Origin of the sequence: Lysinibacillus sp. FSL W7-1291 (assembly GCF_038593415.1) — a bacterium.
GTDB classification, from domain to species: Bacteria; Bacillota; Bacilli; order Bacillales_A; family Planococcaceae; genus Lysinibacillus; species Lysinibacillus fusiformis_D.
On sequence record NZ_CP151994.1, the window covers coordinates 4,248,358 to 4,363,700 of the forward strand.

General features: G+C 37.9%; 111 protein-coding genes, 9 tRNA genes, 4 rRNA genes, 4 pseudogenes and 1 riboswitch (2 of these 129 only partly in view). Of the genes and pseudogenes, 33 read left to right on the plus strand and 95 right to left on the minus strand.

Annotated elements, in window-relative coordinates:
• Both NST76_RS20660 and NST76_RS20665 read right to left on the minus strand, forming a co-directional pair.
• On the minus strand, positions 1–593 hold the 5' portion of the coding sequence (locus tag NST76_RS20660; protein WP_036128694.1) for a DMT family transporter. It extends 262 nt beyond the left edge of the window; only the first 593 of its 855 coding nucleotides appear in the window; it begins with the start codon at positions 591–593; its stop codon lies off the left edge, out of view.
• Positions 593–1,501: a DMT family transporter gene (locus NST76_RS20665; RefSeq protein ID WP_058843874.1), complete on the minus strand. Its 909-nt coding sequence runs from the start codon at positions 1,499–1,501 to the stop codon at positions 593–595. Before NST76_RS20665 ends, NST76_RS20660 begins: the two co-directional genes overlap by 1 nt.
• A gap of 118 nt (positions 1,502–1,619) precedes the next feature.
• Here NST76_RS20665 and NST76_RS20670 point away from each other — a divergent pair, with 118 nt between their 5' ends.
• The gene (locus NST76_RS20670) at positions 1,620–2,957 is read left to right on the plus strand and encodes a PLP-dependent aminotransferase family protein (protein WP_342544416.1); all 1,338 of its coding nucleotides are present in this window, start codon (positions 1,620–1,622) and stop codon (positions 2,955–2,957) included.
• 73 nt (positions 2,958–3,030) lie between these two features.
• The gene (locus NST76_RS20675; RefSeq protein WP_036128699.1) at positions 3,031–3,276 is read left to right on the plus strand and encodes a hypothetical protein; all 246 of its coding nucleotides are present in this window, start codon (positions 3,031–3,033) and stop codon (positions 3,274–3,276) included.
• Between the two features lie 48 nt (positions 3,277–3,324).
• On the opposite strand, the gene NST76_RS20680 is transcribed toward NST76_RS20675, so the two are convergent.
• The 9 genes from NST76_RS20680 to NST76_RS20720 form a co-directional block, all read right to left on the minus strand.
• Complete coding sequence (locus NST76_RS20680; protein ID WP_004231699.1) at positions 3,325–3,483, minus strand: DUF1540 domain-containing protein; 159 nt, start codon at positions 3,481–3,483, stop codon at positions 3,325–3,327.
• Between the two features lie 90 nt (positions 3,484–3,573).
• Positions 3,574–4,458, minus strand: a complete 885-nt coding sequence (locus NST76_RS20685) for an AraC family transcriptional regulator (protein ID WP_342544417.1) — start codon at positions 4,456–4,458, stop codon at positions 3,574–3,576.
• A gap of 69 nt (positions 4,459–4,527) precedes the next feature.
• The gene (locus tag NST76_RS20690) at positions 4,528–5,790 is read right to left on the minus strand and encodes an erythromycin esterase family protein (RefSeq protein WP_231745009.1); all 1,263 of its coding nucleotides are present in this window, start codon (positions 5,788–5,790) and stop codon (positions 4,528–4,530) included.
• A 20-nt stretch (positions 5,791–5,810) separates the two neighbouring features.
• Positions 5,811–6,548 carry an ABC transporter permease gene (locus tag NST76_RS20695; protein ID WP_089933701.1) on the minus strand — a complete coding sequence of 246 codons (738 nt, stop codon included), beginning with the start codon at positions 6,546–6,548 and terminating at the stop codon, positions 5,811–5,813.
• Positions 6,548–7,258, minus strand: coding sequence for an ABC transporter permease (locus NST76_RS20700; RefSeq protein ID WP_036128706.1), 711 nt, complete (start codon positions 7,256–7,258; stop codon positions 6,548–6,550). The genes NST76_RS20695 and NST76_RS20700 overlap by 1 nt, the downstream gene beginning before the upstream one ends.
• Positions 7,255–8,166, minus strand: coding sequence for an ABC transporter ATP-binding protein (locus tag NST76_RS20705; protein ID WP_342544418.1), 912 nt, complete (start codon positions 8,164–8,166; stop codon positions 7,255–7,257). Before NST76_RS20705 ends, NST76_RS20700 begins: the two co-directional genes overlap by 4 nt.
• A gap of 170 nt (positions 8,167–8,336) precedes the next feature.
• A complete protein-coding gene (locus NST76_RS20710; RefSeq protein WP_342535164.1) occupies positions 8,337–9,719 on the minus strand; it encodes a HAMP domain-containing sensor histidine kinase in 1,383 nt (460 codons plus the stop codon).
• Positions 9,716–10,384, minus strand: a complete 669-nt coding sequence (locus NST76_RS20715) for a response regulator transcription factor (protein ID WP_036128711.1) — start codon at positions 10,382–10,384, stop codon at positions 9,716–9,718. Before NST76_RS20715 ends, NST76_RS20710 begins: the two co-directional genes overlap by 4 nt.
• Positions 10,385–10,663: 279 nt before the next feature.
• Positions 10,664–11,104, minus strand: coding sequence for a VOC family protein (locus tag NST76_RS20720; RefSeq protein WP_058843868.1), 441 nt, complete (start codon positions 11,102–11,104; stop codon positions 10,664–10,666).
• Between the two features lie 351 nt (positions 11,105–11,455).
• Between NST76_RS20720 and NST76_RS20725 the strand changes: the two genes are divergently transcribed.
• Entirely contained in the window at positions 11,456–12,301 is an 846-nt protein-coding gene (locus tag NST76_RS20725; RefSeq protein WP_058843867.1) for an aldo/keto reductase, read from the plus strand.
• 55 nt (positions 12,302–12,356) lie between these two features.
• On the opposite strand, the gene NST76_RS20730 is transcribed toward NST76_RS20725, so the two are convergent.
• A complete protein-coding gene (locus NST76_RS20730) occupies positions 12,357–12,740 on the minus strand; it encodes a helix-turn-helix domain-containing protein (RefSeq protein ID WP_036128717.1) in 384 nt (127 codons plus the stop codon).
• Positions 12,741–12,849: 109 nt separating this feature from the next.
• Between NST76_RS20730 and NST76_RS20735 the strand changes: the two genes are divergently transcribed.
• From NST76_RS20735 to NST76_RS20755, 5 genes are all read left to right on the plus strand, one after another.
• Entirely contained in the window at positions 12,850–14,034 is a 1,185-nt protein-coding gene (locus NST76_RS20735) for an MFS transporter (protein ID WP_141904202.1), read from the plus strand.
• 159 nt (positions 14,035–14,193) lie between these two features.
• A complete protein-coding gene (locus NST76_RS20740; protein WP_342544420.1) occupies positions 14,194–15,144 on the plus strand; it encodes an ABC transporter substrate-binding protein in 951 nt (316 codons plus the stop codon).
• Positions 15,145–15,800: 656 nt separating this feature from the next.
• Entirely contained in the window at positions 15,801–17,372 is a 1,572-nt protein-coding gene (locus NST76_RS20745) for a helix-turn-helix domain-containing protein (RefSeq protein ID WP_330493684.1), read from the plus strand.
• A 123-nt stretch (positions 17,373–17,495) separates the two neighbouring features.
• Positions 17,496–17,894 (plus strand): hypothetical protein, encoded by a 399-nt coding sequence (locus tag NST76_RS20750; protein ID WP_036128728.1) that lies wholly within the window; start codon positions 17,496–17,498, stop codon positions 17,892–17,894.
• A gap of 95 nt (positions 17,895–17,989) precedes the next feature.
• Positions 17,990–18,096, plus strand: a riboswitch (SAM riboswitch).
• 88 nt (positions 18,097–18,184) lie between these two features.
• Positions 18,185–18,922: a cyclase family protein gene (locus NST76_RS20755; RefSeq protein ID WP_036128730.1), complete on the plus strand. Its 738-nt coding sequence runs from the start codon at positions 18,185–18,187 to the stop codon at positions 18,920–18,922.
• A gap of 42 nt (positions 18,923–18,964) precedes the next feature.
• Here the strand turns inward: NST76_RS20755 and NST76_RS20760 are convergent, their stop codons facing one another.
• Both NST76_RS20760 and NST76_RS20765 read right to left on the minus strand, forming a co-directional pair.
• Positions 18,965–19,561, minus strand: coding sequence for a DedA family protein (locus tag NST76_RS20760; RefSeq protein ID WP_036128732.1), 597 nt, complete (start codon positions 19,559–19,561; stop codon positions 18,965–18,967).
• Positions 19,562–19,661: 100 nt separating this feature from the next.
• Positions 19,662–20,412 (minus strand): annotated as a pseudogene (locus NST76_RS20765) (Cof-type HAD-IIB family hydrolase).
• A gap of 336 nt (positions 20,413–20,748) precedes the next feature.
• Between NST76_RS20765 and NST76_RS20770 the strand changes: the two are divergent.
• From NST76_RS20770 to NST76_RS20780, 3 genes are all read left to right on the plus strand, one after another.
• The gene (locus NST76_RS20770) at positions 20,749–21,432 is read left to right on the plus strand and encodes a DUF2225 domain-containing protein (RefSeq protein ID WP_036128736.1); all 684 of its coding nucleotides are present in this window, start codon (positions 20,749–20,751) and stop codon (positions 21,430–21,432) included.
• A 22-nt stretch (positions 21,433–21,454) separates the two neighbouring features.
• Positions 21,455–21,808: a hypothetical protein gene (locus NST76_RS20775; RefSeq protein WP_036128737.1), complete on the plus strand. Its 354-nt coding sequence runs from the start codon at positions 21,455–21,457 to the stop codon at positions 21,806–21,808.
• A 247-nt stretch (positions 21,809–22,055) separates the two neighbouring features.
• Entirely contained in the window at positions 22,056–23,474 is a 1,419-nt protein-coding gene (locus tag NST76_RS20780; protein ID WP_058845252.1) for an erythromycin esterase family protein, read from the plus strand.
• Positions 23,475–23,523: 49 nt separating this feature from the next.
• On the opposite strand, the gene NST76_RS20785 is transcribed toward NST76_RS20780, so the two are convergent.
• From NST76_RS20785 to NST76_RS20795, 3 genes are all read right to left on the minus strand, one after another.
• Complete coding sequence (locus tag NST76_RS20785; RefSeq protein ID WP_342544421.1) at positions 23,524–24,699, minus strand: DUF4272 domain-containing protein; 1,176 nt, start codon at positions 24,697–24,699, stop codon at positions 23,524–23,526.
• 1 nt (position 24,700) lies between these two features.
• Positions 24,701–26,002 (minus strand): SMI1/KNR4 family protein, encoded by a 1,302-nt coding sequence (locus tag NST76_RS20790; protein WP_342544423.1) that lies wholly within the window; start codon positions 26,000–26,002, stop codon positions 24,701–24,703.
• A gap of 184 nt (positions 26,003–26,186) precedes the next feature.
• Positions 26,187–27,017 carry a MerR family transcriptional regulator gene (locus NST76_RS20795; RefSeq protein WP_036128745.1) on the minus strand — a complete coding sequence of 277 codons (831 nt, stop codon included), beginning with the start codon at positions 27,015–27,017 and terminating at the stop codon, positions 26,187–26,189.
• A gap of 86 nt (positions 27,018–27,103) precedes the next feature.
• Between NST76_RS20795 and NST76_RS20800 the strand changes: the two genes are divergently transcribed.
• Positions 27,104–27,571 carry a GNAT family N-acetyltransferase gene (locus tag NST76_RS20800; protein ID WP_036128746.1) on the plus strand — a complete coding sequence of 156 codons (468 nt, stop codon included), beginning with the start codon at positions 27,104–27,106 and terminating at the stop codon, positions 27,569–27,571.
• Complete coding sequence (locus tag NST76_RS20805) at positions 27,558–28,901, plus strand: MATE family efflux transporter (protein ID WP_058845250.1); 1,344 nt, start codon at positions 27,558–27,560, stop codon at positions 28,899–28,901. The genes NST76_RS20800 and NST76_RS20805 overlap by 14 nt, the downstream gene beginning before the upstream one ends.
• Before the next feature lie 52 nt (positions 28,902–28,953).
• On the opposite strand, the gene NST76_RS20810 is transcribed toward NST76_RS20805, so the two are convergent.
• From NST76_RS20810 to NST76_RS20820, 3 genes are all read right to left on the minus strand, one after another.
• Complete coding sequence (locus NST76_RS20810; protein WP_329808708.1) at positions 28,954–29,217, minus strand: GNAT family protein; 264 nt, start codon at positions 29,215–29,217, stop codon at positions 28,954–28,956.
• Positions 29,217–29,456, minus strand: a complete 240-nt coding sequence (locus NST76_RS20815) for a GNAT family N-acetyltransferase (RefSeq protein ID WP_268987996.1) — start codon at positions 29,454–29,456, stop codon at positions 29,217–29,219. The genes NST76_RS20810 and NST76_RS20815 overlap by 1 nt, the downstream gene beginning before the upstream one ends.
• A 73-nt stretch (positions 29,457–29,529) precedes the next feature.
• Positions 29,530–30,573: an AI-2E family transporter gene (locus NST76_RS20820; RefSeq protein ID WP_058845249.1), complete on the minus strand. Its 1,044-nt coding sequence runs from the start codon at positions 30,571–30,573 to the stop codon at positions 29,530–29,532.
• Positions 30,574–31,015: 442 nt separating this feature from the next.
• Here NST76_RS20820 and NST76_RS20825 point away from each other — a divergent pair, with 442 nt between their 5' ends.
• Positions 31,016–31,405 (plus strand): RidA family protein, encoded by a 390-nt coding sequence (locus NST76_RS20825; RefSeq protein ID WP_036128757.1) that lies wholly within the window; start codon positions 31,016–31,018, stop codon positions 31,403–31,405.
• Positions 31,406–31,519: 114 nt separating this feature from the next.
• On the opposite strand, the gene NST76_RS20830 is transcribed toward NST76_RS20825, so the two are convergent.
• Positions 31,520–32,101, minus strand: coding sequence for a TetR/AcrR family transcriptional regulator (locus tag NST76_RS20830; RefSeq protein WP_036128759.1), 582 nt, complete (start codon positions 32,099–32,101; stop codon positions 31,520–31,522).
• A gap of 220 nt (positions 32,102–32,321) precedes the next feature.
• On the opposite strand from NST76_RS20830, the gene NST76_RS20835 reads away from it, so the two are divergent.
• The 4 genes from NST76_RS20835 to NST76_RS20850 all read left to right on the plus strand — a co-directional run bounded on the left by NST76_RS20835 (position 32,322) and on the right by NST76_RS20850 (position 36,932).
• Positions 32,322–33,557: an MFS transporter gene (locus NST76_RS20835; protein WP_051891777.1), complete on the plus strand. Its 1,236-nt coding sequence runs from the start codon at positions 32,322–32,324 to the stop codon at positions 33,555–33,557.
• A 22-nt stretch (positions 33,558–33,579) separates the two neighbouring features.
• Positions 33,580–34,653, plus strand: coding sequence for an LLM class flavin-dependent oxidoreductase (locus NST76_RS20840; RefSeq protein ID WP_271911340.1), 1,074 nt, complete (start codon positions 33,580–33,582; stop codon positions 34,651–34,653).
• A 30-nt stretch (positions 34,654–34,683) separates the two neighbouring features.
• Complete coding sequence (locus NST76_RS20845; RefSeq protein WP_141904196.1) at positions 34,684–35,625, plus strand: alpha/beta hydrolase; 942 nt, start codon at positions 34,684–34,686, stop codon at positions 35,623–35,625.
• Positions 35,626–35,969: 344 nt separating this feature from the next.
• A complete protein-coding gene (locus tag NST76_RS20850; protein ID WP_271911344.1) occupies positions 35,970–36,932 on the plus strand; it encodes a MerR family transcriptional regulator in 963 nt (320 codons plus the stop codon).
• Positions 36,933–36,970: 38 nt separating this feature from the next.
• Here the strand turns inward: NST76_RS20850 and NST76_RS20855 are convergent, their stop codons facing one another.
• The gene (locus NST76_RS20855) at positions 36,971–38,404 is read right to left on the minus strand and encodes an acetylhydrolase (protein WP_342535171.1); all 1,434 of its coding nucleotides are present in this window, start codon (positions 38,402–38,404) and stop codon (positions 36,971–36,973) included.
• Positions 38,405–38,661: 257 nt separating this feature from the next.
• Between NST76_RS20855 and NST76_RS20860 the strand changes: the two genes are divergently transcribed.
• The gene (locus tag NST76_RS20860) at positions 38,662–39,414 is read left to right on the plus strand and encodes an IclR family transcriptional regulator (RefSeq protein WP_036128768.1); all 753 of its coding nucleotides are present in this window, start codon (positions 38,662–38,664) and stop codon (positions 39,412–39,414) included.
• A gap of 142 nt (positions 39,415–39,556) precedes the next feature.
• Complete coding sequence (locus NST76_RS20865; RefSeq protein ID WP_036128769.1) at positions 39,557–40,489, plus strand: aldo/keto reductase; 933 nt, start codon at positions 39,557–39,559, stop codon at positions 40,487–40,489.
• Between the two features lie 162 nt (positions 40,490–40,651).
• On the opposite strand, the gene NST76_RS20870 is transcribed toward NST76_RS20865, so the two are convergent.
• The 6 genes from NST76_RS20870 to NST76_RS20895 form a co-directional block, all read right to left on the minus strand.
• The gene (locus NST76_RS20870) at positions 40,652–41,590 is read right to left on the minus strand and encodes a ring-cleaving dioxygenase (RefSeq protein WP_342535172.1); all 939 of its coding nucleotides are present in this window, start codon (positions 41,588–41,590) and stop codon (positions 40,652–40,654) included.
• 73 nt (positions 41,591–41,663) lie between these two features.
• Positions 41,664–42,257, minus strand: coding sequence for an NADPH-dependent FMN reductase (locus NST76_RS20875; protein WP_036128773.1), 594 nt, complete (start codon positions 42,255–42,257; stop codon positions 41,664–41,666).
• Positions 42,258–42,395: 138 nt separating this feature from the next.
• Positions 42,396–42,740, minus strand: coding sequence for a hypothetical protein (locus tag NST76_RS20880; protein ID WP_342535173.1), 345 nt, complete (start codon positions 42,738–42,740; stop codon positions 42,396–42,398).
• Between the two features lie 22 nt (positions 42,741–42,762).
• Positions 42,763–43,014, minus strand: a complete 252-nt coding sequence (locus NST76_RS20885) for a GNAT family protein (protein WP_230593984.1) — start codon at positions 43,012–43,014, stop codon at positions 42,763–42,765.
• On the minus strand, positions 43,005–43,226 hold the full coding sequence (locus NST76_RS20890; protein WP_230593986.1) for a hypothetical protein: 222 nt from the start codon (positions 43,224–43,226) through the stop codon (positions 43,005–43,007). Before NST76_RS20890 ends, NST76_RS20885 begins: the two co-directional genes overlap by 10 nt.
• Positions 43,227–43,240: 14 nt before the next feature.
• Entirely contained in the window at positions 43,241–43,660 is a 420-nt protein-coding gene (locus tag NST76_RS20895; RefSeq protein WP_036128778.1) for an Lrp/AsnC family transcriptional regulator, read from the minus strand.
• A gap of 106 nt (positions 43,661–43,766) precedes the next feature.
• Here NST76_RS20895 and NST76_RS20900 point away from each other — a divergent pair, with 106 nt between their 5' ends.
• Entirely contained in the window at positions 43,767–44,171 is a 405-nt protein-coding gene (locus tag NST76_RS20900; protein ID WP_036128779.1) for a carboxymuconolactone decarboxylase family protein, read from the plus strand.
• 88 nt (positions 44,172–44,259) lie between these two features.
• Here the strand turns inward: NST76_RS20900 and NST76_RS20905 are convergent, their stop codons facing one another.
• On the minus strand, positions 44,260–44,679 hold the full coding sequence (locus tag NST76_RS20905; RefSeq protein ID WP_036128781.1) for an Rrf2 family transcriptional regulator: 420 nt from the start codon (positions 44,677–44,679) through the stop codon (positions 44,260–44,262).
• A 102-nt stretch (positions 44,680–44,781) separates the two neighbouring features.
• Positions 44,782–45,327: a cupin domain-containing protein gene (locus NST76_RS20910; protein ID WP_170829871.1), complete on the minus strand. Its 546-nt coding sequence runs from the start codon at positions 45,325–45,327 to the stop codon at positions 44,782–44,784.
• 103 nt (positions 45,328–45,430) lie between these two features.
• Here NST76_RS20910 and NST76_RS20915 point away from each other — a divergent pair, with 103 nt between their 5' ends.
• Entirely contained in the window at positions 45,431–45,889 is a 459-nt protein-coding gene (locus tag NST76_RS20915) for an SMI1/KNR4 family protein (RefSeq protein WP_036128784.1), read from the plus strand.
• 31 nt (positions 45,890–45,920) lie between these two features.
• On the opposite strand, the gene NST76_RS20920 is transcribed toward NST76_RS20915, so the two are convergent.
• The 7 genes from NST76_RS20920 to NST76_RS20950 all read right to left on the minus strand — a co-directional run bounded on the left by NST76_RS20920 (position 45,921) and on the right by NST76_RS20950 (position 52,746).
• Positions 45,921–47,042 carry a serine hydrolase gene (locus NST76_RS20920; protein ID WP_036128786.1) on the minus strand — a complete coding sequence of 374 codons (1,122 nt, stop codon included), beginning with the start codon at positions 47,040–47,042 and terminating at the stop codon, positions 45,921–45,923.
• Between the two features lie 13 nt (positions 47,043–47,055).
• Complete coding sequence (locus tag NST76_RS20925) at positions 47,056–47,574, minus strand: DUF4303 domain-containing protein (RefSeq protein ID WP_271913643.1); 519 nt, start codon at positions 47,572–47,574, stop codon at positions 47,056–47,058.
• Positions 47,575–48,112: 538 nt separating this feature from the next.
• Positions 48,113–48,556, minus strand: coding sequence for an SRPBCC family protein (locus NST76_RS20930; protein WP_080717176.1), 444 nt, complete (start codon positions 48,554–48,556; stop codon positions 48,113–48,115).
• Between the two features lie 120 nt (positions 48,557–48,676).
• On the minus strand, positions 48,677–49,825 hold the full coding sequence (locus tag NST76_RS20935) for an ATP-binding protein (RefSeq protein WP_342544427.1): 1,149 nt from the start codon (positions 49,823–49,825) through the stop codon (positions 48,677–48,679).
• Positions 49,818–50,510: a response regulator transcription factor gene (locus NST76_RS20940; protein WP_330493675.1), complete on the minus strand. Its 693-nt coding sequence runs from the start codon at positions 50,508–50,510 to the stop codon at positions 49,818–49,820. The genes NST76_RS20935 and NST76_RS20940 overlap by 8 nt, the downstream gene beginning before the upstream one ends.
• A 204-nt stretch (positions 50,511–50,714) precedes the next feature.
• On the minus strand, positions 50,715–51,032 hold the full coding sequence (locus tag NST76_RS20945) for a hypothetical protein (RefSeq protein ID WP_342544430.1): 318 nt from the start codon (positions 51,030–51,032) through the stop codon (positions 50,715–50,717).
• Positions 51,033–51,297: 265 nt separating this feature from the next.
• The gene (locus NST76_RS20950; RefSeq protein WP_342544432.1) at positions 51,298–52,746 is read right to left on the minus strand and encodes an Msr family ABC-F type ribosomal protection protein; all 1,449 of its coding nucleotides are present in this window, start codon (positions 52,744–52,746) and stop codon (positions 51,298–51,300) included.
• A gap of 537 nt (positions 52,747–53,283) precedes the next feature.
• On the opposite strand from NST76_RS20950, the gene NST76_RS20955 reads away from it, so the two are divergent.
• Entirely contained in the window at positions 53,284–54,123 is an 840-nt protein-coding gene (locus NST76_RS20955) for a YitT family protein (protein WP_036128798.1), read from the plus strand.
• A gap of 50 nt (positions 54,124–54,173) precedes the next feature.
• On the opposite strand, the gene NST76_RS20960 is transcribed toward NST76_RS20955, so the two are convergent.
• Positions 54,174–55,082, minus strand: coding sequence for a D-alanine--D-alanine ligase (locus NST76_RS20960; protein WP_342504338.1), 909 nt, complete (start codon positions 55,080–55,082; stop codon positions 54,174–54,176).
• Positions 55,083–55,086: 4 nt separating this feature from the next.
• Positions 55,087–56,535, minus strand: coding sequence for a PLP-dependent aminotransferase family protein (locus NST76_RS20965; protein ID WP_036128802.1), 1,449 nt, complete (start codon positions 56,533–56,535; stop codon positions 55,087–55,089).
• 298 nt (positions 56,536–56,833) lie between these two features.
• Between NST76_RS20965 and NST76_RS20970 the strand changes: the two genes are divergently transcribed.
• Both NST76_RS20970 and NST76_RS20975 read left to right on the plus strand, forming a co-directional pair.
• Positions 56,834–57,616: an ABC transporter ATP-binding protein gene (locus tag NST76_RS20970; protein WP_058845234.1), complete on the plus strand. Its 783-nt coding sequence runs from the start codon at positions 56,834–56,836 to the stop codon at positions 57,614–57,616.
• Entirely contained in the window at positions 57,613–59,235 is a 1,623-nt protein-coding gene (locus tag NST76_RS20975; protein WP_089933685.1) for a hypothetical protein, read from the plus strand. The genes NST76_RS20970 and NST76_RS20975 overlap by 4 nt, the downstream gene beginning before the upstream one ends.
• Positions 59,236–59,281: 46 nt before the next feature.
• Here the strand turns inward: NST76_RS20975 and NST76_RS20980 are convergent, their stop codons facing one another.
• The 8 genes from NST76_RS20980 to NST76_RS21015 all read right to left on the minus strand — a co-directional run bounded on the left by NST76_RS20980 (position 59,282) and on the right by NST76_RS21015 (position 65,188).
• Positions 59,282–59,896, minus strand: a complete 615-nt coding sequence (locus NST76_RS20980) for an ABC-2 transporter permease (protein ID WP_036128808.1) — start codon at positions 59,894–59,896, stop codon at positions 59,282–59,284.
• Between the two features lie 4 nt (positions 59,897–59,900).
• Positions 59,901–60,758 (minus strand): ABC transporter ATP-binding protein, encoded by an 858-nt coding sequence (locus tag NST76_RS20985; RefSeq protein ID WP_058845232.1) that lies wholly within the window; start codon positions 60,756–60,758, stop codon positions 59,901–59,903.
• The gene (locus NST76_RS20990; protein ID WP_036128812.1) at positions 60,758–61,135 is read right to left on the minus strand and encodes a GntR family transcriptional regulator; all 378 of its coding nucleotides are present in this window, start codon (positions 61,133–61,135) and stop codon (positions 60,758–60,760) included. Before NST76_RS20990 ends, NST76_RS20985 begins: the two co-directional genes overlap by 1 nt.
• Positions 61,136–61,434: 299 nt before the next feature.
• Entirely contained in the window at positions 61,435–61,866 is a 432-nt protein-coding gene (locus NST76_RS20995; protein WP_036128813.1) for a MarR family transcriptional regulator, read from the minus strand.
• Entirely contained in the window at positions 61,856–62,137 is a 282-nt protein-coding gene (locus NST76_RS21000) for a transporter suffix domain-containing protein (protein ID WP_036128815.1), read from the minus strand. The genes NST76_RS20995 and NST76_RS21000 overlap by 11 nt, the downstream gene beginning before the upstream one ends.
• Before the next feature lie 163 nt (positions 62,138–62,300).
• On the minus strand, positions 62,301–63,944 hold the full coding sequence (locus NST76_RS21005) for a DUF4179 domain-containing protein (protein ID WP_249646042.1): 1,644 nt from the start codon (positions 63,942–63,944) through the stop codon (positions 62,301–62,303).
• Entirely contained in the window at positions 63,931–64,464 is a 534-nt protein-coding gene (locus NST76_RS21010; RefSeq protein WP_036128819.1) for an RNA polymerase sigma factor, read from the minus strand. The genes NST76_RS21005 and NST76_RS21010 overlap by 14 nt, the downstream gene beginning before the upstream one ends.
• Positions 64,465–64,642: 178 nt before the next feature.
• Positions 64,643–65,188 carry a TetR/AcrR family transcriptional regulator gene (locus tag NST76_RS21015; RefSeq protein WP_036128821.1) on the minus strand — a complete coding sequence of 182 codons (546 nt, stop codon included), beginning with the start codon at positions 65,186–65,188 and terminating at the stop codon, positions 64,643–64,645.
• A 164-nt stretch (positions 65,189–65,352) separates the two neighbouring features.
• Here NST76_RS21015 and NST76_RS21020 point away from each other — a divergent pair, with 164 nt between their 5' ends.
• Positions 65,353–66,270: an alpha/beta hydrolase gene (locus tag NST76_RS21020; protein WP_036128823.1), complete on the plus strand. Its 918-nt coding sequence runs from the start codon at positions 65,353–65,355 to the stop codon at positions 66,268–66,270.
• Positions 66,271–66,371: 101 nt separating this feature from the next.
• Here the strand turns inward: NST76_RS21020 and NST76_RS21025 are convergent, their stop codons facing one another.
• From NST76_RS21025 to NST76_RS21055, 7 genes are all read right to left on the minus strand, one after another.
• Positions 66,372–67,583: an MFS transporter gene (locus NST76_RS21025; protein WP_036128825.1), complete on the minus strand. Its 1,212-nt coding sequence runs from the start codon at positions 67,581–67,583 to the stop codon at positions 66,372–66,374.
• A gap of 155 nt (positions 67,584–67,738) precedes the next feature.
• Positions 67,739–69,100: a TraB/GumN family protein gene (locus NST76_RS21030; RefSeq protein ID WP_080717177.1), complete on the minus strand. Its 1,362-nt coding sequence runs from the start codon at positions 69,098–69,100 to the stop codon at positions 67,739–67,741.
• A gap of 232 nt (positions 69,101–69,332) precedes the next feature.
• A complete protein-coding gene (locus tag NST76_RS21035) occupies positions 69,333–70,025 on the minus strand; it encodes a stalk domain-containing protein (protein ID WP_036128827.1) in 693 nt (230 codons plus the stop codon).
• Positions 70,026–70,235: 210 nt separating this feature from the next.
• Positions 70,236–71,897, minus strand: a complete 1,662-nt coding sequence (locus NST76_RS21040; RefSeq protein ID WP_342544435.1) for an AraC family transcriptional regulator — start codon at positions 71,895–71,897, stop codon at positions 70,236–70,238.
• Between the two features lie 137 nt (positions 71,898–72,034).
• Positions 72,035–73,033, minus strand: a complete 999-nt coding sequence (locus NST76_RS21045; RefSeq protein WP_196243777.1) for an ABC transporter substrate-binding protein — start codon at positions 73,031–73,033, stop codon at positions 72,035–72,037.
• A 318-nt stretch (positions 73,034–73,351) separates the two neighbouring features.
• Complete coding sequence (locus tag NST76_RS21050) at positions 73,352–73,840, minus strand: VOC family protein (RefSeq protein ID WP_036128833.1); 489 nt, start codon at positions 73,838–73,840, stop codon at positions 73,352–73,354.
• Positions 73,841–74,215: 375 nt separating this feature from the next.
• Complete coding sequence (locus tag NST76_RS21055) at positions 74,216–75,508, minus strand: CitMHS family transporter (protein ID WP_036128834.1); 1,293 nt, start codon at positions 75,506–75,508, stop codon at positions 74,216–74,218.
• 363 nt (positions 75,509–75,871) lie between these two features.
• Between NST76_RS21055 and NST76_RS21060 the strand changes: the two genes are divergently transcribed.
• From NST76_RS21060 to NST76_RS21070, 3 genes are all read left to right on the plus strand, one after another.
• Positions 75,872–77,476: a helix-turn-helix domain-containing protein gene (locus NST76_RS21060; RefSeq protein ID WP_051891780.1), complete on the plus strand. Its 1,605-nt coding sequence runs from the start codon at positions 75,872–75,874 to the stop codon at positions 77,474–77,476.
• Positions 77,477–77,574: 98 nt separating this feature from the next.
• On the plus strand, positions 77,575–78,552 hold the full coding sequence (locus NST76_RS21065; RefSeq protein WP_051891781.1) for an ABC transporter substrate-binding protein: 978 nt from the start codon (positions 77,575–77,577) through the stop codon (positions 78,550–78,552).
• Positions 78,553–79,599, plus strand: a complete 1,047-nt coding sequence (locus NST76_RS21070) for an NAD(P)/FAD-dependent oxidoreductase (protein WP_036128836.1) — start codon at positions 78,553–78,555, stop codon at positions 79,597–79,599.
• Positions 79,600–79,718: 119 nt separating this feature from the next.
• Here NST76_RS21070 and NST76_RS21075 read toward each other — a convergent pair whose 3' ends face one another.
• Positions 79,719–80,642, minus strand: a complete 924-nt coding sequence (locus tag NST76_RS21075; RefSeq protein WP_342544437.1) for an ABC transporter substrate-binding protein — start codon at positions 80,640–80,642, stop codon at positions 79,719–79,721.
• A 380-nt stretch (positions 80,643–81,022) separates the two neighbouring features.
• Between NST76_RS21075 and NST76_RS21080 the strand changes: the two genes are divergently transcribed.
• Positions 81,023–82,771 (plus strand): methyl-accepting chemotaxis protein, encoded by a 1,749-nt coding sequence (locus NST76_RS21080; RefSeq protein WP_036128840.1) that lies wholly within the window; start codon positions 81,023–81,025, stop codon positions 82,769–82,771.
• 684 nt (positions 82,772–83,455) lie between these two features.
• On the opposite strand, the pseudogene NST76_RS21085 reads toward NST76_RS21080, so the two are convergent.
• From NST76_RS21085 to rrf (NST76_RS21185), 21 genes and pseudogenes are all read right to left on the minus strand, one after another.
• Positions 83,456–83,542 (minus strand): annotated as a pseudogene (locus NST76_RS21085) (aminoglycoside phosphotransferase); the annotation flags it as partial.
• A 3-nt stretch (positions 83,543–83,545) separates the two neighbouring features.
• The gene (locus NST76_RS21090) at positions 83,546–83,938 is read right to left on the minus strand and encodes a glyoxalase superfamily protein (RefSeq protein WP_170829929.1); all 393 of its coding nucleotides are present in this window, start codon (positions 83,936–83,938) and stop codon (positions 83,546–83,548) included.
• A 245-nt stretch (positions 83,939–84,183) separates the two neighbouring features.
• The gene (locus NST76_RS21095) at positions 84,184–85,068 is read right to left on the minus strand and encodes a helix-turn-helix domain-containing protein (protein WP_036128298.1); all 885 of its coding nucleotides are present in this window, start codon (positions 85,066–85,068) and stop codon (positions 84,184–84,186) included.
• A 459-nt stretch (positions 85,069–85,527) separates the two neighbouring features.
• Positions 85,528–87,330: a glutamine--fructose-6-phosphate transaminase (isomerizing) gene (gene glmS, locus NST76_RS21100; RefSeq protein ID WP_036128300.1), complete on the minus strand. Its 1,803-nt coding sequence runs from the start codon at positions 87,328–87,330 to the stop codon at positions 85,528–85,530.
• 611 nt (positions 87,331–87,941) lie between these two features.
• Positions 87,942–88,457, minus strand: a complete 516-nt coding sequence (locus NST76_RS21105; protein WP_036128301.1) for a type 1 glutamine amidotransferase domain-containing protein — start codon at positions 88,455–88,457, stop codon at positions 87,942–87,944.
• A gap of 122 nt (positions 88,458–88,579) precedes the next feature.
• Entirely contained in the window at positions 88,580–89,932 is a 1,353-nt protein-coding gene (glmM, locus tag NST76_RS21110) for a phosphoglucosamine mutase (protein WP_101967053.1), read from the minus strand.
• 226 nt (positions 89,933–90,158) lie between these two features.
• Complete coding sequence (locus NST76_RS21115) at positions 90,159–91,235, minus strand: CdaR family protein (protein ID WP_036128306.1); 1,077 nt, start codon at positions 91,233–91,235, stop codon at positions 90,159–90,161.
• Positions 91,228–92,064 carry a diadenylate cyclase CdaA gene (gene cdaA, locus NST76_RS21120; protein WP_089935020.1) on the minus strand — a complete coding sequence of 279 codons (837 nt, stop codon included), beginning with the start codon at positions 92,062–92,064 and terminating at the stop codon, positions 91,228–91,230. Before cdaA ends, NST76_RS21115 begins: the two co-directional genes overlap by 8 nt.
• A 149-nt stretch (positions 92,065–92,213) precedes the next feature.
• Positions 92,214–92,840 (minus strand): anti-sigma factor, encoded by a 627-nt coding sequence (locus NST76_RS21125; protein WP_058845282.1) that lies wholly within the window; start codon positions 92,838–92,840, stop codon positions 92,214–92,216.
• A gap of 13 nt (positions 92,841–92,853) precedes the next feature.
• Positions 92,854–93,417, minus strand: a complete 564-nt coding sequence (gene sigW, locus NST76_RS21130) for an RNA polymerase sigma factor SigW (RefSeq protein ID WP_004225410.1) — start codon at positions 93,415–93,417, stop codon at positions 92,854–92,856.
• A gap of 133 nt (positions 93,418–93,550) precedes the next feature.
• Entirely contained in the window at positions 93,551–94,456 is a 906-nt protein-coding gene (gene rocF, locus NST76_RS21135) for an arginase (protein WP_058845283.1), read from the minus strand.
• 185 nt (positions 94,457–94,641) lie between these two features.
• Positions 94,642–94,714: transfer RNA gene (locus tag NST76_RS21140), tRNA-Lys, on the minus strand.
• 14 nt (positions 94,715–94,728) lie between these two features.
• A tRNA-Gln gene (locus NST76_RS21145) sits at positions 94,729–94,803 on the minus strand.
• Positions 94,804–94,812: 9 nt separating this feature from the next.
• Positions 94,813–94,888: transfer RNA gene (locus tag NST76_RS21150), tRNA-His, on the minus strand.
• 47 nt (positions 94,889–94,935) lie between these two features.
• Positions 94,936–95,009, minus strand: a tRNA-Trp gene (locus NST76_RS21155).
• A 4-nt stretch (positions 95,010–95,013) separates the two neighbouring features.
• Positions 95,014–95,097, minus strand: a tRNA-Tyr gene (locus NST76_RS21160).
• Between the two features lie 7 nt (positions 95,098–95,104).
• Positions 95,105–95,180: transfer RNA gene (locus tag NST76_RS21165), tRNA-Thr, on the minus strand.
• Between the two features lie 10 nt (positions 95,181–95,190).
• Positions 95,191–95,266: transfer RNA gene (locus NST76_RS21170), tRNA-Asp, on the minus strand.
• Positions 95,267–95,269: 3 nt separating this feature from the next.
• Positions 95,270–95,344 (minus strand) — tRNA-Met (locus tag NST76_RS21175).
• Between the two features lie 26 nt (positions 95,345–95,370).
• Positions 95,371–95,446 (minus strand) — tRNA-Val (locus tag NST76_RS21180).
• 11 nt (positions 95,447–95,457) lie between these two features.
• Positions 95,458–95,573 (minus strand): 5S ribosomal RNA (gene rrf, locus NST76_RS21185).
• Between the two features lie 123 nt (positions 95,574–95,696).
• On the opposite strand from rrf (NST76_RS21185), the pseudogene NST76_RS21190 reads away from it, so the two are divergent.
• Positions 95,697–97,264, plus strand: a pseudogene (locus NST76_RS21190) (AMP-binding protein).
• Positions 97,265–97,390: 126 nt separating this feature from the next.
• On the opposite strand, the gene rrf (NST76_RS21195) reads toward NST76_RS21190, so the two are convergent.
• The 3 genes from rrf (NST76_RS21195) to NST76_RS21205 form a co-directional block, all read right to left on the minus strand.
• Positions 97,391–97,506 (minus strand): 5S ribosomal RNA (gene rrf / locus NST76_RS21195).
• Between the two features lie 190 nt (positions 97,507–97,696).
• Positions 97,697–100,621, minus strand: a 23S ribosomal RNA gene (locus NST76_RS21200).
• A gap of 181 nt (positions 100,622–100,802) precedes the next feature.
• Positions 100,803–102,349 (minus strand): 16S ribosomal RNA (locus NST76_RS21205).
• The 16S, 23S and 5S rRNA genes sit together here with 9 tRNA genes alongside, the layout of an rRNA operon.
• A 267-nt stretch (positions 102,350–102,616) precedes the next feature.
• Here NST76_RS21205 and NST76_RS21210 point away from each other — a divergent pair.
• A complete protein-coding gene (locus NST76_RS21210; RefSeq protein WP_058845115.1) occupies positions 102,617–103,273 on the plus strand; it encodes a hypothetical protein in 657 nt (218 codons plus the stop codon).
• A gap of 35 nt (positions 103,274–103,308) precedes the next feature.
• Here the strand turns inward: NST76_RS21210 and NST76_RS21215 are convergent, their stop codons facing one another.
• The gene (locus NST76_RS21215) at positions 103,309–103,983 is read right to left on the minus strand and encodes a KinB-signaling pathway activation protein (protein ID WP_330493759.1); all 675 of its coding nucleotides are present in this window, start codon (positions 103,981–103,983) and stop codon (positions 103,309–103,311) included.
• Positions 103,984–104,134: 151 nt separating this feature from the next.
• On the opposite strand from NST76_RS21215, the gene gerD reads away from it, so the two are divergent.
• Positions 104,135–104,743, plus strand: a complete 609-nt coding sequence (gerD, locus tag NST76_RS21220) for a spore germination lipoprotein GerD (protein WP_036129059.1) — start codon at positions 104,135–104,137, stop codon at positions 104,741–104,743.
• Between the two features lie 54 nt (positions 104,744–104,797).
• On the opposite strand, the gene NST76_RS21225 is transcribed toward gerD, so the two are convergent.
• From NST76_RS21225 to infA, 15 genes and pseudogenes are all read right to left on the minus strand, one after another.
• Positions 104,798–105,853 carry a P-loop NTPase gene (locus tag NST76_RS21225; RefSeq protein ID WP_036129061.1) on the minus strand — a complete coding sequence of 352 codons (1,056 nt, stop codon included), beginning with the start codon at positions 105,851–105,853 and terminating at the stop codon, positions 104,798–104,800.
• 72 nt (positions 105,854–105,925) lie between these two features.
• Positions 105,926–106,639 carry an N-acetylmuramoyl-L-alanine amidase gene (locus NST76_RS21230; protein WP_342544440.1) on the minus strand — a complete coding sequence of 238 codons (714 nt, stop codon included), beginning with the start codon at positions 106,637–106,639 and terminating at the stop codon, positions 105,926–105,928.
• A 131-nt stretch (positions 106,640–106,770) separates the two neighbouring features.
• Positions 106,771–107,655: pseudogene (locus NST76_RS21235) on the minus strand (DUF4822 domain-containing protein); the annotation flags it as partial.
• A gap of 477 nt (positions 107,656–108,132) precedes the next feature.
• Positions 108,133–108,525 carry a 30S ribosomal protein S9 gene (gene rpsI, locus NST76_RS21240; protein ID WP_004233744.1) on the minus strand — a complete coding sequence of 131 codons (393 nt, stop codon included), beginning with the start codon at positions 108,523–108,525 and terminating at the stop codon, positions 108,133–108,135.
• 25 nt (positions 108,526–108,550) lie between these two features.
• Positions 108,551–108,988: a 50S ribosomal protein L13 gene (gene rplM, locus NST76_RS21245; protein WP_004233742.1), complete on the minus strand. Its 438-nt coding sequence runs from the start codon at positions 108,986–108,988 to the stop codon at positions 108,551–108,553.
• A gap of 178 nt (positions 108,989–109,166) precedes the next feature.
• On the minus strand, positions 109,167–109,907 hold the full coding sequence (gene truA / locus NST76_RS21250; RefSeq protein WP_342544441.1) for a tRNA pseudouridine(38-40) synthase TruA: 741 nt from the start codon (positions 109,905–109,907) through the stop codon (positions 109,167–109,169).
• Between the two features lie 14 nt (positions 109,908–109,921).
• A complete protein-coding gene (locus NST76_RS21255; protein WP_036129069.1) occupies positions 109,922–110,719 on the minus strand; it encodes an energy-coupling factor transporter transmembrane protein EcfT in 798 nt (265 codons plus the stop codon).
• Positions 110,716–111,588: an energy-coupling factor ABC transporter ATP-binding protein gene (locus NST76_RS21260; protein ID WP_058845117.1), complete on the minus strand. Its 873-nt coding sequence runs from the start codon at positions 111,586–111,588 to the stop codon at positions 110,716–110,718. Before NST76_RS21260 ends, NST76_RS21255 begins: the two co-directional genes overlap by 4 nt.
• Positions 111,564–112,409 (minus strand): energy-coupling factor ABC transporter ATP-binding protein, encoded by an 846-nt coding sequence (locus NST76_RS21265; RefSeq protein ID WP_058845118.1) that lies wholly within the window; start codon positions 112,407–112,409, stop codon positions 111,564–111,566. Before NST76_RS21265 ends, NST76_RS21260 begins: the two co-directional genes overlap by 25 nt.
• Positions 112,410–112,835: 426 nt before the next feature.
• On the minus strand, positions 112,836–113,216 hold the full coding sequence (gene rplQ / locus NST76_RS21270) for a 50S ribosomal protein L17 (protein WP_012296051.1): 381 nt from the start codon (positions 113,214–113,216) through the stop codon (positions 112,836–112,838).
• A gap of 56 nt (positions 113,217–113,272) precedes the next feature.
• Complete coding sequence (locus NST76_RS21275) at positions 113,273–114,217, minus strand: DNA-directed RNA polymerase subunit alpha (protein ID WP_004233733.1); 945 nt, start codon at positions 114,215–114,217, stop codon at positions 113,273–113,275.
• Between the two features lie 139 nt (positions 114,218–114,356).
• On the minus strand, positions 114,357–114,746 hold the full coding sequence (gene rpsK, locus NST76_RS21280; RefSeq protein ID WP_004233731.1) for a 30S ribosomal protein S11: 390 nt from the start codon (positions 114,744–114,746) through the stop codon (positions 114,357–114,359).
• Between the two features lie 25 nt (positions 114,747–114,771).
• Positions 114,772–115,137, minus strand: a complete 366-nt coding sequence (gene rpsM, locus NST76_RS21285) for a 30S ribosomal protein S13 (protein ID WP_004233729.1) — start codon at positions 115,135–115,137, stop codon at positions 114,772–114,774.
• Positions 115,138–115,161: 24 nt separating this feature from the next.
• Positions 115,162–115,275, minus strand: coding sequence for a 50S ribosomal protein L36 (rpmJ, locus tag NST76_RS21290; protein ID WP_000868344.1), 114 nt, complete (start codon positions 115,273–115,275; stop codon positions 115,162–115,164).
• A gap of 37 nt (positions 115,276–115,312) precedes the next feature.
• Positions 115,313–115,343, minus strand: partial view of a translation initiation factor IF-1 gene (gene infA / locus NST76_RS21295; protein ID WP_004233690.1) — the 3' end only. Its footprint extends 188 nt past the window's final position; 31 of the gene's 219 nt are visible here — the last part of the coding sequence; its start codon lies beyond the right edge, outside the window; it ends in the stop codon at positions 115,313–115,315.

Sequence of the window (115,343 nt, forward strand, 5' to 3'; positions counted from 1 at the left end):
GGTTGTTCAAGGATAAATGCCATTGGTAATAAAATCACAGTGGCAATTCCTAAAACATTTCTCATATGAACGATTGGTGAACCACCCTCTAACTTCTCCATTAAAATTAACGAAAATGCAAAGCTCAGTGCTGCTAATAGTAGCAGCACATTCCCTAATACTGTCCCTGAACCACTCACCCCTTGTATTGGCCAAGAAAGAATGATGATCCCCAAAAAGCCTAATAGAATGCTAATCGTTTGAAACGAACTAACTTTTTTATTAAAGAAAAAAACAAAGAGAACTGACGTGATAATCGGGACCATTGCTATGAGCATAGACGCAATACTACTGGATACATATTTTTGACCTTGCGCAATGAGGACGAAGGGAATCACTACTTCAAAAATGGCAATCCCAATGTATAATTTACTATTTGCTAAGTAGTTTTCTTTTTTCAAAAATAAGCTCATAATACTTAAGCAGATTGCACCGATTAAAGCTTTTAACAAAGATAAAGTGACAGCTCCCACATCATTCGTAACTAATGCTACGAAGAAAAACTGAGAGCCCCATATACAACTTATTAATAGCAAAAGGCTGTATTTTCTCATTACACTACCTGCCTCTGCCCAAAATAATTTGTTCCTATGACGCCAATAATGATGATGATTCCACCAATAAAGTGATAAAGGTGAAAGACTTCCTGTAAAAACAAAACGCCTGCAAGTATTGTAATGAGCGTAGCAAAGTTACTAAAAACACTCATTTTAGAAGCCTCTAATTTAGATAACGCATAATTGGATAAATAGGACGTACCGAGCGAGGATAATAGCCCTAAATATAAAATCGCGATGACAAAATCAACATGTGTTAATGGCTGAAAAAATTCATCGATTGTACCATTCATCAGATGATTTCCAAGAGCCACCCCATTAAAAATGACAAATCCACATAATGTCATCACATACGTTAAAATCAGTAATGAATATTGCTTTGTAAGCCTTCGTGCAAACACGTTATAAAGCGACGCAGCAAGGGCTGAAAGTAAAATAAGTCCACTGCCGATGACATTTCCTGTAGTTGCATTGGCCCCATTCATAATTAGCATGTAGATAACTCCAAGTACAGATAAACTAATGAAGACGAGCTGTCCACGAGTAGCTTTTTCCTTTAATAATAAACCTGCTAGTGCTAATGTAAAAATAGGAATCGTTGCTTGAATAATTCCAGCTTCTGAAGAGGAAATTTTAGCAAGCCCAAGCACTTGAAAAGTGAAAAAAACAATGGGATACAATATGGCTAACGGTAAAATTTTTAGTAAATCATATTTTTTTATTGTTAGCTTATTTTTCGTAAATACCATTAAAATAACAATACCGATGAAGGCAAACGTAAAGCGATGGGCTAAAATATCAGTTGGACTCGCCACCGTTAATGTAACTTTCACAAACATGAATGAAAGGCCAATGATAAATGCATACGAAATCGCTGCTATATAGGCTTTTCTTTTTTCTGACATACGATAATGCTCCTTCTCAAATCATTCCGGCCGGTATAGTTATCGTATTAAAAAGAGAACCTATAGACGATATGAAAAAAACACATCTGTACCGATACAGATGTGCTGGAGGCTGTCTATGCTTAAATATGAATGGATTTATTCTCAGCTGCTGACTCAAATACAAGCAGGTACTCTTCAATCAGGGGCAAAGCTACCTTCTATCCGCCAGTTATCACAGCAATTTTCCTGTAGTAAAAGTACTATTTTAACTGCTTTAAAAAAACTTGAGGATCAGCATCTTATCTATGTATTACCGAAAAGCGGCTACTATGTTGTTGACCATCAGTTACCCTTACAACCACAGGAAAGAGATCACATAGATTTTGCTACATCTTCACCCAGTTGGCATGCTTTCCCATATCAGGATTTTCAACATTGTATAAACAAAGCTATTGATACATACCAAACAGATCTATTTAGATATGGAACACCAAAAGGCTTACCATCTTTAATAACAGAAGCGAAAAAATTATTAGCAAACTATCAAGTATTCGCAAAAGAAGAAAATATTTTTATTACTTCTGGCGTCCAGCAATCCCTGACTTTGCTAAGTATTATGCCATTTCCAAATGGTCGTTCAACCATTTTAGTGGAACAACCTAGTTACCATTTATATATGGATTATTTAAAAACCTATGGAGTTTCGGCAATCGGCATCAAAAGAACAACGGATGGCATTGATTTACATGAATTAGAAAGCATTTTTAGTAAACATGACATAAAGTTTTTTTACACGATGCCACGTCTGCACAATCCTCTAGGTACTTCTTATAGTAAAAAGACAAAAGATCTAATCCGTAAACTTGCTTATCAATATAATGTTTACATTGTTGAAGATGATTATTTGGCAGATTTCGAGCAAAATTCGAAAATAGATCCCATTTATACAGATGATACACAGCAATATGTTATCTATTTAAAAAGCTTTTCTAAAATCATGTTTCCTGGCTTACGTATTGGACTTGCCGTTTTACCAGATGTCTTTACTGACACATTTCAGCAGTACAAAAATACCACTGATATTGATAGCTCCATGATTTCACAGGCTGCCTTAGAGCTTTACTTGAAAAGTGGTATGTTTGAACGTTATCAAAAGAAAGTCACCGAAGCTTATGCAAGCCGAGCGAATAGCCTTCAGCAATCCATAGCAACGCATTTAGCCCAATATCAGGCATCAATAGAAGTCTGTATGCATAGCCATATCGTTCTACCAAGACAGGTCAATACTCAAAAGCTTATTCAGCATTTGATGCAACACAAAATTTATCTAGATACGATTAACCGCAATTATTTAGATGCATTTGATCATGAGCGAATATTAAAGCTAAATGTGTCCAATGTGGAGGAATCTAAAATCAACGTTGGCATAAGGGAAATTGCATCAGCCCTTCAAAGTCCTAGTAATTACTTCTAAAGAAAAAAATTCATGAAACCTTATTGTAGCTCATATAATGAGACATCTTAAATTGCTTAATAAGGAGGATTCAATGCAATCTGAAAAATTGCGATTAAGGAAAATTCAGCGTCTTGCATATGAAATCATGGATGAGATGCACAAAGACAAAGACCGTACTGAATTACACAAACTCATTCCAATTATCGATAATTTATCTCGGGCCATTGGTGATTTAACAGATTCCGTTGGTAAATACTCGTTAGATTATGTGGAAGAAAAAGTGAGCAATGCACATGCACTTTTATTTAGTAAAGAAAAGGTGGATATTTTTTATTAATAAAGACAGGGAAAAAGGGTAACCATATACATGGCTACCCTTTTGGCATTAATGCGTTTCAGGTTCGAATGTTTTACAGTCTGTTTCCTCGCTGTTGGAAGCATGTTGTCCCTTTTGGCTGACAACATAAATTTTTTCGGCTGTACATTTGTTACCAGAATCCCAAAATGTGCAGTTATTGACTTCACAAAGAATTTCTTGTGCCATTGTCTCACACCTCCTCTTTGTTAGTTTTAACAAATTAGAGGTAAACAATACGTTGTTAAACAAAGTCAATCGATGATTACATTGCCTCCATTAAGCCATACTAAAGCCTAGATTAGCTGGATGGGTTGGTAAATGCTCCTGTGAAAGCATATTCGTTGTTGGAACTTTGTCATCTACCTCTTCAAATCGGAAACCATCTGCCCATACTTTCCCAGAACCAATTAATAACACACCAAAATAAATGGAGTCACCTTCTTCAGGTACGTCTAAGACAATAGAATAATGATTCCATTCAGTAGAACCTGTCACAGAACGCTGATCCATATTATCAAATTGAATAGTATCACCCGTACCATTGTCAATACGCATCCATGCACCACACTTTGTGGCATCTGCCGTCTTTAAATAGCAAGACATTTTCAAGCGCTTTCCTTTATAGTCAGTAGCCTGAAAGCCCTGCATCATCGTAGCAAATTGTCCCTGATTTGCTGATGCAGCTGTGGAATACAATACGCCTGAACGCTTCCCTGAATGAAACACCTTGTCATCTGTATGAAATTTATATAATTCTGGATTCGCTCCACTCAACATCCAACCTTTAACCTGTTCAACTGTTTCCATGTAATTTTCCTCCTCCAACATATTAAGTGATTGCATCAATTTTCGATATTTCCCTGGTGGTAATGCATAAACTTCTTTAAAGGCTCTTGTAAAAGCTTCTTGTGATTGAAACTGAAGTGTAAATGCAATGGTTAATATCGATACATTAGAGTACATCAAATAACTCGCAGCCATGGCTAGTCGACGTATACGAATATATTCACCAATCGTAATCCCCGTTTCCTGCTTAAAAATACGACTTAGATGGAACTTCGAGTAGCCAGCATTATTAGGAAGACGTTCAAGTGAAATTTCTTCCATCAATTGCTCCTCGATATAGGCAATCGTTCTTTGTGTTGCCTGACTATACTCCATGTTACTCACCTCATCTTTATTATATTGAAGAAGGAAAGAGATTTTTTGATGGAAGTTGCTAAATTTAACTTAATCAATTATTTTTGTTGGTGTTGCTTCTTGCACAACAATGAGACCATCATAAGCCTCTTCAGGTGTCATTTTAATGGTATACAGCATTTGTGTTAGCTTATACCACGGACGGAAATCATCACCGATATTGCCCATTCTTTGCTTTTGGGAAAGGATATCTGCCAGCTCCTTGGATTGTTTGGCAGTTTCAAAATCCACATAAAAGATGTTGCTATCGATGTCACTAAAAGCATCCACTAACACATTATGATGTTCAATTGAATATTCCTTTCGTTCACCAGAGCCGTTTTGTGCTTGAAATGTATTATTGACAAAGTCTGTGCCAATCGCAAAATAGTGTTCTTTATATTGCTCATTTAAGTATTGTCCCATTGATTGATAGCCTGCCATCGAAGCAGAGGTTTTCTCAATATGACCGTTATGAGCAGACATTAACACTTTATCATGCCCTTGCGTTGCTTCGTACTCCACAATCCATTGTAAATTTTCAGCCAAATATTCATCCCGTAAATTCATATAGTTTCCATCATTTACAAATAATTGCGTACGTTGCTTCATAATTTGTGCATATTGAGCAGCAAAGGAGAAGGCATCCTTTGATGATTTTTTCTCATATATCGCCTTGTTTGATTGTAAATCGTTGATGATTGTATCAATCGTTTTATCAAGCTCTATTAGCTGATTATTCGATAAATCTCTCATCGTTTTGTTGGAAACATGCTCTAGCTCAGTCGTAAATTTCTTAGCATTGTCAGCATGTACCTGTGCATAATAATCAAGCAATCCCTTTTTGCTATAATCATAGCGTTGCATATCATTTCCGTAAAAATAAATTTTATCTTGTTCATCGACTGTTAAGTTATAATCATGCATCCATTGAACAAGTTCAATCATTTGTTCTGTTTTATAAATGCCATAATCAAGAGCCTTTATAGCTTCCTCCGCCGTTCCAACACCGTTTAAAATAAATTGATTAATCTGCTGGGCTCCACCAAAATCTCCTTCTAAGACAAAAACATGGACATTTTCATTCTTAATCATCGCTTTAAATAGGTCTTTTTTTAATGTTTGAAATTCGATATTGCCATGTGTTGCTTCTCCAAACCCAATAATTTTTACATCATCAGGGATATTGATATCTTTTATTTCACTAGTATACTGCGAGACATCTTTTATAGACTCCCCCTGCCCACATCCAGCTAAAGCTACTAATAGCATTGATGCAGTTAAAAATCGGAAGCTTCGTTTCATTATTCTCATGTCAATTCTCCTTTAAGGTGTTAAATGGCTTTTCGTTGGAAATAGTAATATCCTCCGAGGAAAAATAGGATGAACCCACCACCTACTACTGTTAATAATTGCTCCCATGGCACAAAGAATACATCGTCTGTCTTGCCACCTATGTACATCATTGAAAAAGGCTGTGCCCAGGGATAATATGGACCAATTCGTTCAGAGTTCACCGCTAAAATTGATGGCAACGTAAATATGACATTGACAGCAAATGGAGCAGCAAAGCTTTTAAACATTATGGATAACCATAATTGAAGGGCCACTAAAGGCAATGTTGCTACCCATCCTCCAACAATACTTTTCCATACGATTCCCATTGGAAAAGGATCTGTATAGCCCTTCAGCATACCTACAGCAAAGATGGAGCCTAAATACAAGAGCTGCATCGCTAGAACAAGCAGCATAATTAACACATATTTTGCTACAAATACTTTCCCTCTCGTTACCGGTAATGCTAAAAGCTGCTTCCATCCGCCAGACTGATGTTCATATCTACAGATGAGACTCGCAAAAACGCCCGTAATAAGAGGTAAAAATAATAATGCGTATGTTAAATTCATTGAAAATAAGGCAATATACCATTCATTTATTTCCAGTCCCTGCATATTGTCCTCTAAATTTGCTGATAGTCCAATGAAAAGCCCAATCATGGGCCCCGCCAAAATAATAGGTACCATTTTTGATTTACGCAATTTAAACCATTCAGCTTGCAGTAAAGCGTTCATTATTTCACGTCCCTTCTTGCAAAATCGACCATGCCAGCAATATAGAGTAAAATACCAATCCCTACACCTAGCATGACATTGATTATCGGCTCATCCCAGTGGTTCATCAATGATGGCCATTTCCATATCATCCAGTCAGGTAGAACATAGGAGGAATAAGCAAATATCACCCCAAAAATGCCTACTGTAATAGGAATTCCTTGATTATGGCTTACACTCGCAATCCACAATTGAAGTGCCAAAATAGGCAATGCTGCAAGCGCAGGGAAGTAACTAAATTTAACTAACTCCATATAAGGAATAGATTCACCTAGATTTAAAAACAGCCCATAACTCAGCGTAAAAATCATGAGTAGTGTTGAAGACAAAAATAGTAGAATAGCTAACACAGTATATTTAGATAAATACACGGTTAATTTGGATACAGGTAATGCGATAAGCTGCTTCCAAGCGTTAGTCTCGTTTTCAATACTCGCCATGAAGGACGTTAAAATGGCAATGCCCAACACAATGGCAAGCGGTGTAAATGAATGAACATTTAGTAAATAATAGCCCCAATCATCTTCACTTTGCTGTAAGAGGTAATCCTTTCTTACTCCATAATTGACCATTTGTAGAGCGACAACACCTAAGGGACCTAAGAGCGTTAAAAACCATAATCCTTTGCGTTTGATTTTTAAAAAATCAGCAGTTAACAGCTTGCCCATCATATCGCCTGCTCTCCCATCGTCATTTGCAGGAATATATCTTCCAATGAGCGTTTCTCTTCCTCCACTCGGAATACTGAAATACCCTCCTGAACAAGAACATGGACAATATGAGCAACTTTTTCATCTGAGCATTCCTCTAATAAAATAACCCCATCTTGATAATCTGCTTTAATGCCATGGGCTAATAGAGAGCGCCATCCTTTTTCACCATTGTTCACTTTAAATAGAATCTTTGGTTGAGCAAACCTATGCATCGCCTCAATAGAATCTTGGAAAATCAATTTCCCCTTAGAAACAATCCCTACTTGAGTCGCCATTTGATCGATCTCTGATAATAAATGGCTGGAAATAATAATAGTCATGCCGTATTCCTTTGGTAGCCTTTTAATTAAATTACGAATTTCAATAATTCCTGAAGGATCCAGACCATTCGTTGGTTCATCTAAAATAAGTAATTCAGGATTATGCAGTAGAGAAGCAGCAATACCTAGACGTTGCTTCATCCCTAACGAAAAGCCCTTTACCTTTTTATTAGCAGCTTCCTTCAAACGGACAATTTCGAGAACTTCATCGATTCGAGATTTCGGTACACCTACTATTTTTCTTAGTGCCTCCAAATTCTCATATGCTGTTAAATGTGGGTAGTAGGAAGGATTCTCTACTAATGAACCTACATTGGCTAAGATTTGAATACGCTCCTTCGTAATGTCTTTTTGAAAAATTTTAATGGTACCTGTGGAAGGCTTCATTAAACCAAGAAGCATACGAATCGTAGTCGTTTTCCCTGCTCCATTTGGCCCTAAAAATCCGTATATTTCACCTTTTTGTATTTGTAAATTCATATTTGATACAGCTTGCTCTTTCCCAAAGTGTTTTGATAAGTTTTGTGTTTGTACGATATATTCCAATGTTCTCACCTCATTTACTATCATAAGAAGAAAAGGTTAAAAACAGGTATGGACCAAGTTTAAATTTTGTTTAAAAAACTTCTACTCTTTTTATAAGAGCCTTTCTTTTTCTGCTGCTATGCTTTCGATACAAAAAATTGTTGCATCAACATAAAAAAATCTGCGAGCTTTTACTTCCCAAGCTTCGCAGATTGAATCACATTTTTTATACTAATTTTTGTGCCCGAGTGATTGGAGTTTATGTCCCATTCTAAACCCATACCCTTTACCATTACATCAACAATGGATAAACCAATTCCTGCCCCCTTAGCATTCGATTCATTTTTCATCCCTTGACCATGGTCCTCAATCAGAAATGCTCTGTAGCTCTCCGTTGATTCCGTTGTCACCTTTATATATTTCCCACTGTTAGCGTGACGCAATACATTTTGGAATATGTTATCAAATATTCGTCCTAACCATAATGGATCAACACGCCATTCATTAGGTTCAAATGCTTGCAGTTCAATGTCGATCGTAAAACCTTCTCGCTCAAAAACTGGATACCAGGTTGTTAGATGTTCCCGCACAAACCGAATAACATTGATGTTTTTCGGTTCGAAATTATATTTACTTGCCATTAACAATGTATAGGACATTAGATTTTCGATTAAAGCATCAATATTCACTATCGATGTTTCCATTGCCTTCAAAGCTTGTTTGCCTTCCTCTGACAAGGTTTCTTTGCTAATCGTATAGGACTGGGCTCTTACTTTTGTTAACGGTGTCCGTAAATCATGTGATAAATTGGCAATCAGTTCCCGTCTTAGCTGTTCTTCCTTCTGTTGACGCTGTTTACTATCTCTCAGCTCGCAAACCATTCTGTTAAAGCTATGCTCTAATTGCCCAATTTCATCCCGCTTTTTCACATGAATCTCAATAGGTAGACCGTCTACATCACGTATCTCCATGGCCTCTTGGAGATGTAATAATCTTTTTCGGATTCCTTTGAAAAATAAAAGCGAAACGACAATAAAAAATAAAATAACGGCAATTACACCAAAAAGTAAGAAGCTACCATAGTTATCATAGACCTTAATAAGCGGTGGATTAAAGGCTTCCCTTGAAATCTCTAATACAATAAAGCCATTTGATACATCACCGCCTACGAAAGCCATAACAGTAAATGGATTACCTCCATAGCGTTCCTTTATAAATTGAGTTGTATAGGCTGGTGTCCATTTTGTTGGTAACTGCTCCTTCACATTGACAGAAGTCAGGAGATTGCCCTCTTCACTTACCCAAAACATAGAGGCTGTAGGATATTGCTCTTGCCATTTTTGAAAAAACTCGGCAACAGTATGATCTGAAGCTTGTTTTATGCTGTTGGCCTCTGTATGCCATTGCTCCTCGATTTCACTTTCCAGAAGAACATCACTTGAAAATTCTCCAGACGCTGTTTTTGTAATGCCTAACACGAAAATCGCAACACCCAGATAGGATATTTGCACAATTGATATGGCTAATAAAATAATTAGCATATATTTGGCTAATAGTGATCGGAAAAATTTCATAGTTTCACCCTATAGCCTATACCTCGAATTGTTTCGATAATCAGAGGCTTTGCAGGATTTACTTCAATCTTTTCTCTTAAGTAACGGATATGTACCATCAATGTTTTATCACCTTCTATATAACTCTCACCCCAAACACCCTCATAGAGTTGTTCCTTCGTTAAAATTTGATTGAGGTGACGTATAAAATACTGCAATAAATAAAATTGTTTACCAGTCAAAAGAATTTCTTCTTCATCCAATGTATTGATAATTCGCATATCTTTCGTATAAATTTTTAGGTGCTTCAATGCTAGGACATCATCATTTTTTTGATATCTTCTCAGTAATACTTCAAGCCTTGCTACTAGTTCATCGGGGTGGAATGGCTTTGTTACATAATCATCAGCGAAGTGGAGCCCTTCAATTTTATCCTCAATAGCCGTTCGAGCTGATAACATTAATATTGGTAAGTCCTTATTTTCTCGTTTAATTCTTTTGCCAATGGAGAAACCATCTAAGCCAGGTAGCATCACATCCAATATAGCAATATCCTTTGAGGCAATATGTTGCTCAAGATCTTCTCCAGACTCTAACCAGGTTACTTCATAGCCTCTTTCAGTTAATTCCTTACTGACCCATTGCCCTATTTCTTTTTCATCTTCTATGTACAATATACGAATCAATGGTCACCCTCCTTATTACTAATTAAAAATTATATTAAAATACCATATTTTGCATTATACATTTAATTAGAAATTAAAAACAATATAAATCCCATACATGGTTATTATAGGGTAAAATCTTATTAATTGTGGGAATAGGCAGGTATACATACAAAATCCTACTGCCCTGTGGATGAAAAGATTCTTTACTTGTCTAAAGCTGCTCAAAACTTAGGATATTTAACAGTTCATGCAAAAGAGAGCAAACTAATGTTTCTAGTTTGCTCTCTTTTTGGATTATTATTGAATAATCAGCATATCATTTTCATCAAACTGCCACATGTCACCATAGGCTACTTCCCAGTAGTAGCCATTTGGATCTTGGAAATAGCCACTATAGCCTCCCCAAAACACAGTTTCTGGCTCTTTCACAATTGTCGCTCCAGCCTCTTTTGCTAATGCAAATACACGATCCACTTCTTCTTTTGTTTTACCATTATAGGCAAGTGTAATTCCGCCAAAGCCACGGCCAATTTCTGGTGGGTTGGCTTCATTGATGTCTTTGACTAAGCGTTCAATTGGAAAAAGCGATATTTTCGTTCCTCCATTATTAAAGAACATCACATCTGGATTCGTTTCATCCCCGTACACGACTATCTCAAAGCCAAGCCCCTCTCGATAAAATGCTAGTGATTCCACCATATCTATAACACCTAATGTGATTAAATTTAACCGATTCATCTTCCAATTCCCCTTTATAAAGTTTTACTATTTTTAATTTAAATTCGCTATCCAACAAAAATTCCCTTTATTACAGAAAAAAAGTCATTCATTTACTTCAGTCCAAATACTCTTTGTACAGGCAATTGTCATTCCATAGCGCCCCATATTTTTCTGATTAGAAGATGCGTGACCAATTAGGGGCTTACCATTTTGTTTAATAGCAAAATTTTTTATTCCTCTAACCATTGTCAACTCACAAAAGTTACCTCGACGTTTCTATGAAACAAAAATGTGCGTACTTTTTTTCACCTTATCGAAACATCATAATGAAAAAGCAATCAAGCAAACTCACATATTGGAGGAATAAAAATGATTACTCATTTACAAGATACAATCACATTAAATAATGGCTTACAAATGCCTGGTATGGGTTTAGGTGTTTTCCAAGTAGCGAATGGCGCTACTGCAGAAATGGTCAAAAACGCCATCGAGGTCGGCTATCGAAGCATCGATACAGCTGCTATTTATGGCAATGAAGAAGGTGTAGGAGAAGGTATTAAACAGGCACTAACATCCACTAGTTTACAACGTGAAGACCTGTTTATTACATCAAAAGTGTGGAACGATGGATTAAGCTATGAGGAAACTATTACAGCCTATGAAAAGAGTTTAGAAAAACTGGGTTTAGATTATCTAGATCTTTACCTTATTCATTGGCCAGGTAAAGATAAATATACTGACTCTTGGAAGGCTCTAGAAGACTTATATGATCAAGGTAAGATAAAAGCAATTGGCGTATGTAATTTCACAGCCTCACACTTGCAAAACTTACTATCATTTGCTCGCATTAAGCCTGTTATCAATCAAGTGGAATTTCATCCACGCTTACAGCAAGCTGAGCTTCATTCATTCTGTAATAACCACCAAATTCAACTGGAGGCTTGGGCACCTTTAATGCAAGGTGGGCTTCTTGAAGATGAAACGATTTCGAAAATCGCAATAAAATATGGAAAATCTAATGCTCAAGTTATTTTGCGCTGGGATGTACAAAACGGCATTATTGCGATTCCAAAATCTGTGCGTCGAGAACGCATGCTACAAAATGCTGATATCTTCGACTTCCTTCTAACAGACGAAGAAATGGCTACAATCAATGCGATGAATCTTGAACAGCGTGTCGGACCGAATCCAAATGAATTCGACTTTGCTCTATAAGCATAAAAAGAGGAAAAGAGACTGTCTTACATGTGACAGTCTCTTTCTCCCCTCATTACGATGTTTGCTGCATTGCGATATCTTCATCACGTTGTTTTAACAGTACATCTTCACCTTTATCCTGTAATAATTCAACATGCTTTTCGCCCCAAGTGCAAAGCATGTTCAGAATAGGTTCCATCCCTTGTCCATAGGTCGTTAATGAATATTCGACTTTTGGTGGTACTTGATTGAAGACCTTTCGATGAATTAATCCAGCCTGCTCTAACTCTCTTAATTGACTTGTAAGCATTTTTTGAGAAATACCCGGAATTAATCGGCGAAACTCATTTGTTCGAATTTTACCATGGTGGTTTAAATGACAAAGAATGACTGGTTTCCATTTACCGCCGATAACTTCAAGCGTAGCTTCAACACCAATATTATAAACTTTTTGCATTGTGACCCCCTGTAATATTCAAAAGTAACTAAAAGTACCGTACATATCTTTTAGGTATGTATGAATAGTACTACACACAATAAAAAAAATCAAAGGAGATTTTAATAGTATGTCAAAATCAAAAGAGTCAAGTGCTAAATTAACCTTACTAGCTCTTGCAATCAGTGCATTCGGTATAGGTTCCACTGAATTTATCAGCGTTGGACTTCTACCATTAATTACAGATGACTTTGGTATCTCTCTAAGCACAGCTGGCTTAACCGTTTCTATATATGCACTAGGGGTAACTGTTGGAGCTCCATTATTAACAGCCTTAACATCACGCCTTAGTCGAAAAACCGTATTATTGCTTGTCATGACCATCTTTATAGTAGGTAACTTAGCAGTCGCTTTAGCACCTAATTTCTCTTTATTATTAATCGGACGTATTATTTCAGCATTAGCACACGGTGTGTTTATGTCCATCGCTTCCGTTATAGCGGCTGATGTAGTGGAACCAAATAAACGAGCCAGTGCTATTGCCTTTATGTTTACAGGCTTAACTTTGGCTACTGTAACAGGTGTTCCACTTGGTACATTTATTGGTCAAGTAACAGACTGGCGGATGTCGTTCATCTTTATCGTCGTCATTGGGATTATCGGTTTAATTAGTAATGCGATCTTAGTACCTAACCAATTGTCGAAAGGCAATCCTATCTCTATTCGTGATATTGGCAAAGTATTAGGCAATATTCGCATGATTTTAATATTGTTCATTACCGCAATTGGATACGGTGGTGCCTTTGTTGTCTACACATATATTTCACCTATTTTAGAGCAATATATGGGGTATTCTCCTCATGCAGTAGTCATTATTTTAGTGGTCTATGGTATTTGCGTTGCGATCGGTAATACATTAGGTGGTCATTTTGCTAATCATAATCCGCTACGTTCTATCTTTATTATTTTTGTAGGACTTGCCTTGGCGTTGCTCGGCATTGGCTTCATGCTCGAATCACCTATTATCGGATTAATCATGGTATTAGTAATGGGCTTATTTATGTTTATGAATGTCCCAGGATTGCAGCTATATGCTGTTCTACTGTCTGAAAAATATGTACCATCAGCTATTTCTATGGCCTCAGCATTAAATATTTCTGCCTTCAACATTGGTATATTTTTAGGGTCCTATATTGGGGGCTTTATTATTCACCATCAATCATTAGCGCATACTCCCTTGTATGGATTTTTAATGGTTATGCTTGCAGCAATTGTTACATTAGTCTGGTACATTTTCGATAATAAAAAACAATAGGAAGTCAAATTTCATTTTGTATAAAAAAGAAGTAGAGAATGTGTATTGTTTGTTGATATGTTGTGTCCTATAATTTACTTGAATCAAACGAGAATGATTATCATTCTAGGTTAAGATGACATTCTTACTGTTTTAGTAAATTAATAGGAGTGAATAGCAATGTGTAGAGGTCGATATTTTTCATTTGTCCTTTTACTTGCACTAATGTTCGTGTTAGGTGCCTGTGGCTCAAATGAAGTAAAAGAGGATACAGCGAAAGAAGATCAATCAACTAAAGATACAAGAATTGTAGAAGATGAGTTTGGAAAAGTAGAAATTCCTACAAACCCACAGCGTGTAGCTGCTATCTATATGGAAGATTATTTAACTGCCTTGGATGTAAAACCTGTTGTGCAATGGTATCACCCATCATGGGGTAAACAGGACTATTTAGGATTAGATGTTCCTGAGTTCGACATTACTGGTAGTATGGAAACATTACTACAAGCTAAGCCTGATTTAATCATTGTGGATGGCGCCGCGGATAAGGCAAAATATGAAGAATACTCAAAGATTGCACCTACTTACCGCTTAAAAGAAGATATTCTACAAAATCCACGTGAAATTGTAAAAACAATAGCTGATGTTTTAAATATTCCTGATAAAGCAAAGGAAATCGTTGATAAATATGAGCAACGTGTATCCGATTTAAAAGCAAAATTAGATGAATCAATTGGAGACGAAACAGTTGCTGTTGTACGTCTAAATGTCGCAGATAATACATTAGCTTTATTTGGCATTCAAAATCGCTACACTGGCTATATTTACACAGAAACGGGCTTGACACCACATCCATTAGCACGTGATATGACAGAGTTTCATGAAGTCTTATCTGAAGAGGCTATTCCAGAGCTAGATGCGGATCATATCATCCTTTTCCCTTCAAATGGCACTTGGGATTCGAAAGAAAATCAAGAAGCGATTAAATGGTTAGATAGTACACTATGGAAAACAGTACCTGCTGTTAAAAATGGGCATGTCTATATTGCGGATCGAACATATTGGCAGTCTGGAGCTATCACAGCTAACCTGCTGAAATATGATGATCTTGAAAAATGGTTCGTGAAATAATTTTCAAAAGAAAGCTCTTTATGAGGGCTTTCTTTGCATAGCGTTGAAAAACAAAACCATCCATAAAATTTTTGTGAAAGATGAAAATGGATTTCCGTTGCAGGCTACTTGCTTTCCTGTGGGCGAGCGCTGAGCCGCTTCCTCCGTGCAGGGGCTCGCCTGTCTCGTTATCCCATGGGAGTCAAGTAGCCTTCCACTCCAACCCACAAAAATGGTACCTTTTTAGCAAAGGTTTTCAAATAAAGTGAAGGTGTTTGCTACTTATTTTATGGAGGATGATTGTCATTCATCACTTCTCCATATTGAAAATAAGAGCCTATCCCCTCTAAGAATACAGATAATGGGCTATTTGATCGCTATACTACTATGAAAAAAAGTAAAGACACTTTGCAGAATGGTTGATTGGAGTGGAGCCAGCGTCACTCCTAGGGGATTTAGCGTCACAGATGAGACCCTGGAGCGAGCGTAAGTGAGTGAAGCGACTCATCGGACGCCCCCTGGAAAGGGCGCTGGCGGAACGGAAATCAACCTTTCACCTTGCAAATTTGCTTTTTCTGCCGTTGACATCATCTTTTTTCAACAACATGAAAGAAAGCTCTTCAGAGAGCTTTCTTTGTGTTGTTCTCCAAATTCAATTATAAAGGGGTGAATCATCAATGGGTAACTTAACACATGTCTATACGTTACAAACTATTTCTTATGTGATTCAATCAACGAACAAGCAGCAGTTTAATAGTGATTTCTATACACTTTTCATCGTAATGAGTGGCAGCGGAAAGCTAGAAATAGATCATAACACCATTCATCTTAGTGAAGAAAAGTGCATATCGATTCCTCCTAATAACACGGCTAATATACGCATTCAAAACGAGCACCTTTGTTTTTATCAATTACAGTTCAACATTGTCCATCTTAGCAATAAACAGACTACTACTAGCCCTTTTACGCGTGTCAAAGAGCAACGTCTTCTCCCCTTTTCGCAATGTCGTAGACTGCTAGAAGCCATTTATCAGAACCGTCTAGCGGAGGATGAGCACACCATCTTTGAGCAGCATGTACACTTTCAAGAGCTGATGTTATTGCTCTTACATCAAACAATACCCAAGCTGGTGCAAAAAAATGATCGTCAATCTGTTGAGCAATCCATTAACTATTTGCATAAACATTTTGAAAAAGAGTGGACTGTCGAGCAGTTGGCAGAGCTAGCTGATGTTCCAAGATGGAATTATACCCGTATGTTCAAAGAGATTACAGGGCAAATCCCTCTTCACTATTTAAATAACATTCGCATTGAAAAAGCCAAGCAATTATTAATGACAACAAATGATCGGGTATTTGAAATTAGTCAGTCTATCGGATTTAATAATGAGTATTATTTCAATCGTCGTTTTAAAGAACATGTCGGCATCTCTCCAGGACAATATCGAAGAAACCAAAGCAGCAATCTACGTGTATTTGCACCATTCTTAGAAGATTTCTTTGTCGCCCTTGGGATTACACCAATTGCTCAATTCAGTCATCCAAAATGGGGAAAACAAGACTATTTAGGTCTACAAGAAGTGCCTGATATCGATGTACAAAATGGAGAAATGGATCGACTCCTTCACTATAAACCAACATTAATTATGCTAGATGCAGGTATAGAGCGATGGGAATCCTGTCATCATTTAAATGAAGTAGCTCCCATCTGTCATATCTCACATCCTGGAGAGAACTGGCAGTCTACTTTGTTTAAGATTGCTGATTTAACAGGAAAAACCGCCTTGATGCAAGACGTGATCCTACAATATGAGGATAAGGTACAGCAAGCAAAAGGAATTCTTAGTAAATCCGTTTATGGGCAAAGTGTGGCATTTCTTCGCATTTCAGCCATTGGCATTACTCTATATGCGGGTCCTGAATGTGGCTATACGGGGCCAATTTTATATCGTGACCTCGGTTTAATGCCACATCCACTTGTCTGGAGTATTCCGCACAATCAACGTAAAGCACCACTGACATTTGATCAATTGCTGCAATTAGATGCGGATCATTTATTTATTACTTTTGATAAACAACATTCCATTTACGAGAACGAGGAGCGTACGATTTTAAAAACTTCTATGTGGAAAAATCTAGCTGCAGTTAAAACCAACTGTGTATATGAAGTGGATTTTTTAACATGGATGAATTACGGTATTCTGTCTCATAGTAAAAAAATTGATGATGTCTTACATGTTCTCGGCTAAAAGAGGAAGCTCACTTTGGCTTCCTTTTTAAATGATTAGGACAGACATTGCACTGCAAAATAACACCTAAAGACGTTTAGCTACATAAGATAAGATATCAGCTATAGGATAGGAGGAATTACATTGTATTACAATCCTTATCCGTACTTTGTTCATCCTTATCATTACCCAACGTCGCCACTTGCCCAGCAGCTTGCCGTTAGACCTATTCCTCAACATTTAGCAATGCCGAACACTACCCCCTTTCCACCTGTCGACACACATAAATTAAAAATGTCAGCTACACGGATAAAGGCGATCATGCAACAGGCTCAATTGCTTACGGATAAAATTGATAGCTCTCAACAATTTGCACATGATCTAATGAATGCTGCACAGCTTTCAAATAAAACAGAGGTTGATAAATTAATCACATCAACAGGCATTACGATGAAATTTGATGCAAATTATACACCAGACAATTTCAGAATACGTCTTATGGATAATGGTTGTTGTGGCATAACCATAAATTTAAGTTGGTAAAAAAATTTACCCTTATATCTCTATCGAACTTGTAAACTATAAAATTCTATGCTAAAGTGTTTTTATTATTATTTCTGAAAATTCTTATATCACTTTTCTTATCGAGAGAGACGGAGGGATTGGCCCGATGAAGTCTCAGCAACCAGCTCAACAGTATGGTGCTAATTCCAATTGGCAAAATTTTAAGCCTGAAAGATGAGAAGAAGAACTACCGTTGCTTATTCTGGAGTCCTCTTCTAAGGGGACTCTTTTTTATGTTCTACTAATTTTAACAGAAAGCAGTGAAATCAATGTCAAACCAACTTTTACAAGCATTACAATTATTAAAATCAAAACAATGGGTTGATTTAACACATACATTCGGCCCTAATTCCCCACATTTTTTTATGTTTGAAGATGCTAAATTTGAAACATTATTCTCTCATGATGACGGGTTCTTCGCACAACAATTCACGTTCCCAGGACAATATGGCACACATATCGACCCACCCATTCATTTTGTGCGAGACTCCCGCTATCTAGAAGAATTAGAACTAAAAGAACTAGTTCTTCCTCTTGTCGTTATTGATAAATCACGAGAAGCTGCTAGCAATCATGACTTCTCGCTAAGTGTGCAAGATATTTTTGATTTTGAAGCACAACATGGAGTAATTGAAGCAGGTACCTTTGTAGCGCTACGTACGGATTGGAGTAAGCGCTGGCCAGATAAAGAGGCATTTAGTAACCAAGATATGGATGGACATAACCATATACCAGGCTGGGGCTTAGAGGCATTACAATTTTTATTGAAGGAACGTCAAATAAGTGCACTTGGCCATGAAACATTTGATACTGATTCAGCCGCTGATTTTCACAAAAATGGTAAGCTAGATGGCGAATACTTCGTGCTTGAACAAAACATCTATCAAATTGAGTTGATGACGAACTTGGACAAGCTACCTGCGAAGGGGGCAATTATCTTCAATATCGTCCCTAAGCCTGAAAAGGCATCTGGATTCCCTGTACGCTCATTTGCTATTTTGCCATAACACAAAGGTCTGTACGATTCATATGTTGAATCATACAGACCTTTATTTTCGTATATTTCTTTTTTTGAATAGATAGTAAACGATGAGCATTACGAGGCCAAACAATAGGATGAGATAAATACTATAATGGGATAAATAATAACCAACAAACCGCCACTTCTCCCCAAGCATCCTCCCTAACGTTATAAATGTGAAAGTCCAGATAAATGCCCCTGTATAGGCAAAAAAAGCAAACTTTCTATATGGATAATTATTAATTGCCGCAATATAGGCTGTCAGATGTCGTACACCAGGTATAAAATAGCCTATTAATAATAAAGTTGGCCCAATTTTAGTAAACAGTTGTTTTGTAAAATCAATTTTTTGCTCCGTAATATGAATTTTGGGTCCATATTTCTGCAATAATGGTAAGCCAAAACGATAGCCGATATAGTAGCTTAAGGTAATACCGCCAACTGCACCAATCATTGCACTTACTAAAGCGGGAATGTGTTCAAGGCTTTCTATATAAACGCTGTAGCCAACATATGTTAGAAAGACCTCATCAGGAAGTGGCAACCCAACAATGCCTCCAATTAGGATCACGATAATACCCAAATACCCGTAATGTTCAATTAGAGATTGCACATGATGTGCCATATAACATCCCACCCAAAATTTATTAAAACGCATTGATTAACAAGTTCCTTCAATAGATCTAAGAGAACCTGAGGCATCGACTTTAAGACCTTCAGCAGCTTTATATCATTTGAAACTGCCGTAAAGCAAAGTCAATACCACCTTCAGTGGAACTCTTTGTAACAAAATTCGCAACTGCTTTTAGAGCTGCACTACCATTTCCCATAGCAATACCTAGCCCTACATGCTCTAACATATCAATATCATTATCCCCATCTCCAAAAGCAATAGCATTTTCAGGATCAATGTTAAAATGGTCTAGTACCGCTTTAACAGCTATCGATTTGGCAACATCCTGCTGTAATACATTCACAATATAAGGATGCCATCGCTGCCAAAATATATGCGGAAATTGGCTAGCATATCTTTTTTCAGCCTCCTCATCTGCATATAGACACATGAGAAAAACTTCTTCATCCACAATTTTTTCATTCACAACCGGAAAATTTCGTAAAGATAGAGTTGCCTGCATCGCATTGAAAGCAGCTGGATGCTGAATGCCATTCATCGATAGTTGCTCTGTAAAAAATGTGAGGCTATGCTGCTGTTCACGTGCAAAAGCTTGTACATTTTGAATTATGTATGATTAAATCCTTGTGTTTCACATATGCCCCATTTGCTGTAATAAAGGTTTCAATCCCCAGCGCTTGTATCTCCTGACACATCGATAAAGGTCTTCCTGTAGCCGCTACAAGGTGAATTCCTCTCTCCTGCAAAAGTTGAATGGCCTGCTTTGTGCTTTCTTCCACACAGCCATCCTCGTAATTAATCAGTGTTCCATCCACATCAAAAAATATGATATTATAATTCATCTTAAGCCGCCTTTATAAAACAGTACTTTAGAATCACAAACATTTAATTCATTCCTTATACTTAATGAAAAGTATGAAAGTATTTTGACAAACTTTCAGTAAACTCTACAACTTACATTAACAGCACCGATAAATACTATTACAAGCATAGATTTAATGACAATTAACTATAAAACAGATGAATATTTTTATTTTAATAATTCTAAAGGAGTATACCAAAGAACACAGAATTGTTAAAATAAAAGATATCTACTTAAATACATTGAACGATAAACATTTACGTATAAATAGAGCAAAAGAAACAAAATTTTAGAGCCTGCAAAGGAGTTGATTCTTATGGCATTTAACATTTACTACTATGAAAGTAGTGTAGATTGTAAATTTTGCAAAAAGCATTTTACAACTTATAAAGTACGCCCTAATCGATATAAAATCATCGAGGAGCAAACAGATTTCATGCCTGTTTATGATGGCTTAAATCCTTTGCTGTATGAGGTTGCTGTTTGTCCCCATTGCGGCTATGCCTACCATAAGTCTATGACACGGACATATGGACCTTTCATGCAACTCATTGATGAAATTTACATTAAAGAGCTCCAGAAGCCGATGGATATTTGTCAGGAACGTACAATCGATGATGCCATTGTCAGTTTTAAGCTTGCTTATTTGGTATCACGTGCTTCCATGGAGGAATCCCTTTTAATGGCGAATTTCGCCTTGAAAATTGCTTGGCTTTATCGTTTAAAAACCGATGAGGAATCCGAAAAGCGTTACCTTTTTGCAGCTAGAGACTTTTATAGTAAATCCTTTGCATCCAATCAGGAGGGTGGAGAAAGAATCCAGTTTTTACATGCTGAATTAAGCCTTCGACTCGGTGATATTGTAGAAGCTAAAAAAGGATTCTCACGTTTAATTGCCGATCGAAATGTATCACCAAAATATCGAAAGCTTGCGCGTAATCGTTGGGAAAATTATAAATATGACGAACAACCTATAACAGTTAATGAAATCATTAATTGATTTGACGAGGAGAGGACTAGTTATGTTGCTATTCCATAAAAGAATTGATGTGAGAGAAGAGGACATATTTTCAGAGTTACATCATTTTTTATTAAGAAAAAATAATCGCTACTTAACAAACGATGAGATAGTCGCTTTAACAGGAGTGTCACCTGAACTCCTTTACAAATGGGTAAAAGCAGGAAAGTTAAAAAAGTCCATTTTCCCTAATTTAGGAGCGCCCTGTGAACGATGTGGACAAATTACACAAGCTAAAATTTGTGTGAGCTGCTCCTCCTCCATTGTTGGTACATTAAAGCAAGAAGAAAAGGATCGTGCATGGTTCAATCAAATTCAACGTAACCATGTTAGAGCAAGCACCTATCACTATAAATAATGATAAACATCTCCACTTTACAAATGGAGATGTTTTATGTTGTTGAAAAAAGGTGATTCACTAGCAGAAAAAGAACCCTTGGCAAGGTAGTTTTGTTTCCAACGCTATGGAGCAACTCCACTTTACAAACGGGGATGTTTTTTTGCCAATATAGGCAAATTTAAACAAAATTTAAACAAACTCTTCCTAAGCTTTAAACTTCGTTCCTTATAATAAGTATCAATATAAGAAGAAGGGCTGATTATTAATGAAAAAAGATAGGAAACGTAAGGTTTTATTAAGTATTGCACTGACAAGTTTAATGGCACTAAACGGAGTAACTAGTGTCTCTGCGGCTGTCACTGCAAATGAAGAACAGCTCAATATTGAACTTAATTCAACAGTCAAACAGGTTAGGTCTTCTAATGAAACGTTATTAGATTGGAAAAAATGGGTAAACGATCATGCCTATAGCCTGTCCTCCATTCAACCTGAAACATTTAATGGACAAAAAATTCCATCTAGTGAATTTGAGGATTTAGAGATGCTAAAGCCATTATTACATGATAAGCGCATTGTCTTTTTAGGAGAGAGCTCTCATGGTGTTGCACAATTTAATCTAGCTAAAACACGTTTAATACAATTTTTACATCAAGAAATGGGCTATAATGTTCTCGCTTTTGAAAGTGGCATGGGAAATGTGATGAACGCCCAAGGAAAAATTGACAAACAAGCGGCTCTACAAACAATGAAGGATGGTATTTTCGGTGTATGGTGGACAAAAGAAACCCTTCCTCTGTTTGAATACGCCAAAACAACTTATACAACAAAGCAACCCCTTGTTCTCACGGGCTTTGATATTCAACAGCAAGGGGCATTTACGAATGGAGATTGGCTGCACAATCCCCAATTAGCTCAACAATTCAGTGAAGCAGAGAAACAACTCGCTGAATGGAGCTCAGGAAAAGATTTAAAGGGCTATCAAAAAGAAAAGGCAACAATTATCAATGTGTATAAACAAGTAAAGGCACAAGTACAGTTAAAAGAAAAAGAGTTGCAAGCAGCATATCCAAATGAACCCCACATTGTAAAACTGATGGAGCGTACTTTAGCAGATCGTATTCGTTTAGCAAATGAATATGTTGAACTAACTATTCAGGCCAATATTGACCTTGAACAAAATAATATAGAGTCATTTTTACAAACAATGGAATGGCGAGATCAGGCAATGGGTGAAAACTTACTTTGGTTAGCTGAAAAGGTTTATCCAACAGAAAAGTTTATCGTGTGGGCACATAATGACCATATTCGTAAAGCACAATCGGATGTAATGGGTTCCCCTTATCCAGTCAAATTAATGGGCGAACGTTTACCAGACATCTACAAGAAATATAGCTATGTACTAGGCCTATACATGGGAAGTGGCGAGACAGCAAATAATATGGGTGAACCGATGGCTGTATTACCACCTATCAAGGGATCTATTGAGGATATTCTGTCTACAAAAAATAAACCATATACATTCATCGATATGCGCAATCGTCAAAATGAGCGAGGCAACTCATGGATGTTTGAGCCTCGCATAGGCTATAGCTGGGGCGTTATGCAGGAAAGCTTTGTTCCACGCGATCAATACGATGGTATTCTCTTGATCGATAAAGTAAGTAAACCGCATTATGTAAAATAACCTCCCTTATAAAATAATCGCAAACTAGATTCCCTAGTTTGCGATTACTTTATGTATCCATGGATATCGTATCCCATTCCTCGTCTTGATACCCAATCATCCAAAATAAGCCTCTACGCCTTTCCATCACAACACTTTCATTTAACGCTAAAGGAGCTGTCTGTCCATTAATTCGACTATCTACACAAGCCCAATGCAATCTATAAATTTTATCAGCCTCGTCTAAAATTTCTTCCTTACTGCGCATAATTGTTTGTTGGTAAAACTGTTCAAACGTTTCGCAGCTTGAAACAGCTTGAATCGCATATTCACAATCACAAACATCTTCCGGAAAACCTAACTCTTCCACCATACCTAATGCCCAAATGAGTGTCCAATAGGCTTCATATTGCCATGAAATATTGACAGCCTCTTGCGTACTAGGATGCTGCGCCCCCAGAAAGAGCCTTTCTTGCTCCGTTAAGAATGGTTGTACTTTATATTTATGTAGCATATCGGTAAAGAATTCCCTAGACCCTTCAATATCGCCATTTTGTGCTACGTCACAGGCGAATTGAATAACAATCAATAGGGCAACTGCTCTTCTTGCGATATCCTCTTGACTTTTAAAGTGGAGATTTTCTAATGGTGATAGCTGAGGAAGAGAAGCAGCGTAAGGAATCTCTCGTTCTGTTAAAAAAGCGATCGTTTTATTTTTTCGCACTTCTCCCTGTGCTGATGCTACCTCATGCGTATTTATTTTTCTTGTACAAGCATGGGGTCTAAAGTCAGATGGACCCGATTCCCCGTTAGGATAAACAATCACGCTACCGTTTTGATCCAGCAAAGTACCGTCTGGTAGAAAACCAATACCGCCTATCCTTGTTAGTAGTCTTGTAAATAGCTGCATATGCTCGTCTGTCATAGCTCTATCCATCTCGATTGCAATGACTGTATTGAGCACAGCTATTTGAATCATTACTCGTTCTTTTAGCTGTTCATCTTTAAAGGGAATAGTATCGTAATAGCCCATCATCCCAGGGATATTTTTTGCAAAATAATCAGGGTTCATATCTTCAGTTAAAATGTTCATCGAGCATCTACATTTTTTAAAAAGCCCTTTAGATTTCAATAAATATCCGCTATCTTGTTTTTCAATAGCAAAGCCTTTGGCAAATACGTCGGCTATTTTAGCATGCATATCATCTAGATCATTTTTGGAAGCAAATATCGTAAAATGATTCAAACTACACTCTCCTTTGTAACATATAGCATTTCAGTATCCAATTTTCCAAACCATTCAGTACTTGACTAAATAATTGTTTATTTTTTCGTAATACTTCATGTTCCATCCAATAAGCTAGCAAAGAGCGCCATTCTTCCTCATTTATCATTGTTGTTGGTGTGATTCCCTGCTGCATCATATAGCAAACAGCTCGGATAGCTGTCAGTCTCTCTACTTCACTACCATCTAACCACTCAAATAGTGTCTCTGCACTTGGCTGTGATACTGCTAAAAGCGAGTCCCAGCCATCGATCGGAAATGCAACATAGGGCTTCATCCATGTAATAATGTTTGGGTGCTGGAAATGGCGTAATCGATGTAATGCCGTATAGGCATCCATGTTATCTTTTTCAATATCCTGTAGGATAAGGGCCAGCCCTTCGTCTACTGGTAAACAATGCGCCGTTAAATAATCACGTAGCCAGGCTGGAAGTTCAGCACTCCCTTGCCAAAGTTCCTTTACCCATCTTTCAGCCTCGTCAGCACACACCGTTACTAGAACTTCACCCCAAGCTTTTTGTTGTGCTGGAGTCTGTGCTTGTTCAACTCTTTGTTGAAGTGCCTCATATATCCTTACCTTATCAAATTGCCAAAAAGCCTCTTGAATGCTTGTTTCTCTTACGCCATGCATGGAAACATAATGAAGTAAAGATTCTAAGCTTGATTTAGCCTGCTGTAAATTAGAGCTTAAATATTGTTCCAGCCACGTTAACCATATTTGTGACCTAGTCAGATTAACATCCAATCCCTCCCCACTACAAAATTGTCGATGCTGTCCGCAGTCTACACCAATACAGCCTAGCGTGGTCGCAATGTCGACATACGCAGGAAAGCTTAAGGTAAGCAAATTAAATTCATCATCTTCATGACTCCAATACCAAATCGATTCATCCTCAAGCTTGAGGAGAAGGGCATCTCCGTTACCTGCCGTAAAAAATTGTAAGTATTGCTGTTCATGCAATTCATCATCCCCTCCAAAATAGGGGAAATCCAAATCATTTAAGCTCCAGCCAAAATCTCCAGAAGGCGTATCCAGCAATTCTGTAGGCAAGATAGCTTCGTCAGGGAGAGACCAATAAATAGTTACTTGCTGCGAGCAATTTAGTAAGAGATGACGGAACTCATTAGGGATTTGTACGCCAAGTCGTGCCTCTACCTGCTGTAAATCATGTTCAGTAGCGACTGCTCGTATTTCAATCGGATGTACATAAGCTCCTTGCCACTTCAATCGCTTTATTAAATGTTGCCAACGCTCAATACACATTGCAGCTCACCTCCACATAGGCTAAAATGATTTCTTTCGTCTTATTTTTATCGTCAGAAAATCATCTACTGATTAGGTTCATTTCCAACGCAATAAAAAATGCTATTATTTTACTGATATATAAGCCTTCAAATATGCTAAATTACTTAACTCTATACGGTCTTTTTTAGTAAGTAACAGTGAATTATTTGACTTTCTTTACTTCCATCATAATTTTTGTCACATACTCTTCTTCTCGATTTTTTATAACAGCATCATAAACGTATTCCTCATAAACGTATTGACCAAGCTCATAGCCTTTTTCATGCATGACATTAAATAAACGTGTATAGGTCTCTCCAAGCTTCGCAGAGGGCCCAACATGATAACCAATAACGAATTCCCCCTCTATTGCTTTAAAGTAAGGATGACCTTCTCTTGGATTAGGCTGCTCAATATATAAATAGCTGTAATTATCGTAATTGCCAGCTAATACTTGTTCTCTCCTCGTAATCCCTCCGATTGGATAACCTGTATCTAATTGAGAGCGATCTAATTCCTCGATAAAATCCGATACAGCCTTCACAAACTGCTCTTCAGTAGAATCTTCGATATTTTTACTTAGGTATAATGTATCTTCAGGAAAGTACTCAATCGTGATGTCATCAAAATGTAGATGTAGAGCTTCCTCAGTCGTTTTGATTTTGACATCAATAATATTTTCAATCATTTCGAGCTCTCGACGTTTCTTCGCAACAATTTCTTTTTGTTGATGCATCAATTCTAAAAAATTCTCTGGTGATTTCTCTGCCATATACTGCTGAATATCCTTCAAGGACATTCCAACTGCTTTTAATAACTCAATAACACTAAAAAAATCATATTGAGCAAGTGAATAATACCGATAATCTTTACTATCCTTCATGATGGGAGATAATAATCCAATTTGATCGTAATAAATGAGTGTTTGCTTATTAACCTTACAAATTTTAGCAAATTCCCCAGTTGTAAAATATTTTACATTTTTATTAAGCATTTTTTGAGCTTCCTCCCTTGACTATATAGTAACTATATACTTTAAATTGTACCTATTCACAATAAAAATAGAAAGGTTTTGACATTATGTTCACGGAGATTCGTGACATTACAGCTTTCAACAAGAAAGAAATTTTAGCTTTACGCATCGCAGACAATCAGCAACATTTTATTGAAACGACAGACCAATGCTTAACAGAGGCAGAAATGGATCGACGCTTTACTCCTTTAGGTCTGTATAAAGATAACACCGTTATAGGCTTCGCTATGTATGGATTATTCCCTCATGAAGATTACAGTCAACGCGTTTGGCTCGATCGCTATCTAATTGATGAACAATACCAAGGGCAAGGTTTAGGTAAACATTTTTTACAGCAACTTATTCATTACTTAACAGTAAAGTTCAACTGTTCACAAATATATTTAAGTGTTTATGACAATAACGCAGTAGCTATTCAGCTGTATAAACGATTTGGTTTTATATTTAATGGTGAACTAGATGACAAAGGGGAAAAAGTAATGGTGTTGGAGGTGCATGGACATGACAACCATTAATCCTATTGAAACAAGACCACTGAAACCATTATTTCTTTCATACTTATTCCCCGCAATGATCGGTATGCTTTTGATGTCCGTCAATATTTTGGTAGATGGTATTTTCGTTAGTCATGGCGTGGGTCCTACAGCGTTAGCTGGGGTTAATATAGCCGTTCCCATTTTCTCTATTTTGCTTTCTATTTCTCTATGGATTGGTATGGGAGGAGCTACGCTTTTCTCAATTTCTCTTGGGGAGGGCAATAGGCAACGAGCCCATCAGCTCTTTACATTAGCATTTATAATGATGTTACTAGTCGTGCTAACGATTATCGGATTCCTTGCATTCAATTTAAAAGATATTTCTTATATATTTGGGGCAAGCGATGATACGTATCCCTATGTACAGGAATACCTACATGTTATTTTACTGTTTGGCGTGTTTTACACACTAGAAAATCTACTAAGTATTTTTATTCGAAATGATGGTAACCCAAAGCTTGCTATGCTGGGCTTAATTACAACATCAGTATTGAATATACTCTTAAATTATATCTTTATCTTCGTACTAGATTATGGTGTGACTGGCTGTGCCTTAGCAACAGCAATCGCCACTATTATAGGTACGTCTGTACTTTGTCTTCATTTTTTCCGTCCACAATCTGAGTTAAAGTTTGTCTCTTCATTTTTTAATCTATCAGATCTCAGAAAAATATTTGCTATTGGACTACCTAGCTTTATCGTTGAAGCTTCCGTAGCAGTTATCGTTATTTTGTATAATGTTACCTTCTTGCACTACTTAGGGGCAAATGGCGTAACAGCCTATGCAATGGTCAACTATATCCATACTGTATTGTTAACGATTTTCCTTGGCATCGGTATGGCACTACAACCATTAGTGAGCTATCACCATGGGGCGAGATTACTAGAACGATTAACAGCATTATTAAAAATAGGGCTAGCTACTGCATTTATTTTAGGGTTAACGACGGCACTTATCGCAATGCTTTTCCCTTCTCAATTAATGGCATTATTTGGAGATAGCTCCTTTGAAATTCGTAGTTTGGCAGCACAGGGCTTTGTTCACTTTGCCATTGGCTATGTATTTTTAGGAATCAATATGGTGTTCGCAGAATTTTTTCAATCCATTGAAAAAATTCGTATTGCCACAACCATTATGTTACTACGCAGTATTATTTTATTTATCCCTACCCTCATCGTACTACCCAAACTACTTGGCTCTCAGGCCATTTGGTGGACCTTCCCGGTAGCAGAGGGCATTACAGCATTGCTCATTTACTTGTATATTAAAAAAAATCCAAGAACCATTTCCTCTCTAAAAAATGCTTAAATAGAAAGGGGCCTCATCATGGCCCCTTTCTTACTTTTTATTCAAATATTCATCACGCAACATACTCATAATAATCCCATCCGAAAATGCATTGTTCATAAACAAAGCCTGTCTTAAAATAACTTCTGTATTTGAAACCGACCTTCTCATAGGATTTAATGGCTCTACTATTATGGAAATACACCTGTAATTCTAAGCGGTTCAGGTTTAGCTCCTCAAATATAAATTTTTGAGCAAGTTGTACGGCTTCAGAGCCATATCCTCTACCGCACTCCTCGATACTATGTAAGGCTATAATGAAACATTGCTTTTTTATTAGTTAAGTCGATCTCGATAATCGCCAATTACTTGATCGTTGTCAATTGAACAAATAGCAAAATCATAGCGCGAGGCATCTTCTTTAAAACGTTGAATCGCCTCTTTAATGTGTTCTTTTGTAAATATGTTACGCGTTCCTGTCATATACATGATTTCTTCATTTTGAAAGCACCTTGCAATACGATCGATATCATCCTCACGAATGGCTCTTAAATAGACTCTTTGACCTTTTATCATGATAGACTCCTCTTTCACATGAAATAAGGAACCATCTTGTACGTAGATGATTCCTTTGTCAAAACTATTCCATTTACTTTTCATTGGGTATTGGTACCGATTTCTTTACAGGCTCTTCCGAGGAGGTTACACCTAGAATATCGAGCAGGAACATAAACAGCGGAATACCAATGATTAACCCCCATACACCAAGGAAATGCTCTGAGAAGAGGATGACCATAAACGTATAGAAAATCGGTAAATCTGTCTTTGCGGACATCAGCTTTGGATTTAAGAAATAAGCTTCAATGGCATGTAATACCATGACAATGACTAAAATATAGACAATGTACATTAAGCCACCGATACTATATGCGATAATACTTAGTGGAATTAGTGAAATAATAACTCCTGCGACTGGCACTAAACCTAAAATAAAGAGCATAATCCCAAGAGCAATCAGATGTGGAAAGCCCATTATAGAAAGGGCAATCACTGATAACACACAGTTGACAGCAGCAATAATAAATTGAGCCTCAATTACTTTACCAAATGAGCGGATGAAAATTCTTGAAAAATAATGAAGTTCATCATAAAGTGGTCCAACTTTACTATCCTTAAACTTGGCTGTAAACTCAATAATGCGTTTCTTTTCCAACAAGATGAACAAGCTCAATATTAGAGAAATCAAAATTTGCATAATGATTTTACCAATATTCGTAATATTTTTAAGAGTTAAATCCACACCCTGCTCTAAATATTTTCCAAGTTCGATTTTCTCAAAAGTTGGCGCTAAATATCTGGCAATCTCATTGTCATCTGGATCGAGATTAAAGCTGGCAATAAGATCGAAAAGCTGGGTAATTTGCTGGGTTACAATCGGCAAATACTTGTAAATTACCGCAACAATACCTGCGACAAGTAAAAGGTACAATGTTACTGTAACAGCCTTTTCATTCATCGGTGTATATTTTCTTATGCTTTTCGTTGTCTTCGTAGTAAGCTGATTCATCAAATAGGTAATAATAAACGTCAGCAAAATTAAGTTGATCATACTACGCATTAAATACAATGCAACTGCAATCCCAACTAGAAGAATAATACGTTTAAATCCATTACTCCGAAAGAAATTACTCATTTATTCACTCCTTCTACAAAACGGCCTCGCTGCCTCTGCTACCTAGGGCTACACTATCAACTAAACATAAGCAGTATAAAATTGATTTACAACAATACGCATCATTCTTATGTAAAAATTTCCCTCTCATTTAATGAGTATAGCCATCTACCTTCAAAATAAGACGAAATTCATGTTTCTTTAGAAGTGTCTGTATAAAACCTTAGGCGTGGGTGAAGTGAATTGTATGTCTTGTCAAATTAAAAAATCAATACTTTTATCCTTTTTGAAAGCTTTATCAGCGTATAAGCCTAAATTCTATGAATCTATTATAACCCTATAAAACCAGCATATCCAATTTGAAAGTTCTTTTATAATGGTATTTGCATAGAACTTTTATCAGATGGTACATTATGCTATTTTGATTACAGAAACAAATTAAAAATAGACAAGGACTGATTCTATGAAAATTGCGAGGAATCCTGAGAACATTCACCCACCTGTTGCTCCTTATGTACATCAAATTGAAGTCACTGGCCCCCATAGGTGGTTAACCCTATCAGGTCAAATCGGTATGATGGCAGATGGGACTATCCCTGAAGATGCAGCAGTACAATTGAATGTAGCACTAGAAAATATAAAAAAAAATTTAGAAAGCGCCAATATGGAGGTTCAAGATCTGACGAAGATCGTTTTCTATTTGGTAGGAGAAATGGATGCAAGTCAACGACAGCAAATCATCAATAACTTTTTTGGGGGACATCTTCCATGCACAACATTGATATATGTGGTTGCACTCGCTACTCCTGCCTTAAAGGTTGAGATAGACGCATGGGCTTGTAAGAAATTATAAATCATACTATGTTATATATAATCAAGATGTGCTGTAATTATGTATTTTTCTAGTACCCCTTTAACCCTTCTAAAGGGGTACAGTTTCATCTACTTTTACATAGATAGTAAAGTATTATTTAAGTAATGTGAGCGTTGTTGCAATTGCATTATCAACAAAGGCTTGTTGCGGCTGTGATTTCAGCATGACCGTTAATCCGATTAGTGCCACAAGTAGTGCTTGTGCTAAAGATTTCGCATCCGTGTCAGCATCTAACTCGCCTGATTGGATTCCTCGCTCAATCGTCTCCTGAAAAATAACAGCTAAATAAAGTTGATGCTCTCTCGTTAAAATTTCAAATCTCTCGTCATGAGGAGCTAATTCAACCATTGTATTGATACAAAAACAGCCGTTACTAAGATCTTTCGTATATTCAGCTGCAATCACTTCTTCAAAAAAAGTAGCAAATGCCTGCTTTACAGACGTATGGCTTTGGAGTCTTGCTCGTATATCAGCTGCACGAGATGTCGTATATCTTCGAAGTGCTGCTTCGAAAAGCTCTTTTTTGTCACCAAAGGTTGAATAAATACTAGGACGTTGAATGCCCATTCTAGCAGTGAGATCACTTAAAGAAGTAGCTTCATATCCCTTCTCCCAAAATAACTGCATGGCAGCCTCTAATACTTTTTCTTCATCAAATTCACGGGTTCTTGCCATAAAAAACCCACCTCCTTTATGTAAGGATTAATAAGCTGGTCACTACAATTTAAATACCAAACAGTATGTAATAATTGTATAACCTGCTCTTTATATTGTCAATTTCCGTTTTATTTATAAAAATAAATTCAAAAAATACATTGACACAGCAAATAAAACTAAGATATATTTACCAATAATTATTTCATACCGAACGGTAAGTTATAATGACAATTCAATTATGAATGGAGGATATCGTGTGGACAATGATCTGAAGCGAGAAAACGATGCGCCTACTATAAATCAACAGTCTTCCATGTCTCGAGCTATAACATTATTATTCGCAACAGCCTGTGGAATGTCTGTAGCCAATATTTATTTTGCACAGCCGCTGCTCGATCAATTGTCAAATGAGTTTACTATTGATCACTCGATTATTGGTGTTGTTATTACCATCACGCAAATCTTTTATGGCTTAGGTTTATTACTCTTAGTGCCTCTAGGGGATTTACTCAATCAGCGCCGATTGATTATTGGACAGATGCTACTGTCCATAACGGCTTTGGTTATAGTAGGCACTGCCTCCTATAGCGCAGTACTTTTCACAGGTATGGCTTTGGTAGGTCTACTTGCGGTTGTGACGCAGACACTTGTGGCATTTGCGGCTACTATGGCTTCCCCTACAGAACGAGGTCGTGTTGTTGGTATTGTCACGAGCGGAATCGTCATTGGCATACTGCTCGCTCGGACCTTCGCTGGTCTCTTAACTGATCTTGCTGGCTGGCGGTCCGTTTATCTAGTCTCTGCCACTCTTATGTTTTTAATGGTCTGTATATTTCTAAAAGTGTTACCTAAAGTGGAGCGTGAAGTAAAAGCCCTATCCTACTTTCAGCTAATTAAATCCGTATTTATGTTGTTCATTCAAGAAAGAACTTTACGTATCCGCTCGGTTTTAGCCATGCTAATTTTTGCTGATTTCAGTATTTTATGGACGCCACTTGTTCTGCCACTTAGTGCCCCACCGTTAACACTGTCACACAGTGTCATTGGTGCTTTTGGTCTTATTGGAGTGGCTGGTGCATTAGCTGCCGCACAGGCAGGGAAATTTGCTGACCGGGGTTATGGACAAAAAACAACAGGGATTGCTTTAGTGCTACTACTCATTTCATGGTTGTTTATAAATTATCTAGAAAAGTCGTTATTTGCATTAGTTGTTGGTATTATCTTGCTGGATTTGGCCGTACAGGCAATTCATGTCACTAATCAGACGATGATTCTTCCATTGCGTGCAGAAGCGCGAAGTCGACTTACCGCTGGTTACATGGTGTTCTACTCCATCGGCAGCGCTGGCGGTTCAATCGCTTCTACACAGACATATGCACACTTTGGCTGGGAAGGGGTTTGCTTACTTGGAGCTTCTATCAGTACAATTGCCCTTATTTTTTGGGTAATGACTAGACGATTCACAAAATATTGATTTAACTTAGGAGAGATAACAAATGGAAATAGGAATTACTTCTTTCGTAGAAACAAAACCAGATGTTCATAGTGGCGAGGTAATTAGTCATGCACAGCGTTTACGTGAAGTCGTGGAGGAAATCATTCTTGCAGATCAAGTAGGATTGGATGTGTTTGGCGTTGGCGAGCACCATCGAGAAGATTATGCTGCTTCCTCCCCAGCAATGGTGTTATCAGCTGCCGCTCCACAAACGAAAAAAATTCGATTAACAAGTGCCGTGACAGTTCTTTCTTCTGCCGATCCCGTACGTGTCTTTCAGGATTTTTCTACTTTAGACGGACTATCAAATGGGCGTGCGGAGATTATGGCTGGCCGTGGATCCTTTATCGAATCTTTCCCCCTATTTGGCTACAATTTAAATGATTATGATGAACTGTTTGAAGAACATTTGGACTTATTACTCAAAATTCGCGAGTCAGAAAAAGTAGTATGGGAAGGGAAGCATCGACCAGCGATCAACAATTTAGGTGTGTATCCAAGATCTGTTCAAAACTCCTTACCCATATGGATTGGAAGTGGAGGAAATCAACAATCTGCCATTCGGGCCGGACTTTTAGGATTACCACTTATGCTAGCAATCATTGGAGGCAGTCCTATGCAGTTTGCTCCAATCGTACAACTCTATAAAAAAGCTGCAGCTCATGCAGGCCACGATTTATCTAAGCTTCAGGTAGGCTCTCATTCAATAGGTTTTGTTGGTCCAAATAAGGAATGGGCAGCAGATACATTTTTCCCATCCACAAAAGCAGGCATGAATAAATTGGGCAAAGAACGCGGCTGGCCGTATTATGATCGTTCTAGTTATGATGCTGCACGAAGTTTTGAAGGGGCATTATATGTAGGTGATCCAAAGACAGTTGCAGATAAAATCATTCATCTTCGTAAACATGTAGGGATCACACGGTTTATGCTATACGTACCTTTAAGTACAATGCCACATGATCAAGTCATGCAAGCGATAGAACTTCTTGGAACAGAAGTGGCACCCCGTGTGCGTGAGGAAGTTGCTAAATGGGAGGCGGAAATGGCACTAGAAGGACATCCATTTCTTTAGGATTTCATTATATTTTAAAGGGGAATTTATATGACGATTAATAATCGAGTACTACCAGAATTAAGACAGGCTTACTCACAGTTTCCGGGCTTTCGTCTGCAGGAAGATTTAGCGTGGAGTCGCAGCCTCTTAGTCCAGCCACCATTAGAAAAGTCAAAACTTGTGCACACGACGAATTGCATGATTCCTAGAGGAGATGGAGGTGAAATGCTAGTTAAAATTTATGAACCAATTGAACGAAACCGTGATAAACTTCCAGCTATGCTTTGGATTCATGGTGGTGGTTTCGTTATGGGACACCCTGATATGGATGATCTTCTATGTGAACGTTTTGTTCAGACGGCTAACTGCGTTGTCGTTTCTATTGATTATCGACTTGCTCCTGAGCATCCTTATCCAGCCGCGATTGAAGATTGTTATGCAGGGTTAGTATGGATGACAGCTGAGGCTCCATCACTCGGCATTGATGTTAAACGAGTGGCAATTGCTGGTGCAAGTGGTGGCGGAGGGCTAACAGCAGCTCTAGCATTAATGGCTCGCGATAAGGGAGGGCCCTCAATTATATTCCAAATGCCATTATATCCAATGCTTGATAACCGAAATGAAACACCATCTAGCTATGAGATTACCGATGCTCAAGCAACATGGAGTAGATCAAATAATTTGACCGCTTGGCGTATGTACTTAGGAGAAGAAAAGGACACCAACGAACTTTCTCCGTATGCGGTTCCTTCAAGAGCAGATAATTTAGCAGGATTACCACCAACCTATACATGTATAGGTCAACTTGATTTATTTCGAGATGAAACCTTTGATTATGTAACACGTCTTGCCCAAGCAGGAGTAGATGTTGAAATGAATCTCTACCCTGGTAGCTTTCATTGCTTTGAAGTCTTTGTACCTGAAGCCGAGGTAAGTCAGCGTGCAAGTCAGAACTATTTAGATGCAATGGCTCGCGCTCTTCACCCTTAGTCTACCTTACTGAAAATGTGAAATAGCCCTTATCATAGTCGTTAAGTAGTTCAGTTGCAATCATAATTGGCAGGAGCATAATTTTCTAAATGAAAGTTGCTGCTCTTGGAATGTTTGAATATGAAAATTTAAAATGCGAAAATGCTTTGACGATATTTTCGCATTTTATAATTATAACAATTTAGTTATGATGACCTTGTTGATAAAAACTTCACAGCTATGCAAGTCCAATTCCTCAATTTATGGCAAGTTTATCGTAAAATAAAATAATGACTTTTTTTATCATCAAATGAACTATGATGTTAAAATTACTATAAAGTGATCCAATCAGGAGGTGTAATCATTTGGAAGAAAAATATACTATAGGTGAAACAGCTAAAATAATAGGTTCTACTATAAAAACAGTTCGTTACTATGATGAAATTGGGTTGCTAAAACCTACAAGTTATACTGATGGTGGACATCGATTATACACAGTGAAAGATATATGGCGTCTTGAAATGATTACAAACCTGCGTTATTTGGATTTTGGAATTGATGATATAAGCAAAATGATATCTGAGGAGCTATCAGTCACTAGAATACTTGATTGGCAGATTGAATCGATGGAAACACAGGTTAATACGCTTATGGATATGATATCAATTTTGCGTCAAGCAAAGGAACATAATGGGGATTCATTGCAGTGTATTCATGATTTAGTGAATGCACGAACAATTAAAGCTGAAAATAAAAAACAATTTATCGATAAAAAAGTGCAAGAAATACAATTCTTAAATGGCATTCCAAAAGAGTGGAAAGATTCGTTTTTTTATTATTTTGACAAATACATTATTAATCAGGTGAAAGGCTCCGCCAAACAAACCGCTGCTTGGCATGAGTTGCAGGAGCTCATAAATGATCCGCAGTTTATAAAAGACCTGAAAAATACTGAATTTCTGTACATGAATATTGTTCATCAGCCAAAATACAATGCTACAACACTGGTCAGAAAGCTCGAAAACATCCATGATCGATTGAATAAGGCGTTGAAACAAAAATCGCCTGCCAGCAGTCCGGTTGTACAGGCCATTGTCGATGATACTGCTAGGCTGTATGCGAACTCAGAGCATTTGGACAATAAAGAAGATTACTTCCATTACTTTGTAAAATATATTCAAAGAACCAAAACCAAACGACTCGAACGATGCGAAATATTATGTGCCATTCTAAGTCCACAATACTACCAACTCTCAAAAGCTAATCAATTACTATTTCAAGGAATAGAATGGCGACTTGAACATATGGAAAATTCAGAAGGCGAATAATTGAGGGGCTAAACACCCTCAACTATTCACCTTAGCTGTCAACCTTTCTGTAACGTAAATTCTGGATAATCCCCAATATTTTGCTCTAATAGTTTAAATGGCTGTTGCTTTAAATAATGATTAAAGAAATCCAATGAATAGTCGTTAATCAGATGATAAGCCTTTTGGATGTCGACCCCTTCCATCCGTTCATAAAGTGGTGAAAACAGGTATAAATCAGAGAAGCCCATATGCTTCATATTTTTAATCTTCATCCAATAGTTCCCACCCACAGTTACATACTCATACCGTGGCAAAGTTTCTTTTACAAACTCGATGAACTCCTCACTATCCGTTTCCTTCGCTTCTCTGATTGAGTCATCAGCACTCATCATCATAAATGGCTTCTTCAGCCCCTCCGTAGGAACTCGGAGTTTTCCATATAGAACGCCGTCCATATTAAGAGCTGCTTTTATTCTTGAATCTGTCATTAGCATTTGGGTGCTCGTTGCCCCACCAAAGGAATGGCCAAACATACCTATATTCTCCATATCCATTCGACCTGTAAAACGGTTTTCAGAATCATTTTGGGCCAGCTGCTCTACTTGATCCAGCACAAATTTAGCATCTTCAACCCAACCTTCATTTGCTTTATCTAAATATGCAATTGATTCCGTTTTTTGTGGGACGTAATTTGCTATACGACCATCAGAAAAAACTGAGGCCGTGCTACTGTAGGTGTGATCTATACCTACCACGATATAGCCTTGACTGACTAATTGCTCAATTTGAAAAGTGTTCTGATTTTTATGCCCACTAAAGCCATGAGAGAAAAGGAGTACCGGATAGGTTGTTTCCTGATTAGAAATCTCAGCGTTCTCAATAGCATGTGTTTTGACATAACCAAAATTTGCGAATAAAAACTTCGGTAAATTTAGAATTTTACTATACCCCTCTGCAAAAACAGCAGAATCGGAAATATAAGGAGCCGTATTACCTTTAGCATTCGTATCAGCAGGATACCAGATTTGTACCATTAATTCGCGTTTGTCGCCAAGCTCTGGTGTGAGAGTCTCTTCCCTCTTAGTATCTTCCCAATCGTAGGTGACTGTTCCAATTTGGTACGGACCCGCTGGCTTTTCAAAGGTAAATACCGGAAGAACGATAGGCAGACTAACTGCTATGGCAGAATAAAGTACAGCTAATGTTGAATTCAGAACAACGCGTAATCGGCGCATACTTGATTGTTGTTCTTTTTGAACTTTTGGGTTAAAAAAGTGCCTTATCACAACAACAACGAGAAAAAATAATGTCATCAAATAAGTCGGTATCATTTGCCACCGCATCCCTTCAATGATTCCATGGACAAGTAGAAATAGCATAGACATACCACCAGCTATCAGTATTCCTCGCTGTGACTTGTTTCTACCAAAAACTAACCAACCTAGTAAAACAATATTAAAGATGACATAAAACAATTCAATAGACCTCATAATAAAAACCTCCTTGTTTTTTGATCTTGCTGATTCAAATCAAAGTGTATTACCTCCAGTAAGAGGAGAATCAACAATCAATACAAAAAAACACTGACATTTTTTATAATTGTCCACCATTTTACAAATTTAAGGTTGTATATTATTAAAATAAAAATTGAGCAGTTATAAAAAATTGTCTTTATAATATCAATAAAGAACTATGAATATTTCACAGGTACAGGTTAAATTATTTTAGAAGTTAGGAGAGGACAGAAATGGATTCCTATGAAGTATCGACATTAAAAAAGGGCCTTTTGATATTGGATATATTACGACAAAAGCATGCTCTTACATTGACTGAAATTATGGAAGAGTTATCACTGAATAAGACATCGGTTTTTCGCATGCTTTATACTTTGGAAAAAATGAATTATGTTAATAAATATAATAAATACTATCAATTAAATCCTCATATTTTTAGAGATGAACATCTATATTGGCATCAAGATATTGAATGGACTTCCCTTGTAGCACCCTATCAATTAGCCCGACAAGAAGAAATAACTACTTATATTGGTATTTTAGAAGATTGTGAAATGGTGATAAAAAATGTCATCAGGGAGCCATTTGAACAACCTTTTTTTCAAGCAATCGATACTCGAACACCCATGCATTCAAGTGCACTTGGAAAAGTAGTCTTAGCTCACCTCCCCATAGAAACGCAACATGACATGTTAAATAGTATAAGACTTCATCCACTTACATCAAAAACCTTCTATGATTATGGTTTATTAATTCCTCACTTACAGGTTATTAAAGCACAAGGATACGCTGTTGATAATGAAGAAACCAATCTAGGTAAATGTTGTATTGCAGTACCTATCTATGTCAATAAAGAAGTAATAGGTGCCATTGCCCTACACGGTTCGACGGAGCAAATAAAGAAAGCGGCCATTCGTTCTTTTGTAAAAAAATTAGTCGAGGCAAGTAAAAAATTAACAGCGGAAATTGATTATCTTTTAACATAGTTTTGTATCTTAGAAGATTAATAAGCTATGCTCCTTTGCAATAAAAATGCTTTTGTTTCTATATATGAAACTATTAGTATAGATGTTTGTAAAAATAGGTTTTTATCCTATTCTTGTTATAGAAAAACGAGGAGGTAAGAAGATGAAATTCCATACATTAAAGAAAACTAATATCCGTATTTCAGAAATTGGTCTTGGAACAAATGCTGTTGGTGGTCATAATTTATTTGAAAGCTTAAATGAACAAGATGGAAAGGAGCTAGTGACAACAGCCCTAGATCTTGGAATAACTTTTATTGATACAGCAGACATTTATGGTAAAGGGCGTTCAGAGGAAATCGTTGGGGATGTTTTGAAAAACTATCGTAGGGAAGATTTCGTTTTGGCAACAAAGGCAGCTAAACGTTGGTTTGAAGATGGTACAGTAACAGTAGATAATCATCCAAAATATCTACGACAAGCTTTTGAAAATAGCTTAAATCGCCTCCAATTGGATTATGTAGATCTATACTATTTGCACTTCCCTGATAACGAAACACCTCTTGTTGAATCGATTGGAGAATTATCGCGCTTAAAAGAAGAAGGTAAAATCGGAGCAATAGGAATTTCTAACGTAACATTAGATCAATTAATCGAAGCAAATATGCATAATGATATTTCAGTCTTACAATCTCCTTATAATATGTTAAACCGTTCAGCCGAACAAGATTTACTGCCATACTGTATAAAAAATGATATTTCATTTATTCCTTATGGACCACTCTCATATGGTCTACTTGGTGGCAAGTATACAAAAGATTTTAAACTAGGCGCAGGGGACTGGCGAGTTTCAAACCCTTTATTCCACGGTGAACTGTTTGAACAAACATTAGTTAAAGTAGAGGCGTTAAAGGAAGTAGCAGCAGAAAAACAAACAACATTACCAAATCTGGCTCTTGCTTGGTTATTAGCCCAAGACGGTGTTGATGCCGTTATCCCAGGAGGAAAGCATAAAAGCCAAGTAGCTATCAATGTGGAAGCAACGGATGTCCTGTTAACAAATGAAGATTTAATGAAAATAGAAGGAATTTTATAATAAAAAATGAGAAAAGAGAGGATTTTTGCAAATTCGCTCTTTTCTCATTTTTATTATATTTTAGCTTTGTGCTCTATCGCAATTTTAGCGTAGTTTGACTGTGCAATTCTGCTAACAGCCTGTCATTTTCTTGGATTATTGGAAATTAAGCGACTCCTCTTCTTAATCCAGTTTACGCACTTTAATCGGGATTAATGTTCTTTCTAATTGTTCACGATGCTGTTCGTACTGAAGTGGCAACATTAATTGGCTACCCATTGTCTCAGGTGTTTCGTCATGAGCAAATCCAGGAGGATCTGTAGCGATTTCAAATAGAATTTCGCCAGGCTCACGGAAATAAATCGCATTGAAATAATTACGATCTTTGACTTCCGTTACATGCTGTCCATGGTTCATCACATACTCTTGCCATTCTAAATGATCCGTATTATCTTGAGCTCTCCACGCAATATGGTGAACCGTTCCTACACCCATTTGACCACGTACACCTGCTACTGTTTTTAAATCTACAGTATTACCAATAGCTGCACTTGATTTATAACGAGTATAGTCACCCTCTGTCCCTACCTGTTCAAGGCCCATCACTTCTGTTAAAACTTTTGCCGTTTCTTCAGGATGACTTGAGTATAGTGTAGCTCCACCAAAACCTTTAATAGCAACCTCGGGTGTTACCTCACCAAATGTCCATTCATTGAGCTCGCCTTCCGCACGTGCAACAAGTTCAATATGCAAACCATGTGGGTCGTCCAATTGAATGACTTGCTCACCAAAGCGTTCAGCTTTTTGGAAGGGAATCGAGAATTTTGCTAAGCGATTAATCCAAAATGGAAGTGCCCCTTCTGGTACAACATACGTTGTAACGCCAACTTGGCCATCACCAATACGTCCTTGATAAGCATCTGCCCAAGGGAAGAAGGTAATGATTGTGCCTGGTTTTCCACCTTTATCGCCAAAATATAAATGATATGTGCCAGGATCATCAAAGTTTACAGTTTGCTTCACTAAACGTAAGCCCAACACACCTGCGTAAAAATCAATATTCTCTTGTGGATGCCCTACGATGGCTGTGATATGGTGAATACCTGCTGTATGTTTTTTCATGTTAACAAGCCCTTTCGACTATTTTTCTCACCTTTACTGTGCCCAACTACGTCCTACCTCAAACTGGATAAGCTTAGCGAATTGTATATAAAGCTTTAGACCATGGGATTAATTGATCTAACATTTGGTTCACTGAATCTGATTGTACTTCCTTTGGTTTAAAGTCTGTTCCATTTTCAAAATCTGTGAATAAGGATAATGCTGGGTGAACACGTACATCTGCAATTAATAGCTCTCCCATAATGCCACGTAGATGTTCTGCTGCACGAGCTCCACCTACAGAACCATATGACACGATTCCTGCTGCCTTGTTATTCCACTCAACACGTAAATAGTCTAGTGCATTTTTTAAGGCCCCTGTAATAGAGTGATTATATTCTTGTACGATAAACACAAATCCATCTTGTTTAGCAATAATTTCTGACCAAGCCTGTGCACCCGAAGCATCTTGCCCTGGTTCGCCTAATAATGGCAATTTATAATCAGCAATATCGATCACTGTATAGTTTGCGTCACCACGTAGATCTGCAATTTCCTTTACCCATTGTGCTACTTGAGGGCTTACACGTCCCTCACGTGTCGATCCAATAATAATGCCGATATTTAATTCTGCCATTGTTTGTTCCTCCTCTTTTTTTGAACTAAATAATTTATTCAAAAAACCCATAATTGTACCTCCTGACGAAAGCTAAAGGTTCGAATTCATTTATCTTGAAATTATTTATCTTTAATTCGAGATAATAATAACACGATATTTTTATCAACGTCAACAACTTTGTTTTTAAATTTAAAAAGGCAGAGAAAACTAACTCTCTACCTTCCCTAAAAGCTTATAAACCTGTGATTTTAAATAGCTATATTGCGCATCATTGGTATCATGTAAAGCCTCTGTCCTATTTGAATCAATATCCTGATAGTCGATTATGTATGAAAATTGCTCCTCCGTAAAATCCATTTTTACGCCATTAATGACATTATAAAAGTACCAGCCCTCCTTGAGAAATGTCTTTCTAATTTCTCCGCCAAGAATATCCTGCACCACTAATGAAGTAACGCCACATTGCCCTTTTGCAAGGTTATCCAAGCTCCATTTAGAACTTGATTGGCTTGACCATAATTTTCTTAAAGCGTTTAAAATGTCTTTTTTCATGCTATAACTCCTCTCAAACACTTTAAAATGGGACTTCATCCATTTTTATTGGTGTTGAGTTCCCTGTAATCCAATCATCTTTAATAGCACTATAGACAATACTATCTGTCACGGTACCGTCCTCATTTTCCCAAGCATTTCTTAAATAGCCCTCGTTCACAAAGCCAGCCTTACTAAAGCATTTTCGCATCCCCATATTATCGGCTCTAGTATAGCCCTCAATACGAATCTTACCTTTTTCGCCAAATAGATCAATGAAGTGCTTTAACACCATATCCTTACTTCCACATGAATAAAAAGAATCCCGACTTTTTCCCCTTCCTCAAGTAGCCAATGTGTTTCACGATCGTTCTTATAGTAACCCTCCACATATGCAGCTCGAATGGACTCTTCTTTTACCAGTGGATTCGTGTGATACAACCATTTATTTTGAGTGAGTAATTGTACTAAATCATCAATTTCTTCTTCAAATAATTTGAATTCCATTAATAGCTCCTTTCTTAAATGTCCTCACATATATCAGAAAAAATAAAATTGGTTTTTGTATGTGCATATGGCTGTAATACATCAATAAACTGCTCAACATCAGAAAAAGTTTGAAAATGCCCTTTTAATAAAAAACATGCCTCACCTGATATTCGATAACAAAAATCTATCGTTGTATACGTCTTAATAAGATCTTTAAAATCTGCATAGCGGTTGTTTTTTATTGTCGCCTCAATGATAGCCTCAACTGGATAGCCTAATGCCTTTTTATTAATAGCCAAAGTATATTTTTTTATGACTTCCTGTTCCTCTAATTGCCGTACTCTTTCACGAACAGCTGGTGCCGATAAATGTACTCGTCTCCCTAATTCACTCATAGAAATACGACTATCCTCCTTTAATTCTTTCAGTATCCTTTCATTAATGAAATCCATTATGGCAATACCCCTTCTTTTTAAAAGGAAACGATTATAATTTCCTTCGAATTCGCATGTTAACTTCGTTATTCATATTTTACACTAATGAAAGGAGGGATGTTTGATGACACTTATTCATTTACACGACAAGGGCTTAACGCCATTTCAACAACTATTAGGCTATAACGAGGGAATTCAGCTGCACTGGCAACAGTTGGGGGAGGTACTCGAAAAAGACGGGCATCTATCCGCTTCATTAAAAGAAGAGGTTCGAAAAACATTAGCTCAAAAAAATGGCTGTCAGTATTGTAAGGCAAAAGGCAAACCAGATCCACAATACTATGATGAGAAAACAGCCGTATGTACAGGTTTTGCAGAAGCATTCTTAGCTTCAAAAGGTCACACTGCGGCCAATGTCACAGCTGTATTAAAGGATTATTTAACAGCAGCCGAGATTAGCGAGCTACTAGCATTTATTTGCTTCGCGACAGCACAGCAATATTTTGGTGCTCTTATGCAATTAAAATAACGGAACTAGGGGTCTTCCCTAGTTCCTATCCACCAATTTGAACGTTCTATCCATCACATTTAGTGCTGTATCCACCGCTTTATGCATGCTATCCATCTAAATCGATTTTATTAGCTATATCTATAATAAATTGCTTACTAAGCTCCTCTTTCATATTATTCTCAGCATCCACCATCACTTGTTCAATGAGACAGCCTTGATGATGAAAGACATCTTCATGATCTGAAGCACAACTAAATAATGAGGTTTGTCCTTCAATCGCATAAATCACATCTAAGAAAGAAATTTCTTGTGGACGCTTAGAAATACGGTAACCACCGTTGACACCTGGATTCGACTCAATTAAACCTGCCTTCACAAGCTTTGTTAATATTTTCGAAAGATAGGTTGGTGATAATTTCTGCATTTCTGCTAGAGACTCTACGCTCATTGATTTCCCTTTAGGATTGAGCGTTAAAAACACCATCGTATGTAACGCATAATTTGTTGCTTTTGAATATTTCATCATTAATCACCTCCATTCAGGACTATTACTATCTGTAATTAAAACACATTCTACCATATATCAAGAAAAAAGCATGTTTTGCAGAAAAACACGCTTTATGATTTCTTATTCACGCTGCCCATAGCCTTCTTCTTCAGCCATGGCATCAGCCTTTGTCGTATGAACAGTTCCAAATGGATGGTTTGGTGGTGCATAAATTGTGTAAAGCTTTAGCGGTTTATTGCCTATATTCGTAACATTATGCCATGTCCCTGCTGGCACCATAATGGCCATATCTTCAGACACGTGTCTTTGGAAGTTTAAATAATCTTTACTTGGTCCCATCTGTGTAACGCCATGCCCTTCCTCAATACAAATAAATTGATCGACGTGAGGGTGTACTTCTAAGCCAATATCTTCCCCAACGTTAAGGCTCATCACAGTTACTTGTAAGTGTGGCCCTGTCCATAGTACTGTTCGATAATTTTTGTTGTGCTTTGTAGTCTCTTCAATGTTGACAACGAATGGTCCTGATCCAAAATCATTCTGGACATTACTTCTTGGCACTCGTTCTTCCTGATTTGGATAGGCCCAATAAACAGGTTGATAACCGTAATTATACAGTAAATAATTACCGTAATAAGGGTGGTACATGTAACTCAATCCTCTCATACATGATAACGCTATATTATGCAGTTGAATGAAAGAAGGTACTCCGTTTGCACGTTGAATTATTAATGGAGTGCTATTTATAAACAGATTGGAGGTAGCTGCCATGTACGCTAGATTAGCAGAAATGCTAGCAAGTACTACGGCGATTAAATGGTTTCCTGGACATGATGTTGAAGATGATTGGATTGTAGAAGCTGAAGTTGAATTAGGGTTCAGCTTACCACCATCCTATTGCTGGTGGTTAAAAAATTATGGCAATGGGCAACTGAATGGTGGATCTATTCTCACAATCGGTCAACCAGCATACAGAGACATCGATCATACAGATATTCTTTATATACATCGTCTTAACTTGGCTGACAAGGATTGGTGTAAACAATATCCGAATAGGTTAGATTTATTTGTTCCAGACGCAGACGAACTATATTTTTTTAATACATCATCAAAAGATGAACATGGTGAGTTTTCAGTTATGTGCTTTGACTTATTGAATGACATGATTTATGAATATGCTTCTACTTTCTCAAAGTTTCTCGAAAAACTAATGGATGAACGGAGCTAATAGTGTGAGTTGCCATATCTATAGAGGCAACTCACAACTCAGAAAACTCCCTTTTAAGACGCTTGCGAAACTTATCATCTGTCAGAAATTTCAATTGAAAACTATTCATACTATTAGATAGTTTAATTTGTTCCATTGTATTTAAGTCGTTAGCAAAAAGGGCAATTTCCGTTTGATTCCCTTCTTTATCTTCCGCATAGGCTGCTAGTGTTAAGACAAATGCAGTCGATCCACCCTTTTGACCTGCATGTGTTAGCCATTCTTGATTTTTAGGATTCTGCATCAACTGTTCCATTACGGGATCTAAGTATTTATGTACCTCTGCACTGAAGAAATTTTTATTATTCAATTTTTCTAAAATAGAGATGTAATCGTTTGTAGTGGCCCTTATTAAACGGTCAGACCATATCTTTTGAAAATCCATATTGAGCAGTTTTTGTGCCTCTGCTTTCTCCTCGTAAGTCAAAGGTTGCTCTATCCAACTGGCGTGAATAGACGATGCACGCTCACGATATTCAGCCATATCCATTTCTTGCAAAGCCGCTAATGTTTCTTTTTTCGTTAAATTTTTTTCTTTCAAGACTTGAACCGGGATATGGAGTGCACTGACGATTGGATATAATGGTTCATGATCCTCTACATGTAGCTGTGTAAGCACATCATTAATCGCTTGAAAACCTAATACATGCATTAAATATTCCGTATTCGCATTGGAACTATAAGCAATCATACCACTTGCGACTTCACTTAAAGGTACATGATCCACACCCTGAAGGTTTAACTGCGCTAACCATGCTTCATGTGCACCTCCATCCGTTTTAGGAATATAAAATACCTCTAACTCCTTTAGATCGACCTGTTGCTGAGGATTAATGCGACCCTCTGCTGCTTGCTGTGCATAGGCTATAGCGACGATGATTTTAACTGTACTTGCTAATGGCAGCTGTTCCTTAGTGTTTAATTCCACCCAATATTGTTGATTGCGTTGAATGGCTACGGAAACATTTTTATCAGCTCTATGTTCCTTTATAAATTGAACAATATATTCTGGGTCGTCCTTCTTAATCTCTTTTTGAAACTTCCAAAAGACAATACCTATTACTAACCCTGCACAAATTAAAATGCCACCCATCATCCAATATAATTTTTTCACTTTCATCCCTCCATCACTCGTCTGCTTCCACCAACCATTGCTGCAATGCTGTAGACGACTGGTTTAATTGCAACGCTATTTCTATGTTTACTTCATCTGGGGGCATCACTTCCACGAGTATACAAATAGCGTCTCTTGTTTGATTCAAGGCAAATAGTCCCTCCTCATCAAGCTTTTTCATGGCTAATTCCATTGCTGTTAGCCGGAATGTCAATTCTTGCTGCCATTTTTCACCCCCAAGGACATTGATATTAGGTCGCTCATTCAAGTACTGACATACATTTGTAAAATACTCTTCACCGAAGCAACAATAAGGAGAATCTGCATAAGACCATTTGATAAGAGCAGCCATTTCAGATTGAGAGTTGTTGCTATTTCTTGCCTGTTTAGTAGCTTCCCGCTCCAATGCTTCCCACGACCAAGCTGAAACGTTCGGAGCATGCCCTTCGCCAGTTGTATATAGCGTACAGTAATAGTCCCGCTCACCATTTTTAAATAAATTCAGAAATGATTTTCTTGCAGCATTAACAATTTCCTCTACTAAAGTCTCCGGTAGGCATCATAACTATGAATATCTCCTTTAACTTGCTTTAGGTATATAGAACGTGTTATCGACGGATAGCACCTTTTTCAATTTGATAGTAAGACACAAAAAACCATCTCTAATCTTCATTTAGGTGGTTTTAAATGTTTCAATTTAGTCATCGACCCTTCTTGAGAAATAAGACTAATGCTAATGAAGCCAAAAAGAATAAACTTAGATGGAAACTAACCAAATTAGCAATGTATTGAATGTAATAATGAGTATTAAGTATTGTACTTTGTTGTCGCATTAAAGTAGAAATAATTGTTGGACTAAATAACGAAATAACAGCGATAACAATTATACAACTTGAAAACATTTTCTTATCCAAAAAATCACCTACCAATTCTGTTCAGAAGTATCTATAGGTTTTTGAATAAGATGCTCCCACTAGTTTTCCTGCAACTCCACTCCCAAGACTCATCTCTCCTATAGTGGTAGCAGCATTTAATAAAGTTTAAGGTCATTGCATTGTAAGCTACATGCACTAATGAATTAACGAAGCTCTTAAACTGCTAATGCCATTTTCTAAATATCCTTTGAGGCATGTTAACATATAAACCCAACCCTCTTTTTGCCCCATCATTTTTGCCATAATCTCTGGGTCATGGGCATTAAACCCTGACTCTACTACAGTAATAATGGTTTCGCCTTGTAATTCTTCAAGAGTGATGGTAACCATCGTCACTTCACCATGCTCTTCACCCCATACAAACATAATTTTTTCATTAGCCTCCATTTCCAGCACAGTGATTACACCCTCAGCATGATACTCATCATATCTAAGCGTAATCCTTTTACCCGCTCCCCATCTTTCAGAGCTATCAGAGAACCAATAATGCCCAATTTCAGTAGGAGAAATAATGGCTTCAAAAACTTTATGGACTGGCTGCCTGATTTTTAATTTCGTCGTCACATCCGTATTCATCATCGATCATCATCCTTTTTGTAATATTTATCTACACATTCTTCGCCAAATTTTCCCTTTTACCTCTCTAATAATAAAAATTAACTAAAAAAGTGTGATTCCCCTAATGGTAAAATCACACTTTTATATTGGTAAAATGATCTCAAATGTTGTACCGACATTTAATGTACTTTGGACGTTTACTTTCCCATGATGCTTTTCAACGATGGTTCTGACAATAGATAAACCTAACCCAGAGCCACCCAACCCACGGGCTCGGGAGTGATCGACACGGTAAAACGGCCCAAAAATATAGTGTAGCTGATCATTTGGTATCCCAATTCCTGAATCTGTAATTGTAATATGAGTAGCTCCATTCTTAACCTGTCCACGAACTTCAACCATTCCATTCTTGTGGTTGTACTTAATCGCATTTTCAATCATATTAGAAAAAACTCTATAGAGTAATGTTTGATTTCCCGTTATCGTTTTCACGTCAATATCTACAGAAATAGCGATATTTTTTTCTATACATAAAGGCTGTAATTCTTGTGTAATCGTGTCTAACATTGCTTTGAGCTCAATATCATCAGAAAAATGTTCCGTTTGCTCATAAGCTAATGTTAACAGATCGTTCACAAGCTGGATGAGCCTTTGTGTGCCTTGCTCTGTCACCTCTAAATTTTCCTTATAATCTTCTACTGTTGGTGATTTTTCCAGTTTTAAAACCTGGATACCTGCCTTCATAGTTGTTAGTGGTGTTTTCAATTCATGTGCTGCATTTGCGGCAAAGCTCTTTTGGTACAGAAACGATTTTTCTAGTCGATCTAGCATGTGATTAAATGAAGCTGTAAGATCCCCTATTTCATCTTTTGTAGAAATATGTTCGATACGTTGAGCTAAATTATGTTCGCTTATATTTCCGATTTTTTGACTAAGATCATGAACTGGCTTTAAAGCCCGACCAGCCACTACATAAATGGTAGCTATCCCTGCTACAATAATAATTAACATCCATATGACACTCTGATTGATAAATTTCTTTTTCGCTTCTCTTACATCCGTAATCTTTATCTGAGCAACAATATCATGATTCATCTTGGTTTCTACTGTCGCCTCATCTATGATTTCTTTGTGAAGCCTATTTTCTTGATTGAGTATCGTTGTCGTAATAGGTTGAACAATTTTTTCCTCGGCACTATAAATCGATAGGAACGTTAACAAAATTGTAACCACTACAAAAATACAGCCAGTTAAAAGGGTCAGCCTCATTCTTAATGTTAAGTTATTCATATGAACCTCTATCATTTTCTGCAATGATATAACCTTGTCCTCGGATTGTCTGAATCACTTCTATTTCCCCCAAAACATCTGCCATTTTTTTTCGTAATGAATGGATATGGAACTTGAGTGAATTTGAAAATAAATCCGTTTCACTGTCCCATACATGCTCTATCAACTCCTCTGAGCTAATGACTTTATTTTGATGTAGCATGAGATATTCTAGAATAGCATATTCCTTTTTGGTAACATGTATCATCTCACCATCCACTAAAACTATTTTCTTTGAGCTATCAAGTGTTATATTTTCAAAAGATATAATGGCGCTTTTTTGACTAAAAGACCGCCTTAATAAGTTGCGTATACGCGCATCCAACTCTTGAAAATCAAAGGGCTTTATTAAATAATCATTGGCTCCACAATCAAGACCCAATATTTTATCATGAATAGCTGAACGTGCTGAAAGGATAAGTATTTTCACATCCTCGCTCTGAACTCGAATCTGCTCTAACACCTCTATGCCATCCACTTTGGGTAGGTTTAAGTCCAATATAATAAGGTCATATTCATTGATTTCGAATAATTCTAATGCTTCCTTACCATCAAAAGCTGTATCAACGGCATAGCCAGATTTCTTTAACCCTTTAGAGATGATCCTGGATAAGACAGCCTCATCTTCGACCAATAAAAGTTTCATTCGTTCTATCCACCTTTAAAAATCAGACTTTTTTAACGACCCGTTAGTTTCATAAATTTTGCTAACAAACAAGTCCTACCCCTTTGTACTAGAATAGCCTACTTGAATTAGCTTTTAAAATAATTTAAGTCAACTAACACTTGTCTCTTTTACCTTTACATAGTAAGAAGCTTGTTTTGAAAGATCAAAACAAGCTTCCTTTCATTACTTTCCCTTTTCCCCGCCATCAACTATTGTAGTTGTCATCATCACAGCACCCTCAGGAATAGCTGGCATTTCACCAGGTTCAAAGGTTTTTACGCTCACTTTTACTGATTCTTTTTCATCTACTTTTGTTTTTTTCATTAACAAGCCTTTAGGAACCTCCTTTTTCTCTCCAGGCTTAAGTATCTTCATATCAGCCTTGATTGATTGTGCCCCTTTTTCATTCTCATCATTTGAAGAAGCTAATGCAGAAAATGAAAAACCACCTGTTAATAAACCTAATGCTAGTGTTCCTACCCCTAATGCTCTTAATTTCATAAATATCCCTCCAAGAAAATGATTTGTAACAATGGTTACAGACCAAGTATATCGATTGCTAGGTTAGAGGAAGGTTAGATTTTATAATAATCGATGATTTCTTTTACATTCCTATAATGTTCAAAATTTCGCTGACACATTTGTTTTGAATATCGATCATCATTCCTTTTTATAGTGTATTGACTTTTTTATATACTCTTCTTATGAATATAAATTCAATAAAAAAAGGTGCGATTCTCCTGCTGATAGAATCGCACCTTCCCATTTAAAATATTTTATTACTTTCTATAGTAAACTGTAAATCTGCTACATTTGCGATAAAATTCTTATCATGTGTCACGAAGATGATTGTTCCCTCATAAGCCATTATAAATTGCTCTAGCGCCTCTAATGCTTGAATATCTAAGAAGTTGGTTGGCTCATCCAGTAACAGTATATTAAAGTTCCCCAAAAACAGATAACAAAGCTGGAGTCGTATCGCTTCACCACCACTTAATAACTTCACACTTTTTTGTATATCATTTCCTACAAACTGCATGGAATTTAGAACACTTCGTAGAAAACCCTCATCGTAATCAGAGCGATTTTTTAAAAATTGGAGGACTGTTTCCTCACTTTTAAATTGGTAGCTCATCTGATGAAAATAGCCTATTTTGGCCTTAGGGGAAATGGTTAACCCATCCCCATAGTTTGCAACATGTTGTAGTAATGTACTTTTTCCACAACCGTTACTACCTGCAAGCGCGATCTTTTTACCTAATGGTATTTGGAAGTTTACTTTATTCAATAGTAGTTTCCCTGGTACGTGTAAAGTGAATTGCTCTGCCATAATCGGAAATTTATTGTGTAGTTCCAAAGCTTTCGATTGTCGAAAAACTATTTTTCTCTCTACCTGTACCGCATCTACTTTCTGAAGCTTCTCTATTCGATGTTCTATCGCTTTGGCTGCACGTTGTACGCTTTTTTGACTCGTACCTTTGGACTTTGTCATAAACATACGATTCGGTTTTGCATGAGCTTCTCTTTTTGACATGCTCCCTGCTTGGGTAATTTTTTCAGCTTTTCTCATTTTTTTATCAACAGCTTGTTCAAGACGACTTCTTTCCTTCAAGTATAAGTCATGCGCCTGACTTTGTTGATCTCGCTCTACCTGCTTTTGCTGAGCATAATTACTATAATTTCCAGAATAAATATTTATTCTGCCCCCATCAACCTCCCAGATCGTTGTGACCAATTCATCTAGTACAGCACGATCATGGCTAATTAGTACAAGCGCTCCATAATAATAACGCAATTCATCCAGTAAAAACGAAATACCCTCTTGATCTAAATGTGTTGTTGGTTCATCAATGAGCAGTGCTTCCTCATAAGAAGAAAGTAATTGTGCTAACTTCAATCTCGTTTGCTCCCCACCACTTAGTCCTTCAGAATATGGAGGAACAGCTAATTTTCCTAATAACTGTGCCTCTACCTCTACGAACGTTGGTGCTTCCATTTGTTCAAAATATCCAAAATGAACATGACTCTTTAACATCCCACTCGTCGGCTGAATTTTGCTAGCAAGTAACTTCATTAATGTACTTTTTCCAGCACCATTTTTCCCAACGATGCCGATCCGATCGAATTGGTGAATAGCTAATTTTTCAATGTTTAAAATTTCTTTATCTAAATAATTTACGATTACATGCTCTAATTCAAAGCAAATTTTCTCCATATTGCTACCTCCCGAAAATAAATCATTTCGTATCGATAGCTATGGTATCGATACGAGCTTTTAGTTAAAGCCCGTATCAAAAGAATAATAGCATATGCATTCTACCTTCCCCCTTATTGGGTAAATAAAAAACACAGACAATGTGCCTGTGATCTAAGTAACTGAGATATATTAGGAAAGTTGTCTCACTAAATAAAGGCGTGAGCTCCCTTTGTTGTGTTATGAAAGATGATTAAAAAAGGACAGACTATCCCGTATACTCTGGTTTCACAAACAGAGTTATTGACCCTATTCAGTTATTGGTTCAAAACGGTAAAACGTAGTCTCATTGAATAGCCCATTTTTTTAATCCTCCTTAAAAGTGTTATGATTATTATAAATATTTTTCCCAATTAGTCAAGGTCTCCCAGACTAAAGACATACAAAAAAAGGTCGATATATCATAAATGAACATTACAAAAAGTATATCATTTGGTGAAAACCTGATATAGTATGGATTTAAGAAAAAATCTAAATTGATATGGTGGTGTTATGTGAATGAAAAAATACGTAATGGATATTTTAATGATTATGCTTGGATCACTGCTCTTTGCCCTTGCAGTTAACTTATTTGTCATTCCGAATGATTTGGGTGAAGGCGGCGTAACAGGCTTAACGATTATTGCCTATTATCTTTTCGGATGGTCTCCGAGTATTGTCAGCTTTATCATGAATGCAGCTTTACTAATGGTTGGCTATAAATTCCTAAATAGACAAACAACAATCTATACTATCATTGCGGTCTCTTTCCATTCTTTATTCTTACATTTAACAGAATCTTGGTCTATTTCCTCAGATGAGATTATCGTAAATACGATTTTTGGTGGCGTATTTGCCGGGGTTGGTATCGGCTTAATTATTAGAGTTGGTGGTACAACAGCGGGTTCTACGATTTTAGCTAGGATTACCAACAAATACCTTGGCTGGAGTATTAGCTATGGACTTTTATTCTTTGATTTAATTGTTGCTTTTTCATCTTATTTTATCATCGGTGCAGAGGCATTAATGCTAACGATTATTATGCTCTATGTTGGTACAAAGGTGATGGAATTTGTGATTGAGGGCGTTAACCCTAAAAAAGCTGTTACCATTATCTCAAAGAAACCAGAAGACATTGCTGGACAGGTGACTGCTTATATGAACCGTGGAGTTACTGTTCTTTCAGGTCATGGCTATTATACAAAGGAACAAAAAGAAATTCTGTATATCGTCATTAGTAAACAAGAAGTTGTGAAGCTCAAAAAAATCGTCAAAGAAGTCGATAAAGATGCCTTTATTGCCATTCATGATGTAAGGGACGTTTTTGGAGAAGGCTTTATTGAACTAGCAAAATCTTAAGACAGTCAAAACACCTTTTGTAAGTTACAACAAAAAGGTGTTTTTTCTATTTACCTATTTCTATCGATCTGTAAGGAGCTTTCAATAATACTGTCCAATAGTGCTGGATAACTGATGCCAGCAGCCAGTGCACTTTTTGGTAGAAGGCTATTTTGCGTCATCCCAGGCAATGTATTAACCTCTAACACATAAGGGACGCCATCCTTAATTAACATATCTACTCTAGCATAAACACTGCATCTTAAAGTCTTGTAGCTTAGCATCGCAGCTTTTGCCACACGATCATGAATCGCAAGTGGGAGTTCCACAGGCTCCTCTATTGTAGAAGCATCATCATATTTCGCCTGGTAGTCAAAAAATACTGCCGTATGTTTGATTGAAAGGACTGGCAAAAGCTTCTCATTGAGGATTGGGCATGTAATTTCGTCACCAATCAAGTACTGCTCAATAATGATTTCGTTATCCCACCTAAATACCTCTGCTACAGCAGTCAATAAGGCACTCTGATTATGGACAATTTGAACACCTACACTAGAGCCACCAGCATTTGGTTTCACTACAAGCGGATAACCAATAAGTTCTATATCCTGTAAGGGCAGCTCCTCTCCTTTGATGAGATGTATCCAATCTGGTGTTGCGACACCTTCATATCGCAATATTTTTTTAGCCATATTTTTATCCATGCACAAGCTACTTGCTAGAAGACCACTTCCTGTATAAGGAATACCCAATGTTTCTAGTACCCCTTGAATCGTACCATCCTCCCCAAACTTTCCATGCAGTGCTAACAAAGCGACATCAATGCCACGCACCTTATCAATTACCTCTTTGTTGTCATCTAAAGTAATGGCAACAACCTCATATTTTTGCGTATCTAATTGAGCGACCATTTCTTTACCTGTCATAATGGAAACCTCCTTTTCAGAGGAAGTACCTCCCATAATTACGCCAACCTTCATTTTCTCAACCCCTCATATCATTTTTCAATGTATCACCTATGATTTGAATACCACGAACAATATCGTCATCTGCTAAACGAGAAAAACCTAAACGAAATGTATTACTGCCTTTCCCATTTGTGAAAAATACATCTCCTGGGTAAAACACTACGCCCTTGTCATAGCACTTCTCCAGTAGCAGACGTGCATCAATTCCCTCTTCTAGCTCTATAAAAAGATGGAGCCCACCATCTCCTGTGATTCTACTAAACGGAATGAATTGCATACAGGCTTGACGAGCAAGCTCATATTTTTTTTTATAGACAGACCTTGCCTTCTTTAAATATTTTTCAAAATAGCCATCCTGCAAATATTGATATAATACCGCCTGATCGAGTGTTGACGTATGAATCGTTCGAGCTCTTTTCATGCTTTCTAAGCAGTCGATTAACGCCTTATCTGCTAAAATCCAGCCAACACGTAAGCCTGGGAAAAGTATTTTAGAAAAGCTGCCAATATAGACAATGTTATTACCTTTACCACTAAAAGCGATCAGCGGCGCCAAATGAGCGCTTAAATACCTTAATTCCTCATTAAAGCCATCCTCTACGACGGGAATTTGATATTTTGCAAAAAGCTGAAAAATAGCATTCCGTTTTTCTGAGGAAGTAACAATTCCAGTAGGATTATGATAAGACGGAATGAGATAGGCAAAATCAAATTCTTTTGCTGCTAAGGCTTTTTCCACCTGATCCATATCAATGCCATCATCTTTCATATCAATGCCATGTATCTCTAACCCATGCAAACGGAAAAGCTTTAATGCTGCGTGGTGTGTAGGATTTTCACATAGTACACGCCCTGATTTTTTAGCTAAAGAGGACAATAAAATATCTAGCCCCTCTGTAAAACCATTTGTAATGACAATATCTTTATTAGAAATGTCTACACCCTTCAATTCCATATAACTGAGAAGATAGTCAATTAAAGGCTTATAGCCCTTTGCATAGCCATAGTTTAAGACAACATCTCCTTCAATCGACATTCTTGTAAGAAACGCCCTTTTGAAATTTTCAACATCAAAAAGCTTTTCTTCCGGGGCAATACTAGTGAAGGAGATCATTCCTTTTTGCCACTGTATATCTTGTCGTAATAAATCAATTTCATCTGCTAATAAAGTGGTTGCATTCAGCCTTTGCTTCCAGTCCATTTCAATAGACGCTGTTTTCAATGGCGTGACCTTCCCTACAAAATGCCCTATTCCCTTCTTTGCATAGATGATGCCATCTAGCTCTAATTCGGCATATGCGTTCAAGACCGTATTTCTACTGATTGATAATAGCTTACTAAGTTCACGGGTAGATGGAAGCTTTTGATGTTCTAACAGATGCCCTTTGACAATCATATCTTGAACATAATCCTTCAATTGCACATAAACCGGACGTTCATCCATAAGCTTAAAATCACTAAACACTTCCTAACCCCCTTGCTTCATTTTTTCATAACCCTTGCCAACCTAAAAGGTCCACCTATTATGTAATTTCCAGTTAGAGTGGTTGCTCCTCTTTCTATCATATTTCAATAGTATGGTGTGTATATCAAGAAAACCCTACGCTATGTAGCATGAAATATAGGAGTTTAAAATTTATCATATACAGTTAGACAAAGCTAGAAACGAACTGTTTTCATTTTAACAAGAGGAATAACCTCCTGTTTATTATGCTATAGTGTATTTATGGGTAATTTTTCAAAAATTAGAAAGGAGCTATGAAATGGATGAAATTTTAACGATTACGAATTTAACGAAGAGTTATGGAAACAAAGAAATCTTGAGGGGGATTGACCTTCATGCAGCTAGAGGGGAAATCATCGGTTACATTGGTCCTAATGGCGCTGGTAAAAGTACGACTGTAAAACTTATTCTAGGGCTAGAAGGTGATTATGGCGGAGAAATTAAGCTCTTTGGAAAAAGCATAGGGCAAGATCATATTGATTATAAACGAAAAATTGGCTACGTTCCCGAAATCGCTGATGTTTATGACAATTTAACAGGCTATGAGTATTTAACCTTTATTGGACAGCTTTATGGTTTAGAGCTAGAAGAGGCGGCTGACAAATCCAAATCACTAATGGAATTATTCGGGGTTGGTGAAGCATACCATTCTAGAATTTCCTCCTATTCAAAGGGTATGCGCCAAAAACTACTCATCATTGCAAGCCTTATACATAATCCAGACCTACTATTTTTAGACGAACCTATCAATGGCTTAGATGCAAACAGTGTCATGATTTTTAAAGAAATTTTAACGCAGCTGGCTGCCAACGGAAAAACCATATTTTACTCATCTCATATTATGGATGTGGTTGAAAAAATCAGTAGCCGTATCATTCTTCTGTATGAAGGAAAAATTGCAGCAGACGGAACATTTGCCCAACTACAAGCAGATAATACCGAAGGAACATTAGAAAGAATTTTTAACCAGTTAACTGGATTTCATGAGCATCAGGAAATCGGAGAGAAATTTGTGTCCATCGTCCGAGGAGTTCAATCATGACAGATTTCAAAACGCTACAATTGCTTGATAAATTCCGACTGCTCTTTGTAAAAATGGGCATTGATTATGACGTGATGAGAAAAATTCTTCATATTAAATTAACGATGGATGAACGTAAAGTACCAACAATATTTAATCAGAATAAAAAGAAAGAGAACCAAAAATACGGCTATATTAAATCATTGTGGATTTATGTTTTATTTGGACTTGTACTCATCCCACTTATGGGATTTGGTGAAAACTTTCTTTTTCAACTGAGTATTGCCTATGCCATGATCATATTTTTAATTATGACATCCCTGATTTCTGATTTTTCTTCTGTACTTTTAGATGTACGGGATAAAAGCATACTTTCAACCAAGCCTATTTCAGCTAAAACAATCAATGCAGCTAAATTTATGCATATTTTTATTTACTTATCTTATTTAACACTTGCCTTAACAGCTATCCCACTGATAGTCAGCCTTTTTACTCAAGGAATTGTATTTTTTATTTTAACGGGTCTTGAGATTCTACTCATGAATTTACTGATTGTGGCATTCACAGCCATTTTGTATATTGCTATTTTACGCTTCTTTGATGGCGAAAAACTGAAGGATATGATTAACTATGTACAAATTGCTTTGTCACTCATGCTGATGATTGGCTATCAGGTTCTTATTCGATCCTTTGAATTCGTCGATTTAAATATGACCGTAACATTTCATTGGTGGAGCCTCTTCCTTGTACCGATGTGGTTTGCCGCTCCATATGAATTAATACTACATGGTGATACATCTTTATTAACAGTCATCTACAGTATTTTAGCACTGATTATTCCTATAATCTCAATAGGAATCTACATCAAGCTCATTCCAACCTTTGAACGCAATCTTCAAAAGCTACTTAGTACAAGTAAATCAAAAAAAGAGAAGAACAACCGACTTAAGTCCTTTCTATTAACACTCGTGTGTAGCACACATGAAGAACGAGCTTTCTATCGCTTTGCCACTCTTATGATGAAGCAGGAGCGAGAGTTTAAGCTAAAGGTCTATCCGTCTTTAGGTTTTTCATTTATTATTCCTTTTATTTTCATGTTTACGTTTAATAGGTCCGAAGAAGTTGATTATGCTCTTAGTATGAGTTACTTAAATATTTACTTTAGTATGCTCATTATTCCTTCTGCTGTGCTTTTTCTTGGTCACTCTGCTAAATATAAAGCGGCGTGGATTTATAAAACACTCCCGCTTAAAGATTATACAGACTTACAAAAAGGTAGCTTGAAGGCATTTTTAATCAAATTGTATATTCCGTTATTTTTAGTACTAAGTGTAATCTTTAGCTATATTTACGGCATTCGAATTATCCCAGATTTACTAGTAGTTTTAGTAACAAGCTGGTTGTATACTATTATTTGTTTCGTCACGATGAGCAATAAAATACCTTTTACTAAACCATATGATGAAGTTGGAGATGCTCAAGGCTGGAAAACTATGTTGTTATTCATCCCTTTAGGTATGCTGGCAGGTCTACATTATTTAATTGCTAGTCAGGTACCATTCGGCTCTACTGTATATTTCATTGTGCTTCTCCTCATCAATATCGTGATATGGAAGCTGGTTTTTAAATCGGAAAAATAACTACAAAACGGCTTGAGTCCCTTAATAGGATTCAGCCGTTTTTTCATTAAAAAGCCTTTCGCTCATAAATACGTATAGACAGTAACCATGACCCCGTATATAAGATAATAATGATGACTGTTGCAATGAGATATAGTTGTAGTTCCTGTACCGCCATAAATTTTTGTACAAGGGCTCTTACTTGATTATTAAAGTCCGGAACAAAATAATTTACCATCACCATATAAATTCCAAATAAAGTTACACTAACAATAGCTAAGTGCTTTGTTTTAAATTGATAGGATATCGGCAGAATAAATGACATCGCAATCATGACTAATCCCATAATTAGTAGTATTTCTTTCCACAGTACTAATACTTCTTGCCCGTTCAAAAGAAAGTCGAGCAGATACGTATAGCACATAAATAACCCTGTAAAAATGAATGCCCCAATATATTTTGAACTAACAATTTCCTTCCTTGTATAGGGTAATGAATTCAGTAAAATATTAGCATTATCTTTTTCATCACTGGAAAATGCATTCATAATAAAAACAATACTATAAACAAATACGATAAATACTGGAGAAACACTGACCAATAAGTAAAGTATAATAGTAGCTATGTAGATGATAAGCATGTTTTTTTGAATTAAAATATCCTTCAGAATAAGGTTCACCATATCCTTATCTCCCCTTTTTTGTATAATACATAATGTCTTCAAGCGTAGGTTTTTCGACGACAACGGCATCTCCAAATATTGTGGCCACTCTATGTTTATGAGCTGTCAGTGCTTCAAAACCTCTGTTTGTTTTGCGAATGGCCAAGAACTCCTGCTCTGTTTCACGATCTAATAGCTCAAGCGTTCCCTTGACGATAGCGTAATCCTCTTCAATTTTATAAAACTCCTTCGTGAAGATATGCTCGCCATTATGAATAAAGGTAATATAATCTGCAATACGATCTAAATCTGTTGTAATATGTGTAGAGAAAAATATAGTTTTGTGTTCATCTTGCATTAACTCATGTAAAATATTTAGAAGCTCTCTACGAAATATAGGATCAAGACCTGATGTTGGCTCATCCATAATGATTAATTCAGCATGATGAGCTAAAGCCATGGCTAATGATGCCTTCATCTTCATCCCCTTTGAGAATGTCTTCATATTTTTGTTCAATGGCAGTTCAAACTGATTAATATAATGTTGAAATGTTTTTTCATCCCAGTTTTTATAAGCTGGTTTAATGATCCTTTTCATATCCTTTAGCGTAATATTTTCATAAAAAATATTGTCATCATAGACAAAACCGATGCGTTCTTTTATTTCCTTTTCGTTTCCCTTATAGGGCTTACCAAAAATAGAGATAGTCCCGCTATCCTGCTGCATTAAATTCATAATCATTTTAATCGTCGTCGATTTTCCTGCCCCATTTCCACCAATAAACCCTGTCACAAAACCCTTTTTAACTTTGATCGAAAGATCTTTTATTTCAAACCCATTAAAGGATTTTTGTATATGCTGTAATTCAATAACATTTTCCATCACTCATCCTCCGTATACAATAAAGTAAGCATTTCCTTTAACTCTATTAAGCTAATATTCATTTCCTTCGCATTTTGAATCGCCACCAACAACTTTTCCTCAATGGCCTTCATTTTTCTTTCCTTCATCATTTCTGTATTTTGTTCAGAGATGAACGAGCCTTTCCCAACAATAGAGTAAATAAAGCCGTTTTTTTCAAGTTCTTCATAAGCACGCTTTGTTGTGATGACACTAATTTCCAAATCTTTTGCTAGTTGACGCATGGAGGGTAATGGTTGACCCTCTTGTAATTCACCCGTTAAGATTCGTTTTTTGATTTGTGCATATATTTGTTCATAAATAGGCTCTTTTGAACTGTTAGAAATAATAATTTGCATGCAAATACCTCTTTTGAAATATTGTATATATACTTTATATACAATATATACACATTTACAGTTATTTGCAAGTAAAAATTTCCTTTTAGTTAACCTGAGAAGATAGTTACCTGCAAACACCAAAAAAGCATATAGCCTAATGAATGACTATATGCCCTAAAACTTAAAATATAAATGCTTTCATTTCTTCCTCGTCTTCTCATCTGCTAAAAAGATTTCATGAAGACTAATGGTCATGTTTATTCCCCCTTTAATATTAAGGGTTACTATAAACATGGGTGTTAAAATGTAACATTTCACTAAAATTTATGCAGTATTATGTTTAATTTTTCAAGAGTGTCTAACATTTCGGCTAGCTCGTCAGATGATAAATAGGCATGGTATTTTTCAGTAATCTGTTGGTTAAATGCTTCCACTTCTTGTTGATAAAGTAATCCCTTTTCACCTAATTCTATAGAAAATGCTCGCTTATCTTCAACATGCTGCTTTTTTGTAATGTAGCCATCCTTTTCAAGCTTTGCTAACTGCTGACTCACTGCACTTTTCGTAATTGCCATTTTTTCAGCTAGTTCCGAAGGTGAGCAGGATGGATGTCGAATCACTAATGTTAAAAGAACATATTGCTGATTATTTAAGGAGAATTTAGTATAGGCCCTTTCCATTTTCTCAAGGATGATCCAAATATCTTCTATCGTTTGATTAATTTGCTCCGCTACATTGTTAGTCTTCATTTTTTTGAGTATCACCTTTTTCACGCCATTTTTTAGGATTTAGATAGCTTTTAAATTTGTTCGCTACTTCTTTCCCAACAAGTAAAGCACCCAGCCAAAACATGATTTCAGCAACTATAATACTTCCTGGTATTATACCTGCTTTTACTTTTGTAGGTATCGGTGTGAATGGTGTAATGATTGGGATTAACCACAGTGAAAGGGAAAAAATAATAATGCCTATTCCAAGCTTATAAGCAAAGGATTTTTGTGTTTTTTCATTAGAGGTCATATGTCTTCTCCTGTACAATAATTTATTTAAGTTAACTAAACTATATGATAAATTTATTTTTATGTAAAGCCGTTTTATCTTTACAAGAAAATAAAAACCCCTATCTATTTGAATACTGATGAGCCAAATAGATGGGGTTAGACTATCATACTTTAAGTATTTATTATTTCCCAGATGTAAGCGGCACACGTAGCTCTGCATCTGGATCATTCGTAGTATATTTCCAAATATAAATATCGAGCTCTTTATCCTTGAAGTTCTTATACTCATCCACGTGCTTATTATTCCCATTACCAAGTATTTTAGCAATCAGAGGCATTCCATAGTTACGATCTTTATGATCTAGATAATAGGTTTGAGAGACACCACCAAATGTAGGATCAGTGCTAAAGGATTCAACGTAGAGGTTGCTATCTTTCTTATAGTAAGTCCACGTTATTGAATACTCTCCAATCGTAGATGTCTTACTTTGAGGTTTCTCTGATATGTCAGTTAACCGAATCGGTTGTTGATCACCGTCTTTTACATCAACACGATGTTTAGCTACCAATGTCACAGATTGATTCGACAACGAGGACACATCCACTCCCGTCAATTCAAAACGAAGCTCTGTTTTATACGGATCTTTTTCTATATCCCATCTCCCTCCATCCAAAAATACTCCTCCAATATCCAGCTGATAATCAATGTAAGGAATATATGCATATTTCTCCTTATGTGTCAGTATTAAACGTACTTGTGTTGGAGTAACTTTCATTTCATGAATTTTTATCCCCTCAGATGCATTTTCTAAAGGAATATTGACTACTTTTTTAAATGACCCCTTCTTCAATTCTTCTTTGGATAACTTCATCTCTATATTCCAACTATCCTTTGCAATATTTAATGTATGTTCATAAGTTAGTTGGAACTTTGTACCTTTCGCTCGTAAGTTGTGTGATGTGAAAATTTGCTGACTAAAGTATTCACCTGTTGCACCAGGAGTTCCAAATACAGGTGTTTCCTCTTCTTTAATAGGCTGATTTTTATCATCAATAGCCTTGATACGTACCCATTTGTTCTTCATTTCAGAATCTGTAAATTTAACCGCTGACTGAAGCATTACTTTCCCTTCTGATTGTTCAAAGGTTTGTAGAATTACATTGCCGATTCCATCCTTTTGAATAGCGAAATTCTGCGTATGAGAGTCATTAGGGTTGTAAGGAATAGGCAGTTCTTCATCACCTATGGAATGAATGTTCTTCATTAAAAATTTAATGTCCGATTTCTGATCATCTGCTACCCAGTCTGTCTCAAAATACCCTTGGAAAAGACCAAGATCTTCATTCCATCGATGTGAGTAATTCCCTTTAATAAAATCGCCATTAGAATCTTGAAGTCCAATTTGATCAAAGCTCACATTATTTCCATCCCAAGATGCTTCAGGTTTCAAACTATATAGCAGAAATGTTCTGTTATCATCGATAAACGCTGTATGTACAGTTAGCGTGAACCCTTCCTTCGTAACAGATTGTTCAATCGTCTGCCCTAAGCCTTGTTCTAATGCAGACTGAATACCAGCTCTATAAGAAAGAATATTGGACCAATCATAATTCAGTGCTGCATAGACGGGTGTAGCCATTAAAGCGACAGCTAGTCCCGCAACCAAAACAAATCTTTTTCTTTTACGAGGTCGAAGTTCGATGGGTTCATCTGCAATCTTTAACTTATCCTGCTGGATACTATTCCACATTTGATCAAAGTCAGGATACGACATGTTATGGTCTGCCTTCATTTCATTGTTAAGCTTCTTTTCAATGCGTTCCAAATTGTTTCTCTCCCTTCAACGATAGGTTTTGATTTTGTTCCAACTTTTTGCGCATTATTTTCAATGCCTTATGAAGTCTCGATTTCACTGTACCCACTGGAATCCCTAGAGCTTCAGCAATTTCAGCTAACGATAGCTCACCGATATAGCGAAGGGTGACGACAGCCATTAATTTTTCAGGTAATTGCTTAAATAGCCCCTCCCATTCTTCCTCCGCTACCTTTTCCAATACAATGGTGTCTACAGATTTAACTGATTCTGTAGTTTGCTCATGAAGCAATAGAATCTGACTTTGTTTTTTTAACTGTGCCTGTTTTCTTTTAAGCATATTTAAGCATTGATTCATTGCAATTCGTAAAATCCAAGCACGCGTATGCTCAACATCCCTCCAATCTTGACGAAAAACGGTGACAAATACGTCATGGCAGAGGTCCTCTGCATCTTGGGTGTTCCGTAGCATGTAATAGCAGGTACGGTAGACATCTTTGTTGTATGCATCGAATAATTCACGTTCTGTCAATCTAAGGCACTCCTTTCTGATTGTTCTACTTTATAAACAAATGACTACTAGAAAAGGTTCATCTTTTTGGAAAAAGCCGTTACTTCACTTTAAAGATCCAACACGATAACCCTGCTCTAATGAAAGAGCAGGGTTTATCTACTTGCATTGTTTCTTTTTTGAACAGTGAAACAGGCATTTATAAATTTCTTTTCACTAATCTTCCTACTTGTTTTGCTACTAATTCGATATCACCATCGACCTCTTCTAAAACATAAGACTCTAAAACACCTAAGACAGCTGTTCCTAAAAACTTTAAGATAATATGTTTATCAATCCCCTGATTTGAAGGAGCATTTACATCTAATTTCTTATCGATTTCTCCCATAATAAAGACTAATAATTTTTTTCTAAATGAGAGTGTACTTTCACTTCTAAATAACGATGCAAAAAAAAGCTTGTGCTGCTGAAAGTAGGTAAACCATATAACGGTTCCTTCTATAAAGCCCTTCTCTTTCTTCTGATCACATATTTCTCTCAGACATGCTAAATGATCCTCAACAATTTTGTCTAATAAATCATATTTATCTGTGTAATGAAGATAAAATGTTTTTCTTCCGATGTCCGCTTTTTCACTTATATTTTTTACAGTAATATCATCAAAACCTTCATTTATCAACATTGCTAAAAATGAGGATTGTATCGCCTGTTGAGATTTCGTTTTTCTTCTATCCATTTTTTCCACGTTAAAACCTCCACGTTTTAATACACAGTTTTCATTTTATGTGTCATAACACACAATTGCTTGAATATGGTCATTGTTGTAACTACCTGTCTTTATTATTATAAATATACACGAGTGTAATAAAACTCACAAGTGTATATAAAACGTATAAAGGTGGTCTTCATATGACAGTTACAAAGAATAATGTAAGATTCAATGCAAGGGGAATAAAGCTTGCTGGTATTTTATACTTACCGGGGAAAGCTAACGAAAAGGAATCAAACCCTGCCATCGTTTGTGTACATCCAGGTAGTAGCTGTAAAGATCAAACAGCAGGTCTCTATGCTGAGAAGCTAGCAGAGTTAGGCTATGTCACAATTGCATTTGATGCCTCCTATCAAGGAGAAAGTGAAGGAGAGCCTCGATATATAGAAGAACCAGCTGCACGTGTTGAAGATATTCGTTGTGCGGTAGATTACTTGACTACACTTGCGTATGTAGATAAAAACCGTATTGGTGTCTTAGGGGTTTGTGCTGGAGGAGGTTATGCAGTGAATGCAGCAATGACAGAACGCCGCATTAAAGCGGTTGGTACAGTCGTTGGTGCAAATATTGGTCGATTAAATCGTGAAAGTGATCCTATTAAAGCGTTAGAGGCAATCGGTCAACAGCGTACTGCTGAAGCTCGGGGCGCCGAGTCCATGATAACAAATTGGATTCCTAAAAACCAAGCAGCGCTAGAGCAAGCTGGGATTACTGATATTGATATTATAGAAGCAGTTGATTATTACACAACCCCAAGAGGTCAAAGTCCAAACTCTCCGAATAAGTTAAACTTTACAAGTATGGGATCTGTCATTGGTTTTGATGCTTTTCATTTAGTTGAGGAATTACTAACTCAGCCGTTACAAATTATTATTGGTAGTGTACAAGGGGCATTCGGGTCGTATAAAGATGGTCATGAGCTATATAAAAGAGCAGCTTCACAGAATAAAGATTTACTTGTCGTTGAAGGGGCAAGTCACTATGATTTATACGATCAACCAGAACCTGTTCAAATTGCTGTTGAAAAATTAGCCACATTCTATAATGAGTATCTTTAACTAAAGCTATTAGTTGAACCGAACTCTCTATAGTAAGTACTATCAAAAGTGCTCCTATTCAATGTTCGGTTCATCTATCATTAAAACGCAGGGATTACATTCTAAACAATCTCTTCCTTCAAACCCTCATAGGCAGACTTTGAATGCATAAATACATATAAAAGTAGAGAAATAAAAATAGCTAAGATACCAAATACAATACATACTAACTGTAGCGAAAGCCAGTCCGCTAATATGCCTAAAGCTAACGTAAAGACAATCTGTAGCATATTTACGCCCATTGTGGAAACACTGCCGAAGCGACCCATAATGGCTGATGGCACACTCAATTGATAAAATGTACTGTATCCCGCATTACAAAATGACATACATATCCCTAAGGCAATAAAACTAATAATCGCCATTGCTACATTCGGTGATAAATAAAATAAGGTGTAGCAAATCGTTGTCAAAAGCAGACCATAAATAATATATTGTCTAGTTGAAAACCTTTTAGCATACCGAGCAGCCATTGCTCCACCGATAATCGCCCCAATCCCTGCAATACTAACCATTACACCATATAGACTATCTGAGGCTTGTAAGTTCTGTTTAATAAATGTAGCTTCCTGTGAATCTAATGCAAAAGCAATCATTAAAGCACCTTGAAAATAGAGAAAAACTTTGGCAAAGGCTCGCTCCTTTTTAATATAGGCATAGACAATACCATAATCCTCTTTTAGCATCTGCCAGGTAAGCCGTTGTCGGTGCATGTCCTGACGACCGTCTACTACTGGAAGCTTGAAAATGGCCAATGCACATACAAAGAACGTTAAAGCATTAAACCAAATTGCTACGGATACATCTGATAAAGCAATGATAAACCCAGCCAGTGCAGGCCCAATTAAAAATGAACCTGAGCTAAACATTCCTAGAATGGCATTAAAGGATTGTTTATCTTTGTCTGGCACATATTTTGAAATATAATAGGTACTACTTGGTCCAAAAAAGCTACTCGCTATATTAGATAAAAATAATACGCCATAAATAAGCCAAATAGAAGACGTAAATGGTAACAATAAAATCAGTATCCCGCGAATGATGTCACTATAGATCATTAATTTTTGTTTATTGGATCGATCAATAATAGAGCCTGCAAAAAAGCTGGTTAAAATACGAGCGATTGGCCCTACAATAAATATACTAGCCATGGCAGTAGGTGACTCTGTCAAATGCCAAACTAATAAATTGAGCGCAACAAGATTTACCCAATTTCCTAAATATGAAAAACCAAAGCCAAACAGAATGAGACGATATTTCCTAATAATGCGCATAGGTCTCCCTTCTAGCTCTCAAAAATAGATTTTTGGTCATTTTTTACATAAAAGTACTCTTTTAGACAATCATATCTATTGAGGGATTTTGGTGCAACTAAAAATAGCAACCCTTAGCTAGATCCATAGCTTTGGGTTGCCTTTTTAGTTTTTCTTTATTGATAAAATGGTTTTACATTGTATCCGCTTTTCTCCAAGTGATAGCGAATATTTTTATCGACTAGGAAGTGACCAGAACCAACTACAACAAAGTACTTACCTTCTTTTTCTTCAAGTACATTCATGATTTTCTTTGCCATTTGTTCATCACGTAAACCAAATAGCATTTTATTGAATTCTGATGATGTACCTTCCATTGCTTGGAAGCTTTTTGCGAACTCCTCAACATTCCCTTTATTCCAGCTTGTAAACCACTCTTTAAGAATTTTTGATTGATTTTCATCAGAAGGACTGATGATACTATCCAACACTGCGACTAATGACTGCTCCTGTGCTTCTGGTGATAATGCATCAAACATATCAACTTGTGCTTTTACTCCTTCTAATTCAATGACTGGCTTTTGTTGCAACTGTGCATTCAATAAGAAGTATACATCAATACCATGCATCGTCATCTCTTGTGGCGTCAATCCAAAGGAATCGTCCATTGCCAGCATTGATAACGCACTAGATAGCATCCAAGGCTTTTGCATTGTCAGCTGATCCATCGGAAGATCGTAAAGCTTTGCAACTTGCTCAAGCTTTGCATATGTTTCTGGTGCCACAGCATCTTTCAATGTTTTACCTTCTGTATACAGTGCCTTTTCTGAATAATATTCAAGTGCTTTTGTATCCAAAATATTTGCCTCAACTAATAGCGCATCCGATTCATTGAACGCTGTTACTAATTTTTTATCGAAAGGATATAAGTCTGGTGTGCCTAGATGGATGGATCCTAATAAGTACACAGTCGTATCCTCATCCTCTACAACCCAGGCCACCCCCTTCGATCCTTGTTCTGCAAGGGCATATGTACTTTTAATGAAACGAACAGCTAGTATAACAGCCTGCTGTGTTGTTGCTTTTTTTTCTAAATGCAGTCCGTTTGGAGAACCTTGTAATATATTTTGTTCTTTCATAAATTGAATGGCATCTTTGCCAACAGGTAAATCATAGCGTGCTACGATATTGTACATGTGCTTCACAATATCACCACGTGTATTATCGTTCTTTACACTCACTGGCTTGTATTGTTTATTTTCAGCTAAACCTAGAGTAGCAATTTTCTTTTCTGTCAAAGCTAGTAATTCATTTACTTTATCCACCGAAATTTCTTCAAGGAAACCATCGTAATACCATTCCATAGGGAAAATACCATATTTTTCTCCCTCATTTAATGTTTCAATAGCCCACGGACTAATCGATGGAACTTGAGGCTGTAATTGCTCTTCAGCATGAATCACAGGTACAACCGTTGTCAGCATTAACGAAGCACCAAGCAATACTGCACTTGTTCGTTTCATCATCTTTTTCATCATACTCTTTTCTCTCCTATCTCCTATTTTATGTATCAACACCGCTTGAAATTATACCATATAAATAACAACTATATTATACTTAAATGTGAAAAAATTAACAAAATTGTATTACCATTAAAGTTTTGTCGAAATAGTTATCTATAAGCTACGTAATGCGACGTAGTTAATGCCGTTCACGCAAATAAATAAGACGATGACAGCTATTTATGTCATCGTCTTACTTGTGTATAGTTTATTGAATAAATTTAGGATCTAATATACCTAAACCACTACCTTCAAGTTCAAATTTCACTTTTGAAGCTCCATCTAAATTAACATGAACCTTTACCTTGTCTTTGATTGCTCCACTATCATAAATCAATTTACCATCTGCGTAAATTTTCAAGAAACCTACTCCGAAAGAGTTAGCTGCTAACTTTTTAATTGGTGCCAAATTGGTTTCGAATCCTTTGTAATTTCCATTGGCTAAGTATTCCGCTGTATGGTCTTGAACAGCACCGCCCCCATGGTAACCACCAAGTTGATAAGAACGCTCAAACTTTTCACCCGTATGAATTACGATAGAACTTGGATTATGGAACAATGGGTCCTCATCACGCCCAATAGGTTTTACATCTTTCAAAGAGGTGAACTGGGGAACCTCACCAATATAAACGGATTTTGTTTTTCCGTCCCATGTTACCTTTTCACCTAAAGATTCCGCAACAAAGCGCATTGGAACATATATTGTACCTTGATAATTAAATCCAGATTGACCTTTTTGCGGCACTTTTTCAACCTTATTGACATAGTAATTGATTGGATCCTGATACACGCTGATCTTTTTCAAGTCGCTTGCCGCTTCCGTAGTTGAGAAGTACGTAAACGTCAAACCTCCTAATATAAAAAATCCTAAATAACTTGTTATTATCAATAACTTCTTCACAAAATCACTCCTTAAAATTAATATAGATATATGTAATTATACCAGAAATTTCATATAAATTTTATACCAGGATATTTTTAAACAAACTTTTTTCTAGTAGAATTATTTTCTCTGTACTAGTTTATTTGTACGCTATTTGAATATTAATGGAAAAAACTCGAACCATAGCTAATGGATCGAGTTTTACAGCAATTTTATTTCTTCTGCTTATCAAATAATGTTCTTTTTGAAAATAGATGGTAGCACATCTAACAACCGTTCACGTGTGATAGGGTCACAATGATTCCATGTAAAATCTACGAAATGAGTCTTACCAGGAGTTAACTTGGCTAAAGTGACGATCTGTGGACATTGAGTAATCGTTTGTAGTTCTTGAGGAGAAGCCAAGATAAAATTACGTTCTCCAGCATAGTGATTTATTTGATGCTGCTGGATTTCTATCCATGCTTGCCCTTGCTCAATTAGGTGCATTACTTTGGGAGTTGGACGGAAGCCAAGTGATTCATACAAGCTAGCAACCAATCCGGTCTGACACATAACGTAAAATTTTACACCAAGCTTGAGATAAACCGTAGCCGTCTCTCCAGCAACATAAGCATCCACTAATTGCCTACGTACCATTCTTACTTTGTCCTCATATGTAGTAATCCACTTCTCCGCCGCTTTACTCCGCTCAACTAGTTTAGCGATATATCGTAACCGCTCAAACAATCTAAACTTCTTGTCCAGTACAACAGTTGGAGCAAGCGCATCCAGTTCCTGCAAGTCTTGCGGATAATAGCTAAGCAATATGAACTCTGGTTGCAGCTGTGCTATTTTATCTGGATCTGCCCAATCCCCGATACTATGAATATTTCGCAATTTATTGTGATAAACCACGTTATCTCTCATGATGGAGATGGCTGCTCCTATAGGGGGTATGCCTAGAACGAGTAATTCCCCAAGTGTAAATTTTCCATCAGTCACAATACGTGTTGCACTTGTAGGAACAAGAACCCTTCTACCCAGTGAATCAATAACTGTTCTTTCTGGCGTATGAAGATGAATGTTTGCATATTCACGTGGGGTGTTTCCAGTTAATTTATGAAAGCACCGACTGAAATAGTATTCATCTTTAAAACCAATTTGTCGAGCTATTTTGCTCAATGGATCGGTCGTATTACGTAGAAGTTCTTTTGCCTGATTTATACGTAAATGAGCCACATAATCAGTCGGCTTTTTGCCAGTCAACGTTTTAAACTTTTGACTATATTGCCATCTCACCATTCCAGCCATGTTAGCCAGTTGTTCTACTGTCAAGTCCTCATCATAGTGCTGTTCTATGTACTGTACAGTTTTTTGAACCAATTGTATCTTTTCTTCATTCAACAACTCGTTAGCTTGCTCATCTAACTGGACCATCATAGCTAGTATCTGCTGAAGTCTACCTTGCATCATCGCCATTCCTGATGTGGATAGAGAGGAACAAAACTGATTATTTATCCATGCTTCATTTCCTAATACTTGCTTGACTTGAGAAAATAACAGATTATAGGGATAACCACAAAGTAGGGGTGGATGGGCAACCTGATTCAACGTCATCCCTTCCACTTTAAAAGTTTCAAAGGTAAAGTGTGCCAGCTGTGCCTCTTTGTTACTTGATTCTACAGTGTAGCTTTGTGTAGGTAAAATTAGAACGCAGCTTCCTTGTCGTAGATCAATAGCCATTTTGTCTACATACAGCCGTATGCCATGACTCAGTGCTATTAATAATGCGCATACATTTATTTCATTATCCTTTATTCCCTCATTGTAGCTACTAGCTAGCATTATTTGATCAACTTGAAATCGTTCATAATGTTGTAGCCTAATATATAGGGGTGCTAGATTCATAAGCAACTCTCCAACCATTGAAAATGATTCTCATTATCGTTATTATAACATATAATGACCCTCTATCAACTATTGTTCGAGTATGTACTATTTTAAAATACAAACAGTTTAAAAAATTGATTAGGTAAATACAATTTTTACTGTTTGTGCATCCATTCTGGTAACTTTTTATACAATTGCTCCAAAGCTAATAAATTATCTGTATTCCATTCATTAGGAACAACATAAACATTTCCCTTTTTGACTGCAGGTAAAGTTCCCCATATTGGGCTTTGTAGTAGTCGATCCGCCTCTGCTTCACTTTCACCATCCTCTTGTACAATGACAAACAAATGATCACCAGCAAACTCTGGAAGCACCTCTTCGGAAACCTCAAGGAAAGATACCCCTTCTACATCAATAATATTCTTCTGTACAGCTGGTGGGACGGCAAAACCGTTTTCTCCATATATAATGGCGCCAAAGTTACGATCGCCCATAACATAAAGTATTTTACCTAACTGGTAGAATACCGTTGCGGTCTCCTCTTTTGCTAATTGAAGCTTATCAAACATTTCTTTAGATTGCGTTTCAAACTTAGCAATCATTTTACCCACTTCTTCCTGTTTACCCGAGATATTGCCCATCTCCTTTACACGTTCTGTATAAGGAAGAGCTGGGTTAAAGGGAATAGTCGTTGCGATTTTTGACAATTCCTCGTTAAGATTTGGATCGGACTTGTAATAACCATTAATAATCAGATCAGGTTTTAAAGTCAGAATCGTCTCTAAGTTAGCAGGATTTCCAATATCAACGATGCCTTCAAGTTTATCTCCATAGTAACTTGCAGGATCTTGAGGAAGATTATTACCAACAAGGGGAATATCCATCGCCAAGAAATCACCCGTCGTCTGACCAATATAAACTACTCGTTTTGGATCTGCAGGTATTTCAACTTGTTCGCCTGTAATCGTTGTATATTGAACCGTTGTCTCACTTTCCTCTGCTTGCACATCAGATTGAGCTGTTTTCTCATTTTCCTTACCCTGCGCATCAGACGCACTGCCATTAGAATTACTGCATGCCGATAGCATCAACAGCAACAGAAGGAAACTCCCTCCCCATAGTATAAATTGCTTTCGTAGAAGCTTTTTCACATTTATTACCCCTTTCCTTTTCATCTTCAATTGAAAATGATTATCATTTACAGCACTATTATAGTTTGTATGAAAAGGGTAAACAATGGAAAAAACGCAATGATTTATTTGGATAAATGTCAATAGCTTCCCCAAAAAAACGCACGTTCTCTTATTTCACTTATTAAGTAGCAGAAAGAAGTTTTACATTTATTTAATTATCTCTACACAGCCATGTTTAATGACAATAACCCAGAAGAGTTTCAATAAAGTTGGATACTAATACGCAAACAGCAATAAGATTATTCAATTCAAATTTGATAAAAAATCTTGGGTTTTCTATTTAATTTCCTCAGCCAGCTCCAAAATAATTCCTTCTGGTCCGCGAACGTAGCATAATTTATAAGCATTTTCATAGTTAGATATCTCACCAATTAGTTCTGCGCCTTTCTTTGTCAATTTGGTAACAAGGGCTTCAATATCTTCAACAGCAAAGGCAATATGCTGGATACCCAGCGTATTTGCTAAAGGATGCCGTATCCCTATTTCATTTGTTGGCGCGTTAAATTTTACTAGTTCAATATTTGTATCACCATCTGGCGTTCGCAACATTACTATTTCTAAATTTGCGTCACTATCCGATAGTCGCCATATTGCCGTTTCCTCTTTAACGTCTTGAAGCCCTATTATCCGCTCCATCCTCTTTACCCACTCACCCTCCACTTTTCCTTCCCCTAGCATCTCAAGGCCAAATTCAAGGAAAAATGCTTTTGCTGCTGGAAGATCATTGACGATTATCCCCACATGATCGATCTTACGGATTTTCATATTTCATACCACCTTTCTCCTAATTTTAATAATTTCTTTTTGATTGTTGAATAGCTTTTCCCCTATACTCAACAAACTATCCACCATTGGCAAATATCTATAACTAACATGAACTAATAATCCTAAGTCTTAATCTTTTTGATCGTATATTTATGATAGTCCTTTTTACGAACAAAAACGTTTTTCTGAAACAACTCCATAGACCTTAAACATCTAATTTTTGATTAAGGGTGGTTTTAGACTCTTTTCATTTCCTCCAATAACAATCTACAAAAGAAGCCCATTACTTTTGTAGATTTAATACAGATAAACATTTTTTTACTTGGTCATCTCTTCAACCCTGTGAACAATAGATTTTAAACTTATTATGTTAATTTAAAGAGGGAAAATCCCTAATACTACACAGACGATCATCATGACAATGGTAGAACCGAAAGCCCACTTTAAGAAGATACGTTGTAATGTGCCGAAATCCTCTCCAACCATACCTACTAATAAATAAGTAGATGGAACAAGTGGACTTAGAAGATGGACTGGCATCCCTAATAGAGAAGCTCTACCAATTAAGGCGGGGTCGATGCCATATACCGCTCCTGCCTTGGCAAGTAATGGCAGCACTCCATAGTAAAAGGCATCGTTGGACATAAAAAATGTAAAAGGTGCGCTAAGGATGGCTGTAACTACTGCAAAATGAGAACCCATTGCATCTGGAATATAATGAATTACTGAGTTTGCCATCGCATCTACCATTGCTGTTCCTGAAAGAATCCCTGTAAAAATCCCAGCTGCAAAAACCATTGAAACAACTGATAATGCATTGTCAGCATAATTCGCAATACGTTCCTTTTGGTCTTTCAATTTTGGATAGTTTACAGTAATCGCAATCGCAAAACCAAGCATAAATAATGTAACAGGTGGTAATAGCTCCATAATTAACGCTATTAAAAGAATGATTGTTAGTGCATAGTTAAAGATAATTAGTTTTGGACGTTTCAAAGAGTCATCCTCGACTGTAGCAGCAGGCTGAACTGCAGTTTCATAATCATATTCTATAACACCAATTCGCTTCCTCTCCTGTCTTCCGAACATAAATGCCATGAGCAGAACAAAGATAGCGCCGCCAATCATCGCGGGAATCACGGGTGTAAAAACTTCAGACATTTCAAGATTCAATGCTGTCATAACCCTTGCAGTTGGCCCTCCCCAAGGTAGGAGGTTCATAACACCTGAGGCTGAAACGGCAATACCGGCTAATACAATTGGTCGCATGCCAATTCTTTTATAAAGCGGTAAAAATGCTGAAATAGTAATCATGTAGGTTGTTGTACCATCACCATCTAAAGAAATCAGAAGGGCTAATACGGCTGTTCCGATGGCAATTTTTACAGGATCACCTTTTACTAACCTAAGAATTGTTTGAATGATTGGATCAAATACTCCAGCATCAATCAAAATACCAAAGAAAAGAATGGCAAATAAAATCATAATCCCGGTTGGAGCCACACTTTTAATCCCATCCAACATCATAGGACCCATTTCACTTCCGAATCCACCAATAACTGCAAACGTAATGGGAACTACCATTAATGCAATCATTGCTGTAAGACGACCAGTCATAATCAAAATCATAAATACTATTATCATTAAAAAACCTAAAATTGCTAGCATTCTAATCCCCCCAATGACCCTTTTAAGTTATTTATCAATTCTATAAATAACTAATTTTCCGAATATTAAACCTTATAGTAAAACAACATCGAGCAAATGTAATCGTTTTCAAATTAATGTTTATTAATTTCTTTATATCTATTACGTACATTTTGTTCACTAAAAGTAATACCTTCCATTTCAATAGCTTCTTAAGATGCCTATTGTACACATTAAAAATACCTCCCTTATCAAAGGGAGGCCATACATTTTGATGTTCTGTAAGGATTTTTTATTTCCTATGTTTGAACTTGTCTTTTTTATGCCGTCTGCTGTGATATTCCGTAGTATACTTTTATCACAACAAACTAAAGGAGTACATAAATGCTTGATTCTAATCCTAATTGGCTGGCACTTTGCACAGAAATAAAAGATTTAGCCAAATCCTTATTTCAAAAGTCTACGATACATCTTGAAAGTGCGGCTCTCTTATTGATTACGGATGGCCAAACCACCCTGTCCATTAATGGGCACAAAGAGCATATTTTTTTTGGGCATTTGATTGCCCTCGAAAGTGATGCGGTTATCCAACTTACAAATACAAACCGTCTTGATTTTTCAGGCTATTTAATTAGCTTTGCACTGTATGATACAGCAATGAAATTAACCCGTAAATGGTCTATCAATACAATGAATGGTTACTATATTCAGCGAGTGCCTGAAACGATCATAGCTGATATTCGGATGTCGCTCGCTAAAAACATAGACCTTCTCCCTATCACCATTAAACAATTTATTTTATACAGCTTGTTGAAAGAGCTACAGCAAGAGCAATCAACAGATGAATACACACTTGAGGAAAGAATGGAACAGACAGTTATTTATATGCAAAAAAAATATAACCAAACAATGACAAGAGATGAACTAGCAGCCATCGCTGGATATAGCCCATGGTATTATTCGAGAAAGTTCATTGAGTTATATGATAAAACACCGATAGCTTATTTAATTAGTTATCGTATTTACCGTGCGCAAGAAATGCTATTAACAACAGATGATTTATCACAAAATGTCGCAAAAAAAGTTGGTTTTGATGATGTGCAGCACTTTAGTCGACAGTTTAAACGCATTGTAGGTCGTCCACCTAAGAAATTCAAAAAGACCGTTGGAGAATATCGTGTTTGCTTTCTATCACCTGCACACGCAGAAATTGCAATCGCATTAGGGGTTATACCAAATTGTGTTACTGTGACGAGCTCCCTCACTCCAAACTATCAAAAGAATCTTTTTCATGAAGTTGGTACAACCATCTTAGAAATGCCTCAATATGTGATTCAACAAGACATCATTGTACAACAGCAACCCGATTTAATTATCGGTGTCGACTTAACGGAAGAGACAAAACAACACTTCCAAACGATCGCACCTGTAATTACCGGGCTACCTTATGATTTAAATTCATTAATTCGTTACTTTGGTGAATTGTTTAATAAAGAGAATGAAGCTACACAAATTATTCACGAACTTACGACACATGTAGATGTTCTAAAAAATAAAATACAACACCATCTTGTAAAGAATGCTACTGTACTTTACTTACGTGTGGAGGAGTTGGGTTATCGCTATGTCGGTGAATCTTCTAGTGACTCCGCTACCCTTTTATATCAGGAACTTGGCTTAAAAATGCCTGAATCATTGCGCACAAATAAAAATAGTTTCAACATATGTTCTTTACAACAATTAGTGGTAGCCAATCCTACTTATTTGTTTATTGAAAAACGCATAATGGATTATTATACAGCCGACCTTAGCTTAGCTACTTTACAAAAAAGTGAGCAGTGGAAAAATTTAGATGCTGTGAAAAATAAACGTGTGTTTTATGTGGATACGGGTTTATGGATAAACAATTGCAGTGTGTTTGGCAAAAGAAAAATTATGCAACAGATTGAGCAGTCGATTTTGGATGGTGTTTGCCCTAAAACACAATAATCCAATTTTTAAGGCACTTTACGCTATAGTAGGCACTCTCATTCCCTGTTATTATTTGATAGTGATAATCATTATCAAATAAAAAGGAGCTATAATCAATGAAAAAAACGATGCAATATATACTTTTTATGTTAGTAGCTTTAACATTAGTTGCTTGCTCAAGTACTAATAAAGAGAGCGGAAATGAGACAAAGGGTCAAGAAGAACAAAGTGAGCCTACAACGCGTATTGTAAAAGATGCCTATGGTGATGTCACGATCCCTACTGAACCTAAAAATATGTTAGTTCTTAGTTCTAACTATGCTGAAAACTTAATTGAAATCGGTGTAACGCCTCAAATGGTGACAGTTGTTGAAGAAATTGAACCTGAGTATCGCTTCAAATTATTCAATGACAACAATGTTAAAATTATTCCAACTGTGCAATATGAAGATAATTTAGAAGTTATTCTTGAAGCTGCACCAGATGTCATTATTGCTCAGGGTGCAGCGATTGATGCTAAAAAATACGAAGCTTTAAGTAAAATTGCTCCTACTGTTGCTGTTGAGGCAGGCGTTGCAATAGATGAATATGTTCCTGTGCTTGGTGAACTGTTCAAGAAAGAGAAAGAAGCTACACTTGCTCTCGAGAAGTATAGGGAAAAAATAGAAGAAACCAAAGAAAAACTACATGATGCTATAGGTGACGAAAAAATTCTTGTATTACGGGTAGAACAAAATCAATACCGTGTACTAGGCACTGAAAAAGGTAGCCCTGGTAGTGATATGCTATACACACAACTTGGGTTAAATATTCCAACTATGTTGAAAGATAATAATGAGTGGTTCACGCCCATTTCCTTAGAGGTTTTACCTGACATTGATGCAGACCATATTTTTGTCGAACAACGTCAAATGCAAAATTATAGTAGTGAACAATCTATGAAAGATTTAGAGAATAGCCCGATGTGGCAAGCAATGGATGCTGTGAAAATCGGCAATGTTTATCCATTAAAAACAGCAGATTACGTTGTAGGTGAAGGTTTAATTGGCTCTCCACTATTCCTTGATTATTTAGTTGAAAAGTTGGTGCCTTAAATGGAACAAGAGATTTATGATGTAATTATAATCGGTGGTGGGCCGGCTGGCATGTATGCTGCCTTTTACAGTGGCATGCGTGAAATGAAAACGAAAATTATCGAAGTAAAACAGGAATTAGGTGGTTTTATGCGCACCTATCCTGAGAAATTGGTATGGGATGTCGGTGGTATTGAACCTATTCGCTGTGAAGAAATTATTCATTCCTTAATCAAGCAAGCTATGACATTTAATCCAACAATCGTATTTGGTCAAGAAGTTGTTGGCATGGAAAAACGCGACGATGGCATTTTCGTCTTAACAGCTAAAACAGGCGAGAAACATTATACGAAAACGATTATTTTAGCTACAGGACGTGGTATTACACGCATTCAAAAATTAACGATTGAAGGCGCTGACCGTTATGAACTAAACAACCTTCACTATACGGTAACGAACATCAATAGGTTTAAAGATAAACGTGTACTCATTTCTGGTGGCGGCGACTCAGCTGTAGATTGGGCTATTGAAATGGCTCCTATTGCCAAAGAAGTATACGTTGTTCATAGACGAGATGACTTTAGTGCCTTTGAATCATCTGTAACACGTATGAAGTCTATCGCAACAACCTATGTTCCGTATACAGTTTCTCGTTTACATGGCAATGGCAATAAAATTGAACATGTCACATTACAGCATGTTGATTCTAATGATATGACAAAAATTGAAGTAGATGAAGTGCTTGTCAATCACGGATTTGACCGACACTTTGGCGGCGCCATTTTAGATTGGGGCTTGGCCTCTGAAGAATGGGGCATTTCCGTTACTCCCAAAATGGGTACAAGCATGCCAGGCATCTTTGGCGCAGGCGATATTGTAACGAATGAAGGGAAAATAAGACTGATTGCAGGCGCATTTAACGATGCTGTCCTCGCTGTCAATAGCGCCAAATTATACATTGACCCAACAGAATCAAAAATGGCGGGCGTTTCTTCTCATAATGACCGCTTCGCTGAAAAAAATGAAGCGTTACAACAAAAGAATAAAGCTGTAACTACACATAAGTAATCAGCTAATACCTTCCCCATTAGATAAACAAATCATCTGTTTATCTAATGGGGTTTTTTATTGAAGCAAGAAAGGTCTTCGTGGAGCTTAAGAAAAACGCAACTGCTTGAAGTTTTACTTTATTGTTTTTGTACTAATTCAATAATTTGTTCTGCCATGTGCTCTGCTTGATGGATAACAGAGATTGGATCTGCTGAGAAGAAGTACTTCCCATCGAATGTAATCACTTTATTATTTTTCACAACCTCTAAATTATCCCATGTAGAAGTCGTTTCGTATTTTTGACCATAATCTAAAACACCTACATAATCACCTTCATAGTCACCTACCGTTTCCCATGAAATACGTTGCTTCTGCCAATCTCCCTTGCTATCTTCAATTAGCTTTTGTATAGATGTTGGTGCTGTAAGTTTTAACAAATCATACATCGCTTCACCACCTGAGTTACCACTAGGAATCACAACAATCTCTTTGTCTGTTAACGTAAAGAGTGAGAATGTTATGCCTTCTGGGATTACGGCTTTGATTTTTTCTTCAGCTACCTTTGCACGCGCCGTATAATCTGCCATAAACTTCTTCGCCTCTTCTTGGTGATTTAACATTTCGCCAATTGCTAAAATTTCTGCTTCCACACTATCGTAGCTATCCGTACTGAACACAATAGTAGGTGCAATTTTTTCATATTGTTTTATATTTTCCTCTGCAAACGTAATAATTAAATCTGGTTTTAGACTAGTAGCTGTTTCTAAAGATACAGTATCTTCATTCCCAAGATCTACAATGTCCTGCCCCTGATAGTAATCCTTTAAAAATTCACCATAATCAATGACCTTTGTCGTTGAAGCAACTGGTACAATGCCTACAGCTAATACGTGACCTAAATCCCAATCCACAATAACACGTTGTGGGTCTATGGGAACTTCTACTTCACGTCCTACCGAATCTGTTACAATACGTGTTGTTTCAGTCGTTGTAGATTCCTTGTCATCCTTTGTACCTTCTGTTTTACTACTACAAGCCGCTATTATTAGCAGTAGACTCATTACCAACATTACTAGAACGGCTTTTTATGTATTTATTCATAATCCTTCTCCTTTAAATACTAATTGTTCCCTATTATAATGAAAATGATAATCATTTTCAATTATTGTAGCTGTAAAAAAGTTTGCTCCAATAATATTCACCTATTAGACTTGATAAACAAGAATGATTAATCCAAACATGTTATATATGAATTTCTTTTCTTAACATCCTTTATCCAGTTTTTAATTTGGTTAATCATGTAATAATACCCACCCTAATAATAAGAAGAATTTGCTTCTAGCTTTTCATATACAGCGTAATATAAAAAATAATTCCGATACCATTGAATTATGTAGATTACTGTCGAAATATACCTATATATAGTTGTGGGAGGAAGCAAATGATGAAGAGAATTTTACAGTTACGAAGCATTTCAAGAAAGTTAATGCTACTAATCACAATTATTATACTTGTAACAGTTGTGATTATCGGCTCAACAAGTTATGTTGTTGCCAAAAATCAGCTCTTAGAATCCGGTCAAAGAGAACTACAAAGCATCGTCAAGGGGGCTTATACTTCATTAGAACTGATTAATGAAGAAGTGGAAATTGGCAAAATAACACTAGAGGAAGGTAAAGAACAAGCGAGAATTATTCTAAATGGGCCAGTAAATGAAAATGGAGAGTACGATTATCAAAAGTCCCATTTTACTTACAAAGAAAATGGTTATATATTAGCTTTTGACGAGGATTTAGTGTTACAACTCCATCCCTCTAAAATAGGTGGAGCTCCTGTCGATGATCTCAACAGAAGTAATCGAGAAAAGATCGTTGCAGGCGGCAAGTCCGAAAATGAATCAGATCGCTATGTCGTTTATTCTGATAAACAGCCAGATGGTTCTTTTAAAGATAAAACAGCCTATACAGAATATTTTGAGCCTTGGGGTTGGACTCTTGGAATTGCTGTTTTTCAAGATGAATTTTATGAAGGATTAAACATCTTACAATATATTATCTTTGGTGCAACAATTGTACTCATTATTTTAAGTTCAATTGTGTTTTATTTAGGTATTCGGAGGAAATTAAATACACTAAAAGAAGTAGCTGAAGCATCAACAAAAATTGCTGATGGTCATATAATTGTTACCAATCTACCTGAATCAAGTGATGAAATTGGGCAACTTGCGACTGCTTTTAATAAAATGTCACAGCAATTACGTACACTCGTCGAAAAGACTAAAAATACTAGTGAACATTTATTGGATTCAGCGACCAACTTATCAGCAATTTCAGAAGAAACATCTGCTAGTAGTGATGAAGTTGGTAGAGCAGTTAACGAAATTGCTACTGGTACACAAGAACAAGCCCATGATTTGGACAAGATAAACCGAACAGTAGAGCTATTATCAAGTTCGATAGAAACTACGGAAAAACAAAGTAAAGTGATGTACGACATTACAAAACATGCTGAAAAAATATCAGCCGAGGGAATTGCAATAGTTCATCAATTACAACAATCCAATACTGATTCATTGGCAGCATCAGAAGAAGTCAGTTATGAGATTAAAAATTTAAATAGTAAAATCAATCAAATCACACAGGTAATGGAAACAATTGAAACAATCGCTGAACAGACGAATTTACTCGCTTTAAACGCAAGCATTGAAGCAGCAAGAGCTGGTGAGTATGGTAGAGGTTTTTCAGTTGTTGCCGATGAAATAAGGAAACTAGCAGAACAATCGAAAAATGCTACTCACCAAGTACAAGGAGTGGTTTCATCCATTGTTTCAGAAACAACTAAAACAGTTGAAACTGTAGAAGGAACAATGGAGACTGCTAAAAAGTTAAATGATGATGTAGTGCTAACACAAAGTAAATTCAATCAAATGTCTGATTCTGTTAAGCAAATTGTGGAATCGATATTAGCAGTTAATAAAGAAATGGACGTTATGACCTCCTATAATAAGTTGATGAGTGAAGGAATCGAAAGTGCGTCCAGCGTATCAGAACAGACGGCCGCTTCCGTACAGGAAATTGCTGCTTCCATAGATGAGCACATTAAAGCAATTGCTGATGTTGCTAATGCTGCTGAAAAACTAACGGAATTAAATCGTGAATTAAATTCTTTAATGGAGCGATATACGTTATAAAAAGCTAACGATATTATGAATATGGTTTAAAATGACTACAAAAGATAACTGATTTCAAACTTTATAAGGTATTGAAGGTATTCCAGAGTTTTTGGAACTCTTGATGAAACATATAATAGATTATAATACCAAAGCATCGAATCAAATGATTCGATGCTTTTCATGTTGTTGAAAAAAGGTAATGTCAACGGCATAATAAGCAATTTTGCAAGGCGAGGGGTTGATTTCCGTTCCGCCAGCGTCCTTTCCAGGGGGCGTCCGATGAGCCGCTTCACTCACTGCGTTCGCTCCAGGGTCTCCTCTGTGACGCTAAATCCCCTAGGAGTGACGTTGGTTCCACTCCAATCAACCATTCTGCAAAAGTGTCTTTTCCTGAACAAAATAGCCCATTATTTATATTATAAGAGAGGATAGCCTCTTACTTTCAATTTGGAGAAGTGATGCGTGACAACACCCCTCCACAAAAGAGTAGTGAATACCTTCACTTTTTTATGGATTGGAGTGGAAGGCTACTTGACTCCCGTGGGAATAGCGAGACGGGCGAGCCTCTAAACGGAGTGGTAGCAGAGGAAGTGGCTCGGCGCTCGCCCACAGGAAAGCAAGTAGCCTGCAACGGAAATCCTTTTTCACCTTTCACATAAATTCTATGGATGGTTTTGTTTTTCAACACTATGCAAAGCCCAACCCTCTTGCTCGATTCCAAGTGCCTTCATCCATATTTAATGTATTTTTGAATACTTTTCTACTTGTATCATCAAAATAAGTTACCCAATGTTATTTTCGAAGGTTCTCAAAAAAAACAATTCTATTTCCAAATGGGTCTCCAATGCAAACTTCCTGAGAATTCCAAGGGGTTGTTTCGATGCCAGGACGCGTATATTTGTATTTCTTTGATATAAGGTTTGTATGGAGTAACTCTAGGTTTTCTACTTCAATTCTTATAGCACCCCCTGGACAGCAATCTCCATGATGCTCTGAAAGATGAATAATACAATTTCCATAAGAAATTTGCATGTATAAAGGTAGATCATCCTCAAATCGATGTTCCCAATCCAATGCAAACCCCAAAAATGTTAAATAAAATTCTTTCGCTTTCTCCTCATTAAAAATACGGAATATTGGTATGGTGCTTTTCATAAATATTTCAGATGTACTCATTACATACATCACCTTTCCTTAATTTTTTTCACTAAATGATACCATAAATATTCAATATTACTTGTGATTCTTCCTCCATTAAATGGCCCGATTGCGGTATAGTTAAGCAATATTTTCACCAAAACTTTAAGTAATGAACAAGCGTGTTGATTCCTACAAACTTTACAGCCATAATTGCAATTATAACTATAATACTTAATACTACCCCGGTATCTTTTTTACCAGAATTAGCCATGTTATCACTCTTCCTTAAATCATATTTCCTCGTCAAACGATAAATTTATTGGCTCGTCCAGCAGTTCACCATGCACCTCTAAATTAGTTGTTGGAATACTTTCATTCACTTCTTCAAAAGTAAATTGATCTGCCCATACAGTTCCTTGTCCAGACAGAATGATACCAAACGAAATAACAGCACTTTGGGTTGGAACATCTAAAATAATAGAATAATGGTTCCAGTTTGTTGTTCCTTTAATGGGACGATTACTCATATTATCAAATTGAAGAACATCTTCCATTGTGTCGTCTACTCGCATCCACATCCCAGCGTACGTATCTACCTCTTCCGTACGGATGAAACAAGAGAGTCTAATGCGCTTTCCAACAAACTGATTAGCCTTAAATGTTTGCATCATGGTAGCGAATTCAGTTGAATCTAACACTGTTTTGGATTTTAAATAACCTGATGCTTTCCCCTGATGAACAACTTCATGGTCAATTCCCATTTCGTAATTAAATGGATTTGATCCACTTAAAAACCAACCTTTCACCTTTGTATCCATATATGTTTCCTCCTTAATTTTAAGCACGTCTGACATCATTCTGCGATATTTGCCAGGTGGTAGCTTATAAATCTCTTTAAATGCTCTTGTAAATGATTCTTGTGATTCAAACTGATAATATAAAGCGATATCAAGAATGCGTTCACTTGTATAAAGTAAGGCGGAAGAAGCATTAGCCAATCTTCTTAACCGAATATATTCAGTTACTGTCATGCCAATCGTGGATTGGAATATTCGATGAAAGTGATACTTTGAAAAATTTGATTGTGCTGCTATATTTTCCAAAGTAAGTGGTTCATGTAGGTTTTCTTCCACATACAAAATGATTTTCTTAATTATAATTTCATGGTTATACAACGAAGGCACCTCCTTTAAATATAGGATATCAAGGTTCTTCATTCGTTTTTTGATATATCTTGCGAAGTAATCGCTGCATCCTAAAAATCATTAAAAAGAGGTTGATGTAATATCAGCCTCTTTTTATATCTGCAACAATATTGGCCCGATTGTGGAATAAGAAAAGATCCTACGTATCAACACAGGATCTTTAATCAATCTTTATTTTAAATAAGCGAACTTTGTTATAAACGATCAATCTTTTTTATAAAACTACACCAAGAACCTTTTCCATATTAATGTTCTAACCAATTAAATTCATTCCTATAAAATTACCTTTTTCCAAAGAATCAAAAATGACCTCTTCTGGATACCAAATCCGAAGAGGTCATTTTTAACCAAACTTTATTTCAAATGGTTTGTTATAAACAATCAATATTTTTTATTAGACTACACTAGCATAAATGCTTAAACCTAATCCTATTCAACAGTCACCGATTTAGCCAAGTTACGTGGTTTATCCACATCACAACGACGGTGAAGTGCTGCATAGTAGCTAATTAATTGTAATGGCACTACAGATACAAGTGGTGTTAGTAATTCGTGAACATGCGGAATGACTAGACGGTCACCATCTTCATCAATGCCTGCCATTGCAATGATACAAGGATATGCGCCACGAGCTGCTACTTCTTTGACATTACCACGGATATTTAATCCTACTGATGCTTGAGTGACAAGTGCAAACACTGGTGTACCTTCTTCGATTAAGGCAATTGTTCCGTGCTTCAGTTCGCCACCAGCAAAGCCTTCTGCTTGAATGTACGAGATTTCTTTCAGTTTTAAGGCCCCTTCTAGGCTGACATAGAAGTCCATATTACGGCCAATGAAGAATGCGTTACGCGCGATTTTTAAGTAGTCTTCTGCAATATCTTCTAACACATCTTTTGAATCGATAATTGTTTGGATTCCATTAGCGGCAATCGCAAGCTCTTGTTTTAAATCAAATTCTAAGCCTTTACCATTTGCCTTTGCCGTTACATACGCTGCTAACGCAAGTACTGCTACTTGAGCAACATAAGCTTTTGTAGAAGCCACTGCAATTTCCGGGCCTGCATGTAATAACAATGTATGATCTGCTTCACGTGATAGCGTTGAGCCAGGTACGTTTGTAATCGTTAATGTTGGATAGCCAAGTTCTTTAATTTTTACAAGTACTTGACGGCTGTCAGCTGTTTCACCTGATTGTGTAATAAAGATAAATAAAGGCTTTTCTGATAGTAATGGCATGTTGTAGCCGAATTCACTAGAAATATGAACCTCTACTGGGATACCCGCCATTTTTTCGAAATATTGTTTACCGATGAGACCTGCATGGTAGCTCGTGCCTGCCGCAATAATATATAAGCGATCCGCTGCTCTCAATGCCTCTAAAATCTCTGCGTCAATTGTTAAATCGCCATTGTCGCCTTCATATGCTTGAATAATTTTACGAATTACAGTTGGCTGCTCATCCATTTCTTTTAACATATAGTGAGGATAAGTTCCTTTTTCAATATCGCTCATATCAAGCTCCGCTGTATATGGTGCACGCTCTACTACAGAACCATCTAATTTTGTAATTTCGACACTTGCTTTGTGTACAATTACAACCTCTTTGTCATGAAGCTCCACGTATTGATCCGTTACTTGTAGCATAGCCATTGCGTCCGAAGCAACAACATTGAAGCCTTCACCAATACCTACTAAAAGTGGTGATTTATTTTTTGCAACAAAAATAGTATCTGTCGATTCAGCATCTAATAATGCAAGGGCATATGAGCCATGTAATAGAGATAAAGTTTTACGGAAAGCTTCTGCTGTGCTAAGACCTTCTTTCACAAATAACTCTACTAATTGCACGATAACCTCTGTATCTGTATCAGATTTCATCGGAATGCCTTTTAAATATGTTTTTTGTAATAAATGATAGTTTTCAATAACCCCATTATGCACAAGTGTAAAGCGTCCTGATGCACTTTGATGTGGGTGAGCATTTAAACGATTGGGTACACCGTGTGTTGCCCAACGTGTATGACCAATTCCAATTTTTGCTGCAACTTCCTCGTCCACCGCTTCACGTAAGTCTGCAATACGTCCTTTTTCTTTAAAAACTGTTACACCTTCTTCATTACGTACTGCAATACCAGCTGAGTCATAGCCGCGGTATTCAAGCTTCTCTAAACCCTTTAATAAAATTTCCTTTGCATCTGATTCACCAATATATCCTACAATTCCACACATAAATTCTCGTCCTCCGATATTGTCAATTTCATGCAATGACAAACTAGACCTCATCCTATCGAAGTTTTTTGAATGTACGAGCGATGCTTTATTTTATATTTAAAATAAGCACTCCCTTACATGCAAGCCACCCACTCATTCAGCCAACTGATTAGAGTTTTTTCGATAGGTGAAGCTTCTTTGATTTATCTATTGCTTTTACTATACCTTCTCCATTTTCTGTACATTCAATCACTTAAATGCTTTCAAAATGAAAAATGACAATCGGGTATGTCGATTGGGAGGCATCCGCCGAATTTTCGATAAACCTCCACCTCGTCTGCTGAAGATCTTGTCGTCCGATTTCTTCAGCTCAGGCGCTATAATTGTTTTCCGATTTTGCGCTTTCTTTCCTCCTTAGCGCTCGTTAAAGGATAAGGTCGGACCTCGTCATCTTCAACTTCTCCATCATACTCAATCATATGCTATCCGTCAAATTTTCGTTATAAAAAACACCTAATCCCCATGCTTTTTCGTGACAAATATGTAGACAAATAATTAGTTGCTATGCTAAATAAAGCGGAGTAAATTCTACAAAAAGGCACAAGCAATTGACTGCTTGTGCCTATCTTTTATTTACTGTCTAATAATTTAACTATTTCTCTATTAAAGGCTGGAAGATCGTCTGGCGTTCTACTTGTTACGAGCTGCTTTTGACAGACGAATACTTCTTCATCATGGAATATTGCCCCTGCATTTTCTAAATCCACTTGAATGGATTTATAGCCTGTGGCATCACGACCATTCAGTGTCTTAGCTGTAATTAGCAGCTGTGGTCCATGACAAATAGCAAAGGTCGGCTTCATGTCATCCATAAAGGATTTTACAAATGCCACTACACGATCATCTGCTCGTAATATATCAGGTGAAAAACCACCAGGAATAAATAACGCATCAAATTCTGAGGCGTTTACTTCCTCAATTCCTTTATCTATTTTCACTGGCTCTCCATGTTTCCCCTTAACTTCCTTACCTGCTTCGGTATCAATTGTTACGAGCTGATGCCCAGCTGCTTCTAGAGCTTCTTTGGGGCTTGTAAACTCAATGTCCTCAAACATATCTGTTATCACTGTAGCAATTTTAGCCATATCAATTAAACACTCCTTGTTATTGTGACTCCTTACTACTGTTCCCCATCTCATTCATTTCAAACATTCTTTTTAAACAAGAAAAACTCGATTTCCTGTTATGGAAATCGAGTTTCTATATATTATTCTGCTAAGCCCATTTCTGCACGTACTACGTCCGCAATACGCTCAACAAAACGCTCACAATCTGTTTCTGTTGCTGCTTCTACCATTACACGTACAAGTGGTTCAGTCCCTGAAGGGCGCACTAGAACACGACCATTGCCGGCCATTTCTGCTTCTACCTCTGCAATGACAGCAGCCACCTTCGCATTGTCAGTCACAGCATGCTTATCTGTTACACGTACATTGACAAGACGCTGAGGGAAGATTTTCATTTCAGCAGCAAGCTCTGAAAGCTTTTTACCAGTCGCTTTCATAATGTTGACAAGCTGAATGCCAGTAAGTAATCCATCACCTGTTGTATTAAAGTCTAGAAAAACAATATGCCCTGATTGTTCGCCACCTAAATTGTATTCTTTGGCACGCATTTCTTCTACAACATAACGATCACCAACAGCAGTTTGTACACTTTGCATACCGTTGTCAGCAACAGCTTTGTAGAAGCCCATATTGCTCATAACTGTTGAAACAATCGTTTGCTTTTTCAAGCGTCCTACCGCATTTAAATACTTACCAATGATAAACATAATTTGATCGCCATCAACAATCTTACCGTTCTCATCTACAGCAATTAATCGGTCACCATCTCCATCAAATGCTAAACCAACATCTGCACCCTTTTCAGTAACAAATTTAGCTAGTCCTTCTGGATGTGTAGAACCTACACCATCATTAATATTTAAGCCTGTTGGAGAAGCTCCCATTGTAGAAATATCAGCTTCTAGGTCCGCAAATAAATGTGTAGCCAATGCTGATGTAGCTCCATGAGCACAGTCTAGTGCTACCAGGATACCATCAAATTCCTCATCCACTGTTTGCTTTAAGTATTGAATATATTTTTGACCACCTTCGAAATAGTCACTTACAGATCCTAAATCGGCTCCAATTGGGCGTGGTAGTGTATCCTCTTGTGCATCAAGCAACACTTCAATTTCCGCTTCTTGAGCATCCGTTAACTTAAAACCATCGGGACCAAAAAATTTAATGCCATTATCAGCAACTGGGTTATGTGAAGCTGAAATCATAACGCCTGCATCTGCGCTCATAATTCGAGTAAGGTATGCCACACCTGGTGTTGAAATAATACCAAGACGCATTACTTCTACCCCAATCGATAAAAGACCAGCAACAAGTGCACCTTCAAGCATCTCACCTGAAATACGTGTGTCACGACCAATTAAAACCTTTGGACGATCAGTTGCATCTTTTGTTAAAACATAGCCACCGATACGACCTAGTTTAAATGCAAACTCTGGTGTTAATTCACTATTCGCGACTCCACGGACGCCATCTGTTCCAAAATATTTACCCATTCTACTTATTCTCTCCTTCAATGCAAGACTGTGTCTCTTGAGTTACTATCGTCCAAAAGACACTTGTCCGCTTACTTTTGGAAAAGTCTGTTTTTATTCATTCATTCGGTAATTATTAATATCCCCTCAATCGATTTGTTGGTGACTCCTGTCCTAACTACTCACCAGCACAAACCACGATTGGATTTTGATTTAGAATCAAAATAAAATTATAGTCAGATATTGTTTAAGAATCAATATCTTCCGTTTCCTCAGATGATGTATTTTTATCAGTAGTAGTACTATCATCCGTCACATCTGGTTCTTCAGTTGGAGGTGGCGTTTCCTCTGTAGAAGCTGGTGTTTTCTGTTGTTCTTCTTGCTCTACTTTTGTAATATCTGCCTTCACTTTTATTTTCTTGTCAGATATTTTTGTCACACCATCTGGTAATTTTACATCAAATTCATAAGTTTGAGACTCAGTAATTTTTGACAGGTCAACTATAACTGGAATTTCTGTCAAACCGTCAATAATTGATTTTCTACCATACACTTTTATCATTCTTGGCGCAAATGTTAACGAATTGATCGTAATGTCTTGTGCTGCTTGCCCTGTTTCTTTCAGGACCACTGGAATTTCTCGACTATATTCTGCTATATCAACTTGAACCTTCACAGTTTCAGGCTCTATCGTCACATCTAACTTGTTTAGATCTCGATCCAATACTTTTACTGCCGCATCCTGCGAGAAGGATTGCTTCAAGCCTTGCTCACCTGCAACAGTAGCTTTTACATAGCTAATGCTTTCAATAGCACTTTTTGCACCTGTTACGTAAACGGTTGGTGGATCAGCAGTCATATCTTTTAAAATATAACCTTCTTCGATTAGTCTATTATTCATTTCAGGGTCCACTCGGAACTCTTTCGTGACCTTTTCCTCAATATTCACATGAATAGTTGCAGGGTCTAATGTAACCTTTAACTTATCAGAAATATTTTCGTATTGTAGCTTTACATCATGCTCCCCAATCAATAGATTACTTAAATCGACAAATACAGAGAAATCTTTTGTAGCTCTTGTTTTTATAACAACAGGCATTGGCCCTTTTATCTTCACATCTACTGTTTCAGGTAAGCCTGTGACAATCAGATTTTCATTATCATAGTAAACATCTACTGGCACATCTCGAATAATATCCGTCTGTTCAGTCGTTGTTGTTGTATTGATTGGAGATAACTCGGTACGAACTGAGAAAAAAAGCAAAAATGCCAAAAATAGCGCTATGATTCTTAATACCCAAGGGCTATCCATCATTTTATCCATTCTTTTTCCCCCTCCAAGTCAACTTAGAGGCAGCATTTGACTCTTGTGCTGAACCGAACCACATTTTTCGTAATAGTGTTTCAAACTCCTCTAGAGAAAGATTACGGTGGAGATTACCATTTAACGTAATACTAATTGCACCTGTTTCTTCTGAGACAACAATTGTAATAGCATCCGTAACTTCACTTAAGCCAAGTGCAGCACGGTGACGTGTCCCTAACTCCTTTGAAATAAATGGACTTTCAGATAGGGGTAAATAACAAGCTGCTGCTGTAACTTTATCTTTTTGCATAATAACCGCTCCATCATGAAGTGGTGTATTCGGTATAAAGATATTAATCAGCAGTTCTGATGAGATTTCAGCATTTAGTCCTATACCCGTTTCAATATATTCATTAAGGCCTGTTTCTTTTTCAATAGAAATTAACGCACCGATTCGACGTTTAGCCATGTAACTAACAGACTTCTTCATCGCCTCAATGAGCCTTGTTTGTTCTTCTTCTTCTTGACTTGATGAACGCTGGAATAGCTTTCCTCGCCCAATTTGTTCTAAACCACGTCTGATTTCTGGTTGGAATATGATAATAATCGCTAAGAAACCAAACTCAATGACCTGTTGTAACATCCAGCCTAGAGTTTGTAACCCTAAAAGGTCTGTTGCAAGTCGGGCAATAATAATGACAAATATTCCCTTCAGTAATTGGACAGCCTTCGTACCTTTAATGAGGGTTAAGACTTTATAAACAACGTACCACACGAGCAGTACATCAATGAAGTTAATAACAATATTCACAGGTGTTAAATCCGTGAAATGTTCGATAATTTGCACGTGGCATCCCCCACTTTTCATTGCGAATCCATACACATTCAAGTATATCACATTCTTAACAAATGTAACTTTTTTCAAATAAAAAGTCTACTCATAAGAGTAGACCTTTCAGCCTCTCACGTGCACTATTTTTTAGGACGTATAGAGTGTTATTTAGTTTCATCTTTTTCCTCAAATGTCATGGCCGTTTTTACAGAATTTTTAATCGTATACCATAACCATTCAAATACTTCGTCAATTTCCTCAATTTTGCCTGAAACTACCGCTGAAGACGCCATATATTGCCCGTTAATTACTGTGACATTGCCATCAACTTCACCTTCAACAACCAAATCACCATTTTTAACAACAATATCGCCCTTCACTACTTCTCCTTCAGGTACAATCACCGTTTGACCATCAACAACTAAGTTCGGTTGTTTGGTCACTGAAAAATGCTGGTCATCCATAAAGCTACCCATCAATGTAGCACTCATGAATAAGCAAAATACTGCTGCTGCCACAAAGAACGGATGCCGGCGTATCCATTTTTGTATACCTACTCGACTTTTTGGTTTTGGTAAACGAGCCATCACTGCTGCTTCAAAATCCGGAGGCGCTGTAATATGGGAAGCACTCTTCACAAAGGCGATTGTTTCACTCAATTCTTGCATCAACTGTTTACAATCATTACATGTATGCAAGTGTTGTTTCAACTCTTGCTCATGCTCACGACTAATGTCACCGTCTAAATAATCATGCATATAGTCTATAATATGCTCTGGACAAGTATTCATGACGCTCCCCCTCCTACAGATTGTTTAATTGCTTACGTAATGCCTCACGTCCGCGGTGAATCCTCGTTTTCACCGTTCCAAGCGGCATATCTAAAATCTCGCTAATCTCTTGTAACGATAACTCTTCTATATATTTCAATACTATAACCGAACGGTATTTATCCGGCAATCGTCCAATTTCATATTGAATGCGATCTTGCAGCTCCATTTGCTCTAACTGCTCCTCTGGTAGCTGGTCGTCTGCTGCGATTTGCGAATACATATCAAGCCCTTCTGTACCAGCTACTTCTGCATCTAAATAATAATCCGGTTTCTTTTTGCGAATACGGTCAATGCAGAGGTTTGTCGCTATGCGATAAAGCCACGTCGAAAACTTTCTTTTCTGATCAAAAGTATGCAAATTCATATAAGCACGCACAAAAGCTTCTTGAGCAATGTCTTCAGACTCTTGTTTGTTGCCTAACATTCGATAGCATACTTGGTACAGTTTGTGCTGATAGAGACTCACAATATCGGCAAATGCGTTTTGATCGCCTTTAAGCACTTGTTTTATTCTCTTGTTTACTAACGCATCCATTGTGTTGACTTCTCCACCTTTACAACTGTCTTATACTATACGACCCATCGATAAGAAAAGTTTCGTTTTAATTCAATTATAACAAAAGATTTTTATGCAATGTGGCAACAGGCAATTTTTTGTCAAATTTTCTTTAAACTAGTGTCTCTCCGAATAAAGATCCCATTAATGCAACAGCCACATTTGCTGTTGTATTCTTCTCATCTAAAATTGGGTTTACTTCTACAAACTCTGCTGATGTTAGCATCCCTGATTCTTGTAACATTTCCATTGCTAAATGACTTTCTCGATACGTAATTCCTCCAGGAACGGGTGTACCAACTCCTGGCGTGTAAAGCGGATCTAAGCCATCTAAATCAAGTGATAGATGTAATCCATCAACATTACGTTCTTTCAAGTAAGCAAGTGCATCTTCCATGACACGCGTCATACCAAGTCGATCAATCTCGTGCATTGTATATACTTTAATCCCTTGTTGACGAATTAACTCACGCTCACCAGGATCTACTGAACGAGCTCCGATAATAATAACGTTCTCTGGTTTAATTTTCGGTGCATAATTCCGAATTTGCACTAAGCGCTCATGACCTAGTCCAATACTAACTGCTAATGGCATCCCATGGATGTTGCCAGATGGTGTTGTTTCAGGTGTATTTAAATCTGCATGAGCATCATACCAAATAACGCCAAGATTTTTATAATGCTCACCTAATCCAGCTAGTGTGCCAATAGCAATACTATGGTCTCCACCAAATACAAGTGGGAACTTATTTTGTTCTACTACTTCATGCACGCTATTAGCTAAAGCCGTGCTAACATCTACAACTTCCTCTAAATTCAGTAATTTCTCATCGACAGGTGCGTCTGCAAGTTTTTGACTGACACGAATATCCCCTTGGTCTTGTACTTCATGTCCAATAGCCTCCAAACGTTCCACAACGCCTGCATAGCGAATCGCGCTTGGCCCCATATCTACACCACGACGTGTTTGTCCATAATCTGTTGGTACTCCAATAATAGAAATATTAAGTTTATTCATGTTTTTATACCCCCTAAAAGTTATAATATTATTGTAAAGCCTAGATACCACTTGGCTCAACTAGACAAAAAAGTGCATATTTATTCAATTTTTGATAACATAAAAAAATCTCCTACTGTTTTCAGTAAGAGATTAGTTATCTATAGTTATTATAACACTTTTGAATATACTTTATTCTAAAAAAGTGAGCCATGAAGGACTCGAACCTTCGACCCTCTGATTAAAAGTCAGATGCTCTACCAACTGAGCTAATGGCTCGTAAAAAAGAAAAATGGCTGGGGTACTAGGATTCGAACCTAGGCATGACGGAATCAAAATCCGTTGCCTTACCGCTTGGCTATACCCCAATTTGAAAATGGGGCGACTGATGGGAATCGAACCCACGAATGTCGGAACCACAATCCGATGCGTTAACCACTTCGCCACAATCGCCACTATATAAATTATAACAGCTGTATATGAACGAGTACCTCAATACCTGGCAGGGGCAGTAGGAATCGAACCCACACCAAAGGTTTTGGAGACCTCTATTCTACCGTTGAACTATGCCCCTAAAATGGTGGAGGGGGACGGATTCGAACCGCCGAACCCTAAGGAGCGGATTTACAGTCCGCCGCGTTTAGCCACTTCGCTACCCCTCCAAGGGAATGGTGCCGGCGATAGGAGTCGAACCCACGACCTACTGATTACAAGTCAGTTGCTCTACCAACTGAGCTACACCGGCAAAAAAAAAATGGCGGTCCCGACCGGGATCGAACCGGCGATCTCCTGCGTGACAGGCAGGCATGTTAACCGCTACACCACGGGACCATTTGGTTGCGGGGGCTGGATTTGAACCAACGACCTTCGGGTTATGAGCCCGACGAGCTACCACTGCTCCACCCCGCGATAATACTATACTGTTTTAAAAATAATGGTGGAGGATGACGGGCTCGAACCGCCGACCCTCTGCTTGTAAGGCAGATGCTCTCCCAGCTGAGCTAATCCTCCACGAAAAATAAGCGAAGCGATGTCCTACTCTCACAGGGGGAAGCCCCCAACTACCATCGGCGCTAAAGAGCTTAACTTCCGTGTTCGGTATGGGAACGGGTGTGGCCTCTTTGCCATCATCACTTCACTTATTCAGTTGAAAGAGTTGTTCTTTCAAAACTGGATAAACGGTTCATTGAATGTTTCAAACGTTTTGGTTAAGTCCTCGATCGATTAGTATTCGTCAGCTCCATAGGTAACAAATGATTTAATTGCACCTGAATTTTATAATATCACAGAGGAATTAGAAAAGTTTTCACAAGATAGTGATCGCCAAGCAATACGCTGGTTAAATACGCAACAAGAGAGACGAACAGTTTCCTATGTAGAGCTTGTCCAAAAAATGAATCAATACGCAAATGCTTTTACAGAGACAGGACTTCGAAAGGGAGATCGCGTTCTAGTTATTATTCCTCGCCTACCAGAAGCCTATTTTGTTTTTCTTGGCTGTTTAAAGGCTGGCATCGTGCCTATTTCATGTTCAGAAATGCTACGTGCAAGTGACTTAGAATATCGCATGGAGCACTCTTCTGCTAGTGCAGTTATTGCCTATGAAGCATTTACAGGTGAGGTTGACCAAATTTCTTCTACTGTAGACACATTAAAGAACAAATTAGTTATTGGTACTGCAAAAGGCGATTGGGCTTCTTTAGATGTACTGGCAAGCACACAGCCAACTACATTTACAGCAGTAGCTACTAAACGTGATGACATGGCGTTCCTTTCCTATACATCTGGGACAACTGGGAAACCTAAAGGTGTAGTACATTCACATGGCTGGGGATATGCGCATATTCGAACAGCTGCTTCAAAATGGCTCTGCGTACGTGAAGGCGACTTAGTATGGGCTACAGCAGCTCCTGGCTGGCAAAAATGGATTTGGAGCCCTTTCTTATCTACAATCATGCTCGGTGCTACTGCATTTGTTTATCATGGTGGATTCGATGCAAAAACGTACCTTCAGCTCATACAAGATGAAAAAATAAATGTCCTTTGCTGCACACCAACTGAATATCGTATTATGGCGAAAATTGATAATTTGCAAGACTATAATCTTTCATCCCTCCGTAGTGCAGTCTCTGCTGGTGAACCGTTAAATCGCCCAGTCATTGAAACATTTATGAATCGTTTCAGGCTAAAAGTACGTGATGGCTATGGACAGACAGAGAATACATTATTAATTGGTACACTCGAAAACACTGAATTACGCCCTGGATCCATGGGTGTTCCAACTCCAGGTAATATTGTACGTATTATCGACAATGAAGGAAATGAAGCACCTGTAGGAGAGGTTGGCGATATTGCCATCCACAAATCCTCACCAGCTCTATTTAAGGAGTATTACAAAGAGCCAGAACGAACGCAAGCTGCATTTCGCGGTGATTGGTATATTACTGGCGATCAAGCTAAATGTGATGAAGATGGGTATTTCTGGTTTGAAGGTCGTGGAGATGACATTATTATATCTTCTGGTTATACGATTGGTCCATTCGAAGTTGAAGATGCATTAAACAAACATGAAGCTGTACAAGAATGTGCAGTTGTTGCTGCACCAGATGAAATTAGAGGCCATATTGTGAAGGCCTTTGTTATCTTACGAGAGAGCTTCAAAGAGCGAGATGAAGTCGAGTTAACAAAGGAGTTACAAGAGCATGTAAAGGCGTTAACAGCACCGTATAAATACCCTCGTAGTATTGTTTTTATTGATGAGTTACCAAAAACAACATCCGAAAAATTCGCCGCATTGAACTACGAGCTGCCACTGTTCAAACACATTAAATATCAAAAAAGAAGGCATTCCACTTAAGGCATGCCTTCTTTTTTATATTTTTATAAATCATCTCAATTTATTAGTTAGCTTAAGTAAAAAAGCCACTACTGAGTGTATCAGCAGCGACTTTTTGCGCCTAGCGACGTCCTACTCTCACAGGGGGAAGCCCCCAACTACCATCGGCGCTAAAGAGCTTAACTTCCGTGTTCGGTATGGGAACGGGTGTGACCTCTTTGCCATCATCACTAGACTATGGTCGACCTTCAATACACGGCGTATTACTGCGTCAGCTGCTCTCGTTCAATCAGTCACGTACAGAAGTACGCTCCTTCAATCACTCGTTTGCTTCCTTGTTCTACTTGTGTCTTGAAGCTCTTTTTTTATTGAAAGTTTTGTTCTTTCAAAACTGGATAAACGGTTCATTGAATGTTTCAAACGTTTTGGTTAAGTCCTCGATCGATTAGTATTCGTCAGCTCCATGTGTCACCACACTTCCACCTCGAACCTATCTACCTCATCGTCTTTGAGGGATCTTACTTACTTGCGTAATGGGAAATCTCATCTTGAGGGGGCTTCATGCTTAGATGCTTTCAGCACTTATCCCGTCCACACATAGCTACCCAGCGATGCCTTTGGCAAGACAACTGGTACACCAGCGGTGTGTCCATCCCAAGTCCTCTCGTACTAAGGACAGCTCCTCTCAAATTTCCTACGCCCACGACGGATAGGGACCGAACTGTCTCACGACGTTCTGAACCCAGCTCGCGTACCGCTTTAATGGGCGAACAGCCCAACCCTTGGGACCGACTACAGCCCCAGGATGCGATGAGCCGACATCGAGGTGCCAAACCTCCCCGTCGATGTGGACTCTTGGGGGAGATAAGCCTGTTATCCACAGGGTAGCTTTTATCCGTTGAGCGATGGCCCTTCCATGCGGAACCACCGGATCACTAAGCCCGTCTTTCGACCCTGCTCGACTTGTAGGTCTCGCAGTCAAGCTCCCTTGTGCCTTTACACTCTACGAATGATTTCCAACCATTCTGAGGGAACCTTTGGGCGCCTCCGTTACCTTTTAGGAGGCGACCGCCCCAGTCAAACTGTCCGCCTGACACTGTCTCCTGCCCCGCTAAGGGGCATGGGTTAGAATTTCAATACAACCAGGGTAGTATCCCACCGACGCCTCCTTCGAAGCTGGCGCTCCGAGATCTCTGGCTCCTACCTATCCTGTACAAGTTGTACCAAAATTCAATATCAGGCTACAGTAAAGCTCCACGGGGTCTTTCCGTCCTGTCGCGGGTAACCTGCATCTTCACAGGTACTATAATTTCACCGAGTCTCTCGTTGAGACAGTGCCCAGATCGTTACGCCTTTCGTGCGGGTCGGAACTTACCCGACAAGGAATTTCGCTACCTTAGGACCGTTATAGTTACGGCCGCCGTTTACTGGGGCTTCAATTCGCAGCTTCGCTTGCGCTAACCACTCCTCTTAACCTTCCAGCACCGGGCAGGCGTCAGCCCCTATACGTCACCTTACGGTTTTGCAGAGACCTGTGTTTTTGCTAAACAGTCGCCTGGGCCTATTCACTGCGGCTCTCATGCGCTTGCACGCTCAAGAGCACCCCTTCTCCCGAAGTTACGGGGTCATTTTGCCGAGTTCCTTAACGAGAGTTCTCTCGCACACCTTAGGATTCTCTCCTCGACTACCTGTGTCGGTTTGCGGTACGGGCACCTCTCACCTCGATAGAGGCTTTTCTTGGCAGTGTGAAATCAGGAACTTCGTCCATATGGACTCGCCATCACAGCTCAACGTTACAGTGTGCGGATTTGCCTACACACACGCCTTACTGCTTGGACGCGCATAACCAACAGCGCGCTTACCCTATCCTACTGCGTCCCCCCATTTCTCAAACGGTGAGGAGGTGGTACAGGAATATCAACCTGTTGTCCATCGCCTACGCCTATCGGCCTCGGCTTAGGTCCCGACTAACCCTGAGCGGACGAGCCTTCCTCAGGAAACCTTAGTCATACGGTGGACGGGATTCTCACCCGTCTTTCGCTACTCATACCGGCATTCTCACTTCTAAGCGCTCCACCAGTCCTTCGGTCTGACTTCAACGCACTTAGAACGCTCTCCTACCACTGACATCGTAGATGTCAATCCACAGCTTCGGTGAATCGTTTAGCCCCGATACATTTTCGGCGCAGCGTCACTCGACCAGTGAGCTATTACGCACTCTTTAAATGATGGCTGCTTCTAAGCCAACATCCTGGTTGTCTGTGCAACGCCACATCCTTTTCCACTTAACGATTACTTTGGGACCTTAGCTGGTGGTCTGGGCTGTTTCCCTTTTGACTACGGATCTTATCACTCGCAGTCTGACTCCCGTGTATAAATATCTGGCATTCGGAGTTTGTCTGAATTCGGTAAACCAGATGGCCCCCTAGTCCAAACAGTGCTCTACCTCCAGTATTCTCATCACGAGGCTAGCCCTAAAGCTATTTCGGAGAGAACCAGCTATCTCCAAGTTCGATTGGAATTTCTCCGCTACCCACACCTCATCCCCGCACTTTTCAACGTGCGTGGGTTCGGGCCTCCAGTAAGTGTTACCTTACCTTCACCCTGGACATGGGTAGATCACCTGGTTTCGGGTCTACGACCACGTACTATTTCGCCCTATTCAGACTCGCTTTCGCTGCGGCTCCGCCTTCTAAAGCTTAACCTCGCACGTAATCGTAACTCGCCTAGGTTCATTCTACAAAAGGCACGCTATCACCCATTAACGGGCTCTAACTACTTGTAGGCACACGGTTTCAGGATCTCTTTCACTCCCCTTCCAGGTGCTTTTCACCTTTCCCTCACGGTACTGGTTCACTATCGGTCACTAGGTAGTATTTAGCCTTGGGAGATGGTCCTCCCGATTCCGACGGAATTTCACGTGTTCCGCCGTACTCAGGATCCACTCAGGAGAGAACGAACTTTCGACTACAGGGCTTTTACCTGCTCTGGCGGACCTTTCCAAGTCGCTTCATCTAACTCGCTCTTTGTAACTCCGTATTGAGTGTCCTACAACCCCAAGAGGCAAGCCTCTTGGTTTGGGCTCTTCCCGTTTCGCTCGCCGCTACTCAGGGAATCGATTTTTCTTTCTCTTCCTCCAGGTACTTAGATGTTTCAGTTCCCTGGGTCTGCCTTCAAGACGCTATGTATTCACGTCAAGATACTACGCGATTAAACGTAGTGGGTTCCCCCATTCGGAAATCTCCGGATCAAAGCTCACTTACAGCTCCCCGAAGCATATCGGTGTTAGTGCCGTCCTTCTTCGGCTCCTAGTGCCAAGGCATTCGCCGTGCGCCCTTAATAACTTAACCAAGTTATTAAGCCTATAAAAAACTTAAAAATAAATGTGTTTGTTACAATTTCAATGTCGTTTTATCCAGTTTTCAAAGAACAAGTTTTGAAGCTTTTCATTCAAGAAAGAATGAACCTTCAAAACTGAACGCAAAACGTAATCTTACAAACCCTAGGTTTGTATTCCGAAATAATCCTTAGAAAGGAGGTGATCCAGCCGCACCTTCCGATACGGCTACCTTGTTACGACTTCACCCCAATCATCTATCCCACCTTCGGCGGCTGGCTCCAAAGGTTACCTCACCGACTTCGGGTGTTACAAACTCTCGTGGTGTGACGGGCGGTGTGTACAAGGCCCGTGAACGTATTCACCGCGGCATGCTGATCCGCGATTACTAGCGATTCTTACCATGTAGGCGAGTTGCAGCCTACAATCCGAACTGAGAACGACTTTATCGGATTAGCTCCCTCTCGCGAGTTGGCAACCGTTTGTATCGTCCATTGTAGCACGTGTGTAGCCCAGGTCATAAGGGGCATGATGATTTGACGTCATCCCCACCTTCCTCCGGTTTTGTCACTTACAGTCACCTTAGAGTGCCCAACTAAATGATGGCAACTAAGATCAAGGGTTGCGCTCGTTGCGGGACTTAACCCAACATCTCACGACACGAGCTGACGACAACCATGCACCACCTGTCACCGTTGCCCCCGAAGGGGAAACTATATCTCTACAGTGGTCAACGGGATGTCAAGACCTGGTAAGGTTCTTCGCGTTGCTTCGAATTAAACCACATGCTCCACCGCTTGTGCGGGCCCCGTCAATTCCTTTGAGTTTCAGTCTTGCGACCGTACTCCCCAGGCGGAGTGCTTAATGCGTTAGCTGCAGCACTAAGGGGCGGAAACCCCTAACACTTAGCACTCATCGTTTACGGCGTGGACTACCAGGGTATCTAATCCTGTTTGCTCCCCACGCTTTCGCGCCTCAGTGTCAGTTACAGACCAGATAGTCGCCTTCGCCACTGGTGTTCCTCCAAATCTCTACGCATTTCACCGCTACACTTGGAATTCCACTATCCTCTTCTGCACTCAAGTCTCCCAGTTTCCAATGACCCTCCACGGTTGAGCCGTGGGCTTTCACATCAGACTTAAGAAACCACCTGCGCGCGCTTTACGCCCAATAATTCGACAACGCTTGCCACCTACGTATTACCGCGGCTGCTGGCACGTAGTTAGCCGTGGCTTTCTAATAAGGTACCGTCAAGGTACAGCCAGTTACTACTGTACTTGTTCTTCCCTTACAACAGAGTTTTACGAACCGAAATCCTTCTTCACTCACGCGGCGTTGCTCCATCAGGCTTTCGCCCATTGTGGAAGATTCCCTACTGCTGCCTCCCGTAGGAGTCTGGGCCGTGTCTCAGTCCCAGTGTGGCCGATCACCCTCTCAGGTCGGCTACGCATCGTCGCCTTGGTGAGCCGTTACCTCACCAACTAGCTAATGCGCCGCGGGCCCATCCTATAGCGACAGCCGAAACCGTCTTTTAGTGTTTCACCATGAGGTGAAACAGATTATTCGGTATTAGCCCTAGGTTTCCGGAGTTATCCCAAACTATAAGGTAGGTTGCCCACGTGTTACTCACTCCGTCCGCCGCTAACGTCAAAGGAGCAAGCTCCTTCTCTGTTCGCTCGACTTGCATGTATTAGGCACGCCGCCAGCGTTCGTCCTGAGCCAGGATCAAACTCTCCATAAAAGAAATTTGAATAGCTCAATTTGTTTTGCTGGCATCATTTTGATGTCCAAAATTTTGTTTTGTTCACTAACCAAGGTTAGTTACTAAAAACTTTGTTGATTACGTTTTGCTTGTTCAGTTTTCAAGGTTCATGTTTTTTGTTTCACTGTCACCTCTTGGCGACTTATACATAATAACATCGATTATTCATGAAAGTCAACACTAAATCATAAGTTTTTTTAAAGAGATTCATTTTTTATTTAAAATCTTAGAAATGAGGTTATTATTATGGTCCGCAAAACGTTGATTTCACTGCTTTTAATCGTAATCCTTTTTGCTTTTCTAAAGCCTATAAACTCAACGATGATTTCTGTATTTAATATTGCGAATGCACCAGTAGTGGTCACGAAAGGACATTATGGCACATCTCTTATAGTAGAGATTTCTTTCTCTGATGACTCTCTATTAGAATGGCTTCAAACGGTGAAAGAGCCTTATCCTCTTCTACTTTTAGATACCGACTGGATTAAACGTTCACCCGAACATTTAAAAATTATACAACAACGAAAATTGCCTACAGGACTACTTGGTCCAGATGATTCAATAGAAGAACCCGTTGACATTGCGCTCATTCAAAAAGATATTGATATCTATGAAAAGTATTTAAAGGAAAAACCTTTATGGTTTGCTACCCGAAATCATCAATATTCGCAGGATCTACAGAAATCTTTATTCCAACAACAAATGAATTTACTGTCGCCTTCTCTTATTTGGCAGGGTGAGAAAACACCTAAATTACAAAAAGGTGATTTTGTATTTTTCCCACTCCATCAAAATAATCAAATATCCTTTAAAGAACTTAACGCTCTAATACAACAACATAAGTTTATGTCAATTGAAGAAAATATATTTGGTTATAAAGTTCAAACTAAAAAAGCCCCATAAAAAAATTGCCTTCACTAAAGTGAGGCAATTTTTTCTTATGCATTTTTAGCCTGTTCACGACGAGCTTTGCGGCGTTCTTCTAATTTTTGACGATCTTCATCGGATTTTGCATTATATTTAGGCAATACTAATAGTTGATACGCATTAACAGCCAATAATGGGAATAATAAAAGCGCAACATATTCATTAATATTTTCATCACGACCCATTAATGCAATTGTCCATTCCAGCGTTGTAATGACAATCATAAAGAATAGAGCCGAAATCATTACATGCTTTTTCCCCGTTAATTTTACTTTTTGAACAGCTGTTGCTATTGCACCAAATATTAGAACAATTAATAATCCAACGTAGAACAACCAGCTTTGTCCATCCTTCACACCAGGAATAAAGCGGAAGAATATAATATCGAAAATCGTTATGGCAATTAATAATAGCTGTACCCAATTCCATAATGTCAGTGTTCTAAAAATATTAACACCTACTTGATGAAGTGTTAAATAAGCAAAAAAACCAGCTTGTGCTATAACACTCATGGTAAACCCTAAGAAAACCATCCATAAAAGTCCAGCGAAAAATTCGCCCCATTGACCATTTGCTATGTATGGTTGGAAAAATTCCCAGCGAATAAATAAACTAAAAACTCCGTTGACTGCACCACCAACGAGCATTGCAAAGAAGAAAAACTTTGCCCAATTTCGTATCGTCACAACTAAAAGTCCCCCAATTTCTCAATATATCTGTCCTTATTTTATCAATGCCTTGTTAAAAAAGCTATTTCTCATCCTAACCAATACATAAAGTCCCGAGAAATGTGAACAATAATTGAAAGAGTCTATCTAGAGAAAGGACTGATTGTCGATGCGAAAATTCACCTTATTATTGATTCTAATGCTTTTTCTTTCTGCCTGTTCACAAGATAAAACCTCTACCATGTCCTATGATGAAATAAAAAAAATCATGATTGACTCTTTGCAAACAGAGGATGGTAAAAAGGCATTGCGACAGCTTTTGGAGGAGCCAAGTTTCCGTGAGCTTTTGATTTTAGAGCATGATGAAGTGAAAAAGGCTACTGAGGAAACATTACTTTCCAAGGAAGCAGAAGACTTTTGGAAGAAAACCTTTGAAGATCCAAAATTTAAAGAAACTGTTGCAAAAAGCATGCAAAAACAGCAACAGGATATTATGAAGGACTTAATAAAAGATCCGACTTTCCAAAAGGATATGGAGGCCTTTTTTGGGCAACCCGATATGCAAAAGCAACTAGAGACCATCCTAAAATCATCCAATATGCGCAAGCAAATGGAGCAAGTGGTAAAGGAAACGATCGAAAGCCCTTTAATGCAATCTAAATGGCAGGAACTTATTAAAAAGAGTGGCGAAACGGGTTCATCAGGAAGTGGCGATAAGAAAGAAGCTAGTGGTGAAAGTGATGGCGGATCGGATAAGGAGCAAAAAAGTACTGAGTAACCATAGCAATTTAAAAACGGATTTCCCCATAAAAGGTGGAAATCCGTTTTTTATTTATTTACTTAATTTATCAATGATTTTCGTCGCGATGTCTAAATAAATTTGTCCTGTCGTATGTTTCTCAGCATAAACAGACGGAGCAAAATCTTCTTCTGTCCAATCGGGTTGACCAAGCGGGATCTGCCCAAGCAGCTCTGTACGTAATTCATCAGCTAGCTTAGGTCCGCCTCCTTGTCCAAAGACAAATTCTCGATCACCTGATTTAGATTCAAACCAAGCCATATTTTCGATAACACCTAAAATTTCATGGTCTGTTTGAAGAGCCATTGCTCCTGCACGAGCTGCAACAAATGCTGCTGTCGGATGCGGTGTTGTGACAACAATTTCTTTTGATGATGGTAGCATTTGATGGATATCTAATGCTACGTCACCTGTGCCTGGAGGTAAATCTAATAGTAGATAGTCTAGCTCTCCCCATTCAACATCACGGAAAAACTGATCTAATACTTTACCTAGCATTGGACCACGCCATACAATCGGTGCGTTGTTTTCCACAAAGAAGCCCATTGAAATCATTTTTACACCCAAGCGATCTACGGGGAAAATACGATTGTCAACTACTTTAGGCATATCCGTCACACCCATCATATCGGGCACACTAAAGCCATAAATATCGGCGTCGATTAATCCGACCTTCTTTCCTAGACGAGCTAAAGCAACAGCTAAGTTAACTGATACTGTAGATTTACCTACTCCCCCTTTACCAGAAGCAATTGAAATCACTTGTACTGTGCTTAGTGGAGATAAAATATCTTGTGCTTCTGACTCTGTTGCAGTGCCACGGAAGCTTTGTAATTTTTCTGTTGATAGTTCTTCAAAACGAATGCCAACCGTATTTGCACCCGCTTCTTTCAACACCTCAACAACCTTCATTTGTAGCTGTAGCTGTTCAGGTGTATTTAATTTAGCGATCGCAATTTTTACACTAACATGATTTTTTTCTTCTTTTATTGCTACGTTTGTAATACCATCTGTTTCTGCAAGCGATTTATGTAAAAATGGATCTTGTAGTTGTCCTAGTATTTCTCGTACTTGTTGTTCAGTAATCACGACGAACACTCCCCTTATATTGTCTCAATGTTAGTATATCATACTGATATGGTTTACGTTGTAGATGTTGCTCTACTCAATCTTAGCTAATAAATACTCTTCTATACCTTCAACTATGGCATCTGCCATTTTTTCCTGGTAGTTCTTATCGATTAATAATGCTCGTTCTTCATCATTACTGATAAAACCAGTCTCTACTAATGCTGCAGGGACTTCTACTTTCTTCAGTAAATAAATTTGCTTAATAGACAAAGCTTCTCGGTCTGTATTTTTTAGATTAGTGCGAATGGATTGTTGAATACTCTTGGCAAGAATTTCGCTATCGGCATGTCCTTCCTTATGATAAAACACCTGTGCACCACGCCATTTTGTTTCGGGTATAGCATTTGCATGAATTGTAATAAATACATCAGGCTTTTCTTTTTCAACGATATCCTTTCTTAAGAAAATATCCTGCTTTTTCCGCTCTCTTAAAGTTCCATACTTTTCCGACGGCGCATGCTCATCAATCACATCCCCATTTTTTGTTCGCGTCATTACGACTGTTGCGCCTTTTTTCTTTAATTTCTTCTCCACATGCTGAGCAATTGCAAGTGTAATTTCCTTTTCAATTACTTCGCCCTTTGAAGCTCCTCCGTCCTCACCACCATGCCCTGCATCAATGACAATTTTGATGCCACCAAGTGGGTCTGGTAAGAAGAAGTTACGGTCCGAAGCATTTGTTTCATATGCCACGACCACTATACTCATAAGCATAATTACTCCTAGTGCAAGCCAGCGCTTCACCCATATCCACCACCCTTTTACATTTAGTGTACGAAATTAGTAGATGAACTATGCCAGAAAGTAAAAAAAACTCCTAAGTAATAAACTTAAGAGTTTTGATTTTCTTCTATAATAAAGGAGGAAGTATCATTTTATTGCATTGTAAATACAGGATTTAATTCACCTTCATAAGGTTCATGCTCAACAAATACAGTTATATCATTACCGTCTTTGTCTTTACCTGTACGTTTATACGTAAATTTCTTATCATTGATTTCAGTAATTTCAAGAGCAACGCCATACTTATTATCACCAATTGAAACATGAGCTCTTATTTTATTGCCATGAATGACATTAAAATAACCATAGTCGCCACGGCTCTCACCTGTTTCAGGGTTGAAGAACTCATATTTATTTGTATTTGCGTCATATTTTGCAATGCTGATAAAATTTGAATTAAACTCTGTTAAATCATTACCTGCTTCATCTAATACAACAGTTCCGTGCCATAATGTGTCAGCTAAAATCTTATCTCCGTCAACGTCTGTAACAATATTACCTGTTGAAGCATTCAGCGTTTTATTTGAATCGGTAAATGCCAGTTCATTTTCTTTATATGGAATATGCTCAACGAACACTTCTACCTCATTGCCAGCAGCATCTTTGCCCATTCTTTTATAAGTAAAGATACTATCGTTTAGCTCTGTAATTTTTACAATAGCTTGATAATTCTTGGATTCAGAAATTAAAATTCTTTGTGTTCCATCATTTGTGATAAAGAACGTCCCTTTATCATCACGGCTTTCACCAGTAGCAGCGTCAAAGAATTCATAATGACCTGCCTCAGCATCATATTTTGCTAAGCCAATAAAGTTAGAATTCTCCGCAGTTAAATCATTGTTGTCTTTATCATATACTTTTGTGCCTTGCCAATTCGTACTACTTAATATATTGGCCATTTCTTCACCCTTCGTTAATTGCTCCTTTGCTTGGTCCTTCGTTGTAGCAGCACTTTCTGTTTTTATTTCCTCACTATTCGCATTGTTGCCTTTCTCAGGCTCCTTATCTTGACATGCTGCAAGTAGTGCCATTGCCGCAACCGATACTATCAATAATTTTTTCATACCTACTTACCTCCATTGTTACATTCTATTTTTGAGTTACGCCAAACCCATAATGACAAATTTCAAGAAAATGCATGGTTTGTAGTACCTTCAAGAACTATATTAAAGTGGAATGTTAAACTCCCTCTAAATAATTTCTTAAAAAAACATAAACTTATGCGAAAATATTTTTAATATATCTTAAATCTGTGCGGAAATAGTAATGATTATGTAAAAAGGGACAGCTACATACTGGTTCACACTAGTCATTGGCAGTGTTACATCGCATCTAGAATTTGCAATCATCCGCTTTATAAGAAATAAGAGTAAGCAACCTTTAGTCTAATGACTAAATAACAAAAAAGACTCTTTCCACAAAAGTAGAAAGAGTCTTGATATAGAACGCTGATATTAACGTTTTGAGAACTGAGGTGCACGACGAGCGCCGCGTAGACCTGGTTTTTTACGTTCTTTCATGCGTGAATCACGAGTAAGTAATCCAGCTGATTTTAATGCAGCACGGAAATCTGGGTCTACTTGAAGTAGAGCACGAGCGATACCGTGACGAACAGCACCAGCTTGACCAGTGTATCCACCACCGTTAACGTTTACGTGGATATCATAGCTTCCTGTAGTTTCAGTAGCTACTAATGGTTGTTTAATTACTTCGCGTAATGCAGCGAATGGTACGTATTCTTCGATTTCACGTTTATTGATAACAATTTTACCTGTACCTGGTACTAAACGTACGCGAGCTACAGAGCTTTTACGGCGACCAGTGCCGATGTATTGAACTTGTGCCAAAGTAATATCCTCCTCTTAATTTATATTATCCGCGAAGCTCGTATGCTTCTGGTTTTTGTGCAGCATGTGGATGCTCTGTTCCAGTATAAACGTTAAGTTTAGTGAACATTTTGCGACCTAAAGAGTTTTTAGGAAGCATTCCTTTAACTGCTAATTCGATCATTCTTGTTGGGTACTTATCTAGCATTTCACCAGCAGTACGCGTTTTTAAACCACCTGCAAATTGAGTATGGTGACGGTAAAGTTTACCCTCTAATTTGTTACCAGTTAAATGGATTTTGTCAGCGTTGATGATGATTACGTGATCACCTGTGTCAACGTTTGGTGTGAATGTTGGTTTATGTTTACCACGTAAGATTGCAGCTACTTCAGAAGCTAAACGTCCAAGAGTTTGGCCTTCTGCATCAACTACTAACCATTTACGGTCTACTTCGTGACCTTTAGCCATGAATGTTGTACGCATGTATATATCCTCCTAATCGATTCGATTACCGTTATTTTTCATTAGACTACACTATAAGTTTCGGGGCTTATTTGTGGTGGTAATGAAAATACCATCTGTTATCATATAATGAATGACTTTTAAAGTCAAGCAATTTCATTAAACGCCTGGTAAAGTTGTTCAGAATTCTAAAACGTCACTAATAGAACACTTTTTCTAAGTATAACCCTTGTGGTGGCGCGGTTTTTCCTGCTTTATCGCGATCTTCAGAGGCGACTACAAGTGCCACATTATCAATCGTGCGGCGACCTAAGCCAACCTCCCAAAGTGTACCTGCAATAATACGCACCATATTATATAAGAAACCATTGCCTTCAATCACCATATGAAGTTCTTCTCCATGCCATTCAAATTGCAGTGTCGTGACAGTACGTACTTTATCCTTCACACTTGTATTCGCTGCACAAAAGCATGAAAAGTCATGTGTACCAACGATAGCCTTAGCTGCCTCTTGCATCGCCTCTACATTAGGTTTGACGCCACTTGTCTCGACTGTGTAATATCTGCGAAATGGGCTTTGGATAGGCTCACAAGACCAAATATAGCGATAGCGCTTCCCTGTCACACTATAGCGTGCATGAAAGTCATGTGCCACTTCCTCTACCGATTGTACGCGAATATCTCTTGGTAGTTGCACATTCAAAGCCTTGCTATACTTGTCAACTGGAATGGCAAGAGGTGTATCGAAATGCAATGTTTGTCCTGTAGCATGAACTCTTGCATCTGTACGTCCACTTGCAGTTACCTTAATCTTTTCTCCTTTATGCATAATGGACAGTACACGCTCAAGCTCAGCCTGTACTGTGCGCTCTCCAGGCTGTACTTGATAGCCAGAAAAAAGCGTTCCATCATAGCTTATAATTACTTTTAATCGTCGCATCAAGCCTACTCCTTTTAACTTCTATAAAAGAATAGCAATACGCCTATTGCTACTAGTAACACAAGTGCAAATGTGTCACCCATATCCCATTTTAGCCTACGGTACCTTGTACGACCTTCACCACCACGATAGCCTCTTACTTCCATCGCAGTTGCTAGATCCTCAGCTCTTTTAAATGCACTGACAAAAAGTGGTACTAACAATGGCACTACTGCCTTTATACGATCTTTTATTGGTCCAGAGGATAAATCTGAGCCTCGGGCCATTTGTGCCTTCATAATCTTATCTGTCTCATCCATTAAAGTTGGTATGAAACGTAAGGAAATGGACATCATCAAAGCCAATTCATGAACTGGTACTTTTATTGCTTTTAATGGATTTAAAAGAACCTCAATACCATCTGTAATGGAGATCGGTGATGTCGTTAACGTTAAGATAGATGTCATAAATACTAATACTAGAAAACGTACCGAAATAAATATTCCTCGCCTAATTCCTTCATCGTATATCGTGATAAACTTTGACTCGAAAACAGGGACGCCTTCCTTCGTCATAAATATATGAAGAAGAAATGTGAAAGCCATTAAAAAGAGAACCGGTTTGAGACCATTAATTAAAAAATACAGACGAATACGTGATACTAATACAATCAAGAGCGTAAATGCTAGCAGCATAGCATATGTCACTGTATTGTTGGCCAAAAACACAATAATAATAAAGGCAAAAACAAAGATTAGTTTTGATCGTGGATCTAGTTTATGCACAGGTGAGTCACCTGGTAGGAAGCGTCCAAAGATCATTTTTTCCATCATGGCTCTGCACGCTCCTCTCTAAGCGTTTGAGCAATTTCAGCAGCGAGTTCCTCTTCCGTCAAGCAAACCTTTGACAAGGACCGACCCATCATGTGCTCAATCTTCTGCTGAAAGCGGACAATACGTGGTGGCTCTAAGCGGAAACTCTTTAATGTTTCACCATCTTTAAAAATAGTTTGTGGTGGTCCACTTAAGACATTTTTTCCTTCATGCATGATTACAATATTATCTGCATATCGAGCCGCATCCTCCATACTATGTGTGACAAGAATCGTTGTAAGACGACGATCTTGATGGAGTTGATAAAACATATCCATGATCTCTTTTTGACCTCGTGGATCAAGTCCAGCTGTTGGTTCATCCAACACAATTACCTCTGGATCCATCGCCAAAACACCCGCAATTGCCACTCGGCGCATTTGACCACCTGATAAATCAAACGGAGACTTCTCAAGCACGTTGTTCGGTAACCCAACTAAGCTGACAAGTTCTCTTGCACGCGCTTCAGCCTCCTTCTCTGATACACCAAAGTTCATTGGCCCAAACATAATATCCTTTAACACTGTTTCTTCAAATAGTTGATGCTCAGGGAATTGAAAGACAATACCGACCTTTTGTCTTACAGCTTTTAAATCCTTTGCTTTTTTCCCAGCTACAATCAGGCGATCCCCTATATGTACTTCTCCTGAAGTAGGTCTTAGAAGTGCATTAAAATGCTGAAGTATGGTTGATTTCCCAGAACCCGTATGACCTATAATTGCCTGATAAGTATGGGATGGAATGTCAAAGTCTACATCGAATAATGCCCGTTTTTCAAAAGGTGTCCCCTGTGCATAGGCATAGCTTATTTGTTGAAGTTTGATGTCCATAAATCATTCACCAACTCTTCTTCTGTCATATGTTGTCCCATTAATGGAACACCTTCCTTTTGCAATAGCTTTGATAACTTCAAGGCAAATGGTAAATCTAGTCCAAACTCAACTAGCTTGTCCCCAAGTGCAAAGATTTCAGCAGGTGTACCTTCTGCAAACTTCTTGCCATCATTCATAAAAAGAACTCGATCTGCTAACATGGCTTCTTCTAAATCATGTGTTATGGATATTACTGTTAATCCCGTTTCTGCACGTAATGTTTGGACAGTTTGTAACACCTCTGCACGGCCCTGAGGATCCAACATCGATGTAGCCTCATCTAAAATGAGAAGCTTTGGCTTTAGTGCAAGTGCACCAGCAATGGCAACGCGTTGTTTCTGTCCTCCAGATAAGTGATGTGGCTCATGATCTAAAAACGTGTCCATTTTTACTTGCTCTAGTGCCGCGTGTACACGTTTCACCATTTCTTCAAAAGGCACACCATTGTTTTCTAAGGCAAATGCAACATCATCCTGTACAGTGGCACCTACAAACTGATTATCAGGGTTTTGAAAAACCATACCCATTAAGGAGCGAGATTCCCAAAGGTTTTCTTCACTTAAGGGTTCTCGTAAAATTCGCACATCCCCCTGCTGAGGGAATAACAAGCCGTTCATCAGCTTGGCAATAGTGGATTTACCTGAACCATTATGTCCAACTATGGCAATCCATTCGCCTTCTTCAACAGCGAAACTAACATTTTCTACAGCATTACGACTGTCTTGAATTTCTGGTGTATATGAAAAAGTCACATTATTTAAAGATAAAATTTCAGGCATTTCTAGAACTCCTCTCTACATGCTCAGCTCTACTAACTAACTTACACTTTTTTATGTATGAATTCTACTACAATCCGTATGTCGATAAAAGAAAAATACTACTATAACAACTCAATTTGATGGTGCACTTTTGAGCGTCTAAAGAAAACCCATATATTAAAAAAAGCACCACAAATTGGCGCTATCCCACATAATAAAAAAGCGCGCACCTCATTCGATAGAAATGCGCTTGTCGTTACATTTACAAGAAATACGGGTGCTCAAGCCCTTATTTCTCCTGAATGAGGTGCGGAGAGCTAAACGAGACGCCACACCCTAAAGTGCCCGCTCATCATAACGCTCAGCTTAATTATTTGTCGTATAAATCATTTATAAAGAAAGAGGGTGGTGATTCCCACCCTCTTCACCACAAGTCTTCTCTTATGATTAAACTAGTTCAATCACAACAACAGGTGCACCGTCACCACGACGAGGACCTACTTTAAGAATACGAGTGTAACCACCTTGACGCTCTGCATAACGTGGTGCAACATCATCAAATAACTTTTGAAGTGCAAATGATGTTGTTTCGTTACCTTCAGCATCAGTCGTTGTTACTAGTTCGCGACGGATGAATGCAGCAGCTTGACGGCGTGCGTGTAAATCTCCGCGTTTACCTAAAGTAATCATTTTTTCAACAGCTTTACGTACTTCTTTAGCGCGAGCCTCAGTAGTTTCGATACGCTCGTTGATGATTAAATCAGTAGCTAAGTCACGTAACATCGCTTTACGTTGAGAACTTGTACGACCAAGTTTTCTGTAACCCATGGATGTTTCCCTCCTTTATAGAAAAAATCTGATCTTATTAGTGTTGTTTAAATCGCTTAGTCTTCTTTGCGTAATCCTAAACCAAGCTCTTCTAACTTCGCTTTTACTTCTTCTAGTGACTTACGTCCAAGGTTACGAACTTTCATCATATCGTCTTCTGATTTATTCGCAAGTTCTAGTACTGTATTAATACCAGCGCGTTTTAAACAGTTATAAGAACGAACAGAAAGATCAAGTTCTTCGATAGTCATCTCTAAAACTTTTTCTTTTTGATCTTCTTCTTTTTCGACCATGATTTCAGCAGTCTGTGCCTCATCCGTCATGCCAACGAAGATGTTAAGATGCTCGGTTAAAATTTTTGCTCCGAGCGAAATCGCCTCTTTCGGACCGATGCTACCATCTGTCCACACATCAAGAGAAAGTTTGTCGTAGTCAGAAGACTGACCTACACGAGTATTTTCCACTTGGAAATTGACGCGTGATACTGGAGTGTAAATAGAGTCGATCGGGATCACGCCGATAGGAAGATCCTCACGTTTGTTTTGATCAGCAGGAGTGTAACCACGGCCGCGTTGTGCATACATACGCATACGTAAATGACCGTTTTTAGCGATTGTTGCAATATATAGATCTGGGTTTAAAATTTCTACGTCACTGTCATGTGTAATGTCAGCAGCCGTAACTGTACCATCGCCTTTTACATCAATCTCAATAACTTTTTCTTCGTCAGAGTAGATTTTAAGAGCTAGTTTTTTCACGTTCAAAATGATTGAAGCTACATCTTCTACTACGCCTTCTACAGTCGAGAATTCGTGAAGAACACCATCAATTTGAATTGAAGTGACAGCAGCTCCTGGTAATGAAGACAGAAGGATACGACGTAAAGAATTACCCAAAGTGTTTCCATATCCGCGTTCAAGCGGTTCTACAACAAACTTTCCATATTTGGAATCTTCGCTGATCTCCACCGTTTCAATCTTTGGTTTTTCAATTTCGATCATTTTATTTACCCTCCTTCAAAACATCGAATGTATAGGTTCTTTCCATCATAGATTCGATCGTCAATGACGTATCGTTTATTATCTGCACAAGACAGTCTGTACAAAAAATGATGTTCTCATACAATATGAGACGCACCCATTACACGCGACGACGTTTTGGCGGACGGCAACCATTATGAGGAACTGGAGTAACGTCTTTAATAGCAGTTACTTCTAAACCAGCAGCTTGAAGTGCACGAATAGCAGCTTCACGACCAGCACCAGGACCTTTAACAGTTACTTCCAACGTTTTCAGACCATGTTCAAGGGATGTTTTAGCAGCAGTTTCTGCAGCCATTTGAGCAGCGAATGGTGTAGATTTACGTGAACCACGGAAACCAAGAGCACCAGCACTTGACCAAGATACAGCGTTACCTTGCATATCTGTAATCGTTACAATTGTATTGTTAAATGTAGAACGAATGTGTGCAATACCAGATTCGATATTCTTTTTCACACGACGTTTACGAGTTTGTTGTTTACGAGCCATGTTAAGAAGGAACCTCCTTTACCAATTATTTTTTCTTGTTCGCAACAGTTTTACGAGGACCTTTACGCGTACGCGCATTGTTCTTCGTATTTTGACCACGAACAGGTAAGCCACGACGGTGACGGATACCACGGAATGAACCGATTTCCATCAGACGTTTAATATTTAATGAAGTTTCGCGACGTAAGTCACCTTCAAGTTTGTATGAATCTAATTGTTCACGGATTTTGTTTAACTCATCTTCAGTTAAGTCGCGTACGCGTGTATCTTCTGAAATACCTGCATCAGCTAGTACTTTCTGAGCTGTAGTTTTACCAATACCGAAAATGTACGTTAATGAAATTACCACGCGTTTGTCGCGAGGAATATCAACACCAGCAATACGTGCCATGTACGTTGTGCACCTCCTTTAGAATTAACCTTGTTTTTGTTTATGTTTAGGATTTTCACAGATTACCATTACTTTACCGCGTCGGCGAATTACTTTACATTTTTCGCAGATCGGTTTCACAGATGGTCTCACTTTCATCTAACCTAACCTCCTTAGTAGTCCGGAGCGCAAAAGATTATTTAAAACGGTATGTGATACGACCGCGA

Coding starts and splice junctions, on each gene's coding strand:
- NST76_RS20665 (WP_058843874.1), bottom strand. CDS start 1,501: ATGTCAGAAAAAAGAAAAGCCTATATAGCAGCGATTTCGTATGCATTT.
- NST76_RS20670 (WP_342544416.1), top strand. CDS start 1,620: ATGCTTAAATATGAATGGATTTATTCTCAGCTGCTGACTCAAATACAA.
- NST76_RS20675 (WP_036128699.1), top strand. CDS start 3,031: ATGCAATCTGAAAAATTGCGATTAAGGAAAATTCAGCGTCTTGCATAT.
- NST76_RS20680 (WP_004231699.1), bottom strand. CDS start 3,483: ATGGCACAAGAAATTCTTTGTGAAGTCAATAACTGCACATTTTGGGAT.
- NST76_RS20685 (WP_342544417.1), bottom strand. CDS start 4,458: ATGGAGTATAGTCAGGCAACACAAAGAACGATTGCCTATATCGAGGAG.
- NST76_RS20690 (WP_231745009.1), bottom strand. CDS start 5,790: ATGAGAATAATGAAACGAAGCTTCCGATTTTTAACTGCATCAATGCTA.
- NST76_RS20695 (WP_089933701.1), bottom strand. CDS start 6,548: ATGAACGCTTTACTGCAAGCTGAATGGTTTAAATTGCGTAAATCAAAA.
- NST76_RS20700 (WP_036128706.1), bottom strand. CDS start 7,258: ATGATGGGCAAGCTGTTAACTGCTGATTTTTTAAAAATCAAACGCAAA.
- NST76_RS20710 (WP_342535164.1), bottom strand. CDS start 9,719: ATGAAATTTTTCCGATCACTATTAGCCAAATATATGCTAATTATTTTA.
- NST76_RS20720 (WP_058843868.1), bottom strand. CDS start 11,104: ATGAATCGGTTAAATTTAATCACATTAGGTGTTATAGATATGGTGGAA.
- NST76_RS20725 (WP_058843867.1), top strand. CDS start 11,456: ATGATTACTCATTTACAAGATACAATCACATTAAATAATGGCTTACAA.
- NST76_RS20730 (WP_036128717.1), bottom strand. CDS start 12,740: ATGCAAAAAGTTTATAATATTGGTGTTGAAGCTACGCTTGAAGTTATC.
- NST76_RS20735 (WP_141904202.1), top strand. CDS start 12,850: ATGTCAAAATCAAAAGAGTCAAGTGCTAAATTAACCTTACTAGCTCTT.
- NST76_RS20740 (WP_342544420.1), top strand. CDS start 14,194: ATGTGTAGAGGTCGATATTTTTCATTTGTCCTTTTACTTGCACTAATG.
- NST76_RS20745 (WP_330493684.1), top strand. CDS start 15,801: ATGGGTAACTTAACACATGTCTATACGTTACAAACTATTTCTTATGTG.
- NST76_RS20755 (WP_036128730.1), top strand. CDS start 18,185: ATGTCAAACCAACTTTTACAAGCATTACAATTATTAAAATCAAAACAA.
- NST76_RS20760 (WP_036128732.1), bottom strand. CDS start 19,561: ATGGCACATCATGTGCAATCTCTAATTGAACATTACGGGTATTTGGGT.
- NST76_RS20770 (WP_036128736.1), top strand. CDS start 20,749: ATGGCATTTAACATTTACTACTATGAAAGTAGTGTAGATTGTAAATTT.
- NST76_RS20775 (WP_036128737.1), top strand. CDS start 21,455: ATGTTGCTATTCCATAAAAGAATTGATGTGAGAGAAGAGGACATATTT.
- NST76_RS20780 (WP_058845252.1), top strand. CDS start 22,056: ATGAAAAAAGATAGGAAACGTAAGGTTTTATTAAGTATTGCACTGACA.
- NST76_RS20790 (WP_342544423.1), bottom strand. CDS start 26,002: ATGTGTATTGAGCGTTGGCAACATTTAATAAAGCGATTGAAGTGGCAA.
- NST76_RS20795 (WP_036128745.1), bottom strand. CDS start 27,017: ATGCTTAATAAAAATGTAAAATATTTTACAACTGGGGAATTTGCTAAA.
- NST76_RS20800 (WP_036128746.1), top strand. CDS start 27,104: ATGTTCACGGAGATTCGTGACATTACAGCTTTCAACAAGAAAGAAATT.
- NST76_RS20805 (WP_058845250.1), top strand. CDS start 27,558: ATGACAACCATTAATCCTATTGAAACAAGACCACTGAAACCATTATTT.
- NST76_RS20815 (WP_268987996.1), bottom strand. CDS start 29,456: ATGATAAAAGGTCAAAGAGTCTATTTAAGAGCCATTCGTGAGGATGAT.
- NST76_RS20820 (WP_058845249.1), bottom strand. CDS start 30,573: ATGAGTAATTTCTTTCGGAGTAATGGATTTAAACGTATTATTCTTCTA.
- NST76_RS20825 (WP_036128757.1), top strand. CDS start 31,016: ATGAAAATTGCGAGGAATCCTGAGAACATTCACCCACCTGTTGCTCCT.
- NST76_RS20830 (WP_036128759.1), bottom strand. CDS start 32,101: ATGGCAAGAACCCGTGAATTTGATGAAGAAAAAGTATTAGAGGCTGCC.
- NST76_RS20835 (WP_051891777.1), top strand. CDS start 32,322: ATGAATGGAGGATATCGTGTGGACAATGATCTGAAGCGAGAAAACGAT.
- NST76_RS20840 (WP_271911340.1), top strand. CDS start 33,580: ATGGAAATAGGAATTACTTCTTTCGTAGAAACAAAACCAGATGTTCAT.
- NST76_RS20845 (WP_141904196.1), top strand. CDS start 34,684: ATGACGATTAATAATCGAGTACTACCAGAATTAAGACAGGCTTACTCA.
- NST76_RS20855 (WP_342535171.1), bottom strand. CDS start 38,404: ATGAGGTCTATTGAATTGTTTTATGTCATCTTTAATATTGTTTTACTA.
- NST76_RS20860 (WP_036128768.1), top strand. CDS start 38,662: ATGGATTCCTATGAAGTATCGACATTAAAAAAGGGCCTTTTGATATTG.
- NST76_RS20865 (WP_036128769.1), top strand. CDS start 39,557: ATGAAATTCCATACATTAAAGAAAACTAATATCCGTATTTCAGAAATT.
- NST76_RS20870 (WP_342535172.1), bottom strand. CDS start 41,590: ATGAAAAAACATACAGCAGGTATTCACCATATCACAGCCATCGTAGGG.
- NST76_RS20875 (WP_036128773.1), bottom strand. CDS start 42,257: ATGGGTTTTTTGAATAAATTATTTAGTTCAAAAAAAGAGGAGGAACAA.
- NST76_RS20880 (WP_342535173.1), bottom strand. CDS start 42,740: ATGAAAAAAGACATTTTAAACGCTTTAAGAAAATTATGGTCAAGCCAA.
- NST76_RS20885 (WP_230593984.1), bottom strand. CDS start 43,014: ATGGTGTTAAAGCACTTCATTGATCTATTTGGCGAAAAAGGTAAGATT.
- NST76_RS20890 (WP_230593986.1), bottom strand. CDS start 43,226: ATGGAATTCAAATTATTTGAAGAAGAAATTGATGATTTAGTACAATTA.
- NST76_RS20895 (WP_036128778.1), bottom strand. CDS start 43,660: ATGGATTTCATTAATGAAAGGATACTGAAAGAATTAAAGGAGGATAGT.
- NST76_RS20900 (WP_036128779.1), top strand. CDS start 43,767: ATGACACTTATTCATTTACACGACAAGGGCTTAACGCCATTTCAACAA.
- NST76_RS20905 (WP_036128781.1), bottom strand. CDS start 44,679: ATGATGAAATATTCAAAAGCAACAAATTATGCGTTACATACGATGGTG.
- NST76_RS20910 (WP_170829871.1), bottom strand. CDS start 45,327: ATGAGAGGATTGAGTTACATGTACCACCCTTATTACGGTAATTATTTA.
- NST76_RS20915 (WP_036128784.1), top strand. CDS start 45,431: ATGTACGCTAGATTAGCAGAAATGCTAGCAAGTACTACGGCGATTAAA.
- NST76_RS20930 (WP_080717176.1), bottom strand. CDS start 48,556: ATGATGAATACGGATGTGACGACGAAATTAAAAATCAGGCAGCCAGTC.
- NST76_RS20935 (WP_342544427.1), bottom strand. CDS start 49,825: ATGAATAACTTAACATTAAGAATGAGGCTGACCCTTTTAACTGGCTGT.
- NST76_RS20940 (WP_330493675.1), bottom strand. CDS start 50,510: ATGAAACTTTTATTGGTCGAAGATGAGGCTGTCTTATCCAGGATCATC.
- NST76_RS20945 (WP_342544430.1), bottom strand. CDS start 51,032: ATGAAATTAAGAGCATTAGGGGTAGGAACACTAGCATTAGGTTTATTA.
- NST76_RS20950 (WP_342544432.1), bottom strand. CDS start 52,746: ATGGAGAAAATTTGCTTTGAATTAGAGCATGTAATCGTAAATTATTTA.
- NST76_RS20955 (WP_036128798.1), top strand. CDS start 53,284: ATGAAAAAATACGTAATGGATATTTTAATGATTATGCTTGGATCACTG.
- NST76_RS20960 (WP_342504338.1), bottom strand. CDS start 55,082: ATGAAGGTTGGCGTAATTATGGGAGGTACTTCCTCTGAAAAGGAGGTT.
- NST76_RS20970 (WP_058845234.1), top strand. CDS start 56,834: ATGGATGAAATTTTAACGATTACGAATTTAACGAAGAGTTATGGAAAC.
- NST76_RS20975 (WP_089933685.1), top strand. CDS start 57,613: ATGACAGATTTCAAAACGCTACAATTGCTTGATAAATTCCGACTGCTC.
- NST76_RS20980 (WP_036128808.1), bottom strand. CDS start 59,896: ATGGTGAACCTTATTCTGAAGGATATTTTAATTCAAAAAAACATGCTT.
- NST76_RS20985 (WP_058845232.1), bottom strand. CDS start 60,758: ATGGAAAATGTTATTGAATTACAGCATATACAAAAATCCTTTAATGGG.
- NST76_RS20990 (WP_036128812.1), bottom strand. CDS start 61,135: ATGCAAATTATTATTTCTAACAGTTCAAAAGAGCCTATTTATGAACAA.
- NST76_RS20995 (WP_036128813.1), bottom strand. CDS start 61,866: ATGAAGACTAACAATGTAGCGGAGCAAATTAATCAAACGATAGAAGAT.
- NST76_RS21000 (WP_036128815.1), bottom strand. CDS start 62,137: ATGACCTCTAATGAAAAAACACAAAAATCCTTTGCTTATAAGCTTGGA.
- NST76_RS21020 (WP_036128823.1), top strand. CDS start 65,353: ATGACAGTTACAAAGAATAATGTAAGATTCAATGCAAGGGGAATAAAG.
- NST76_RS21025 (WP_036128825.1), bottom strand. CDS start 67,583: ATGCGCATTATTAGGAAATATCGTCTCATTCTGTTTGGCTTTGGTTTT.
- NST76_RS21030 (WP_080717177.1), bottom strand. CDS start 69,100: ATGATGAAAAAGATGATGAAACGAACAAGTGCAGTATTGCTTGGTGCT.
- NST76_RS21040 (WP_342544435.1), bottom strand. CDS start 71,897: ATGAATCTAGCACCCCTATATATTAGGCTACAACATTATGAACGATTT.
- NST76_RS21050 (WP_036128833.1), bottom strand. CDS start 73,840: ATGAAAATCCGTAAGATCGATCATGTGGGGATAATCGTCAATGATCTT.
- NST76_RS21055 (WP_036128834.1), bottom strand. CDS start 75,508: ATGCTAGCAATTTTAGGTTTTTTAATGATAATAGTATTTATGATTTTG.
- NST76_RS21060 (WP_051891780.1), top strand. CDS start 75,872: ATGCTTGATTCTAATCCTAATTGGCTGGCACTTTGCACAGAAATAAAA.
- NST76_RS21065 (WP_051891781.1), top strand. CDS start 77,575: ATGAAAAAAACGATGCAATATATACTTTTTATGTTAGTAGCTTTAACA.
- NST76_RS21070 (WP_036128836.1), top strand. CDS start 78,553: ATGGAACAAGAGATTTATGATGTAATTATAATCGGTGGTGGGCCGGCT.
- NST76_RS21075 (WP_342544437.1), bottom strand. CDS start 80,642: ATGAGTCTACTGCTAATAATAGCGGCTTGTAGTAGTAAAACAGAAGGT.
- NST76_RS21080 (WP_036128840.1), top strand. CDS start 81,023: ATGATGAAGAGAATTTTACAGTTACGAAGCATTTCAAGAAAGTTAATG.
- NST76_RS21090 (WP_170829929.1), bottom strand. CDS start 83,938: ATGTATGTAATGAGTACATCTGAAATATTTATGAAAAGCACCATACCA.
- glmS (WP_036128300.1), bottom strand. CDS start 87,330: ATGTGTGGAATTGTAGGATATATTGGTGAATCAGATGCAAAGGAAATT.
- NST76_RS21105 (WP_036128301.1), bottom strand. CDS start 88,457: ATGGCTAAAATTGCTACAGTGATAACAGATATGTTTGAGGACATTGAG.
- glmM (WP_101967053.1), bottom strand. CDS start 89,932: ATGGGTAAATATTTTGGAACAGATGGCGTCCGTGGAGTCGCGAATAGT.
- NST76_RS21115 (WP_036128306.1), bottom strand. CDS start 91,235: ATGGATAAAATGATGGATAGCCCTTGGGTATTAAGAATCATAGCGCTA.
- NST76_RS21125 (WP_058845282.1), bottom strand. CDS start 92,840: ATGAATACTTGTCCAGAGCATATTATAGACTATATGCATGATTATTTA.
- sigW (WP_004225410.1), bottom strand. CDS start 93,417: ATGGATGCGTTAGTAAACAAGAGAATAAAACAAGTGCTTAAAGGCGAT.
- rocF (WP_058845283.1), bottom strand. CDS start 94,456: ATGAATAAACTTAATATTTCTATTATTGGAGTACCAACAGATTATGGA.
- NST76_RS21210 (WP_058845115.1), top strand. CDS start 102,617: ATGGTCCGCAAAACGTTGATTTCACTGCTTTTAATCGTAATCCTTTTT.
- gerD (WP_036129059.1), top strand. CDS start 104,135: ATGCGAAAATTCACCTTATTATTGATTCTAATGCTTTTTCTTTCTGCC.
- rplM (WP_004233742.1), bottom strand. CDS start 108,988: ATGCGTACAACATTCATGGCTAAAGGTCACGAAGTAGACCGTAAATGG.
- truA (WP_342544441.1), bottom strand. CDS start 109,907: ATGCGACGATTAAAAGTAATTATAAGCTATGATGGAACGCTTTTTTCT.
- NST76_RS21255 (WP_036129069.1), bottom strand. CDS start 110,719: ATGATGGAAAAAATGATCTTTGGACGCTTCCTACCAGGTGACTCACCT.
- NST76_RS21260 (WP_058845117.1), bottom strand. CDS start 111,588: ATGGACATCAAACTTCAACAAATAAGCTATGCCTATGCACAGGGGACA.
- NST76_RS21265 (WP_058845118.1), bottom strand. CDS start 112,409: ATGCCTGAAATTTTATCTTTAAATAATGTGACTTTTTCATATACACCA.
- rplQ (WP_012296051.1), bottom strand. CDS start 113,216: ATGGGTTACAGAAAACTTGGTCGTACAAGTTCTCAACGTAAAGCGATG.
- NST76_RS21275 (WP_004233733.1), bottom strand. CDS start 114,217: ATGATCGAAATTGAAAAACCAAAGATTGAAACGGTGGAGATCAGCGAA.
- rpsK (WP_004233731.1), bottom strand. CDS start 114,746: ATGGCTCGTAAACAACAAACTCGTAAACGTCGTGTGAAAAAGAATATC.
- rpsM (WP_004233729.1), bottom strand. CDS start 115,137: ATGGCACGTATTGCTGGTGTTGATATTCCTCGCGACAAACGCGTGGTA.
- rpmJ (WP_000868344.1), bottom strand. CDS start 115,275: ATGAAAGTGAGACCATCTGTGAAACCGATCTGCGAAAAATGTAAAGTA.